Genomic DNA, 114,822 nt, shown 5'->3' on the forward strand with positions numbered 1-114,822 from the left:
GGAGGTAGTAATGGCGCTTTCCATATCGTACCCAGTGGATGAGGCTGGCATCGCTAAAACCTTCCCAGGGCTACCGGTCATCCACATGAAAATGTCGGAGCTCTCATCAAATGCGCACTGGTCGTTGGAAAAACAAGGCGCATGGGCAGAGCAATTTCTTCAGGAACTGAAAAAGCTTTCAGGACACAGCGTCAAGACAATTCATCTCATCATCGCTGCCCCTAATAGCGTGGTATTTAATTTGGGCCGGGTATACGACAGACGCTTACTTCCCCCGGCAATTATCTATCAATACGAACGCTCGTGCGCTCCCGTTTATCCTTGGGGTGTGGCTCTCCCGCTTCACGAGGGCAATCAGCCAGCGATCGTGTATAGGCCCGTCCCTTTCAATGCTTAAGAGCGCACGAGCCAGGAAAAACTGGGCATTTCTGATCACTAGACAGTGAAAACTTTAACTCGCATTTATGGGCCCTAGCCAAGGATCTCCAAACTCACAAGAGGTCCAGGGCATCTACCAGAGTCGCGTTAAACAAACTGCCGCGCTTGTCACTGCTTTATGCAAGGAGCGCCGACGCCTTGGCTTGCAAAGCCTATTTGAGGTTGCCAGACATGGCAGCAAGGTTGTTCAAATCATCTCGCGCGTAAATTTGCAAATTGCCCCGGCCCCCATCACCGACAAATGGCTGTTGAATCGGACACCATGAAACAAGCCCCATGTACAGGTGGCTTCAACCATAGCCAAATAACTCTCCCTATCAATAGATGAGCTGGAAAAACCAACTATGCGAGCAGCAAAACTTATCAAGCTGGGCAAACATATAGTGACCTGGATGAAAACAAGAAGCTTTTCTCCGCCCTCCTTCACGGCATTCGTGTTAGCGCACAAAGAGTTAATCACAGTTACTTCAGAGGCGCTGGCCGCCTTAGGTATTATTGCGGCGGGAACAAGCTTTACATATGACTCTTGGAAGGCGCGTCAAGCTTCACTCACTGCCGCGATCATCTATAGCACCCCCTCGCATATTTCATTACTGGTGAGCAATGACGGCGGACAAGACCTGGTTGTTCAACGGGTTACGCTGCATTCGGGCGAAGATATTAAAAGCAATGTTGAAATAGACCAAAAAGGATTATTGGTCGAAAAAGGGAAATCAAGCATCCTTTCATCGAGCCGGTCTAAACTGAACAGCACCGTTCAATATAAGAAACCAGAAAAAGAGGAGACCTCAATCGCTGACTCAATATCAACGGATTGTGAAGCGAGGATTGAATATATTGTAGCTGGCGAAGACACCAAAACTTCCCTTGCTAAATTTCAGTGCCATGCGGCTACATTGCTTGACGAAGAAGAACTAATGAATCTCCAAAAAATGTATAACTTACGCAACCCTCCGACAGCGTATTAAATTCCTTAATAAAAAAAACCTAATCAACACACACATCAAATTATCGATCCTGCAGCAGAAAATTTTTACGCATCAACAGCTAGACCATCTCAAACCAACCATTTACTTCTTCAAAGCCGCTCATGAAAGCACTAAAACAATGGATAATACGCACTTACTCAACTACTTCCACCCCCCAACGCCTGCATGGGCTCGCGATGCTGACTTTTATCGCGGGACAATTGTTGGCGCGTAAGTTCGGTGACTTAATCTCGGACATTACCACGACACTGGCAATGGCATTGATTGTCAGCGGCTTTGTCATTTGGTGCTTCCCAGCGGCTCGCTGGCTATATGGCGCATGGGAGAGGCCATTCGCAAAGACCCCTATTGTGCTGCTGCATATTTTTGTATTGCTTTTGGCCACAGTTCTCGCGCGCTCCATGGTTGCCGATGCGCTAGCTTTACCGCCGCAGTCCTTTGATGCGACGGTTGGTTTTCTTGTCATAATGTTTTATCTGCCAGCATGGATGCTGGTTGCAGCATTGGTCCTCGCGTTGGCTGGCGTCATTATGATAGCGATCCCACTCCTGCTGCTGCCAGCGCAAAGCGTGCTGCAAAATCTGGTGATCCTGATACGGGCTTTTGGCGGACAAGTGACGCTGCGCCGGACTCGTACCAGTGTACTACTCCACGGTTTAGGTGCCTTTATTGCCAGCGTGGTATTGCTCAAAATTTACACGCACTGGTCAATACACTATCAACCACAACTATATCCTCTAGTTCGCCTGATTGCCTTTAAAAGCGACTTCCACGCAGCACCGCTTTATCCTGGAGTTGAACCCGGCGAGATGATCCACCCCTTGGAAAATGGGTTTGCCGCGTTTGCCCGAGTCCAAGCGGATGAAAGCATCGTAATCACAGTACGTGCCCAAGAGAACTCAGCAGAGCAACGCCAGATCGGAGGACCGATTCCCTCTTCCAAACAAGTAATGCGACAACTGATTGAGCACCTTCGTCCAACACTGGAGACTGTACCCATAATTGAGGAACCGATTAATAATCCATCATCTTCCTAAAAATTTTCAGGAGCACAGGAGACGTCGGTCGCAAGGGAGGCAGGGAAAGTTTCAACGCGCTTCGCTTGGTAATTTCTCGAGTCACTTACGCGTCTTGGCGAGCCTTGAGCCATTGAGTGGTCAACTGGGCTCAGCACTGACAAGGCGCATGGACATCATCCCAGCCAAAAGCGGGCTGCAAACTTTCCTGGATATAAAGATGGCTTGTGCCTGTTTTGCAAACGGCTGGAACAACGGCGCTTTGTCTGGCTGCAAGCAACCAGCGGCAGCGTTTCGATGACATCCGGAGCATGACGACATGGCTGAATGGCATGGATCCATGTGGCATTTGGGCGCGTGAATCAGTGGTTTAAACGGATTTAGGTTTGAGTTGCAACGCGATGTAGCTCGGACGCTTACTTTTTAGAGATGGCGGCATACGCCTCGTAACGATAAACAGTAATCGATGGCGGCGCGTTGATACCTATTTTGACATGGCGCCCAACGAAGCCGAAAACTGTCACGATAATATGGTCGCCGACTGTAATGGATTCGTTAAGTGAGCGCGAAAATACGAGCATGGTTTTGCGCTTGCATGTGGAAGGATTATCGTGTTCTTTCGATGAGGTTCTTTTGCATTTGCTCTTTTTGATAGTCATAGCGTCATGAATTTGCATGCGAAGCCTGAAAACCACCTTGCTTTCTGAGATTTTCTGTAGGGGAATTCCTAATAAGTTGGCGCTAATTCCTTAGGCTCATCAATTTAAGGAAGATCCCTACATGCTAATACGGGGCTTGCCCTGTGGCTTGTGCTTAGGAGTGCGGATAATGGCCCGGTAATTAGAAGGCTTAGCTAAAACTGGAAGTGAAAATTAACATGAGTGATATTAAGCATTTGTATGTCGTATTGGTGGCGGGACTGGGATTGTCGCATTTAATAACGTTTCAGCCGTTGCTACAAGCACTGCTGTGAGCTCAACCTGATTTAAATGTAAGCCTAGGCTTGCACGGGGAGGGCGTTCTCAGGTTATCCATAATCTATTGAATGCCAAAGATTTATATTTAATTTTAAGTAGATCTGTTCTCTATTCTCTGCTCTCTGCTTCGTGGGTTTCATAGTCTAAGTTTTTTGGAGCGGCTAAACGGTGCTGGCTTCAGTGCTCTGCAGTTTGTGCATTTTATTAGTAAAATGCTAAACGCTTTAGTAGATTTAACATCCTCGATGCCCTCCCCAGCATTCTATTCGATAACAATTTCTTAGTTGAGCAATACTCGAATAAGTCTGACTCGGAATTTTGGCGTTAGGCGACAATTCTACGCTCTTCAAAACTCGTGAACTGAGAGTGCTAGCGCTTCATGCGCACCAAATGATCGTGGACTTTGCTTGGGAATTAAGATTTTTAAGGAGGTACTTTACAATGCACAATATGATGGAAGGGGCAGATTCTGTAAGGTGGCGCTCCTTAACTCGGGTGCTTATCCTCGATGACGATTCAGCCACCAGTAGTTTGTTGACCAAAATGGTTAGACGAGCAGGCTTTTCAGTGGTTTGTAGAGGCAAAAAAGGTCATGACGTCCTCCATCTGGTGGCCAAACATGCACCATCCGTGATGGTGTTGGATTTGAAGATGCCGAGACTTGAAGCACTGGCTACGCTGCGACAGGTCAGCAGGCACTATGCTCGGTTACCGGTACTCGTGATAAGCGTGCTGGACGCAAGTATTTACGTGCAGCGATGTATGCGCCTTGGGGCGAAAGGTTTCCTGACGAGGGGGTGCGATCTTGTTTTGTTGTCCAGTGCGATCACCCAGGTAGCTCAGGGACGCATGGTTTACCCCGATCTTTCGTCAGAGACGATAGTCGATCAGGCGAGTTATCCGACATCGCGTTGGTGATGTCGCGCCGTGTAGTGCGCGGCAGTGGTGTGGATGGCGTGGCGGTGATACTGAATATCAGTACGCATGTTCAATTCGTGATCCAAGGTTTACAGGCTAAGCTTAAACCTGAGTCCCGTGATCGGCTGGTGTAACTCGGACGAAAATTGGAATTAGGTTAAATGTATTTTTGGTGTCGGGCGTTCTTTTTATCCGTGCGGGGAATTGATATGAGGCATCACAAAATTATCTCGCAAGGCGCTTTTCGCTGTCTGATCATGTTGTGGGCGATATCAGCCTCCTTGCTTTCAAGTTTTCAGGTTCATGCGATCGAGTCGGTTCAGCTCTATGCTGACGTGGGCCTTCCTCGAGTCTCCGTACAACTTGCGCCATTGGAGCAACAATCACTACAAGCGCGCCGCATCCTCCGTCTTGGTGTTACTAAGTCGGGCTACGAGCCTTTAGAAGTGGTACGCGATCAAACGGTTAAGGGAATTGCGGCCGACTATTTGAGCATCATCGGTACCGCCCTCGGGCTGAAAGTTGAGGTACGAGTTTATCCTGACTGGGCAACAGCTTTGGCAGCATTGCGAGGTAAGGAAGTGGATGTATTGGCTCGAGGCTCTTCATTTGAAGAGCAGCTCCCGGGTTTGTTGCTTTCTCGACCTTACACCGAAAATCAACCAGTTCTAGTTGGACGTGGCGGTAACCTAGGAGAGGAAGCTTTGCTCCAAGGTGGACGTTTGGCAGTGGTAGATGGGTATGCGTCGTTGAACGAACTGGCTGCTCGTTATCCGAAGGTAAAGCTTGATGTCTATCCCACGGTTCGAGAGGCCCTGCATGCGGTGGAGTATCAAAATGCAAATTGGTTGGTTTGTGATGCCGCGACGGTTGCCTACCATCTCGCTCTTGGGGAGCTTCCGAGTTTGCGCATGCGACCACAGAGTAATTGGCGCCCCGTGGGTTACGGTTTTGTCTTCCGTGTAGATGATGCGCTGTTGCGCGATTTATTCGACCGGGTACTTGAGTCTATCCCGCGCGTTACCCAAGCTGAGATCTTTGGGCATTGGGGCGTCAGCGCGCGTTTCGATAGCGAGCGCACTTCTGCTTATACACCTGAACAACTCATTTGGCTGGCGACTCGACCGCAAGTCAAGGTGGTGGTCAGTGGCGGCACACCGCCTTACAGCTTTTATGATGATGAGGGGGAGTTTCGCGGTTTTTTGGCAGATTTGTTAGCAGAGGTCAGTTTGCGCAGCGGTATGCGCTTTCAGTTTGTAGAGTTCAATTCGTTGCAGGATGTGTTGGAGGGATTGCGCGATGGTAAAGGAGACATGACCACCATGTTGCTGCCTACCTCCGAGCGTAAAGTCTTTCTGAACTTTACCGATCCTTTTGTTAAAAGCAGCTTTGCGTTAGTAGGCCCACGCAATAGCAGCATTAAAACACTGGCCGATTTGCAGGATAGGCGGGTGGCTATGTTGAAGAATTCATCGGTAATCCAATACGTGCATGAATTTTACCCGACCATTAAACCAGTGCTGACCGATAGCTATTTGGAAACCCTCATGACGGTGGCCGGTGGGCGAGCAGAGGCTGCGGCTTTGCTGTTGCCGGTTTCGCGTTACATGATCAACCAGTATTTCGCTCGGGATCTTCGGGTCATCACGTCACTGACGCAGATCCAAGAGTCCCTTTCATTTGCTGTAACGAAAGACAATCCAATGTTGTATCAAGTTATGCAGGCGTCTCTCAATCAGCTTGAACCTCGTGTTGTCGGTACTCTGGTCGAGCGCTGGCAAAACAGCTTGCCGGCCGAGAGCAGCGTTTGGGGTGGCTATGAGCGCAAGCTACGTTGGTTTTTTCTTGCTGGCGCAGTGGTGCTGGTACTACTTGTATTGTGGCAGGGATACGCGTACTTCAATCGTGTGCGTGACCGAGCTGAAAAGGCTCGTCAGGCATTTCGTAGCGAGCTGCTCGATGGCATTCCCCAGTCCGTCGTCGTACGCGATCTGCAAGGGTATTTCGTCTTATGTAACCACACATTTTTTCGGAAGTTCCAACTTAAACCCGAGGATGTGATCGGTCGTTCCTGGGTCGAGGTCGACGGATTGGATTTGGCCCAGGAAGGCGCCCAGCAGCGCGCTTATCAAGCGCTGCTGGAACGCAATGAGGCCATTGACATGCAACTGGTCGAATTGCGTATTTGCAATGAAAACTTCACGTTCCGCCAATGGGCCGTTCCCCATCGGGGCAGTGACGGTAAAGTTGTAGGATTGCTGATGGGATGGATCGATGTATCTGATACTCAGCGGTTGCTTCAGCAATTGCAGGAAGCTCGTGATCAGGCTGTTCAAGCTAGCGCAGCAAAGAGCCGTTTCCTGGCTGTGATGAGTCATGAAATCCGCACCCCGTTAAATGCCATCATTGGATTGCTCGAGCTTACGATTGAACGATTCAAACGGGGCGAGCCCTGGGATCGATCCGCCATTGAAGTCGCCTACTCCTCTGCTAGCGCGCTGATGTTATTGATCGGCGATATTCTCGACCTTGCGAAGATCGAATCTGGCAAGTTGACATTGGAGCCCGGACGCAACAACCCACGAGAAATTCTGGATTCGGTGCAGCGAGTGTTTTATGGACTGGCTCGGCAAAAGGGATTGTACTTGAAGTCGGAGTTGCAACTTGATTCGGATCAGGATGTGTTAGTCGACGGGTGTCGATTGAAGCAGGTTTTGTCCAACCTACTAGGCAACGCGATCAAGTTCACAGACAGTGGGGGCATCAAGCTCTCATTGCGCGCGCAGGAATTGGGCTCAGAGTTACGGATGGTGTTTGTTGTACACGACAGTGGCATAGGTATTTCGTTGCCGGGTCAAGCTTCCCTGTTTGAGCCATTCAGTCAGGTGCGGGAGGCGTCAAGCCAGCGCGGTGGTACAGGGTTGGGGTTGGCGATCTGCCAGCAGCTAGTCGAGATGATGGGCGGACGGTTATACCTGCAGAGTGAGTTCGGGGTTGGAACGCGGGTTACCGTCGAATTACAGGTGCCGATTTTGGAGGGGAGACCCTCAGAGCAGGTTTGGTCATCACTTATACCGGATGATGGTGCAACCTTGAGCGTGTTATTGGTCGATGACCATTTACCCAACCGTTTACTGTTGCGACAGCAGTTGTCTTTTTTGGGACATCGAGTAAAGGAGGCTGAAAACGGGCAGCAAGCGTTCAACTGCCTCCAGGTGGATTCGTTCGATGTGGTGATCACCGATTGCAATATGCCGATTATGGATGGCTACGAACTGACTCGGCTTATTCGTGCTGGACAGCACGATAGGACGCTTGCCCCGTGCTTGATCATTGGATTTACCGCGAATGCGCAGGCAGAAGAGCGAGTGCGCTGCCTGAATGCAGGCATGGATGATTGCATGTTCAAACCCGTCGGGTTGAGTTTACTCAGAACCTGCTTGGCGAAGGTTGTTCGCAATGATGCCCATTCCGGAGCGCCGGTGCCAATCCCTGATGAATCTCTGTCTGGGGAGTCCAAGGGGGGCGTTTTCGACCTGGACTTACTCATGTCTTTGACCGACGGAGATCGGCAGGTGATTCGCGTGCTATTCAGTGAGCTGCTCGCGACGAATGAGGTGGACAAGCGACGACTTGAAGAGCAAATGGCCGTTGGGCAATGGCACGAACTCGGTCAGATCGTGCATCGGCTTAAAGGAGCAGCCCGGATGGTGGGAGCACACCAATTGGTTGAGGCGACAAGCGCCTATGAAGCGGGCTTGGGGCAAGCTGTTCCGGACGATGAGGCCCGTCGTCGTGCAGTGGCCGTGTGCGATGCCGTGACTCGCCTGCAAGAGGCGGTTGTCGGCTGGATGGAAGTGGCGGATTTATAGGGAGATCCCTACGGTGGATTCAGGTTTTCTCGCGCGTTTGACTCTTTGATTGCAAGGATTATGGCTGTTCATTGCAAGCATGCGTTCAAACCTGCATTGACGACTCTGGGTGTGCACGCACGGTTGCTGTTTCTTAGTTTGATCAGGATCGGTCTTATGATGAAAAAAGTGCTTTTAGTCGATGAGCATCCCATTGCGCGCTTCGCAGTTCGCATGTATCTGGCACTTCATGGGTTTGATGTTATCGCCGAAGCAGGCAATGCCTCTGACGCGCTCAGCCAAGTCGAAATACATCAGCCTGATATAATAATTATGGAGTCTCGAATTCCTCTAATGGATGAGATGGTGTTTATCCATGAAATTAAGAGTATGCCTTCGCCCCCCAATGTTGTGGTTTTCACTGCCGAACATTCCTATCATCATGGAGTACGCTGCATGCAGGCAGGTGCTGATGGCTACGTGAGCAAAACGGAGCCAATTGAAATGTTGCTTCTGGCGTTGAGATCCGCGCAGTCTGGTATTCAATATCTCCCATCCAAGGTATTCGAGGATGGAGAAATAGACGCGGAGAATAGGTTAATCGAATGCCTCCCTACTCGGGAGTTGCAAGTACTCCAGCAACTAGCCCGAGGGCGAAGCAATCAGGAAATTACCGAACGAATGATGTTGAACAGCAAAGCAGTCAGCATGTACAAGGCTCGATTGTTAAAAAAATTCCATGTTGATAGTCTGTTTGACTTGATCATGATCGCCAGGCGTGCAGGGTTGACTGCATAGATTAAGGTAGGGGCCTCTGTGGCCCCGTTCCTTCATTCGGGTTGTCCGAGCTAAGCGAACATGAATACGAGACCTAAGTGTTTCCTTCTTTACAGAGCGTTTGGAAATGAGTAAGTCGAGCTCATGAAATTGAGGGCGCGGAGGATGCAGGATATAAAAATAATAATTCGAAGATCACGCCCTTGCTCGGCAAATTCTAAGCATCACATTACGAGGACTTGGTTACACAAGCGTGCATAGTGACGAGAGCGGCGAGCAAGCGATTGCGTTGCTCTGAGCCGAGGTTGTTTTGATGTGCTGATCTGCGACATATTTATGTCTGGTGTTGATGGAGTAGCATTTTTACGCGCGGATCGTGAAGTGGGCACTATCGTCGCGCTGATTTAAGCTCCATTCCCAATTACTTTAGCCTAGCGATCCAGTAGTAAGCGCGACTATACGGCCATCAAGTGCTTGTTGATCTGCGTAAACCTTACTCACGCGCGGGGTTGTAGAATTTTCTGCAACGATATCGTCCATCAGCTCGATGATCGCCCCAAATCTTACCCGCTATTTTTTTTGACTGGGCTGATGAGAGGCTTTGCTGAGGATGGATTTTTATCATTTTATAGGCTCAGGATTGAACTTTGGAAGTTGTCAGTTTTAGGTGCGGATACTCTTATTTTTTGGTTTAATACGCAATATAGTTCGCTAACGCCGGCGTTGTTTTTAGAAGCATCACTGTAGAATATTGTAATCAATAAGATGACTTGCTTCACCGCGCATCAATCGTTGAGGTCTCTGCATGCTATTGCTTGCAGCGAGTTATTTTGCCTCTCGAGCAATTTGGACATTAGCTAACTTGCACTACCAGAATTCCCCCATGATCTAGTCAGATATTGGAGGCTGAACCTGTCCCGGCGAAACAGCTTGCTCTAGAAATAACGAGACAGGGTTGATGCAGTCTCCCATCAATAGTATTGAAAATGTGGTTCGTCTTCGCTTTCTCCGTTGTGGTGTTTCCAGCGACGACTTTGATGCAGGTTTTTCGTCCCTTCGCGCCCCTTTCGCGCGGGTTGGCGTCCAGTGATGGGGGATAGATTATGCCAAGGTATGGTTTGCTCCTGATGCGAAACAGGAGATACATGTCTGTGGTCTAGGTGAAGCCAAGGCCGCGGGCAACTTAAATCTCCAAAGAGACGAGAGAGCATGAATAGATTTCTACTCCCAGGCCTGGCCGGTGGGATGTTGTTGTCGACCCTAGTCTCCAATATGCAGGCGGTGGGCGCCACCATACTGATAGACAAGGGGGGCGGGCCAGAGATCAAAAATGTGGTGATCGCCAACCAAAACGGTTCAAGTGTTCTACCGCAGATGGACAATCTCGCGCGCGGCGGCTTCGACTTTAGGGGGGCTTTTGGCGATGGCGGCACGGCCGTTCAATGGAGGTGAGAAAGTGCCAATCTCGGCGCAGGAGCGAGTACTTACACGAAGGTGGTGGAGGTCGCGAATCAGCGCTTGATGGTACAGATAACGCCGAAAGCCAATTAGGAGACTAACGATTCTTCCAGTACTCCGGTTATCTCCCTCGGGAGCGCGGTGGTGCGGTCGGATGTGGGTATTTCCTGGCGCCTGACCTGGAACTGCGCACCCAAGAGGCCGCCAAAACCTATTGCCAGAACAAGGTGCCCCCAGCACGTTTACCAACCGTTGAAGAATTGCAGGCGCTGTTTGTGAATGCCACTTCCTCACCATCCTTTGCTCCAAGCCCGGGATACATAACTAATACAGAGATGTGTTCAAAGTACGGTTGGCCGCTTTGGGACCAGTGCGGGGGCGGTGCGAGCTTCTACGAGAACATCTACTGGGCCCATGGGGCCGCGCTCTTTGGTAAATACGCGAACCTGACTAACGGTTGGGGGGTTACGAGCAATTCCCCATCTCGTGTGGCTTGCGTGCGTTGAGGTTCATTAACCAATAAATGGGAGGCGCAATGGAACAGCGCAGTCAACTTGAGCAGGATGTTTTTTTAACAGATTCGTTGGAATGGATGGGGTTTTTCCAGCGAGGTCGCGTGCACTTCAGTCACTGTTCGCAGTGGGTTAATGTTGTCCATAGTCGCTGCGACGATCCGCTTCACCATGCTTGGTTGTACTCGACTAGTCAGCCACAGCAGCACCAGGCGGCGTTACTGGAGAATCTGCACTTGCTCACCGAAGGCTTTGGCCACTTTGGCTATCCGTGCCACCTCGATTGAAACCACTAAGTGTTGGTACATATGTGCAGATGCAAACCTCTGGTCTCTACCAAAAGCGCTGGAAAAAGGAGATTCATGAACATGGAAATAAATAGAAAAATCATAACTGTTTCGATACTTGCGCTCTTGCTTTGTGCTTGCGGCAACGAGGAGCATAAGCCGAACCCCAAGGGCGAAAGTGCCTTTGTTGAGCAACGCCTGACGGGTTGGTTGGACTGGTTCAACGTGACCGGTGCAAAAGTTCAAGTGGGTTCTGTCGAGTTCGGCTTGGCGGGTCAACCGGGAGTGTCTATTCACGTCAGCACGGATAATAACATCCTGCTTAACATCTATCTGCAACGTATGCAGATCCTGCCGGGAAATCGGGTTCATAGTAAAAGTGCTAACAATCCTGAACTGATAATGACTGCGGACTGGCAGGGCCTTAAATATGTTGAGTCCAACACTCACCCGACGCATGCCACTGTCTTGATTCGTTCCATTAACTCCGAGAAGATGGTTTTCCATGTCTCCGCAAGGCTCATCAATCCAGAATCTGGTAAGTTCCTGAATTTTTCTCGTTCGGTGGTCAATATACAGGGGCAGGATCTTAAGACAGTACTTGCCGACGACTAAAATTTTAAGATCGTACACGCCTATGCTCAAGCCCGACCTCAGGTCGGACTTCAGCATTTCCGCAGGTCAAGTTTCCCGGAACCCTGACATATAACGATGTATAAAGCAGCGAGCGAATGAACCCCGAGAAAGCTGACCCGATATTGGCCGGAGAGTGGAATGCAATAATACGAAGTTGCGCTTACGTTGTTCGGAAAAATTTCACTTAACAAGCAAACTGTTTCGCTTTTCGATCCATTCAGTCCCTGAATACGCAAAATAGCAAAACCTCCTTTAAAAACTCAAGGCTAATGTCCAGGACGCACGCACGGAACCTGGTGGAGGGCATTGTCGGTAGATTCGGCGAAGGAATCCGGGACCATCATATCGATGGCGTGGTGTTTACTAACATTAAGGGGTAGTACGGGCTCTTAGAATCAAGTACACGTCGCCTAGCGGCAAGCCGTGCTTTAAACACATCTGGCTGCTCAATGTATAACCTCCAGACGCATCACCATATGCTGAATCTAATTCAAAACGTTCGGGTAAGCGCCCGCCCGCGGCTTCGCAAAAAAGCTTGGCACCTTCCCAGGTACATGCATTACTGTAAGGCGCGTTGAAAATAGTCACCATATCCGACGGAAATAACGGAACCGACCTACCGCTGAAAGGCAAGCTTTCAACGCCTTCCGAATTAATGTGTGTTCATCTAGAGGAGTATTTTTTGAGAAAAAATTATCGACCAACTCATCTTACGCTCTCCTGTGCGTTACTTTTGTTGCCTCCGTACTTTTTATAGTCGGCGCACGCCGATAGCTCGCCAATTAGCTCGCCGAGCAGAAATATTGTTGCCGGATGATTCGAAATTTTACTCCAGCAGCAAGTCGTGTAAAGTCGTCTTCATGTTAGATCTAAGTTTTCCAGAGGGCGACTGGAATTGTTGTCAATGAGTTTAATGCTGGCCTTGCAAACCAATAACCCTGCATCATGAAAATTCCGCAGCCATCTAAAAAATCTCGTTCTTCCACCAACTCTACACCCTCTGCAATAACCTTTACACCCAAGTCTACGCATAAATTTACGACGTTACGCACAATGCTTTGTCGAACAATATCAAGGTGAATGCCTCGTATTAGATCCATATCAAGCTTTATAAAATCCGGTTGAAAGTCTGCCAAAAGACACAGTCCGGAATAACCTGCGCCAAAGTCATCGATAGCTGTTTTAAAACCAAGACCACGATAGTTTTGAAAAATCTCAACTAAATGCTTATTGCTTGCTACGCATTCTCCTTCTACTGCTTCAAAAATAAGCCGCTCAATTGGAAAGTGGCAGGATTCCGCTGCAGCAAGAGTGCTCCGAATGCATAGCTCGGGGCGGTATACTGTGTTAGGCAGAAAATTTATAGACAAATGCTCTGTCATACCTAATTCGGCCGCCATACAAATAGCTCGAGTTCGGCACTTTTGGTCAAAGCTATATTTGTTTTCATTGTCCACCTGAGCGAGCACAGAACAGGCGCTCTCGCCCTGTCGCCCCCTCGCTAGGGCCTCATAAGCGAAAACCGAATGATTGCGAGTATCAACTATAGGTTGAAATGCAAATGTAAAGTCAATGTCTTTAGTAGTCAAGGTCTTGCATTTGCCACATCGATTGAATCCGTCGTACACTTTAGGAAGATTTGTCATAACATTCTACCGGAAATGGATGGCCATTTCCTTGGCGCAGTTGAATGGAGATCACTATTTCTAGACAGTGTAGTCTCTAACTAGGAGTTGCGCTGAAGCTGATTAGTTAAGTTATATATGAAAGATATCAACAACATACGAGCTTTTTCTCTAAATATTCTTTGAGAAACCGGGCGGGTACGCGTAAAGATCTCTAACGTTTTTTATTTTTGATTACCTAGGGCTTGGTATATTTCATCGGGTAATAAGTAAAATCTATCTCCCCCCCAACGAATGGTCTAAAGTAGACATATATTTCCCGTCGACTTCAGTACCTGCCAGTTTTGAAAGCGGTAAACCGATCAGAAACGATCAAATCGCTCGCTCATTTCGGTGTTTCAAGCCCAACGAGTACCTCGCGGCAGCCATTTCCCGCATGACAGGCGCACCCAGTATTGGTCAGTAAGTGTCGGCGTGCCATCCACAGGTTAGACAGCGCGAATAGTGTCCCTGTTCTGTTGCAACTGACCGAAAATTAACCTAGGTGTTCAACTGCCTCTGCTCAATTTTTGAGCAGGTGAACACAGGGTGATCAGCATCGAAATGATGGGAAAAATTCGGTATATGTATTTTCGCGAAAAGCTGTCGCTGCATCAGATAGTCAAGCGTACCGGGGTGTCGAGCAACACCATACGAAAATGGGTCATAGCGCTCAAAGCAACTTAGCCGGCGTACCAGCGGTGCGCAGCCCTCAAAAAACTTAGTCCGTTTCACGAGACGCAGGGGCAGGCGGTCAAGGCTGATTCTTTTCGGGCATAGCACAACCGCAGGAGCGCCAAAGCGCTCTTCATGCAGATCAAGGCCGAGGGTTACGACGGCGGCTACAGCCAGCTCACCGCCTTCATTCGTTTGTGGCGAGGTGAGCAAGGCACGTCTCTTCGTACCGTTGACGTTCTCACCCAATGAGGCCTTTCAATTGTAAGGGCTCCATAAACCCCACATTCAAAGCGCTTAGCTGATGCCGGATGCTTTGCTCCCGATTCTCTCTGGAGCCAGTTCGTTATGAAGCGACCTGATGCCAAAGTCTAAAAAGTGTATCTGTATCCCGAACCCGTCGACTTCCGAAAATCCGTTGATGGCCTGACCGCGCTGGTCGAGCTGGACATCAAGGTCGCCGTGTTCGATCCGTTACTCTTCGTCCTCCTCAACAAAGCCCACAACCGTATCAAGGTTTTGTATTGGGAGCGTAACGGCTTCTGTCTTTGGCTCAAGCGCTTGGAGGCCGAGCGGTTTGAAACATCACCGAAGCTACCGAAGAAGCCATCGTTTTAACGGTCCAGGAGTTGAACTGGTTACTCAACGGTTTTGATCTGTGCGCAATCGTCCTCATCAGGTTTTAACTCCAAGATTCGTTGCATGACGAGTAAAATCTGGACATGAATTTAATATCCGAAAACCTCCCTGACGATCCTGTTCTGCTCAAGCAAATGTTGCTTGAAGCGCTAAGCCGTCAGCAGGTAATGGCTAGGCCTACACGTCAAGCCGTGCGCAGGAAGTACCGTTGCGTCTATTGAAAAGTAATCGCGGCTATATCATGACGGACCATTATGCGGGCTATAACGCCTTGGCGTTGCAACCGAGTGTGGAAAGGCTAGCGCGCATCGCGCAGTGCGACGCAAGTTCGTACAAGCGTAAAAAATGCAGCCCTACGGCAAGAGTGGCCGCGCGGATATCGCGCTGACGATGATCAATAAGCTATACGGCATCGAGCGTGAACTCAGGGATGCCAGCGATGAACAGCGGTTTATCGGACGCCAGGAAAAGAGCCTACCGCTCCTGCTTCATCTAAAAAGCTGGCTGGATAGAATCCTATCCCAAGTGACACCGCAAAGTGCTCTGGGTAGGGCTGTGCATTATTTGGCGAACAAGTGGGGCCGGTTGGAGCGCTACATCGAAGCTGGTTATTTGCCCATCGACAACAACGCCACCAAAAGAGCGCTCAAGCCGTTTGTCATTGGGCGCAAAGCCTGGTTGTTCAGCGTTACTACCAATGGTGGCACCGCCAGCGCTCAAATCTACAGCCTGGTTGAGACCGCCAAGGCCAACGGCCAAGTGCCCTATACGTGACTGCGCCACCTACTGGAGCGGTTACCCCACGCCTCGTCGGTTGAAGACTAAGAAGCCTTGCTGCCATGTAACTGCTCGCCTGAAATGCCAAAGTAGTTCTCTGCCCCCTCTTGAGGTAGGTGGGGTTTATGGATCGCCTACTGTTATTTCGCCTCCTGTCCAAGCAGTACGAGCATACCAACGTGGTCATCACGATCAACCTCCTCTTCTCGGAATGGTCGAGTGTGTTTGGCGAAGCCAAGATGACCACTGCGTTGTTGGATCGGCTGACACACCAATGTCACATCGTCGAAACGGGCAACGAGTCCTATCACTTGCAACACAACAGCCTAACTGCTCAAACAAAAATCAAATCACGTGAACGAAAGCGCAGGGACATGATGGTGCAGAGGGCGATTAGCCGTTTTGATCTGCACCGGAAATACCCTAACGCATGCTTGCATGCGGTGAGGCTTGGTATATTTTTCACTTGGAGACGACTGCTAAGCTTAACCACAATTGCTGATGCAAAAATCAGCAATCCGCCCTGGGTCAATATTCAATCGGCAGGGAGGCTCCGTTTTCAATCAGTGCCAACAGAAAAGCCTAATTAGGGATTGCCCTACAGAAAGTTTCAAGCGACAAGGTAACTCTAAGTCTTGTCATGCAAAAGCATGACATTTATGACTATAAGAGATAGAGCAAATGCAAAAAAAATTCTCATCGAAAGAAAACGATAAATCATCCACATCCAATCGTAAAACCATGCTCGTACTTTCGCGCTTTCCTAACCAATCCATTATAATAGGCAACGAAATTACCTTGACAGTTTTCGGTGTTGATGAGGGTTATGTCAAAATAGGTGTCAAGGCGCCTAAATCGATTGCTGTTCATCGTGAGGAGGTGTATGCCACCATCACTAGAAAGCGTGAAGAAACCTAAAATTGAAAATAGCCGAAGGATCAAGATTCCTTCGGCTCAACTTATCGATTGGCTCACTGAAGAGTCGAATGCCCGCGAGCATCCTGAGCCTTCGCGCAATACTCGCGCTCCCGGGATTCCCGGTCTCGAAGAATATGCGCATTATCATCTACTGATATCAACTCAAAGCCCGCGTCATCAAAACCCTTAATGCTGCTGAGGCGATAACGCTTCAAACCGCCGCTGATGGGGATACGAAAATCTTTCTGCTCGCCTGCCGTCATCCCGTAAAAACTCTGTAGCACACTTTTCAGAGGACGGCACTGACCATCAAGTAAAGTAACCACCACATACCCATGAGCCACTGGTGCGTCACCGGTATTTACCAAGGTCCCACCGATAAACGATTCATTCCCAACAGCCCCACCTATATGGAATTTCAGATGAAGTTCGCCGGCGGCCAAAATATTCATGGAATAGCCCGCGGCGAATACCATGCCAAAAAAATAAGAAAATACGATTTTATACATAGCCACCTGACCTCCGAGTAATTACTAGCCATTAAGATACGCATGTTTATGTAATAGCATACACCATTCTATCTTGACCATTATTTGACTGTTGATGTTGCACGCCACAACTCAGAACACAGCTTCTACCAGCCATGCTTGTTCTGGGCCAAGGGGGACAAGCGTGGGCTTGCCCTTTCAAACCTGACACCAACTCCTGTTAATTGATACCACTGACAGGTGACTAAACTCCCTCGGCGAACCAAAGTTCAAGGCGATGTGCAGATGCTGATCGTTGTAATTTCGAAGGCAATTGCCAAGTTACGCAGCGCCGTTTCTCGATCCGGCTTAGGCATGTGCGCCACGTAATCACGTTTGACTTTCTTCATGAGGCCCTATGCCTGCTGGGGTAGTCACCGACTGCAAACGATATATCGAGCAAACAGGGGGGAGTCTGTTGGGCGGTTTAGGTCGAGTCATTATCGCTGAGCCACTGCACCGGCGTTGCAGGCAGTTTATCAACGACGTGCTTCTCCACTTTTTCCAACATAAGGTCGCGCATGCCATCGCCGCCGCACTAGGTCGGGCTTGCGGTCTGGCCGATGGCTTTGCGATCACAGGTGTCCAGGGTGAAGGTAATGCTCAGTTTGGCACCGTCTTCGCAGCTGAACTCAAAGCCGTCCGAGCAGCAACGCGTATCACTGGTTTGCACCGCTGGACGGCCTTCGTTTCGAAGCCGCACGCCGCGTTGCTTGATCCGGCGTTCAAGCAGCAAGTTGCGATCACTCATAATCCGATAAACCCGCTTCGCCTTGATCGCGGGTAGCAAATGGGTTTCACGTGCGCGACGAAACAATCCCTAGGTTCGACGTTAGCCATAGCTGGGAAGTTCGCTGAACTGCTACTGGATTTCGGCCGCCAACTCAGCGACGCTTACAGGCCTTTGTCGCCGGGTCATGGGCGATACCGATTGCTTGATTCGAACCGTTAATTGCTAGGGCGCCGCACCGAGACATGCGCTGACCAGCTTCACTGGTCGTCCCCCCCTACCTGTAACTAGCGTGAGTGCGCAATCAATTTCACGAGCGGGTCATATACACAGTTTCTTTGAAGATCTCTGCTTCTATCGTTTTCTTGGCCCGCATCCGTTGCAATTCACGGATCTGCTTGAGCGCATCACTCAGCTCGGGTGCGGCACCAAGGCTTCGCCTGAGCTTACAGCACATAGACTGCCGTTCTGGTAATTACGCCACAGGTCGCTGGTTGGCATTGATGCCGTTGCGCCTAGCCACGGCCGAAACACTTTGGCCTGGCCCAAGGCTCTCGCGAACCATAACCAGTATTTACTCTGAGCACCAGAGACACCGACGCTACTGTCCTAAAAGTTTACCACTCTTATCTTTGCTATTAGTCATAAACATAACCGCTTGCCTATCCCTTATCGTAATGTTGGGGGGGGGGGGGGATGAGAAACGGCTTCCTGTTTTTTTGGATCGTTCAAAGCACATACCCCCATCTACTGCGCATCTCAATTAGCAAACACTATAAAAAGCAAAACTGCTTTGAGAGAGATCGCAAGATCAATGATAAGGTCCACTTGTTGAGTTTATATAGGTCCCGCACTGCCACGCTTACGCAAATTTTCATCTAGTCATATGTCAGCACAGCTCAACACTCGAAAGGCTAAAAGCCGGGTATTGCACAGAGCACTACCCAGCCAAGAATAACTCAAGAAAGCTTAATTATTGGTTCTCTGCCACAACACGAATCAAACGACGCTGATCAGTCCCTTTAGGCGTGTATTTGTTACCGTTGGCCCCGTCGATTTTTGTATAGACGCGACTATTGACCGCTGTTTCAACTTCCCACTGATAAGTAATAGTGCCATCACAAGTAGTTAGGCACGTTGGAGTAGCTGTCAGCTCTGTACCTACTTGTGGATTACCGTTCACATAGCCCGATACTACTACGCCTGTAAGAAGATTCCCGCTCTCAACAAAAATTTCACCACCGCTTCCAACGGTACCGGCCACTTCAATGCCTTCAGCTGGATCCGTAATGTCCGGATCCGTATACGGAGTCGCGAATAGGGTAAGTTTTTTACCAAGATCATTTGTCACGATGGTATATGTCCAAGAACTACCTACATCGGCAGTACCGTTGTTCCAGCGATAGCTCGAGTCTATTGGAGCATCCCCATCCTCATCAGTTATAGCTCCATCTATAGCGGTCAGCGTATCTCCAACATCCACAATTCCATTATTATTGGTGTCGGTATATTCAATTTTTGGTGCAGCCATGACTGGCGCACGCCCCATAACTGAGGTAGTAGAAGTAGAAGTCACCGTTGCTGAAAATGCCGAAGCACTGACGGCAAAGCCTATTGCCAAACCCAACAATTGCGGCGACGCCTGCCTTTTAAATATATTCACTTTTCTATTCACCTCGCAACATTCAACATGCCTGGAAACGCCAAGACGTTTGTAATCGTTACATTTGTTAAAACTTTAAAAACCTGCATTAGCTCTACCTTGGAATCACTCCAGTTACAACGCATGGTTCGATAACATCGTAGGCTTCAGGGCTCAACCCAAACATCGGTCCGCACCTCAATAATTGTAGGGATTTCCCCCATAAAGCAAAGAAGCCATTATCATTCGCGCGCGGAGCAAGTCCGCGCTCTCGGCGCTTGTATGATCACTGCGCGTGCTAGTACCAACAAACATACGCAGGTATGTATCTACGAAAGACACTGAATGAAATAGGCGAAACGTGGAGAGCCATTATATCCGCACCAAGCTGTTAAGGATTTCTAACAGTCACACGAATCTTTCGACGCTGATCTTCCTTCAAAGGCGTGTAAGTAGCATACGTCGCCCCCGAGATACTTACATAGTTGTCGCTACTAACCCCCGTTTCTATCTCCCACTGATAGACCATATTCGGCGCGCAAGAATGTACACAAGTTACCTCGGCAAAAAGTGGCGTTCCTACCTGCGGGAAGCCGTTGACGAAGGTGCCTCTGATTATCACGCTGCCCGACGCCATTGGATCAACAATCGAGCCTGGTGGAACCGTACCTCCACCCGTTACGCCTGTGGCGCTAGCGGTATCGAGACTGTCGGTATTACCCGTCACGCCGGCACTGTTTTTCGCCTGGACTTCAAAGGTCAGGACTGTGCCCACGTCACCCGTGTCCAACACGTAGTCGGCATCGTTATCGGCATGACCACCGTTTTTCCAAGTGATGACCGAAGCATCGGTGGCGTCACCACCATTGGCACTGAAGCTGTATTCACCTGTTAAGGTCTGGCCGACTTGCAACACGCCCTTGATGTCGGTGACATCCACACCTGGCACGCCAGTCAAGGACGGATCAACAATCGAGCCTGGTGGAACCGTACCTCCACCCGTTACGCCTGTGGCGCTAGCGGTATCGAGACTGTCGGTATTACCCGTCACGCCGGCACTGTTTTTCGCCTGGACTTCAAAGGTCAGGACTGTGCCCACGTCACCCGTGTCCAACACGTAGTCGGCATCGTTATCGGCATGACCACCGTTTTTCCAAGTGATGACCGAAGCATCGGTGGCGTCACCACCATTGGCACTGAAGCTGTATTCACCTGTTAAGGTCTGGCCGACTTGCAACACGCCCTTGATGTCGGTGACATCCACACCTGGCACGCCAGTCAAGGACGGATCAACAATCGAGCCTGGTGGAACCGTACCTCCACCCGTTACGCCTGTGGCGCTAGCGGTATCGAGACTGTCGGTATTACCCGTCACGCCGGCACTGTTTTTCGCCTGGACTTCAAAGGTCAGGACTGTGCCCACGTCACCCGTGTCCAACACGTAGTCGGCATCGTTATCGGCATGACCACCGTTTTTCCAAGTGATGACCGAAGCATCGGTGGCGTCACCACCATTGGCACTGAAGCTGTATTCACCTGTTAAGGTCTGGCCGACTTGCAACACGCCCTTGATGTCGGTGACATCCACACCTGGCACGCCAGTCAAGGACGGATCAACAATCGAGCCTGGTGGAACCGTACCTCCACCCGTTACGCCTGTGGCGCTAGCGGTATCGAGACTGTCGGTATTACCCGTCACGCCGGCACTGTTTTTCGCCTGGACTTCAAAGGTCAGGACTGTGCCCACGTCACCCGCGTCCAACACGTAGTCGGCATCGTTATCGGCATGACCACCGTTTTTCCAAGTGATGACCGAAGCATCGGTGGCGTCACCACCATTGGCACTGAAGCTGTATTCACCTGTTAAGGTCTGGCCGACTTGCAACACGCCCTTGATGTCGGTGACATCGACCACGGGCTTACCCTTTCCTGGATGACTGTCTGGATCCAAAGGGTCTGTGCTTGCATCCACTTCTTCCAAGTCGGTCGCACCGTCACCGTCAGTATCTGGCTGGTTTGGATCAGTACCCAAAACGGCCTCTTCGTCATCGGCTAATCCATCGCCATCGGTATCTATCCCTTCCAAAATTACTAGCTTGTAGCTCGCCATGGCGGAAGGTTGATCATTGACATCCAAATGCGCCAATACTTCAACTGAGTGCGCGGAGATACCAGCGGGAACTGTTACGTGTCCAGTGGACGGGTCTATCGTTACCGACAATTTGCTCACTTTACGGGGCGCGAGAGTCGCAAGGTTGACCGAACCTATTTCGTACCTCACCACGCCTGTAGGGCGGACGCCTTGCAGTGCAGGACTAGAGGCTATCAACGGATTAATCGTACGGGCGCCTGGGGCTGTCAAGGTCAGCGTATCGTCCAAAAAAGCAAAAGGTATTGCGACAGGTTTTTCTTCTTTTTTGTAGTTCAGCACGAGGTTGTACTCACGCTGCACGAAGTCTTTACGCGCTTGCGACAAAGGCCGCATCGCCGTTGCGCTGCCAGGATTGAGTTGCGAGGATAGATCGGTATCAAAACTCCAGGTAAGGCTCGCACCTAGCTTCCATTGACCGTCTCCACCAACTATATTTTCGTGCTCGGCGCTGAAGCCTACTAAAGGGATCGGCTGCCACTTGGCGCCGATACTGTAACCCTTGGGGTCTCGGGTAAGACGGCCACCACCTAAAGTATCAACGCCCTCACCTTTCCATTGGAAGTACTTGATTGTTCCGGCGACCCTTGGGGCTCCCGGAAGGGCTACTTCCGCACGGGCGTCCCAACCGGAGGCCGGACGCTCGTACAAGTCATAGCGCGCTGTATCGGGATTCAGATGATCTTGGTCCGACTTCTTCCAGCCTGTCACCGGCACATAGGCGTTGGCCGCTAGACGCGCTTGCGAAGTCCACGCCTCAACACCCACACCGGCGCGCGTATGATTGCGGGTAAAGTCTTGGTCGATAAAGGCATTTGCACCCAGCATCAGATGCTCGTTCACCAGCTTACGATAGCCCAAGCCTACGTTGCCAATGTTGCGCTCGTCGAATTGGCGCACCCCCACTTGGCCAAACAGTATGTCGTCGCTGCCTTCGAGCAAAGGGTGTAGGTAATCGAGTGCGAGGTTAATGTCATTGTTATTGGTGTTGATTTGCACGCCGACTTTGGCGCGACCATGCGGGCTAAGCAGATCTTCCGCTTTCTGAGATAAGGAGCTACTGGCACCTCCTGACACCTGCTGTGCCAGCAAATCAACAGCAGTTACGCCACTTCCAGACTTTCGTGCAGCGCCCAGCCCTTGAGCAGTCTGCGACAAGGTCTGAGCTAGGCGCAGTTCGAATTCGCGACCTTTTTTTACGGAGATTGGATCGGCCTTGGTAACTTCAGCCTGAGGTGCTGGCACCATGATCATGCCCCCCGTTTTTAGCCGGGCAACACCCGCCTCACCCATTACTAGGGTATTGAGGCGTGTAAGCTCACGCTCGGAGCGATTATTACGCAAACTCTGAGACGCCAAGGTTTCACCCTTGCGCAGGGTGTAAAATACGTAGCCTGGGTAAAGTGCCGCTTCGCCTGTCTCGCCTTTCGCTTTGGGGATTAGCCACACGTTATCAGACCAACCCTGGTCTAGCATCTGCGAGCGAAGCGACGTTATAGAGTCTTCGCTTACCGCGAAACGCTGAGCCACTTGGGCAACAGTCTCCCCCTGCGGGACATAAAGCACATAGATTTTTTCCAAAGGAGTATAAATGCGCTGCTGTTGCGGTAAGTTGCTGCCCGCGGCAGCTGTTGCCAAGGGCATGGCAAAGACTTCATAACCGTATAGAGCAAGGACTATACATGCCGGCAAGGATCGTCTGCTGTTGCGTTTCGTAAGGGGAGAAGCAAATATTACCTTTTGATAAAGATCAGAAGGCGACTTGCCTGATTGGTTGAGCTGCTTCAACAGAGACCACCGTCCTGAATGTATTGACGGCGGCATAATCTCAGGTGGGCTCACCAATGGAGCTAAGCGCCTACCTCTCGATGCGTAGGGATTTCCCCCAATATTTCATCGGGTATCAGGCGTCAAACCAAGGAATTGCGCTTGGCAAGCTCGACCAACTCAAGAAAATTGTTTACTTGAAGCTTCACGATCAACCTAGCCTTATAGGTGCTCGTAGTTTTCTCGCTAAGCATTAGCTCCTCGGCGATGTCCTTTATTCGATGCCCGCGGACCAGATGCCTCAGCACTACCAACTCACGATTCGAAAGCGTTCTGATGAGCGCTTCTTCTGAGCCCCGCCAACTAGATTTGTCGACGGAAGATAAATCTGTCGTCGGGAACAGCGTATAGCCTGCCATCACGATCTGCACTGCACTTAACAGATCATCAAGATGCCCATCCTTGCTCACAAATCCACTGGCACCTGCCCGCGAACACCGAATGGCGTAGCGGTTGGCATCAAGGCCGGAAAAAACGATAATTTTGATACACTCTGGCCCGACGCATAGTCGTTTTAGTACCGAAAAGCCGTCCAGCTGTGGCATATCAATATCTAGGATTACCAAGTCTGGTCTTAGACTGCGCGCCAATGTGATGACATCAACTCCACTGTGGGCCTGTCCGATCACTGTATGCCCAGTCTTTTCCAATAGCAGAGATACGGCCATGCGAACGACAGCATGATCGTCGGCAATCAATATTTTAGCCAATTCATCACCTCTTCATGTTGTGAGCCTTTCTGCGACACCCCATTGATGTAGAGCCTGACACAAAGGCAAAAATCACCTACGCAAGCTTGTTATCAGGCTAGCCGCAAATCGTAAAAAAGGAGCTCGGCAGCAGTACGATTGCGGTTATCTCCACAAAATCGCAGCTCTGAGACTAAAAAGCTGTAGGAATATCCCTATTACGCATCGACGCACCCTCCATGAACCTCGCTGGAAGCATCGGGTGAAATCGAGCGGCTGCTCTGAAAGCAAATCGCAACCGGGATCACAGGCGAAAAGGCAGCTGAGACTGCAGTACGTTTGTTTTTTAGGGTTTTGTCTGTCCGGCTGTATGCTTGGGTGTCGCGGGCGGAGATGGTCTGAGCGTCCAAGCGACATGACCATTTCTACGATGCTCAAAAAGGGCTGAGCGTCAACGACGCTGGTTCTAGGTTCACAGATCAATTCAATAGCGGACCCGCGTCTACGGTGGCCGCAATCATGTGATATGCGAAAAAACCAGCGGACAGCTGGATAACGTGCCGATGCACAGACTCATGCGCTAAATGATCAGTGGGGCGTATTCGCCGGCAGCACTTTGACTCGCTGCAGTCGACCGAAAGAAATACTTATCGGGCAATTTGGCGATCACTGTAGCGGCCAACTAATCCCGGACACGACATAAGTTTTCCTCCGCACGAGCTGGCGCGAGCTCGCCGTTGAATTGCTGAGGCCGAATCTAGGTATAGCGATGCATCAAAATTGCTGATGTCGCCCTGTGATTGCTGCGCAGTTTTGTAGCCTAAGATCGGTATGAATTCAGGCTTCAAACTCCGGAGCGCGCGCTCCATCGCTGCGCTGCCCAAGAAAATTCACCGGCAACTCATGCTTTGGCGTATGCGGTATCGCCACAACCGTTGGCGAAATAACCGGCTGCATTTCAAAAGGTCGATAATCGAGGAAGGCGGTTCTCAGAATCATATTAGTCTTATTACCTAGCCAGCGTGCGTTAATTAATGAGTCAGCCAGCATTCCACGTTTTTTTGGCTGTGCTTGTACCTCCACTGTCGCAGCGTTCAGTGGTTATCGCCCTTGGGTTGCACAATTTCCCCGGTTCCAAGATGAGCGATTCACCAACACGACGCAAGGCGCGCGCATAAACCCCATCAAGCCCGGCGCGTAACTCGCCAGCGACTGGCGCCTCAATTAACTCAGCCCAGCTGATCGCTACAATCCCGGCTGCGCATATAGCTAAACGCGTACTGGGCCCTGCATAACTGCGTACACATTCCATCTGCTGCATTCGTTAGCGCACTATCATCACATTATCGAGAACATTCTGTTCCATTATTCGGCGCTTCCTTTTTAGTAAATAGCAAAATCATTCTATTAAAAATGAACTCCCAATAGTTCAAAAAAACTTAGAACGCCCGGCACATCGGTGATGACGACCAGTTCAAATGGGAGGGGGCTTCAGCCTTCTTATGCGCTGCAAAGGAAGCTATGACGTAAACAATCATTTAAACTTGGCAATATAAGGGAAATAAATTCTACCATTTAAAAATTTGATTGTAGCTTGGATTTTTGCACCAAATAATCATCTCGTGGCGTGCTTCGCTGCACGCCCACATTAGACGCGTCCAGCGTTAACATGTAAAAACTAACAGCTAAAAACCTCAACGCACGCAAGCAACATATTTAGTTTGGCTATCGTTGCCGGAGTAGTCATAGCCGTACACCATATTGACGTAGTAGTGGACACCTGCGCTGTTGTACGGGGTGCTGGACCAGTAGTTGGATTGACTGCCCCTGCAAACACCGTCAAGGGGCCAGCCGTATTTGTTACAAAGTTCAATATTAAGATTACCAACTGCAGTAGCGCCGGTGACATCCAAAAATAGTTTTTTCAGCTCATCCTTGGTTGGTAAACGCGCACGGTTACCCAGCCCCTGGCAATACATATTGGCAGCAGTCCAGTTGCGTACCGTAGAGTCAGGCGCCAGGAATCTACCCACATTTGCCGGTAAAATTAGGAACGCTGCTGAGGTCGCTGGCGTACCACTGGAAGGATCGGTAGTCGCCGAGTTGGTTTTCGGCGTTACCTCTACCCTAATGCTCTCATAGGCGTAGATGCCCCAAACCCTGTAGGTACTGCCCAGGAAGTTAGCGCCCCGTATAATCCATTTATAGGTGGTGCCGCTCTCGCCATCGCCATCAATATCCAAGAAGTTGTAGCTGACCCGCAGCAAATCATTCGCCCGCGGTTGCTCACCGGGACGGGACTCATTGACGATTGCCACATTGCTGGCCACCGGCGCGCGACCCATGACCGTCGACGTGGTAGTGTCCACCGCCTGCACACTGCCGGCCAGGGGCACGAGCAACATCCAACCAATCAGGCCGGGCAGTAGAAATCTGTTCATGCTGTTTTGCATCCTCTTAACGTTCAAATTGTCCGCGTCCTTTGCCCTCAGCCCGCTCTAGGCGCGAGCCACCGACAGGTTGCTTCGTCGTGCGTGCGCAGCCGCCAAGGGCCCTGCTTAGTACTGACGCCTTTGAGCGTCTACCATTAGACCAGCTTAGGCCATCGCGAGAGCTGTCGCTGTCGCTGTCGTTTGTGGGAGTAGGGATGCGCTGATAGCGGCCCAAAACTGTAGCCGTTACGATCTCCCTCTGGGGCGTTCGGATTCGGCGCACAGGTTGTTACGCCAGTAACCTGGTTGTGCACACTTTCAGAAGATCGTGCCAGCTTAAGTGCAGTAACGGCTGTGATTTTCAAATAAAAATGGAGCAATGGCTGTAAGGATTTCCCTGAAAATGTATTTTTAAGCAGGCGCCACAGTCCTTACTTAATGGTGTAGTTCGGGAGGTGTGCCCCCCCCCCCCCCCCCCCCCCCTTTCGGAATAATTGGTCGAGGATGGTTCCCAAGCGATCTTGCGGCCGTACGCCGAAGCTGAAGCGATGGCAGGGTGGTTGAGGAGTGCGTACGGTTTGACTATTCGACACTAGGGGTTGTCACTTCCGCTTCCGAAATCATCGCACCAGCGCGCCCTTCCAGCCTTGCAGGAAATTGCGAGCATGCTTACCGGCGCTGCTGGGGCTGAAATCATAAATGAATGACTGCCGCTGTTTCGCAGAGATGTTTGGTAGCGTAGGCCCATACATAAGAACGATGAGTTTTCTTCGAGTTCGGAGCGAGCATCTGTACTGGTGGTTCATCGGCGCTGATGGACGCAGCAATCATGAGCTTGATCCGCATGCCTCTCTCAAAGATATGCTGACGCAGCGGGCGGGCGAGCGAGGTCGCCGAGCTGTTGCCTCATATCTGGATGGTGCCTAACTCACTTGCGATGAGCATGGCAGATGCTTGCGCTGCCTAAACATGTTGGCCGCTACAGCCCGTAGTATGGATCTTCTTTAAGTATCATCACGTGAAGTTGGTTTCTTTTTTTGGGGGGGGGCATTTTTTGTCTATCTTACTTAGGAGATAAATCATTATCTCCCATTTGAAGTGCTGGCCATTTAGGACAAGACGCTAATCCCTCTAGGGGATTTTCAGGCTGCACTATCGAAACATAATGCAGATTACCATTGACGTAAGAGCATATTAAGTGGCGTTTATTGCGAAAAATTATTCGATAGAGCGATCTATTTTAGTTTTGTCACTGATTGTATTTGATGCTTGTCGGCGCTCACCGCCTCAACTGGGACTAAACTAATCAGCATTCTGTCAGACATGACAAGCTTAGATGAATTGCCGAAGCCTGTCGTGCCGCCATCGTCAAAACTCGGGGGTGCAATATTCAGAGGCAAGCTCCTCGGAAACTTTCAATCCAGCGGAAGATTAAAAAGCACTGTTTGCTGCTGTCAAGTAGTGGTCCTGAGAAAGTTTTTTTCGAAAATTTCATGTGCCTTCCCACGTCATGAGAAAGTTCTGGAGCGTCAAGCAGAGTATTCCTCATTACCTAGCCCTGTCGCACAGCTTTTTAAGTCACATGCTTGGTCATTTCATGAAGAATTGCATTTTACGTGATGAAGCTAGCGTTATGGCGAGTCGAAAGTAGGGATTTCCTGAGTGCCTTGTAAGGCAATCTTTAAAGTCTGCCGCTGCCTATGTGATTGCCCAATCTACGACTAATCTGAAGTTGGTTTTTAGTGACTCTTAATTAACTGTAACTTTAGGTAATGTAATGGATGCTTCGCATATACCCAATGAAATTGGATCTTTAGGAATTCGTTATGACTTCAACGACGGTGCTCGTATTTTGCTGCCCGAAGGTGAATGGTATGTGGAGTTGCACGATACCAGCACTGGCAACATTCTATTTTGTGCAGACTCATCAGAAGGCTGGGTGTTCAGTACCAAAAAATTCTACGTACCTTTTCTGATCAAGGTTTGGCAGACCGGCCAGACTAGCCCCTGCTTAGAACACCGACTCGATCTTACCGGCAAGGCGGTACATGTGCGCTTCCCCGTAGGAACGCTTGGAGATGTACTGGCTTGGTTTCCCTACTTGGAGCGTTTTCAAGAACAACACCAATGCCAGCTTTATTACAGCATGGCCGAAGAAATCGCTCCCCTTTTTGCAGATGTTTACCCACTGCTGCGCTATCTACCACCAAGCGACACTAGCAGGGATTTTTATGCCACGTACTGGCTCGGACTATTCTTCGACGACCAGGATAATTGCCAGCAGCCCATCGATTTCCGCCAAGCCGGGCTGCACCATACCGCCGGCAATATTTTGGGTGTGAACAACAGTGAGATCCGTCCTCGTATCGCCCAGCAAAAGCGTCCTGGCATCGCCGAACCCTACGTGTGTATTGCTGTTCAAGCCTCCACACAATGCAAGAAGTGGAATAACCCCACTGGCTGGAGCGAGGTTATTCGACACCTCAAGGGCTTGGGTTATCGAGTTCTATGCATCGACAAAGACTCAGTGCATGGCCAGACGCCGGCGTGGACGTACGCTCCGTCCGAGGCAGAGGACTTCACCGGTGACCGCCCGCTTTTAGAACGAGCCGCATTGTTACAGCATGCCAGCGCCTTCATTGGCGTTTCCAGCGGCTTAGCGTGGCTGGCCTGGGCTTGTGAAACCCCAGTGCTGATGATCAGTGGTTTCACTCTGCCATTGAACGAATTTCAAACCCCACATCGAATCTTCAACGTGCACAGCTGCAACGGATGTTGGAACGACGTTCGGCAGCGATTCGATCACCATGATTTTTTCTGGTGCCCGCGACACAAGGGCACTCAGCGCCAATATGAATGCTCATCCTTGATCACTGCCCATCAAGTCATTGCTCACATTGATTCCTGCCTGCCTACTATCACATCCAGGATTGCCTGCCATGTCAGTTAAGAACGCTCTAAACCGTAGCTTCCGCGTAGTGTGGAATAACTCTATGAGACTTTGGGTGGTGGCTTCGGAACTGGCTAAGGGCAGAGGCAAAGGTAAATCTTCATGCCGCCGCCAATCTCCTGCGCCCGTCTCTATGGTAAGCCTGCTGGGTGCCTGCCTATTGGCTGCACTACCGCCGCCGGCGGTGGCGGAATTCACCGCCACGGTAAACGCCGACGAAACGGTTCAAGACGAAATCCTTGAGAGGGATGACACCCAGACCATCAAGGACAGAGGTACGGCCATCAGCAGCCTGCTTAATAGCGGCGCGGCGCAAATCGTTTCATCCGGTGGACAAGCTCAGCAGACCCAGATTTTGGGCGGCGCACAGCAGACTGTATTGACCGGTGGTCAAGCCAGCGGCTCGCTGCTCAGTGGCATCAACGCTCTGCTGACGACCTCCTCTGGCGGCGTGGCTACTAGTGCCTTGGTTGGCAGCGGCGGGCGCTTGAGTATCACCTCAGGAGGGGTCGCGGTGGCAGCTACAGTCAGCAGCGGAGGCACCCAGATTGTTTCGGCGGGCGGGTCCGCCCTAGACACTGTGCTCGCCAGCGGCGGCACACTCTCCGCCACCACGCTCGGAAGCATCGCCTCGGGCATTATTCAGCAAAATGGTGGTGCACTGGTCACCACCACTAACGCCACCGTCACAGGCTCTAATAGCCTGGGTACGTTTTTTATTGATGGGGCCGCTAAGACCGCCAACAATGTAATGCTAGAAAATGGCGGCAGCTTCATCGTCAATGCCGCCGCCTCGGCTACCAGCACGACAATCAATCTAGGAGGGATGCTGACTGTAGTCGCTGGCGGAGTGGCCACTGGCGTGGCACAAAATAGTGGCGGTGCGCTCAACGCTACCACCAATACCACAGTCAGTGGCACCAATACCGTGGGCAGCTTTTCTATCAACAGTGCCACCAAGACAGCCACCGGTGTACTGCTGGAGAATGCCGGTGCCCTGCTGATCGTGTCTTCTGGCGGGCAGGCGGTCTCCACCACGCTTAAGAACAGCGGGGTACAAAATATTAACTCCGGTGGTAGCGCTTCCAATACTCAGATCATGGTCGGCGGCCGGGAAAACGTGCTAGCTGGCAGTACTGCTAGCGGCAGCCTGATACAAAATGGCGGGGTTTTGAATGTTGCAACTGGGGCAAGCGCCTTGGGCGTGACACAGCAGGCGGGTGGAATTATCAGCGCTGCCGTTGGCAGCGGGGGTCTCGGGGGCAGCACCCTGACAGGTATCAACGCTCTCGGGTCGAGCTTCTCCATCAATAGCGGCACGGCGAACAATTTTGTGATTGCCAGCGGCGGTTTACTATTTGCCGGTTCTGGCACGACAACAACCAACCTGACCCAGCAGCAGGGCGGTGGGTTAAACGTTAACATGGCTGCAAATATCAGTGGTACGAATGCACTGGGAGCTTTCATCGTGGCGGGCGGGGTGGCCAATAACGTTCTATTGGAAAACAGTGGCCTGATGGCAGCAGGTAACGGTCAGACTGCTATTAACACCACCGTAAGCTCAGGGGGGTCGTTGGTCCTTGGGGGCACTGGGGGCACTATTACTGGTGCCACCATAAGCTCAGGCGGAGTCTTCAATATTGCTCAAGTAGGCAATGGCACTAATGTCAATTTGCTAAACGGATCGATTATAAGAGGTAATTCGCTTTTTACAGGCTCTACTAACAGCATCACTGGCACCAATGTCTACAGCCTAAACGGCATCGATGTGTCGGGTACCTTTTCTATCAATGTGGCTACTAGAACGGTTAACGGCTTAGTGTTAGACAATGGTGCGCGTTACAGCGTGGGAGGCCTAAGCACAGTCTCAGCCACTACCATCTTATCTGGCGGAACATTGGTGGCTAATGCTATCAACAACCCTACCGCGGTGGGCATTAAGCAACTTAGCGGCGGCATTATCTCGGCTAACTTACTGGGCACGCTCAATGGCACCAACCCACTGGGAGTCTTTTTCATCAACAGTGCCACCAAATCGGCAAGCAACGTATTATTGGAGTCAGGCGGCTTACTAGTCGTAAACTCTGGAGGTACGGCAACCGCTACCACAGCCTATTCAGGCGGGACTGTTAACTTAGCAAGTGGTGGCACCACCCAAGGTAGTCAAATCTACGGTGTGGAAAACCTCAGCGCAGGTAGCCAAGCTAACGCAACATCGATTTACGCTGGGGGGGTGCAGACTGTTGGATCGGCCGCCAGCGCCAGTAGTACTATCATCAACAGCGGTGGTCAACAAACGGTGAGGGGCGTAGCCAATCAGAGTTTAATCAATAGTGGTGGTGAACAGGTGCTGTTCTCTGGCGCGTTGGCCAACACTACAACTGTAGCCGGCGGCCTACAACGCGTTTCAGCCGGCGCTCTGGCCAGCGTCACCCAGATCAACCAGGGCGGCCGGCAGTTCGTCAGCAGCGGCGGCTTAGCCAGCGCTACCCAGATCAATGCAGGCGCCAACCAAATCGTTTCTGGAGGGTCGATCGTTGTCGACAGTACCATCAACAACGGCGGCTTGATGGACATCTACGGTGGCAGTATCTCTACTAACGTGCTGCAAAACAGCGGCGGGGCGATCAACGTTGATACTGATGCGGACGTGACTGGCACTAACCGTCTAGGTAGCTTCACTGTCACCTCCGCCGCACATTTAGCCGACAATGTACTGCTGGAAAACGCTGGCGCGCAGCTTTATGTCTACAGAGGCGCCATAGCCAATAACACCACCGTCAGTGAGCAGGGCGAATTGCTAGTCTATGACGGTGCCACACTGACCGGTACTACATTGATCGAAGGTACTGGCAAACTGACTGGCGAGGCGGTGCAAAACAATGGTGAACTACGCTTTAGCCAATCCGTCGACAGCGTAGTGCAAGCGGCGATTTCAGGCACCGGTAACTTGACCCAAGCTGGTACTGCCACCCTGACGCTTGAGCAGGCGCAGTCCTTTACGGGCCAAGCCACTATCGAAAGTGGCACCCTCAAAGCCGGTACCGCCAATGTATTGGCAAGCGCGAATGCGTTGATTATGAGCGGAGGTACTTTTGACGCCGGCGGCTTCGATCAGTCCGTCGCTAGTCTGGCCGGGAACGGTCAGGTGCTTCTCGGTGCCAACACGCTGACCCTCACCAACAGTAACCCTGCCACTAGCGAAGTTACCTATGCCGGCAGCCTCAGCGGCACTGGCGGCCTGATCAAGAATGGCAACTATGCGCAAACGCTCAGTGGTGTACTTGGTTATAGCGGCCCAACGACCATCACTGCTGGCAGCCTGATCCTTGATGGCGCAAACGGAGGCGCTCAACTGGTAAGCGACGTTTTTGGCACACTTGGCAGTCGGCTTTCGCTGCAAAATGGTGCATCGCTGACCGGGGCAATCGACCCGCTGGACGTAGACATTGACGCCAGCTCTAACTGGGCACTGACTGGCAACTCCCTGATCGCCACCCTGACTCATGCGGGTACCATTGACTTTCAGGCACCACAAGCAGGCAGCAGCTATGTGCCAAAAGTACTTAACGTCACCAACCTGATCGGGAACGGCGGAGTGATAACGCTCAACAGCGTTCTCGCTGATAACAACTCGCCTACCGACCAGATAGTAGTCGATGGTGGTCAAGTTACCGGTAACACCGCGCTCAATATCCGCAATGCTGGAGGCCTGGGCGGTCCAACCAGCGGAGAAGGCATCGAACTTGTGAGCCTTATAAATGGAGCTCAATCCCAAAGTAATGCTTTCCAGCTACAAAATGTCGTATTGGCGGGCGCGTACCAGTATTCTTTGCGCCAAGGATTGAACTCACCGGACTGGTTTCTCACATCTGATCAGGTGATCTTCCCTACACCTGACGTTCCCTCTATCCCTGGCGTTACTCCCACTCCCGACACCGCCCAGCCTCCACGCGCGGCCGCTCGCCCCAATTACCGTGCTGAAGTGTCATTGGGCTCGGTAGCTCCGAGCTTGGGTCTCGATTACGCCAATACACTTCTCAGTTCCTTGCACGAACGACGCGGCGGCACGGCCACCAATAATGGCGGATTGGTTGATCCAGGAAAAATACTCTGGAGTCGGATAGTCAATAGCCGTGAACGTAACGATGGCGCCCATGAGGGCATCTATCGCGGAGCGGCCGATTACGATGCGCAAATTAACGCTTTGCAAATAGGAAGTGATCTGTTTGGTCGGCAAACTGCCGATTTTATTGAGCGTGTGGGTCTCTATGGAGCAATAGGTCGCAGCACGGCCCGGGTTGAACATCATGACGGCAGCAAGGCCGGCGATTTAACCCTCGATAGCTACAGCCTGGGAGCCTACTGGACGCGTTTCTGGGAGAGTGGCTGGTATACCGACGCCACCGTGCAAGCGTCCTTCAATGACCTGTCAAGTAAATCGGCAAATGGGTTGAGGTTGAAAACCCAGGGCTGGGGAATGGGCGCCAGTTTAGAGGGGGGGTATCGTTATGCTCTGAGCCAAACGCTATTACTTGAGCCCCAAGTCCAATTGAGCGCTCAGACGTTAAGCTTGGACAAGACCCATGACCCGGCCGCGGAGGTTCGCTTCGACGATATACAAAGCCTACAGGCCAGAGCCGGCTTGCGCTTGGAGCAGACGTGGCATGATGGCCATCAACCGTTAAGCGCTTGGATTCGGCCTAGCGTGGTGCACGAATTCAAGGCCAATCCCGAGACGCGCTTCCAGCAAGGTCGCGCCGCAGTCAATTTCGAGTCCGATCGTGGGGGCAGCGCACTGAACTTAACCGGCGGCCTCACCGGCGAAATCAACAAATCGCTTGGCGTCGGTTTGCAGGTGAGTTATGAGCAAGCCATATCAGGAAATAATAAACAAGTTTACGGAGGGCAGCTAGAGCTCACTTATAAGTTTTAAACGGTTGTAGAGGTCTCGCGAACCAATATCGGTTGCCGTTTGAGAGCCCCTCAAGTGGCAGCCGATTTTTTGGCTCGGTATAGACCCCTGAGACAGCGGGTTACAGAAACTCGTACTTGAGGCTAGTAAAAAAGTTATACTCCTCGAGCAAAATGTTTTTTACAAGTAGGAAATTAGTGTGAATAAAAAGCTCTAATAACCATGCTTGGTGCGCTGGGTAAAGGTCTACTAATCCCGGTGCGAGGTTAAATTTTTACTAGGACTCAGCTTGCCCCAGACCAACGTTGAATTGGTAAGGCCAAACCCAGTTGTAGCAATGCATCAAAAAAGTTGATGTAACGCTTTGCCCCCTGCACAGCTCTGTAGGCTAATGTAGGTATGAATTCAGCTTTCACACTTCGGAACACGCGCTCTATCGCTGAGCTGTCCCAGCAACTTCACTGACGAATCATGCTTTGGCGCATGCCGTATCGCCACAATCGCTGGCGAAATAACCGGCTTGCGTTTTAGAAACGTTAATAGTCAAGAAGGCAACCACCATAATCAAATCCTCATTATTACTTAGTTAAAGCGCGTCAATTCAGGAGTCAGCCGGCCTTCCGCGATTTTCGGGCCGCGTTTGTGCTTCTACTGTCACAGCGTTCGGTAGTTGCCGCCGTTGGATTTCCCTGGCTTCAAGATTAGCGATTCATCAACACGACGCAAGGCACGTGCGTAAGCGTCATCAAGCTCGGCGCGCAACTTGCCAGCTACTGACGCCTCAATTAAACCTGCCCAGCTCATAGCTGCAATCCAGCCGTGCATATAGCCAAACTCGTACTGAGCGCCTGCATAACTGCGCACACATTCCATCTGCTGAATTCGCCAACGCACCATCGTCACATTATCGAGAGCACTCTTCTCGATCATTATAATTTCCTTTTTCAAGATATAGCGGAGTTTATACCGGCACATATTATTCCCCAACAACCCAGCCAAACGTAGAAAGCACGATACGTCGATGATGACGACCAGTTTGAATGGGGGAGTTCTTCACGTTCCATATGCGTCGCAAAGGAAGTCTTGACGAAAACCATCATTTAAACCTACCAATCTCATGAAAATAAATTTAATTGTAGCTTTGATTTTTGCGCCGGGTAATCACATCTCGTTATGCTTCATCGCACTCTCACATTAAACGCGCCCTCGCATTAATATATGTGAAGTATTTAAATCCCCATATAATACTTAGCCTAAAATTTCGCTTCTACTCGCCAGCGCGAATCGATAGGCGGTGTCAGTCTACTATGAAATAAGTGATGGACTTAGCCGCTCGGCCAACGCAAATATGGGCTTTAATTGACTCGCCAATAGCGGGCTCAATCGCTGATTCGCTGAATGCTGCCACATGCCTGGGCGTTGAAAAGGAAGATTGATAAATTCTATTTTGATACCTTGGTAAACATGTTGGCAGGTGCAACTCTAAAGCTTGAAGTCAGTATCCATAGCAAGAATTCCTGATTCTAGGCGATGGTGTCAATCTAAAAACTAGCGTGCACTAATGAAGTGGGAGACGTTTTTTTTCGGCTGCGGCAAGGGGCTAATCAGCACATTCGATTCGTAAAAGCGCACAAATAGATCTTAACGCTAACTGCCAGGCAGTTAGCGGACTCGCTTAAGCGCACGCCAATCTGCATTTCGACACCTACTTAATACGCCAAACAGCAAAAGCAAGTTTAAAAACTCAAAACTAAAACCCTCACCGCACGCAAGCCACATGAAAGGTGTTTTCGCCACTGGCGCTGCTGTCTACGCTGGCCTCGTTCATAACGACCGTATGGTGTTTGCCCTTTGAGAGGGGCGTACTGGACCAATAACTGTTGCTAGTGCCACGGCACCTATTGGAGAGCGGCCAACCGTACTTCGTACACATTTCATTGCTATACGTTGAGCTAGTAGAATCGAGAAATAGTTGTCTCAGCTCATCCCTGGTTGCTAGCCGCGCACCGTTACCCAGCCCTTGGCAATAGCTATTGGCAGCCGACCACGAGCGCGTCAGACGATCAGGCGCCAAGAACCTACCCACACTTGTCGGCAACACTGTGATCGCTGGCGAGGTCACCGGCGAACCAATGGACGGATCGGTAGTCGCCAGGTTGGTTTTCGGCGTTACCACTACCGTCAAGCTTTCATAGAGGTCAGCTTCCAGCACCGTGTGGGCACCTTGAGTAATATTGCTACCACCACGCCTCCATTGCAGGGTCGTGCCATTGTTTAAATCGCCATCAATATCCCTAAATGTGTACTTGGCCCGAAGCGAATCACGTATCCTCGGTTGTTTACCGGGACGAGTAATATTTTCAATTTCCACATCGCTGATCACCGGCGCGTGGCCCTTGACCGTCGGCGTGGTAGCGTCCACCGCCCCAGCACTGCTGGCCAGGGTCGCGAACAACATCCAAACGGCCAGGCGAGCAAGTAGAAACCTATTCATGATGCTTTGAGCTCCCTTGAAGTTAAATTGCCCTAGATCTTTGAACCCACCCTAGGCGCCAGGCACCCAAATATGGCTTCGTCGCGCATACGGAGCAGCACAAGGGCCTGCCAAATACTGACGCCTTGAGCATCCACCACTAAAAAGCATAGGCCACCACGAAAGGTATCACTGTCGTTTGTGGAGATAGGGATGTACTGAATAACGGTCCAAAACTGTAGCCGTTACTATCTATCTCGGGGCGCTCAGATTCTGCGCACCGGCCGTTAAGCCAGCTACTTGGAAGTGCGCGCTTTTCATTGGCCGTACCGGATGGCATGAATCGACTGCTGCCTATGTTCAAATAAAAACGCAGCTATGGCTGTAAGGATTTCCGTCAAAATGTATTTTTAAGCGGACAGCATCGCCCTTAATATTGAAGTTCTGGAGGTGACTTCGCCGGACGCTAACGAAAAATTTGCCTCATTGATGTACCTTTGATCCGAATAGGGAGACTGCGTAATCAGGGGCATATCACGTCGCCATACTCGCTCCATTTCAAGCTTAGGAAGAAGCGCTCCATCACCGCGTTGTCCCAACTGTTACCTTTACGGCTCATGCTCTGCTGCACGTCGTTTCGCGCCAGCAACGCTCTGCAACTTGCGCTCGCGTATTGGCTGCCAAGGTCTGCGTGGGCGATCAGTACTGGTGGCGGCTGGCGCTGAGCGATTGTTTATGCTCATACATGGCGCGATCAGCGTGCGCCAACAGGTCTTCCACGTTTGTGTGAAGCTCGCGATGATATTCTATCTGACCGACGCTGAAGCGGATTGCATAACCACGGTGCAAGGTGGCATTGCTCTCCTCCAACAACTCCTTAAACCGCGCCATGATCGCCGAGGTTTCGACTTGACTGGAGCCCGTCAGTAATGCGACAAATTCGTCGCCTCCCAGACGTCCCACCACATCGCATTCTCGAAAGGCGATGCGGAGCACATCGGCAAAGGTCTTGAGGGCGTTATCTCCCTCAGCATGGCCGTACAGGTCATTGATTTTCTTGAAATCGTTGAGATCAAAAAACAGCAGGGTGGCCGACCTTGCGTGTCGCTGGCACGCGGCTAATGCATGCTGGGCCAGGGTCATGAAACCACGTCGATTAGATAGCCATGTCAGCTCGTCGATGCTTGCCATCTGAACGGCAACCAGTTCTTGTTCGGCCATGCCGGCCAGATCGCGCAGTAGCGCGTAATCTTCAGCATCGAAATGGCGAGGTTTGAAATCGATTAGGCACAAGGTGCCCATCTTTTGGCCATCGGGAACAGTCAAAGGGTAACCGGCATAGAAACGGATATACGGTTCCCCCGTTACCAGTGGATTATCCAAAAAGCGTTCATCCTTGCGCGCGTCTGCCACCAGAAGCATTTCATTCTTCAAGATTGCATGTCCGCAGAACGAAACTTCGCGCGACGTTTCAGTTACGCTGAGTCCAACGCAAGACTTGAACCACTGACGATGCTTGTCCACCAGAGACACGAGTGCAATGGGAACATCAAACAGACGCTTAGCCAAGCGCGTCAGGCGATCAAAACGCTCTTCCGGTGCCGTGTCCAGAACATGGAGGTCTTGCAACACCTTTACTCGATCATCTTCGTTAGCAGGTTCACCAGGTACTAACATCACACACTCCAATGGCAGAGCTTTCTCTGAGCATAGACTTGTTTGGCAGAAGTGGCGTCAACGGCGAGGTGGATCTTTCGGGCCGATTGGCCGGCTATGAATTGGTTCCGCGTCTGATGGTAGAAACCTGTCCTGAACGCTTCTTGTACCTGGGCCTGTGGGAGCTTTAAAAGGTCATATGTATCGAAATTAGCGAAATTATCTTCATGAAATAAACTCACTAATTTCGATACACATGAAAGGAAGGAGGCAGATTCATAGGGTATAAAAACGTCTTCGCTCACCTCTCACCTCTTCCCCTTCTTGATAATTTCGATAGAGCGCTGAAGCTCGGCAAGCTCGTACCGCCTGCTGACAATCTCCTCTTTGCTGGGGATGTAAAAGTAAGCGGTTGCGGCTAAAAACATTGCGAACACCAACTGCGAGACCGTCAAGGCAATTCAGTCTTTTCGCAAAAGCGTATGACTCGCTGCTTTGAAGAGACGGGTGGCATCGCTTGCTGCTTTGTTCGCACCGACAAATTTTTCGCTAAGCCTTGTGGCAACACCATCTGCTGTGGCGCTTGCCAATCTTGTCAGCGCCCCCTCTATAGTTTGTGGTACCTGGCTAAGAGAACGCTCGATCTTTCCATCTAATGCTTCAAGACTTTTGAGTAGTTTGTAGTGGTCAACCAATCCCGGACACGACGTTAAGTTCTTCCTCGGCCCGCGCTGGTGCCAACCCCTCGTTGAACTGGTGAGGCCGAATCCAGTTGTAGCGATGCATCAAAAAGTGGCTGATATCGCGCTGTGCTTCCTGCGCAGTTCGATAGCCCACGGTCGGTATCCATTCTGTTTTCAAGCTACGAAATACGCGCTCCATCGGTGCGTTATCCCAGCAGTTTCCTCGTCGACTCATGCTCTGACGCATGCGGTATCGCCACAACCGCTGGCGAAAGAGTCGGCTTGCATATTGCGATCCCTGGTCCGAGTGGAATAGCAGATCCGAAGGCCTGCCACGCTGCTCGTAAGCCATATCCAGCGCTTTGATCACCAACTCAGCGTCTGGCTTTTCCGACAGCGCCCAGCCCACGATCCGACGCGTACAAAGATCCAGGACGACAGCCAGGTAATGCCACTTTCCTTGTGCCCAAATGTAGGTGATATCGCCGCACCAGACTTGATTGGGCGCAGGCACGTCGAACTCGCGATTCAATGTGTTCGGGATATCCAGTCTTTCTACTGTTGCTCGTTTGTAGGCATGGGAGCCGGGTTGTTTGCTGACTAAATCAAGCTCGCGCATCAAGCTACGCACTTTGAATCGACCGAGTTGCTCACCGTCTTCACGCATCAGTGACAGGATGCTGCGACTGCCCGCAGAGCTGCGACTTTGCGAGAACAGCTCACTTACGCGACTACGCAATCGAAGCCGTTCGACATCCGGCGTGCGGCGCCGCAGGCGCTGGGCGTAGTAACACGAGCGAGTGACGTCAAACACCTTGCACAGCCAATCAACCGGCTCATGTGCCCTCAACTGGTCAATCAGCGCGAACGCTCGTGATCTTCCGACATCAAGAGCGCGGTAGCCTTTTTTAGTATTGATTTCTCTCGCTCAAGCCGAGCAATCCGGGCTTCCAGCTCCTGAATTTTTTGCTGTTCCGGAGTCAGTGCCTTGCTCTGCGGAGTGACGCCTTTATGTTCTTTCTGAATCTGGTCAACCCAGCGGCGCAATGCCGACTCACCAATGCCGAGCGAACGGCTGGCTTCGATGTAGCTGTAGTTTTGTTTGAGCACAAGGTCAGCAGCCTCGCGCTTGAATTCAGGAGTAAAGGAGCGGCGTTGTTTAGTCATCTGACACCTCGATCTGGCGAGCATTCTCGCCTAAATGGGTGTCCGGTTTCATTAGACCACTACAATGGGAGGGATACGATCTCTCGCACGGACAGCTTGGAGCCTTGGAAAAACTATTGGAAGGAAATTTATAACCCTGCTTATAAATTTCAGCTCAGCTGCAATGTGTAACCGATGGTTCTGACGCCGTTAAATGCGGTCGCCAAACAAGTAACCTACAACGCTAAAAATTCGCGTTTGCTGGATTTGGGGCAGCTTCGCTGCCCATCGGGGATAAATCCCCTCACCACAATTGAGATGTGTTGCTGCTGGGTGGGTGTCTGGATTCGAGATTTGGTTGATCCCACCAATCGCCAGCAGGCTGGCTCCCACAGATTCCGCATCATCCTGAAAACAATCAGTGCAACCCGCGCCGCCTCCCGCTATTAATACCCCTCCCCCACTCAAGGATCCGAGCCCCACCATGAAATTCGATCTCGCCTATTGCCTCGGCCTCGACGACAAGTTGTCGATCTATGACGTTCGCGATCTCAATTTCGATGAGACGGTGGCGTTCGATTCCGCCAAGGAACAGTTCCAGTGCCCCAACGATGCCTGTCGTGCTTCGTTCGATGCGTCGAACGAGTTAGGCACGTTCAACGCCAAGAATGTGAATTACGTGCGCACGCCGCACTTCAAGAATCTGCCGGGTACGCAGCATGTGGCGGGGTGTCCGTATGTGAGTTTGAAGGCGTCGGCTTCTGGCGGTGAGGCGGCGGATGGCGAGGGGGATGACGGGCGGGAGGAGCATTTTCCGTCGGAGTTGTTGCTGACGCGGCGTGAGTATGTGCGTAAGCCTGCCGCGCCTGCGGTGGCGGCGGATGTGTTGCGCGATGATCCGGTGCGGGTGGCGGCGGTGAGTGGTAAAGAGTCAGTGAGTCGTGAGACGGCGCCGGACAAGACCAGTGTGTTTGCGCATCCGGTGGAGTGTTTTGTGTCGAACTTCGCCGACAAGGATTTGCTCAAGCGCATGCCGTTGAAGATCGGCGAGCATACGGCGCCGTACAGTTCGTTCTTCAAGAAGGTTGAATACTTGATGGACAACAAGGGGCTGATTTACTGGGGGCGGATCAAGAAGATCGAAGACTTTCACGGGGGGGTCAGCTTTCGTATCGACTTCGAGGACAGGGTCTGGTGGAAGAAGCCTGAAGACAGCAAGAAGAAGCCTTATCCGGTGAGCGTCTATCTGAACAAGAAGCTGATCGACAACTACCGCAAGCGTAAGGCGTTTCTGGAAGAGATCAAGCAGGCGGTGGATAGCGACAAAGAGTTGTTCTGTTTCTTCTACGGCGTGACGCCGGAGTTGAAGCAGGTGCCGGGCAAGAAGAACCCCGAAAAACCTTTCGAGGTCTTCAATGCCGATATCGAGAACCTGGATCACTTCATCATTCGTGAAGCGCCGGGTTTGGCGTGACGGTTAGCCTTGGGGCAGTTGCAGGTTGACGGCGCCGGGGTGTTGTTTAACTAGCGAGTACGGCAAGACCGACCAGTCTGGTCTGTCGCAAGAGCGTTGTACGCGAGCGAAGTAGGCACCCAGGTACAAGCCTTTCTCGGTGAAGTACCACGGCGAAGAACCCCAGATGCTTTCATCCGTGAAGTCGCAGTCGTCTTCTTGCGTCGGTTTCTTCATTTCTGTGGGGTACAGGGCGGTGAGTTGCTTGATCAGCCACGGCACCAACTCTTTGCTTTCATACTGATAACGCGCGTCACTTTCGGCCTTGCTCAGAGGTTTGTCACCCAGGCTGTCGCGCTCGGCATGCAGAAGCGGCTTGCCCTCACCGACCCACAGCACATCTTCGAGCGACAACGGGTGGCCGGTTTTAACGTCAATGTTGAGCGGGGAATCACCGAAGTCCGGATGCGCGCCGCCGCAGTAATAGCTGGTCGAGATGTTCAGGCTGACCACGGCTGGCGAGATCATTTTCGGTTCTGCCTGTTGCATGAACTCGACGTTTTCTCCGCCCTGAAGTTGGCAGCCGTGATAGCTGATGACTTCAAGCCAGAGTCTGCCCAGTAGTTGCTGGTTAACCCGCTGTTGATCATCTTTCGACAGGCCGGATTCCACGCTGAACAGCGAGATCTTCGTTTCAGGCTCGGTCCACCATTGCAGGGTGTAACCCATGAAGTTTTCTTTCTTGGTGGGTTTGAGCTTCAGCCCTTGCAGGCGCAAGTATTCATACGCCTCGCCATTGGGCAGTGAGGCAATGACGGGCACGGCATTGGCAGGCAGCGCCGGAAGTTTGGCCTCGGTCAGGTTCACCTGCAGTTTTTTACCCTTCGGACTTTGCCACTCGCCCTGCCAGCCATTACCTGTCTCTTGCAGTTTCAAGGTCGGCAGCGGTTTGTCGTCGCCGTAGCGATTGTTGCCTTCGGTCAGGGTCAGTGTGTTGCCCTGCAACGCGCCACTGAGGGGCAGGTCGCGATGGTATTTTTCGTAGAAGTAACGGCCGGTCACTTCGCCCGGCTGTTCGGTGTTCAACTCCACCACGATTGGGGTTTTGCCCAAAGTACCGGTGAAAACCTGCCGGCCATCTTCGGCGTGGGCGGTGGAAATCAGTGTGAACAGCGCAGCGGCGTAAGGCGCCAGGCGCAACAGTCCCTTGAGCATGGATCAGTCCTTGAAAGAGGCGTTGGCAGCGCCGAAGTGAGATCGGCGCCGGTAAATTCGGGAGTGGATTATGGCGGTGTTGCCTGTAGGAATCGAGACACTACTTGATAGCCATTCCCAGCAGAACGATGACCAACAACCCGATGTACACCCAAGCATGCACCCGATCCGGTATCCGCCCAATCCACGGCGAAGCAATTCGAATCCCTATCAGTGACCCAACCGTCAGCACCGCAAACGCCAGCAGGTCCACATAGCCGACAAACCATGCGCCCAGATCTGTCTCGCTGAACCCGGCCAGCGCCATGTAGGTCAGCGTTCCCGCCAATGCAACCGGCACGCTGAGTGGGTTAGCCATGGAGGTCGCCTGCGACATGCTCAACCCGCAACGGCGCAGGAGCGGCACGGTCATGACGCTTCCTCCTACGCCGAGAAACGTCGCGATGGCGCCGATGCCTACACCGCCGGCGGATGTTTCCGCCCTGCCCAGTCGGCGTGGGATGACAGTGGCCGATTGCGTGATAAATCCGCGCCGTAGCAGGCAGTCGATGATGGTCACCCCGAGGTAGGTGATGAAGGCGTAGCGGATGACTTCGCCACTGACCCACACCGCCGCGATTGCACCGACGATTGCTCCCAAACCGATGAAGCCGCCGAGCGGCCACAGATAATGACGGACGAGATTTCCGGCGCGGCGATGTTTGTCGGTGGCGATCAGGGCGTTGACGATCATCACGCAGGTCGAGGTGGCGACGGCGATGTGCATGGCCGATTGGCTGATGGGGTCGTCGGCGCCGTGGCTGGCGGTGAGCATGCGATAGAGCAATGGCACGACGACGAAGCCGCCGCCGAAGCCGAAGAGCACGGCTGTTATGCCGGTGAGGCAGCCGAAAAGGGTCAGGAGGAGATAGAACATGAGGCGTCGTCCGTTCGGGTGGAGCGGTCGACGATAGTGAAACTTGGCTTGGCCTGCTTCAGCAAGTCAGCCAATAATGTTTGCGTTTACGCCAACCACTCGGTGCCGCTCAATGCGCAATGTTTCGATCAATCTGCTGGATGACACACCACGACCCGTGGTGGCGATCGGTACGGATTATTCCCACGGTCACCTGTTGCCGTTTCATACACATCGGCGCGCGCAATTGTTGTACGGCGTGACCGGGGTGATGCAGGTCAGCACCCATGACGGCAATTGGGTGGTGCCGCCACAGCGCGCGGTGTGGATTCCGCCGGGTGTGGCGCATGAGGTGTTGATGCTGGGCGTAAGCACTCGCAGTGTGTACATCGAGCCGGGCGCGGTGGATTTGGGTGAGCGCTGCCAAGTGATCAATGTCTCGCCGTTGATGCGGCACTTGCTGATGGAAGCGGTGGAGGTGCCATTGGACTATGACCTGAGCGGCCGCGACGGCGCGCTGGTCGATCTGTTGCTGCATGAAGTTGTGCGCAGTGCCCCGCTGCCGCTGCACATTCCGTTGCCGTCTGACGGAAAGCTCCTCGCGTTGTGTCAGACCTTTCTGCATCAGCCGAACGCCCACCAGTCGCCACAGCACTGGGCTGACCAGTTACACATAAGCTTGCGTACATTCAACAGAATGTTTCGGCAGCAAACCGGATTGAGCTTCAGCCAGTGGCGCCAGCAGGCTTGCGTGGTGCTTGCACTGGCGCGGCTGGCGGCGGGTGAAGCAGTGACGCGGATTGCCCTGGATTTCGGTTACGAGAGCCCGGCAGCGTTCTCGACGATGTTCCGGCGCACCCTCGGTCAGGCACCGTCCGTCTGGTTGGAGGCGGCGAATTAGGGCAAATCAAAAAATGCGTTTGATCCCGGCCGAAAACAACTGTACAAAAACACAGTACATTTTCAGTCAGCACTCTTGAGCCCGGAGCACACCATGGCCTCTCTTGCGATGAACCACATCCTCGAACGCATTGCCCTTTTCCAGTTCACCCCGACCCACTGCGTCCAGGCCCGAGCGATGCTGGGCTGGAGCGTGGAACAGCTGTCGCGGGAAGCTGAAGTTTCGGTAGCCGACATTCAACGGTTCGAGGCGCAGCAAGAGGTGGCGGATGCGGCGCGTCTGGCGCTGGCGTATCGGTTTGAGTCACGGGGGTTGGTGTTCTTTCCGGGGTTTGCGCCGGGGCGATCAGTGAGTGTTACGAACTCAGCATCGGAGTCTGTGGGGCATGGGGACTACGCCATGGCTGATTGAAAAGGCAAGTTGATCTTTATCCCTAAATAGGTATATTTTCGCATGAGTGCAAGGAAGCCACTCTTTTGGGTCTGCAGTAGCAAGAAAGATCTCAAGCAGATGCCCACAGACGTACAGGATGTTTTTGGTTATGCACTGGACTTGGCTCAAAGTGGCTTGAAGCACCCAGATGCAAAACCCCTGAAAGGGTTTGGAGGCGCAGGTGTACTGGAGCTGATCGAAGACTTCGACACCAACACCTACCGTGCCATTTATACGGTTCGTTTCGGCAGTGCCATTTATGTATTGCACTGCTTTCAGAAGAAGTCGACTGCTGGAATCAAAACGGCTCAGTCCGACATTGATCTGATCCGAAACAGACTTCGAGCCGCTCAGGATCACGCGAAAGGATCACAACATGATAGAAATTGAAGAAGGTATCGGGAACGTCTACCAAGACCTCGAACTGCCCAATGCCAGTGAAATGCAGGTTAAGTCGCAGCTCGCGGCAAAGATCGGCGAGATCATCAAAGCTCGCCATCTTACTCAGATTCAGGCGTCTGAAATTCTTGGATTATCCCAGCCAAAACTTTCCGAAATGCTGCGCGGGAAATTTCGAGGGATCAGTGAAGCCAAAATGATGGAATGTCTTTCACATCTTGGGCGAGACGTGCAAATCGTAGTGAAATCGGCCCCCCGATCACGGAAAGAGGGCCGAATTGAAGTGGTGTTTGCTTAACCTAAAACTCGTTAAGCGTTCTGAACCACCCCCTCACTCTCCCCTTCAACTCCCAACCACCACGCATTCCCACGTTGCGGCTGAGCGATGTTGAACGCCTCACCCATCTGTGGCGTAGTAATCGAAACACTGCGCTCCCAGGCCAGCGCCAGTATCCGGTCAAACGGTTCATGCCAAGCATGCATCGCCAGATCAAAAGTGCCGTTATGTATCGGAAACAGCCAGCGGCCCTTAAGGTCGAGGTGGGCTTGCAGGGTTTGTTCGGGTTGCATGTGCACGTGCGGCCATTCGACGTTGTAGGCGCCGGTTTCCATCAGGGTCAGGTCGAAGGGGCCGTACTGTTCGCCGATGCGTTTGAAACCGTCGAAGTAGCCACTGTCGCCGCTGAAGAAGATGCGGGTGTCGCCGTCGATCATTACCCATGACGCCCACAGGGTGCTGTTGCTGTCGAACAGGCCACGACCGGAGAAGTGTTGCGACGGCGTGGCGATGAAGCGGATGCCGGCGATTTCCGTGCCTTCCCACCAGTCGAACTGGCGAACCTTGCTGGCGTCGATGCCCCATTTGATCAAGGTATCGCCGACGCCCAGCGGGGTCAGGAACAGATTGGTTTTGACCGCCAGCCGCAGCACGGCCTCGTAATCGAGGTGGTCGTAGTGGTTGTGGGACAGGATCACCGCTTCGATCGGCGGCAACTGGTCGAGGCTGATCGGCGGCTGGTGGAAGCGTTTAGGGCCAGCCCATTGCACTGGCGAGGCGCGTTCGGCGAACACCGGGTCGGTGATCCAGAACTTGTCCTGCATCTTCAGCAACAGGGTCGAGTGACCGAGGCGCCAGACGCTGTGGTCAGGCGCTGCCATCAGGTCTTTGCGGGTCAGCGGTTGTACCGGGATCGCTGCGGCCGGCCGGGTGTTGCGCGGTTTGTGGAAGATCATGTTCCACATGATGCGCAGCATTTTGCGCACGCCTTCGCGTTGAACTGGCGCATGATTGCGGAACAGGCCTTGATCCTGTCGAGAGGCTTCAGGCGTGGAGGTGTTGTCCGTAACAGAAACTGGATTGGCCATGACTGAATGACTCCAGAAAACCGCGCAATTTACGGTTTTCCACGGTGGGACGATAAATGGCCAAGGCACGCACGCATTAGCCGAACTGTCTGTTTTTTAGGTTGCGAGGATTAACGCAACATTACACTCATCGGTGTAGTTTCTAGGTTGCATCAAACGAGATGACAAGTAAACTGCCAAGTGTAATTTCACCCTCTTCCTGCCGAAGCGTACTTATGACAGCTCCACAGCGCCTCACTGACCGTAAACGCGAAGCCATTATTCAAGCGGCGATTGCCGAATTCCGTGCCAACGGTTTCGAGATCACGAGCATGGACAAAATCGCGGCCACCGCCGGTGTGTCCAAGCGCACCGTGTACAACCATTTCCCTAGCAAAGAAGAGCTGTTCGCCGAAATTCTCAACCAGTTATGGGCGCGGATCAGCGCCGAGCAGTCGGTCGCGTACAGCCCTGATCAGCCGTTATCTGATCAGTTGCGACAGATGTTGTTGGCCAAACTGCAACTGATGGCCGATGACAACTTCCTCAGCCTGGCGCGCGTGGCGATTGCCGCGACCATCCACTCACCGGAGCGTGCGCAGAACATGGTCGCGCGCATGGGCGAGCGGGAAGAAGGCCTGACCGTTTGGATTCGTGCCGCTCAGGCTGATGGTCGGATAAAAGCGGTGGACGCGGTTTTCGCCGCGCAACAGGTGCAGGGCCTGCTGAAGTCGTTCGGTTTCTGGCCGCAGATTTCCATGGGTCAGCCACCGCTCGACACCGCGACGCAAAACACCGTGGCCGACTCGGCACTGGAGATGTTTCTGGCGCGTTATCAGCTCTGAATCGCCACTCTCCTGCGCGCTCCTTCGATTGAATGCCCCGGCAGCGATTCCGTTGGAATAAATGACAATGTCCGACGCAAGATCCGTCCGAAAAAAATACGGCAAAGTATTTCAGGATGAATCTGGCGCTGGGCATATGAGCACTTTCGTACAATTTCGAAACAGCAGTTTCTTGTACAGAACCAATAAGTCTGTATAAGATTCAGCCGTCAGCCTGGATGCTGGCACTTTGAGGTCAATGCATACATCCATCGGCTTGGCCTGCCCCCGCGGAAACAGGGACACAACCCCAGTCTTTCCCTACTTCCAGGTACTGCGACATGTTCTTTAATCGCCACAAAGCCGCCCTCGATAACCTTCAACACACCCTCACTCAACAAGGTGGCCTGCTCGATGCCATCAACCGCTCCATGGCGGTGATTGAATTCGATCTCGACGGTGTGGTTTTAAGTGCGAACGACAACTTCCTCAAAACCATGGGTTACCGCGCCGAACAAGCGATCGGCCAGCCCCATCGGTTGTTCTGCACCCCTGAGTTTGGTCGCAGCGCTCGGTACAGCGAGTTGTGGTCGCGCCTGAAAAACGGGGAGTTTCAGTCAGGGACGTTTGAACGGGTCGACAGCAAAGGCCAGCCAGTCTGGCTCGAAGCCAGCTACAACCCGATCAAGGATGCCTCCGGACGGGTGGTGAAAGTGGTCAAGTACGCCATGGACGTGACGACCAAGGTGCAGCAGGAAAGCGAGGTCAACGCCAAGTTGGAAGCCATCGACCGGGCGATGGCGGTGATTGAATTCAACCTCGACGGCAGCGTAATCACCGCCAACCAGAATTTTCTGACGCGCATGGGTTACTCACTGGCCGAACTCAAAGGTAAACATCACCGTTTGTTCTGCACCGCAGAATTGGTCAACAGCAGCACCTATCAGGATTTCTGGCGACGGCTGAATCAGGGTGAGTTCTTTCAAGGCCAGTTCGAACGCGTCGACAAGCGCGGGAAGACTGTTTGGCTGGAGGCCAATTACAACCCGGTTTACGACGCTTCCGGACGTCTGTGCAAAGTGGTGAAATTCGCTTCCGACGTCACCGCCCGGGTCGAACAACACGCGCAAGACGCGCGCAGTGCCAGCGCCGCCTATCACATTTCGGTCGAGACGCGGAAAGTCGCCGAACAAGGCACTCAGGTCATTCAGCAAGCGGCCAGTGAGATGCGTGAAATTGCCCAGGACATTGCCGAGTCTTCGACACTGATCGCACAACTGGGTGAGCGCTCCGAGCAGATCACGGCCATCGTCAACACCATCCGTGGGATCGCCGATCAAACCAACTTGCTGGCGCTCAACGCGGCGATCGAAGCCGCCCGCGCCGGTGAACAGGGCCGCGGTTTTGCCGTGGTGGCCGATGAAGTACGGCAGTTGGCGGCACGCACCAGCGGCTCGACAGCGGAGATTTCCAACATGATCGGGTTGATCCAGACCGAAACTCGCCAGGCGATCAAGAGCATGGACGGCACCCGCGATCGCGCGGCACAGGGCGTGGAACTGGCGGATCAGGCCGGCACGGTAATCCTGCAGATTCGTGATGGCGCCAGTGAGGCGGTGCAGGCGGTGAGTATGTTTGCCAATGAGCGGGCGCCTGGCTGAGGCTGGAAACCGAGTCGCGGCCATCGCGAGCAGGCTCGCTCCCACAGTGGATTGTATTTCAATGTAGGAGCGAGCCTGCTCGCGAAGGCGGTGTCAGCGGCAATGCAGGACTATAGTGGCCTTCAGTCCCAAGCCCTGCCGAGCACACCATGAACAACGAAAAACCCGGACCATCCGCGCCCCCCGTCGATCACCTGCGCTTCCACCGCCCCCACGCCCACCTGAACACAACCTTCGGCAACGACACCTTCGCCCTGCGCGCCGAAGCCTTTGCGCGGTTCTTCGGCACGCCAACCTTTCTTGGCGCGCAAACCCTGATCGTGGTGTTGTGGATCAGTCTCAACGCGTTTGGCGTGACCACGTTCGACGTTTACCCGTTCATCCTCTTAAACCTGGCGTTCAGCCTGCAATCGGCCTACGCCGCGCCACTGATCCTGCTCGCACAAACCCGCCAGGCCGCGCGCGACAAAGCACAAGCCGACGCCGACGCCCTGCACCGCGAAGCCCTGGCGCAAGCCAACACCGAACGCCAGGCACAGGCAGCGCAGAACACCGCGCAATTGCTTGAGCTTTTGGAACAGAACACGCGCCTCACCGAGATGACCAAAAGCCTGACCGAACGCATCGAAGGCCTGACCAGCGAGTTGCACGCGCACGTGTGCCAGAACCCACAGCGCTGATCACGGCAAACGCAGCGCCCGCCCGAGTTCATCGAACAACGTGACCACCGAACGCAATGCCCGGCAATCCGGACGGGTCAGCAACCACAGCGCCGTATCGTAGCCGTGCAGCGGCTCGCTTAACGCCTGCAAGCCATCGTTGATCAAAAAGTCCGGCAACGCCGCCACGCCAAGGCCGGCGCGCACCAGTTCCGTGACCGAAAGCATGCTGTTGCAGCGATAACCCGGGGTCACACCGGGCAGGTGCTGGCGGCGCCAAGCGATGGTCGGGTGATCGGGCAGGAAATCGTCCGGGGCGATCCAGGTCAGTGCGGCCAGATCCGACGCATCCACGTTCTGCAAGTAGCGCGCACTGGCGCAGACGCGGTAGGAAATCTTCGCCAATTGCCGTCCGACCAGATGCTCCGGCGGTGTGCGTGTCAGGCGCAGGGCAATGTCAGCATCGCGGCGGCTGAGGTTGGCGAAATCGTTGGAAGTGCTTAATTCGATGGTCAGCGCCGGATAGTTGGGCATGAACTGCGCCAGCGCCGGCAGCAGCAAGCCCTGCAACACCGAGTCGGTGCAGGTCAGCCGCACCGTGCCGCTGACGACTTCACCGCCCTGCTCCACGCCGATCCGCGCGGCGTCCAGTGCCTGCTCGGCGCGTTCGGCCTGCTCGGCCAGTGTCTGCGCAAGCGACGTTGGCAAATAACCGGCGCGGCTTTTTTCGAACAGTTGCTGGCCGAGCGCAGCCTCAAGGCGTCGCACGGCACGGAACACCGTCGAGACATCGACCTTCAACAGCTGTGAAGCCCGGGCCAGAGAGCCGCCACGTACCAAAGCGAGAATCAGCGCCAGATCCAGGTAGTCGAGCCGATAGTGCGTCGGTGCATTGATCACTTGGAGAAACGCCAATATTGAGTGCGTGAACGCCAATCTATAGTGAGCTCCAGTGATCGACAACTGCACACATTTACTGTGGCGAGGGGATTTATCCCCGATGGACTGCGCAGCAGGCCTTGTTTGAGGGCCGCTTCGCGCCCCATCGGGGATAAATTCCCTCACCACAAAGATTGATCACTGCTTTCAAATAAAGGAAATCCATGGACGCCATTTCCATCGCCCTGATCGGCGACTACGACCCGCAAGTCACCGCCCACCAGGCGATCCCTGTTGCGCTCGGCATGATCGCCGAGCAGACCGGCCGCGATGTGCAATACCAATGGCTACCCACCGATCAAATCCTCGCTGACACTTCGCTGGATCACTTCGATGGCTTCTGGTGCGTGCCGGCCAGCCCTTACAAAAGTGAAGCCGGCGCATTGCGAGCGATCCGTTTTGCCCGCGAGCAACAGCGCCCCTTCCTCGGCACCTGTGGCGGTTTTCAGCATGCGGTGCTGGAATTTTCCCGCAATGTGTTGGGCTGGGCTGATGCTGAACATGGCGAGACTTCGCCCGAATCCGAAAGAGCCGTGCTCACCCCGCTCACCTGTTCGCTGGTGGAAACCGTGGACAGCATTGATCTGGTGCCGGGTTCGTTGATCGCCAAGGCGTACGAAACGTCTGAAATTCGTGAAGGCTATCGCTGCCGCTACGGTGTGAATCCGCAGTTCGAACGGGAGCTTTTCAAACATCGGCTACAGGCGGTGGGTCATGACTCAGCGGGCGACTTGAGGGCAATCGAACTCAGGGATCATCGGTTTTTTGTCGCCACGTTGTTTCAACCGGAACGTGCGGCGCTCATAGGGCAGATGCCACCGCTGGTGCGCGCGTTTGTCGAAGCTTGTGCGGAGGCACGTTGATGACTTTGTGCTTTGCGGTGATTTTTACGTCGACTCGAACCGAGGGTGACAACGGCTATGCCGAGGCGGCTGAGCGCATGATGGAACTGGTTGCCAAACAACCGGGTTTTCTGGGCATTGACTCGATTCGCGGGGCGGACGGCATCGGCATCACTGTTTCTTATTGGGAAAGTGAGGCGGCGATTCTGGCGTGGCGGGAGCATACCGAACATAAGGTGATTCAGCAGCGTGGGCGGTCGATCTGGTATTCGGCGTTTCAAACGCGGGTGTGCAAGGTTGAGCGCGAGTATCGGTTTGGGCAGTGAGTGCGGCGGCGCACTCACTGGCCTCATCGCCAGCAGGCTGGCTCCCACAGGGGATGTGTGAGCGCCACAGATCCAATGTGGGAGCCAGCCTGCTGGCGATGGCGGCAATAGGGTCACTGCAAATTTCAGCCGCGCACCAGACTGCGCACCGCCACAATCTCCGGCACGTCCTGCTTGTGCATATACACCCGCAACGGCTCGGTGATGTTGATCCGGTCATCGATGTTCTGATCCAGCAGCAACTGAATCAACTCGCGCTTCAACGTCATGGTCGTGTCTGAAACCCGGGCCCAGACGAATTCGCTGGAGGGAATGATGCCGTCATCCGCCACGTCCATGCCGAAGGAATCTTCGCTGAAACGCACGATGTATTGACCGGTCTTGCGGTTGAGGCCGACAAAGCCCTTGAGGTCGTCGGCGGCCTGGCAGATGAGTTGGGAGGTGATGCGCATGGTAAACCTCACGAAATGTTGATCGATGGTTTACACGCAGGGCGCAACAGTGGGCGCGTCCTCTGCCGGGACGTCTGCCGTGGGCAAGCGTACTGCAAACAGCGCCACAAAAGTGCAGGAAAAATCGCTTTTAATACGTTTATGTCGGTCTCGCGATAGCACGCAATCGATTCAGTTGTTAAAAGGTACGTCTTTGAAAATGCCCTGCGAAAGGAATTCGAACATGCCCGCCACTTTCACCAAAAGCGCCCTCATGCTGAGCCTGTTGCTCGGTTTCGGTCAGGCGCATGCCGCAAGCCAGACAACGCCCGACGCCGTGGCTGCGACGCATGGCATCCCGCACCCGGCGGTAATCGCCCACCGTGGCGCGTCCTTCGATGCACCGGAATCCACCGCTGCGGCCTACAAACTGGCCCGCGATCTGGGCGCCGATTACCTGGAAATGGACCTGCAACGCAGCAAGGATGGCGTGCTGTTCGCCCTGCACGACAACAACCTGCAACGCACCACCGACGTCGCCACCAAGTTCCCGGAGCGCAAGGACAGCCCGGCCACGGCTTTCACCATGGCCGAACTGAAAACCCTCGACGCCGGCAGTTGGTACAACAAGGCTTACCCGGATCGCGCGCGCCCTTCCTACGCGGGCCTGAAAATTCTGACGCTGGATGAAATCATCGACATCGCCCAGGCCAACCCGCAGCACAAGCCGGGCCTGTACATCGAAACCAAGGAGCCGCAACTGTTTCCGGGGATCGAGAAAGACCTGAAAGACAAACTGCAGGATCGCGGCTGGCTGAGCCCGGCGGGTTCTAAACTGGCGAAAAGCCCACTGGGCGTCGGTCAGGGCAAAGGCAAGGTGATTTTGCAGACCTTCGAGAAGAACAGCCTCGAACTGCTGCAAAAGGAAATGCCGCAAGTGCCGAAGATTCTGCTGTTGTGGGTCGGCGAAGGCAGCATCGAGCCGAAATCCAAAGTGACGTTTGCCGAGTCGGGCGAGAAGGACAAGAACGCTTTCTACGGCAAGCAGGAGCCGAAGTCCGAAGCTGAGTTCAAACAGTGGGTCGATTACGCCAAGGCTCAGGGCGCCATCGGTACCGGCCCTTCGGCGAAGCTGACCAAGGGTGGCGATCAGAGCTATTCCGATCTGGTGCAACCGTGGATGAACAAGTACACCCACGACCAAGGCATGCTGGTGCACGTCTATACCGTCGATGAGCCGGTGGACTTCGAAAAAGTAATGGCTGCTGGTGTCGACGGTATCTTCACCAACCGCGCCAGCGAACTGTTGAAGTTCTATAAACGCCCGGCCGCTGCCAGCGTTGATCAGGTGTTGAAGAACAACGGGTTCTGATCGGTAAACCGGGTTGTCCGCATCGCGAGCAGGCTCACTCCTACAGGAGCCCTGCACACGATGTGGGGTTTTAAGGGTGAATTAAGTTGCGGTGGTTAATCTGAACCCACTTCAACAGAACACGCACTTAAGCAACCCAAGGAACGAACCGATGAAAACTTTGACTGCCCTGTTTACCGCCGCTGCCCTGACGCTGACTGCTGGCCTGGCCCAGGCTGATGTTCGCATCGACCAGATCCCGCAACTAGAGAAGGAAGGCAAGATCAAGTCGCTGGAGTCGATGAACGCCGAAGCCCTGAAGCTGCACCCGGGTGCGACGATCACCGACACCGATCTGGATAACCACTTCAACGGTTATGAGTATGAAGTTGAGCTGAAAACCGCTGATGGCAAAGAGTTCGACGTGGACTTCGACGCCACCACCGGCAAGGTGCTGAGCAACAAGCAAGACACCTGATACACCGCGTACCCAAAGCCGCGCGATCTAATGATCGCGCGGCTTTTTTGTGCGCGACATAACCCCCTGTAGGAGCTGTCGAGTGAAACGAGGCTGCGATCTTTTGATCTTTAAAAACAAAATCAAAAGATCGCAGCGTGCCGCAGCTCCTACAGGATCGGGTGAACGACGCTAAAGCCTGCCCCCACACAGGAAGTGCGGTGACGATCAGGCCGAGGTACTGACCAGTGAGCCGGAGGTGCTGCTGTCGGAATCCTGCAACGCCTGCAACAGCGCCGCCGTGGCGGTTTGCAGCGAGGCTGAGGTGCTGGAGATTTGCGCCTGTGCCGCCGCAACATCCGCAGCCTTCGCCTCAGCACTTTCCTGCTTCGCCTGCGCCGCTTGCAGCGCCTGTTGCTGTTCCTGCAATTGCTTTTGCAACTCGGCAATCTGCTTGCGCAGCTCTTTCACCGAGTCCGATTCTTCACTGCTGCTGGAACTGCTGTCGCCCGCCGGCGCCGCGCCGCCGCCCGCAGCGACTTTGCTGGTATCGGCCGCTACACCGCTGCTCGTCGTTGCGCTGGTCGAGGTGTCTTCGCTGACGTCTTTGATCGACGTTTTGCTGGTCGCTGTGGTGAGGGTCTGGTTGATCGAAACAGAGGTGATGCTGACCATGGGAATGCTCCAATGCCGGTTATGGATAACCGGTCATCGACCATGGCCGCATTGAATTGAGATCGACTGTGTACCGACTCGGTATCCGAACCGGTACACAGTCAACGGCTCAGGCGCTCAGGCACGCGGTGACTTCGTTCAGTTGCCCCGACAGCCCATGCAGGTTCTGGCTGGCACTTTCGGTGCGCTGGACGCTCTCGAGGTTGGTGCTGGCGATGGAGGTGATCTCGGTCAGATTGCGTGAGATGTCCTCGGCTACCGACGTCTGCTCTTCGGCGGCGGTGGCGATCTGGCGGTTCATGTCGCGAATCGCTTCCACCGCGTGGGTGATGCGCTCCAGCATCGCGCCGGCCTGGGTGACCTGCTCGACGCTTTCATCGCTGCGGGTCTGGCCGCTATCGATGGCTTGCGCGGCGTCCACCGCGCCGGTCTGCACGCTCTGGATGATCTGGTTGATCTCGATGATCGACTCCGCCGTACGCTGCGCCAGGTTGCGCACTTCGTCGGCGACCACAGCAAAACCACGCCCGGCCTCACCGGCCCGCGCCGCTTCAATGGCGGCGTTCAACGCCAGCAGGTTGGTCTGCTCGGCAATGCCGCGAATCACTTCCAGCACCTTGCCGATACGGCCGCTGTCGGCTTCCAGACGACGGATCACCGTGGCGGTGTTGGCGATTTCGCCGCGCATCTGCGTGATGGTGTGAATAGTGCTTTGCATGACCTTTTCACCCTGCTGGGCGGACTGGTCGGCATCGTCGGCAGCGCGCGCCGCATCGGCGGCGTGACGCGCCACTTCCTGGGCGGTGGCAGACATTTCGTTCATTGCCGTGGCCACTTGATCGGTGCGGTTGAATTGCTCGTTGGTGCCGCCGGCCATGGTGGTGGCGATGGCGTTCAACTCGCCGCTGGCGCTGTCCAGGTCACTGGCACTGCGCTGCAAACGGGTGAAGGTTTCAGCGAGGAAATCGCGCAGCGTATTGGCGGCAGCGGCGAGGTTGCCCAATTCATCCTGACGGTCGCTGGAGACGCGCTCAGCCAATTTGCCTCGGCTCAACTGGGTCACGTAATCAATCAGCTTACGGATCGGATCGACCAGATTGCGGTTGACCAGCCACAAGCTGAGCAGACCAATCAACAAACTTGAAGCAAGCATCACCAGGGTGCCTAGCAATACCGTGCGATCAGCCTCGGCACTGATCAGCGCCGACTGCTCGGTGCCCTGTTTGCGCAACTCGGTCACCAGTTCGCTCATCTGCTCGCTGGTCGCGCGGTCGACGCCTTTGACAGCGACGTCTCCCGCCGTTGGATCGCCGCCCGCCGCTACATAGGCGTCGCGACCCTTCTGGTAAGCAGCGCCCAACTGACGGTGCTCGTCGCGCAAACGATCGATACGGTTTTTCAGACTTGGCTCGATACCTTTCTGGCTCGCCAATTCGCCGAGGATGTTCTGCACATCGCGCTGACGGTCTTCGAACTGGCCCCAGTACTTGGCCAGGTCTGCCGGTTGCTTGCCGCGCAGCAGGACGTTTTTCCATTCCTGCACCTGCACCTTGAATTGCAGGTTGGCTTCGTCGATCAGTTGCGAAGTGTGCAAGGGGCCTGCGATCAACTGGCTGTAGCTTTGCACGCCGTTGGACAGGAAATGGAAACAGGCCAGCGCGATCAACAGCATCGCCAACAGGCTGCCACTCAGCAGGGCGAGAATTTGCGCTCTCAGGGATTTTTGCAGCATCGCAGGTACTCAAGACAGGGATGAGGCACGCCCGAAACGAGCGTGAAATGGTGCGGACTTCCCTGTCAGCGAACCTTGGCCCATGGCCAATGGCGCGCAACCTAATGCACCTGTGATCGGCGTTCCAGAGCGCTTCTTGAGAAAAATCCGACCGCCGGTAAGTCGCTGATTTGACGTCATTTTGCCGTCACACAAACGTCATGTGACATTGCGATGATGCGGTTCAGGTGAATCTGTGAATTCCCTGTCTCACGCCAACCTCGCAGCGAGCCTTCATGAACCACAGCCTCGATATCAGTCATCGCGATCCTGACCTGTTTGGCTTGCTCTACGGCTTTCGTTTTCTGCCCGGTGAGCGTGGCCGCGAGGTCGATTCGGCGACGGCACTGCGCTGCCTGCAGGACGACAGCGACAGCGGCGCATTCCTCTGGCTGCACCTGAACCTGGCGCACGCGGCGTGCGAGCGCTGGATGAAAAGCCATCTGCAATTGCCCGACGAGTTTTTTGAGGCGCTGCACGAAGGCTCGCGTTCGACGCGCATCGAACATGTCGACTCGGCATTGCTGGCGGTGGTCAACGACGTGGTGTTCAACCTCAGCAGCATGGTCTCTTCTGATGTGTCGACGCTGTGGGTGTGCGTGCGCAGCAAACTGATCGTCAGTGCGCGCCTGCAACCGCTGCATTCGGTGGATAAATTGCGTTCGTCGGTGAAGGCCGGTGAGCGCTTTCGCTCGCCTTCGGAATTGCTCGTGCACCTGCTGCGCGATCAGGGCGAAGTGCTGACGCAGATCGTGCGCAAGACCAGCCTCAGCGTCGATCAGATCGAGGACGAATTGCTCTCATCGCGGCTGTCGACCAACCGTGCCGAACTCGGCGCCCACCGACGGGTGCTGGTGCGTTTGCAGCGGCTGTTGGCGCTGGAGCCGGGTTCGTTACTGCGTCTGCTCAATCGCCCGCCGCCGTGGTTGCAGAAGGAGGACGTCAAGGAGTTGCGCAAATCCACCGAGGAATTTGCGCTGATCATCAACGACCTCACTGCCCTCGGCGAGCGGATCAAACTGCTTCAGGAAGAAATCGCCGCCAACCTCAACGAACAGAGCAACCGCACGCTGTTCACCCTGACCGTGGTGACGGTGCTGGCGCTGCCGATCAATATCATTGCCGGTTTCTTCGGGATGAATGTGGGGGGCGTGCCGTTGTCGCAAGATCCGGAGGGGTTCTGGATATTGGTCGCGCTGGTGGCGACGTTTACCGTGATTGCCGGGCGCTGGGCGTTTCGCAAACGCGGGGATTATTAAGAGCAAAAGATCGCAGCCTGCGGCAACTTCTACAGGGCGACATCAGCTTTTGTGGTGAGGGGATTTATCCCCGATGGGTTGCGAAGCAGCCCCAAAACCCGACACCTTGGTTTATCAGTTAAACAGTGGTCACCGTATTTACGACTGCTGCGCAGCCGATCGGGGATAAATCCCCTCGCCACCGGGAACTTCATCAGTTGTCGTGATCAATCGGCTGACAGACTAAACACTGACCTGAAGCAGTCTCTCTGTAACATTCTGCAACGATCATGGGCGACACTCCTTCCCTCGCTCAGGATTGTCCGCTCATGGCTACTCCCTCCCTGACCGCCCGCCAAACGTCTGCCCCCAGCGGCAGGCCCGCCCTCGACAAGAAAACCGGCCCGTTCACCTACGTGATCTTTTTCGCAGTGCTGGCCATGGGGATGCTGTTCACGGCCTATAGCCTGATGCACGACATGCACGAACTCGGCACCGTGGTCACCACGTGGACGCCGTTCCTGCTGCTCGGCGTGGCACTGCTGATTGCGCTCGGCTTTGAGTTCGTCAACGGTTTCCACGACACCGCCAACGCCGTGGCCACAGTGATCTACACCCACTCGCTGCCGCCGAATGTGGCGGTGGTCTGGTCGGGGTTCTTCAATTTCCTCGGTGTGCTGCTGTCCAGTGGCGCGGTGGCGTTCGGCATCATCGCGTTGCTGCCGGTGGAGCTGATCCTGCAGGTCGGCTCGTCCGCCGGGTTCGCGATGATCTTCGCACTGCTGATTGCGGCGATCCTGTGGAACCTCGGCACCTGGTGTCTGGGCTTGCCGGCCTCGTCGTCGCACACGTTGATCGGCTCGATCATCGGCGTCGGCGTGGCCAATGCGCTGATGCACGGGCGCGACGGCACCTCTGGCGTGGACTGGGCGCAGGCAACGAAGATCGGTTACGCATTGCTGCTGTCGCCGCTGGTGGGTTTCGGTTTTGCGGCGTTGTTGCTGCTGGCGCTGCGCGCCTTCGTAAAGAACCGTTCGCTGTACAAGGCGCCTGAAGGCAACACCCCGCCACCGTGGTGGATTCGCGGTTTGCTGATCCTGACCTGCACCGGCGTATCGTTCGCCCACGGCTCCAACGACGGGCAGAAAGGCATGGGCCTGATCATGCTGATTCTGGTCGGCACCTTGCCGATGGCCTACGCCTTGAATCGCACCATGCCGGAAGAACAATCACTGCAGTTCGCCGCCGTGGCGCAAGTCACCCAGCAAGCGCTGGTCAAAAGTTCACCGCTGCCGGCGCCGGCCGATCCGCGCCCAATCCTCTCGGATTACATGCGCAGCAAGGAAGCCTCGCCGCAATTGGTCCCCGCCCTCGCCGCCCTCACCGGGCACATCGGTGAAGAAGTCAAAGGCTACGGCTCGCTGGCGAAAGTCCCGGCCGAAGCCATGGGCAACGTGCGTAACGACATGTACCTGGCCAGCGAAACCATTCGCCTGATGGACAAGAACAAGGTCGGCAACTTCGACGCCGACACCAGCAGCAAGCTGCAATTGTTCAAGCAACAGATCGACAACGCGACGCGATTTATTCCGCTGTGGGTGAAGATCGCCGTGGCCATCGCGCTCGGGCTAGGCACCATGGTTGGCTGGAAGCGGATTGTGGTGACGGTCGGCGAGAAAATCGGCAAGACCCACCTGACTTACGCACAAGGCGCGTCGGCGGAAACCGTGGCAATGCTGACCATTGGCGCAGCCGACATGTTCGGTTTGCCGGTGTCGACGACGCATGTGTTGTCTTCGGGCGTGGCCGGGACCATGGTTGCCAATGGCGGCGGATTACAGATGAAGACCATCCGCAATTTGTTGATGGCGTGGGTGCTGACGTTGCCGGCGGCGATTTTGTTGTCGGGCAGCCTGTACTGGTTGTTTACCCAATTGTTCTAAGCTCACATTCGCTCGAAAGATCCCGGCTGGCCCCTCGCACACCGGGATTTTTTTTGTCGGTTTGAAACTTGCCAGCCTCGCCGCAAAGCGCCAGTGGTCAAAAAACGCTTCAGTTTGTCGGTCGGGTGCCGACTATTAAGTCACTCGACGTCTCCAGGAGGGCAACAGTGAATTTGTACATCAATCAGCTTCAACAACGAGCTGACTTCAAGGAAGCCATCTACGCCGGCGATATCTTTCTGAACACGCAACTGCGCGCTGCCCACCAACTGTGTGCCTTTGCTCAAGAGAGCATCACGGCTGCATTCAACGGTGAAACCCAACACCAGGCGCTGCACACGCTGATGCCGGTGGAAGAGTTCGTCGTGCTGGTGACTCGCCTCAAGGGCCAGTTCACCAACAGCCTGCGCGTCAAAGAACTGATTTTGAGTTTTATCGAAGAGATCGGCGCCGATCCGCGTGAATACATCTTCGACGTGCCGCGCATCCGCGTCGTACCCAATTACGACTACCTGCACGCCGGGGTCAGCTACGCCTACAAGCCGCATCGCGACACCTGGTATGGCAGCGTCGATTGCCAGATCAACACTTGGATGCCGGTGCACACCATTTCCCCGGATCAAACGATGATGATCAACACCGGCTACTTCGATGTGCCGGTGAAAAACACCTCCAGTCAGTGGAGCCTGTCGGACTGGATCAGCAACCAGCGGCACAAGGCCAAGGACAACCTCAAGGACGAAGTCCGCGTGCATCCGCTGCCGCAGGAAGAGATCAATACCGCGTCCGAACTGCGTATCGCCGGCAATACCGGCGAAATGCTGATTTTCTCCGGCTCACACCTGCACGGCACCGTGGCCAATCACACTCAGCAAACCCGCTTCAGCGTGGATTTCCGCCTGATGCACCTGGATGACCTCAAACATCAGCGCGGCGCGATCAATGTCGACAGCGCCTGTCCGGATGTCGGTGCCGGTTTCAAAGATTATTTCCACGCCCACGATTTTTCGAATTTCCAAGGAATCCAGCAATGACCAAGCGTCGCATCACCCCAGCCGAGGCTCAGTACAACGAAACCCGCGCCAATGTCCTCAAGCGCGTGGATGCCGAGTACGTGGCGGACGCACCGTTTGTATTCGCCAACCGCATCGGTGTGACCGCTGCCCTGTCGCGCATGGAGCTGTTCAAGAAAGTCGCAGAGATTCCGGGCGCGATCATCGAGTGCGGCGTGTACAAGGGCAACTCGCTGATGCTCTACATGCACCTGTCGATGATTCTGGAGCCCTACGCGATCAACCGTTCGATCGTGGGTTTCGATACCTTCGAAGGCTTCCAGAGCATCAGCAAGACCGACGATCCGGCCGACGTCAACGAAACCATGTTCGCCGATACCGACCAGTCGCTGATCCAGGACATGATCGACGCCAATGACTTGCTGCGTCCGGTCAACCGTATTCCGCGTTGCGAACTGGTCAAGGGCGACATCGTCAAGACCGTGCCGGAGTGGGTCAAGACGCGTCCGGACCTGGTCGTGGCCATGTTGATTCTCGACACTGACCTGTACGAGTCGACCAAGGTCGCGCTGGAAACTTTCCTGCCATACATGCCTAAAGGCGCGATCGTGGTACTGGACGAAGTGGCTTATCGCAACTTCCCGGGTGAAACCAAAGCGCTGCGTGAAGTGCTGGACCTGAACAAAATCGAACTCAAGCGCCTGCCGTTTGATTCGTGCGTGGGTTACTTCCACGTTTGATCATGCCGTGAGCAAACGTGTGGGAGCGAGCCTGCTTGCGATGAAGCAGCGTCAGTCGGTGCAGATCTAGACTGATGAACCGCTATCGCGAGCAGCCTTACTCCTGCATTTTGATGGTGTAGTGGGCTAGAGAGTGGAACGGATCACCTCCCCCAACCAATCCATAAACGCCCGCACCCGCAACGGCAAATGCCGCTGCCGCGCGTACAACAGCGAAACGCCCATTGCCGGCGCGTTGTATTGCGGCAGCACCGCCACCAGTTCGCCGGTTTGCAGATGCGAGCGCAGGCCGGTATTGGGCACCTGCACAATCCCGAAGCCGCCCAGACACGCCGATTCATAAGCATCGGTGCTGTTGACCGTGACACTGCCGGCCATTGGCACGCGCCGTATCTGCCCCTCCTCCTCATACACAAACCCTTCCGAACGCGAACCGAGCACGCCGACGTAATGCACCAGTCGATGCTGTGCCAGATCTTCCAGGGTCTGTGGCACGCCATAGCGTTCAAGGTAAGCAGGGCTGGCGCAGTTGATCATGCTGACGTCGCACAGGTGCCGCGCCACCACCGACTGATCCGGTTGTGCGCCGACGCGCAGCACGCAATCAAAACCTTCGCTGAGCAGATCGACGCGGCGGTCAGTGCTGCTGATTTCCAGCTCCAGGTTCGGGTGGCGATCCATGAACTGCGGCAGCCGTGGCATCACCACGCGCCGCGCGAGAATGTTCGGCATGTCGACGCGAATCCGCCCGGTCAGCGAGGCTTCGTCCTGACGGAACAAGCCTTCGATCTCGTCCATGTGCGAGAGCAGATCCTTGCTGCGCTCATACAAAACCAGGCCGTCCTGCGTCGCTTGCACCTTGCGTGTGGTGCGTTGCAACAGACGCGTACCGAGCAGGGCTTCCAGCGCCTGCACATGTTCGGACACCGTTGAACGTGGCAGGCCGAGGTTTTCTCCGGCGAGGGTGAAACTTGATAACTCGCTGACCCGGACGAAGGTGCGCAGCAGTTCCAGTTTGTTCATGGGCCACTCTCTGATTGTTCGAATCATCCGAACAGTGATTCCGATTTAAGTCTGTTTATCACCTGGCGGCGGATAAATAAACTTTGATCCATCACCACTCACCGCAACCGAGGAAGTCCCATGAACCGCAAAATTGCATTGATCACCGGCGCCAGTCGAGGCCTGGGCAAAAACGCCGCCCTGCACCTCGCAGCCCTCGGCATCGACGTCATCGGCACCTACAACAGCCGCGCCGATGAAGCTCAGGCGCTGGTAAGCGAAATCGAAGCACTCGGCGGCAAAGCCGTGATGCTGCAACTGGATGTCGGCCGCAGCGAAGCCTTTGCCGACTTCGCCGCGCGGGTCGAGCAGGCGTTGCAGCACTTTGATCGGCAGCGATTTGATTTCCTGATCAACAATGCCGGGGTCGGTTTGCATGTCGGTTTCGCCGAAACGACCGTGGAGCAATTCGACCTGCTGATGAACGTGCATTTCAAAGGGCCGTTCTTCCTGACTCAGCAACTGCTGCCACTGATTAACGATGGCGGGCGGATCATCAACATCTCCAGCGGGCTTGCTCGCTTCACCATCCCGGGCGCCAGTGCTTATGCGGCGATGAAAGGCGCGATTGAAGTACTGACCCGCTATCAGGCCAAGGAACTGGGCTCACGGCAGATCACCGTAAATACGCTGGCGCCGGGTGCGATTGAAACCGACTTTGGCGGCGGCACTGTGCGCGACAACCCGGCGGTGAATGCGATGGTTGCCAGCAATACGGCGCTGGGTCGCGCGGGGCAGCCGGACGATATTGGCGGAGCGCTGGCACTGCTGCTGTCGCCGGGTGCGCAGTGGATCAATGGGCAGCGGGTTGAGGCGTCGGGCGGGATGTTTCTCTAAACCTCACTAAAAACTTTTTTGGAAATAGCCATTGTGGTGAGGGGATTTATCCCCTCACCACAGGTTTTTATTTGCCACAGTTTTTGTGTTATCCCTCACAGACACGGCGGGTCAGGAAGCGCTCGCGCATTACGTCATAGCCCCAGTGATACACGTAGGTGTAGGGCAGAAAGAACAGCAACACGCCGATGTCGAGCAACAACGCTTGCCACAGACTGACCGACAACCACCAGGCAATCAGCGGCACACCCATCACGATCAAGCCACCCTCGAACAGCAACGCATGCACCACCCGCACCCAGGCGTTGTGCGCGACGTTCATGCGCGCCAGCATGCGGTCGAAGAAACGGTTGAACACCACGTTCCAGCCCAGCGCCAGCATCGCGATCAGTACCGTCACCGCGCCCATGTCGAGCAGCGGTTTTTGCATGATCCACGCCAGCAATGGTGTGCAAATCAGGATCGCCAGCAGTTCGAAACCGATGGCCTGGAAAATACGTTCAGTGATGGATTTAGGGGCAGTCATGGCCTGACTCCTTGAGTGAAGATGGTTGCCATGATCCACCCCCGCACCGATACTTCATAACCAATAACCATCGATCAAGGCGATAGTTCATGGCTTCGCAAGAAGTGCTGTTGGCGTTTGTCCAGGCGGCAACCCAGGGTTCGTTTTCGGCGGCGGCGCGCAAACTCGGGCGCAGTCAGTCGACCATCAGCGCGGCGGTGGCGAGTCTGGAGATTGATCTGGATCTGATCCTGTTTGATCGCAGCAGCCGCAAACCGACCCTCACCCCCGCTGGCCACGTGATGCTGCAACGGGCCGAGGCGATTCTGGCAGCCAACAGCCGTCTGGAAATGACCGCACGACAATTGTCCCAAGGTGTCGAACCAAAGCTGACCGTGGCGATTTCCGACACCTACCAATCGGCGCGTTTCGAAGCGGCGTTGATGGGCTTCGAGCAGCGTTATCCGGATCTGGAGCTGGAATGCCTGATCGCCGAATGCGATGACTTGATCGAACTGGTGCAACGCGGTCGAGCGCATCTGGCCTTTGCCGAGATGCGGGACACCTACCCACCGGATCTGGTGACCTCGACCGTCGCCGAGCGCACGGATATCGCCTTGTTCGTCAGCCGCGAACATCCGCTGGCGACGCTGAAAAATGTCGATCAAGCCATCCTCGAACAGCATCGAGAGCTGCGCCTGGCAACGATCATCAATCCCTACGAGAGTCGCGCCAAGGGCCGCGTGTGGTCGGCACCGAGTTATCTGATGTTGATGGAAATGGCCGAAATGGGCTTCGGCTGGGCGCCACTGCCGCGCTGGCTAGTGGGACGTTTCGGCAATGGCACGCTAGTGGAATTGAACGTGCGCGGCTGGCCGAAACCGGTGTTTGTCGATGCCCTATGGTCGCGGCTGTATCCGCCGGGGCCGGCGGGGAGTTGGCTGTTGAGCAAGATGCTGGAATAGCGGCCGATCAGGCGGCAGCAATATCCGCCGGCCGATTCACCTGAAAATACTCATGCAACCCACGCATCGCCGGCAACTCCAGCGCCTGCGCCGCATAACACAACCCCACCCGCCGCGTCGGCGCCGGCAGATGCAACGCGCGCACCACCACCCGTCCATGTCCGTTCACCAGTGACTGCGGCAACATCGCCACGCCGACACCCGCCGCGACCATATGCAACGCCTGCTGCAACGAGCCGGCATGCCCCGCCACCGCGTCTGGCGAGCGCCCGTACAGCGCCATCAAACGCTGATGCGACGGATGCTGCGGGCAAGTGATCCAGTCTTCAATCGGCGCCCAACCGGCCTGTGCGGCCGCCATCGGATGATCCAGCGGTAGCGCCATCACATAGGGTTCTTCCCACAGCGGCAGGAACAACTCGTCTTCGCAGCACATCTCCTCGACCGCCAAACGACCCTCACCGCTGCAACCTTCCTCCAGCGTCAACAACAGATTCGGCAATGCCAGATGGGCCATGCGCACGAACGCTTCGATATGGCTGGCGGCAATATCGCCCTCGATACCCAGGGTCAACGGCAGGCGGTTTTCGCCACCGCGAAACATCCGGCTCAAGGCCTCGGCTTCCGCCACCATGCGCCGCGCTTGCGGGTACAACAACCGCGCCTCATCGCTGACCTCGACCCCGCGTGGCTGGCGCACAAACAGCGGCGCGCCGAGTTCTTCTTCAAGCTGCTTGATGGTCACCGACAGCGTCGGCTGACTGATGAACAGTCGCTGCGCGGCTGCAGTGATGTTGCGCTCCTCAAACACCGCGAGAAAGGCTTTGAGATGGCGGATATCCATAGGCAATTCCGATGACAGACAGAGGAATAAGGCATTTTTCAGCCTCGGCAGGGCTAAATATACTGCGCCCATTCTTTAGTCATTTGAAATTCTTATTTCAGGAGTGCAGCCATGAGCAAGCCATTGATCATCATCACCGGGGCCAGTTCGGGCATCGGCGAAGCCACCGCCCGCCGCTTGAGTGCTGCCGGCCATCCGCTGCTGTTGCTGGCGCGGCGGGTTGAGCGTCTTGAAGCGCTGGAGCTGCCGAACACCCTCAGCCGTAAAGTCGACATCACCGATCGCGCCGCTTTGCTCGCAGCGGTGGCAGAAGCCGAGGCCCAATTCGGGCCGGCCGATGCGCTAATCAACAACGCCGGGGTGATGCTGCTGGGCGCGATGACAGAGCAGGATCCGGCGCAGTGGGACCAGATGCTCGACGTCAATGTGAAGGGTTTGCTCAACGGTGTGCACGCGGTGGTGGCCGGGATGGTCGAGCGTAAACACGGGACGATCATCAACGTCAGCTCAGTGGCTGGGCGCAAGACCTTCCCGAATCACGTGGCATATGTCGGCACCAAGTTTGCCGTGCATGGCCTGTCGGAAAACCTGCGTGAAGAGTTGGCGCCGCATAACGTGCGCGTGACCACGATTGCGCCGGGGGCGGTGGAGACCGAGTTGTTGAGCCACACCACGGATGAGGCGATCAAGACCGGGTATCAGGCCTGGAAGCAGGAAATGGGCGGGACGGTGTTGAGTGCCGAGGATGTGGCGACGGCGATTGCTTATGCGTATGAGCAGCCGCAGAACGTTTGCATCCGCGAAATCGTTATGGCTGCGACCCGCCAGCAGGCCTGACAAAACGCCGAAGGTCCTTCGGACCTTAATCGCTAGCAGGCTAGCTCCCACAGTGATTGATGTCGGTCACAAATGCAGTGTTCAACCCCGAACCCTGTGGGAGCTAGCCTGCTAGCGATGAGGCCGGCGCTGCCATTGAAGATTTCAGATCAATCGAGTTCGCTCAACCGCCCCTCGATAAACCGCCGCTCCGGCTCCTGCCGCGTCAACTCCAGCGCCCGCAAATAACTCGCCCGCGCCTCCTCAACCCGGCCCAACTGCCGACAAAACTCCGCCCGCGCCGAATGCGCCAGGTGGTAATCCTGCAACTCCCCTCGCGCCAATATCCCCTCGATCAACGTCAACCCGGCCAACGCCCCGTCACGCTTGGCCACCGCCACTGCCCGGTTCAACTCGATCACCGGCGACGGCACCGCCCGCGACAGCACGTCATACAGCCCAACGATTTGCTCCCAATCGGTGTCATCGGCGGTCGGCGCTTCGGCATGCACCGCCGCAATCGCCGCTTGCAGACAGTACGGCCCGAACCGCCGCGTGGTCAGCGCCCTTTCTACCAGCGCACAACCTTCAGCAATCAAACCGGCATCCCACTGCAAGCGATCCTGATCATCCAGCAGCACCAGCTCCCCTGTCGGCGAGGTGCGCGCCGGTCGCCGCGACTCGTGCAGCAGCATCAGCGCCAACAGCCCCATCACCTCCGGCTCCGGCAGCAACTCCATCAACAACCGCCCTAGCCGGATTGCTTCACGGGTCAGATCTTCCCGCGTTAACTCAGTGCCCATCGACGCCGAATAGCCCTCGTTGAACACCAGATAAATCACCCGCAACACACTGTCCAGGCGTTCGGGCAGTTCGCTCAGGCTCGGCACTTGATAAGGGATTTTCGCGTCACGGATCTTGGCTTTCGCCCGTACGATGCGCTGGGCAATCGCCGCCGGCGCCGAGAGAAAGGCGCGGGCGATTTCTTCGGTGGTCAGGTCGCAGACTTCGCGCAAGGTCAGCGGCACCTGCGCATCTGCCGCCAGCGCCGGGTGACAGCAGGTGAAGATCAGCCGCAGGCGATCGTCTTCCACGTCTTCGTCACTCCAGTCGGCCTGCTCCAGCTCTTCCAGCTGCGCCAACAACAACGGCTGCGAGGCCTTGAACCGTGCACGACGACGCAACACATCAATGGCCTTGAAACGCCCGGTGGACACCAGCCAGGTGCGCGGATTGCCCGGCACGCCGTCGCGCTGCCAGCGTTCGACCGCGACGAAAAATGCCTCGTGCAAGGCCTCTTCGGCGAGATCGAAATCACCGAGCAGGCGAATCAGCGTCGCCAGAATCCGCCGCGAGTCTTCGCGATAGACCTGCTCGACCCGCGCCCGGACTTCAGACATTCAACTGGCGCACGGGGCGCACTTCAACGCTGCCAACCCGGGCCGCCGGGATGTTGCCGGCGACCTGAATCGCCTCGTTGAGATCCTTGGCATCGATCAGGTAGAAGCCGGCCAGTTGCTCCTTGGTTTCAGCGAACGGGCCATCGGTGATCGACAGTTTGCCGTGGCGCATCCGCACTGTGGTGGCGGTCTGCACCGACTCCAGCGCTTCGGCCGCGACCATCCGCCCGCTGCCCTGGATCGACTCGGCGTAGGCCCAGCATTCAGCGTCTTCGGGGCTATCGGGCGACGAATGCAGCAAGCGCTCATCGCTGTAGACCAGGCAGAGATATTTCATGGCGTTCTCCTGAAACGAACGGATCAACTATGGCTGAAGATCAGGGCTGCACATCGAACAGCGTCGCGCCGCTCATCGGATCGAACGGTGCCGACCAGTGCTCGTGGACAATGCGCCACGCCCCGCCGACCTGCCGATAGCACGCGGTGACGCGCATCCAGCAGCTCTGGGTTTCGCCCTTCTCGTTGGTGCCGCCGCAATTGGCCACCCAATGGGCGAAGGCAATGTTGTCGGCGCTCTCGATGGCGATCTCGTGGAACTCGAAGATGTGCGGGCCGGGGCACATTTCCATGCATTCCACCCAGTGCGCGCGGTAGGCCGGTTTGCCCTTGAATTGCAGGGCCTTGATTGCATCGAACGAGACGATGTCGTCGGCGTACAACGCCATGACTTTCTCCACGTCCTTGGCCATGACGGCCTGTCGATAGGTGTCGATCAGGGTCTGGATTTCAGTCTGTGCGCTCATGGTGTTCTCCGTGATTGTTGTTGTGAAGACACCTTTAGTCGTTCGGCCAGTCGGCAGATCGACAGACGAAACAAAAAATTTCCGCAGGAAGCAAAGTCGCTAGAATCCGGACTCAACTTTGTAGGAAAAAGGAAATTCCCGTGTCAGCCCAACTCGTGCCGTACGACAGCCTGAACGCATTGCAGCGTCAGCAAGTCGAGGCGATTGAAATCCATCCCGAGCAGATCAAGTTTTCCGGCGACATTCATGGCGCGTTGCACACCTTGCTGTCGAAACCCGGCCCCGGCGTGAAGGGTTTTGCGCTGCTGGCGGATGAAATGCCAGTGGCGTTCCTGCTGCTCAAGCGCCCGCCGGTGTTACCGGCCTGGGCCGATGAACACAGCGCCACGTTGCATGCGTTGCAGGTGGATCGCCGGGCGCAGGGCAAGGGTTACGGCAAGGCGTGTCTGCAAGCGCTGCCGAATGTTGCACGCCAGGCATGGCCGGAAATCAAAGGTCTGGAATTGTCGGTGGACGCCGACAATGACGCCGCCATCGCCCTGTACGCCAAACATGGCTACGTCGACAGCGGCGAAGCCTACAAGGGCCGAATCGGCTACGAGCGGCGCATGGGCCTGTTTTTCTAAGTCATCGAGGGAAGCACGATGATCGACTCAATTGAAGCACTGGAAGCTATTTACGGATTGCCCCACGAGCGTGCGGTGCGCAAGCAGATCACCTTTCTCAACGAGGACTATCAGGCGATGGTGCGCGTGTCGCCGTTGGTGATTGTCAGCTCGGTGGGCGCTGATGGCCTCGACAATTCGCCACGCGGTGATGCGCCGGGGTTTGTGCGGATCATCGACGAACGCACCCTGGCCCTGCCGGATCGTCCGGGCAACAACCGCATCGATACGTTGCACAATGTGCTGCACGATCCACGGGTGTCGCTGCTGTTCATCATTCCGGGGATAGGCGAGACGTTGCGGGTCAACGGCACGGCGTCGATCAGCGCTGAGCCGGCGTTGCTGGAGAGTTTTGCAGTGAACGGCAAACCGGCGAAAACCGTGTTGCTGGTAAAAGTGGAAGCGGCGTATTTCCATTGTTCGAAAGCGTTTGTGCGCTCGGATGCGTGGAACCCTGAAACGCATTTGCCGCGCTCGGCGCTGCCCACGGCCGGAGCCTTTCACAAGCGTTTGAACGACGGCCAGTTCGATGCCGACAGCTACGACCGCGAGGCGCCGAAGCGGGTGCAAGACACCCTCTACTGACACCATCCCCTGTAGGAGCTGCCGAAGGCTGCGATCTTTTGATCTAGATCTTAAAACCCAAAATCAAAAGATCGCAGCCTTCGGCAGCTCCTACAGGGGGACGTGTTTACAGGGTCAGAATCATCTCGTGCCACGCCATGCCGCCATGGTCCGACTCAGACGGTTTGATGTAGGCAAAGCCAAACCCGGCATACAGCGGGATGTGCTTTTCCTTGCACATCAAGTGAATCGTCGCTTTATCCATCCCACGCATACGCTCGATGAACTCGGCCATCAAACGCTTGGCCAGGCCCTGGCCCTGATAGTCCGGATGCACCACCACTGACATGATCACCACGTTCGGCCCGGCCGGGTCGTGGCCGATCAGTTCCTTGAACGCCTCGTCCGACATCTGCACGTCAAACGCCGCGCCCGAGTTGATGAAACCCGCGACCTCGCCGTCCACCTCGGCAACGATGAAACCCTCCGGCCAGGTCGCAATGCGCGTGGCGATCTTCTCGCGAGTGGCAGCTTCGTCGCCTTCATAGGCAACGGTTTCGATGGCGTAGCAGCGGTCCAAGTCGGCAGCGGTGACGTTGCGAATGACGGTGTTCATGGCAGCTCGAAAATCAGCGGAAAAAAGTGCGCAAAGCATAAAGGAATAAGGTGTGCATATCGATCCGCGCGGGCGGCGTAAAGCCTGCGTATAAGCGCTTTTCTTCGGGTTCGCGGGGGTCTATTTCTGTGGGGTGTCTCTGACTACCCTTGGGGGAACCGCTTATGAGCAGCGTTGAGATTGGCCTGTTGATGGTGTTGGGCATCAGTACATTCGGCTTTATCACCCTGGGCATCGACCTGATGCGGGCGCGCCGTAAACAGCGTTGAAAACAAGAGGCGGATCAGTGATCCGCCTCAGCGTTGTCGGCTCAGGATTTGCTGTCGACCGGTACGCAGATTTCCAGCTTGCCGGTATGCAGTTTCGGATTGAAGTCCGCACTGTAGCGCTCCAGCTCCGGGGCGTTCAGCTCCACATAGTGAGAGCTCGGCAGCCAGGTTTTGTAGATGTACTGCAGGGTCTGCGGCAACTGGTCGAGTGGCCCTGTATGTTCGAACACCGCGTACTGGCGGGGTAACACTTCGACCCATTGATACAACTTCTGATCCAGATCATCGAGCTTGCTTATTTCCACCCCGGCGATGTAATCGAAGCCACCCTTGCCGTCGAAATTGCAGCAGACCCCGTAGGTCACTTCGCCTTTTTGGCCAGGAATGCGCCCCAGGTGCGGCAGGAATTTTTCCCACAGCGCCGGGATATCCTTGGCTGTCTCTTGGGTAAATCGACCGCGAAAACCTGCTATCAGCAGAAAGTGTCCATGTTCGAAGCGAGGTTCAGCCACTTCGACGCGTGTTTGCTCATCCATGACTCGACTCCTGGAACAAAAAAGGGGTTCGGCTGGTGAGTATAGAAAGCCCATGCCGATTCGCACGATTACAGTGCGTGCAGCTGCTCGACGGCACCGGAGCCGACAAACTCGTTGTAGCCGGATACGATCACGTAAACCGCGAAATAGCAGAAGATCGCCGCAGATGCCATATAGGAGTAGCGCAACAGCTTGTCGCCCAGCAGCTTGCCTCCGTGGCTCGCGGCGAAGCACAAACCGGCTGACCACAGCAGCCCGGCGCAGAGAAAACCACCGAGGAACAGCGCCGAACTGACTGGGCCACCGCCACCGGAACGGGCGATCAGCGTGCCACCGACTGCGGCGAACCACAGAATTGCACTGGGCGAGGACATGGCCAGGAAGATCCCGCGAAAGAACTCCTTGCGATGGGAGTTGTGCCCCACTTCGGCGGTTTCAGCCAGCAGCGCTTCGTGGTGAATCGCCGAATAAATCATCTTCGCGGCAAAGTAGATCAGCAGCGCCGAACCGCCGATCCACAGCACCCAGCGCACGGTTTCGTATTGCAGCAGAACGGTCATCCCGGCCAGCGCCAGCACCGCGTAAATCAAGTCGCCGACACAAGTGCCAAGGCCCAGCGCGAAGCCTTGAAAGTAACCGCGCTGCATCGCCAAAGTGATCATTGCGATGTTGGCGACGCCGATGTCCAGGCACAGCGAAAGGCTCAGCAAGAAGCCGCTGGTGAATTCCATCTACCGATTTCCTTGGGAAAAATTTGTTTACGCACAGACTGGACAGTCTGCCATCACTGCCCTTATCTTCGCCAACAGGTCACCGCAGTGACCAGCGTCGCTCGGACGGTTCCGGGCGCTTACGTTATCCGAGGCAACAATGGCCGAACAAGGTTCGCCGCGCCGCTTTGCGCGCATAGATCGACTCCCCCCTTACGTTTTCAACATCACCGCCGAGCTGAAGATGGCCGCCAGGCGCCGCGGTGAAGACATCATCGACTTGAGCATGGGCAACCCCGACGGCGCTACGCCGCCGCACATTGTCGAAAAACTCGTACAAGTTGCTCAACGCGAAGACACCCATGGTTATTCCACGTCCAAGGGCATTCCGCGCCTGCGCCGGGCGATTTCCAACTGGTACAAGCAACGCTACGAGGTCGATATCGACCCGGAAAGCGAGGCCATCGTCACCATCGGTTCCAAGGAAGGCCTGGCGCATTTGATGCTGGCCACGCTGGATCAGGGCGACACCGTACTGGTGCCGAACCCGAGCTACCCGATTCATATCTACGGCGCGGTGATTGCTGGCGCTCAGGTGCGTTCGGTGCCGCTGGTGCCCGGTGTGGATTTCTTCGCCGAGCTTGAGCGGGCGATTCGCGGTTCGATCCCCAAGCCGAAAATGATGATCCTCGGCTTCCCGTCCAACCCGACCGCGCAGTGCGTGGAGCTGGATTTCTTCGAACGGGTAATCGCCCTCGCCAAGCAATACGACGTGCTGGTGATCCACGACCTGGCGTACGCCGACATCGTCTACGACGGCTGGAAAGCCCCGTCGATCATGCAGGTGCCGGGCGCCAAGGACATCGCCGTAGAGTTTTTCACCCTGTCGAAAAGTTACAACATGGCCGGTTGGCGTATCGGCTTCATGGTCGGCAATCCAGAACTGGTCAACGCTCTGGCGCGGATCAAGAGTTACCACGACTACGGCACGTTCACCCCGCTGCAAGTGGCAGCGATTGCTGCGCTGGAAGGCGATCAGCAGTGCGTGCGCGACATCGCCGAGCAGTACCGCCAGCGGCGTAATGTGCTGGTCAAAGGCCTGCATGAGCTGGGCTGGATGGTCGAGAATCCGAAAGCGTCGATGTATGTCTGGGCAAAGATTCCCGAGGCATACGCGCACTTGGGCTCGCTGGAGTTCGCCAAGAAGCTGCTGGCCGAAGCCAAGGTCTGCGTCTCGCCGGGCGTGGGATTCGGTGAGTATGGCGACGATCATGTGCGCTTCGCGCTGATCGAAAACCAGGACCGGATTCGTCAGGCTGTACGCGGCATTCGCGGGATGTTCCGGGCGGATGGCTTGGCGCCGAAAACGACTACCTGAGGAACGATCCACCCACAAAAAAACCGCATCGCTGCGGTTTTTTTGTGTCTGCAAAAAGTCGCTTAAACGAACAGCGACAGCAGCAGGATAAAGCCCAGCGCGACGATGGAGAGGATGGTTTCCATCGCGGTCCAGGTCTTGAACGTCTCGGCCACGGTCATGTTGAAGTATTGCTTCACCAGCCAGAAACCGGCGTCGTTGACGTGGGACAGGATCAACGAACCGGCACCGGTGGCCAGCACCAGAAGCTCACGGTTGACGCCCGGAATCATCCCCACCACCGGCACCACAATGCCTGCGCCAGTGATGGTCGCCACAGTCGCCGAACCGGTGGCGATACGAATCACCGCCGCTACCAGCCACGCCAGCAGGATCGGCGAGATTTGCGCGCTGACCGCCATGTGGCCGATCACGTCGCCCACGCCGCTGGTCACCAGCATCTGCTTGAAGCCGCCGCCAGCACCGATGATCAGGATGATCGCCGCGGTTGGCGCCAGGCTCGCATCAAGCCACTTGAGCATTTGGTTGGAGCCAATGCCCTGTTTGTAGCCAAAGGTGTACAGCGACAGCAGCAACGCCAGCAGCAGTGCCGAGATCGGGTGACCGATCATGTCCATCCAGGTACGGAAGAAGTTACCGTCCGGCAGCGCCACGTCAGCAAAGGTTTTCAGCAGCATCAGGAACACCGGCAGCAGCACAGTGATCAGGGTGATGCTGAAGCTCGGCAGAACGGCGGAATCGTTTTCGCGGGCCAGTTGATCGACCAGTTCCTGATTCGGGTGACCCGGAATGTGCTTGGCGATGAACGTACCGAAGATCGGACCGGCAATGATGGCGGTCGGCAGCGCAACGATCAGACCGTACAGGATGGTCTTGCCGATATCAGCGCCGAACACGCCGATGGCCAGCAGCGGACCCGGGTGCGGTGGCACCAGACCGTGCACGGCGGACAGGCCGGCGAGCAGCGGGATACCGATCTTGATGATCGACACGCCGGTGCGGCGGGCAACGATGAACACCAGCGGAATCAGCAATACAAAGCCGATTTCAAAGAACAGCGGAATGCCCACCAGGAACGCGGCGAACATCATTGCCCACTGGACTTTGTCTTTACCGAACGCGCGGATCAGGGTTTGGGCAATCTGGTCTGCCCCGCCCGACTCGGCCATCATTTTGCCGAGCATGGTGCCCAGCGCGAGGATGATGCCGACGAAACCCAGCACGCCACCAAAGCCGTCCTGGAACGCCTTGATGATGGTGCCGATCGGCATGCCGGACGTCAGGCCGAGGAACGCGGCGGCGATGGTCAGGGCAATGAACGGGTGAATCTTGAACTTGGTGATCAGGATGATGAGTCCGATCACCGTGACCACTGCATCAAGCAGCAGGTAGGCGTCGTGGGACATGCCAAACATTGGGGGTGTCTCCTGGTTTGTTGTTGTTATTAAAGCGGGTTAATCAGAAGTCGTGAGGACAGCGCTATCTGCATGGACACACTCATACCGCCTGTTTCAGGCCGTTGGCCTGCCACCAGACGTGAGCTTGTTCAGCCAGTTCTTCAACACTGTGGATCGATGCATTCAACGCCAGGGTCAACGGCTCGCCCTTGGGCGATTCGAGGGTGGCGAACTGGCTTTCGATCAACGTGGCCGGCATGAAATGGCCCGGGCGGTGGGATACACGCTCGGCGGCCACTTCAGGCGTCAGTTCCAGGAACACGAAGCCCAGGCCCGGCAAGGCACTGCGCAGCACTTCGCGGTAACTGTGTTTGAGGGCCGAGCAGGTCAGCACCGGGCGCTGGCCCGAGGCATCGACACGACGCAATTCATCGCACAGGCTGTCGAGCCAGCCGGCGCGGTCGTCGTCGTTCAGGGGGATCCCCGCGCTCATCTTTTCGATGTTCGCGGCCGGATGAAAAGTATCGCCTTCAATGGCAGTGGCGCCGCTCAATTGGCACAGGGCCTCGCTGACGCACGTCTTGCCGCAACCGGCAACGCCCATGATGACCAGGGCGGTGATGGGATGACTCATATAACACCTCAGCGCGCAGACAGCGCTACCTTTGCTAGCTATGACTCTAGTGCACAGGTAGAAGTTGCCGACGCCTTCTTGTCGTTTTTTTGGGTTGCAGCAGGTTTGTTCCCAACGCCAAAAAGCGAAGATCAGGCAGGACCTCGCTTACGCATTTGCAGCTGCATCAGGACAGCGCTACCTTAGTGCCTTGATTTTTGTTTGGCAAGCCGCCCGATGACCACCTCTAAAAACGATAAAAATACCCGCACCACCGGCCGTCCCACCCTCAATGAAGTTGCCCGCCTGGCCGGCGTCAGCCCGATTACCGCCTCCCGCGCCTTGCGCGGCGTCAGCACCGTGGCCACTGAGCTGGTGGAGAAAGTCCAGAAAGCTGCGCTCGAACTCAACTACGTGGTCAACCCCGCCGCCCGTGCCCTGGCCTCTGCCCAGAGCCATTCGGTGGTGGTTTTGGTGCCTTCGTTATCCAACCTGTTGTTCATCGACACGCTGGAAGCCATTCATCGGGTGTTGACGCCCAAGGGCTTCGAAGTGCTGATCGGCAACTTCCACTACTCGCGCGATGAAGAAGAAAAACTGCTGCGCAACTACATGGCCTATCAGCCGCGTGGCTTTCTGCTGACCGGGTTTGATCGCACTGAAAGTTCGCGGCGGATGATCGAAGCGAGCAACATCCCCTGCGTGTACATGATGGAACTGGACAGCGCCGCTGGCGTGAACTGCGTCGGCTTCTCGCAGCTCAGCGCTGGTGAAACTGCCGCCGAGCATTTGCTCTCTCGTGGGCGCAAGCGTCTGGCGTACATCGGCGCACAGCTCGATCAGCGCACTTTGCTGCGTGGCGAAGGTTTCCGCAAAGCGTTGCAGAAGGCCGGGCGCTACGATCCGGATCTGGAAGTGCTGACCCCGCGCTCCTCCTCTGTTGGCTTGGGCGGGGAGTTGTTTCTGCAATTGCTGGCAGCGCATCCGGATGTCGATGCGATCTTCTTTGGTAACGACGACTTGGCGCAGGGTGCTTTGCTTGAGGCGCTGCGCAATGGCATCAAGATTCCCGAGCAAGTGGCGATTCTGGGCTTCAACGACTTGCCAATGTCCGAGCACATGGTGCCGCGTCTGAGCAGCATCAATACGCCGCGAGAGGCGATTGGCCGGCGGGCGGCGGAGCAGATGTTGACCTTGATGGCGGGCAACAGCGTTGCGCGGCCAGTGGAAGACATGGGCTTCGAACTGAAGATCCGCGAAAGTACCTGACACCACCCTTCCCTTGCTGATCATTCCCACGCAGAGCGTGGGAACGATCATTGGGTCAGTGGCCGAGTAACTCGACCAGCGCCAACGCGCCCTTCTGCAACGGCTGGCTCTTGAGCCACACCGCATGCACCGGCAACACCAGGCCGTTTTCGATGTTGCGGAAATTCAGGCGTTTCAGGCGCCCCGAATCCAGCCGCGACTGCACCACCGACAACGGAAAGTTGCCCCAGCCCAATCCCGCCTCGACCATCTCCATCGCCGTTTCCAGACTGTCGGTTCGCCAACAGGACTCAGCCACCAATGGCCGGGTCTCGCTGATCGGCAAATCACGGCTGGCGACAAAAATTTGCCGCACATGCACCAGGTCTTCAAGAAACAGATCCTGGCCCTGCAACAACGGACTGTCCGCCGCCAGCGTGGCGATCATTCGTTCGTTGCCGACAAACTGAAAACGCTCGAGCACGTTCACGCTCAGTCCGGCGAACGCCAGGCACACACTGACCCGACCGCTGTGCAACATCGCCAGCACGTCATCCTGCGGCGCGGTCAGCACTTCGATGTCGAGCAGTGGATGACGCTCGGCGATCACCTTGATTGCCGCCAGCAAACGTCGGCGATCAATGTCCGCCACCACGCCGATCGACAATTTGCTCTCCAGCCCCAGCGACAATTCCACCGCGTGTACTTGCAGTTGCTTGAGCTGTTCGGCGATCAACCGCGCGTGAGGCACCAGCGACATCGCCATCGCCGTCGGTTGCGGTTCGCGATGGCTACGGTCGAACAGTTGATAACCCAGTTCGGCCTCAAGGTTGCCGATGCCCATACTCACCGCCGACGGGACTTTGCCCAACGCCCGGGCGGCGGCGGAAAAGGAGCCGCGCTCGATCACGGCGAGAAACAGTTCGATGCTGTCGCTGTTGAAGTTCAATTCCCCACCTATCAATAAAACTGAAAGCTACTGACTTTTTCTGTCAGCTCTATTGAAGCTATCTTTCGCCGCCTCCGCCAGTCCCGCTGGCCATCGAATCTGAAATAAGAGGCAAATCTGCATGCAAGGCGTCAAACGCAAACTGGTCTATGTGTCGCTCTACGAAGTAATCGGCATGACCTTCTCCGCCCTTGGTCTGGCCTTGTTGTCCGGCACCTCGCCGGGCAGCACCGGGCCATTGGCGGTGATCATCACCACCATCGCCGTGACCTGGAATTTCATCTACACCTCGCTGTTTGAACACTGGGAAAGTCGGCAGAAGTCGCGTACCCGCACAGTCAAGCGACGCATCGCCCATGCCGTCGGTTTTCAACTGACGTTGATCGTGTTCCTGATTCCGTTAATCGCGTGGTGGATGAACATCAGCCTGGTACAGGCGTTTCTGCTGGATCTGGCGCTAATCATCTTCATCCCTTGCTATACGTTTGCCTTCAACTGGCTGTTTGATGGGGTATTCGGCTTGCCGGCCTCGGCGCTGCCGGATTCTGCCGCTGCGGCATAAATCGCTAATTCGTAATTTGGTTTATCGGGTGGCCGCGCAAGCGTCTGCCCGATTCGCCGCACTGGCCGTGCACACGAATCTGGCGCTGGAGAGGATTGCCCATCGCTGACGCTTGGCGGTCACCCACTGCCGCTCATCGGCAAAGGATGACCGTTTTCTCAATCGCCTGAATCCAACAACTCTCTGAAATAAAAGGCTTTATTGGTCAGGCACGGTAATTGCTCCTGTATGGCGGTCAGTCATAACTACAGGTCAATTCATCATGTTGGTCAGTGCCAAACAAATGGAAATGCTGCCGCTGCCCAAGCGGTTGGCAGAAGACGCGACCGCCACAGCGGCTGCCGGTCTGCAAGGCGGCCTGCACGGCGCGATGTTGCAAACGCTGCAAAACCAGGTGCAGACGCAAAACAGCGAAGCCACCGCCAAGGTGCAGGACTCGGCCACGCAGATTGCCACTCAGCAAGTCAGCGAAGCCACGCGCATCAGCGACAACGTCGACGAAGCGTTCGCCAAGACCCGTGTCGGCCTGCAAACCACCGATACTTCGGATGCGACCAAAGCCACCGGTTCCGCCACCGACGAGTTCAAGGACTACATGAGCAAGACGCCGGAACAGCGTCTGCGCGACAGTATCCTCAAGGACTTGGGCATCACCGAAGAAGACATCAAGAACATGCCGCCGGAGAAACAACTGGCCATCGGCAAAGAGATCGCCCAGCGCTTGCAGGACAAGATGCAACTGGCGCAGTCGGAGAAAGAGAACGTCAACGACGTCAAGGACAGCGACAAACTGGCCGACAAGTTTCTCGCTGCGCTTTGAAGTAAAAAACGCTCAAAATAGAGTCTCCATTCGGGACTCTTTTTTGGCTTGCGAACCGTTCGTCGCACATCTCCCTCTACCTGTAATTTCTGACAGTAGACGCCCTTTCCATTTCGAAGAACCATGGCTGCAATTACGCAGTGTGTGATTCTCTCGATAACCGGCAAGGAAGATAAATCATGAGCAACACTAAAGCCGTCGGACTGTTCAGCTTGAAAGTAAAGGAAAACAATGGCCCCGAGGTCTCTGTTCCTACCGACCTGCTCCATTTCTCGGTCGAGCCAAACAGATTGCTCGCAGGTGGGTTCGACAGCTCCACCCCCCCACCACCATGGGGCAGCGAGTTTGTGATCTCCGAGAAGATTGAACCGGGCACCTATACGTTGAGAAGCGCGAAAGCCACAGCCTTCTATAACCCGAAAACCGGCGACAGCTGGAGTGCCATTCAAGAAGGGGGCGAGATCACTCTGGACGAGGTCGACTTCGTAAAGAAATTCGCAAAAGGCAGCTTTAAGTTCACCGCCGTCGACAAGCAGGATCCGCAGAACACTGCAGCAATTACCGGGACGTTTTCGCTCCAGCAGTAGACTCGAGCGAGCACGCAATGGATCTCGCAACAATGTGGGCGGTTTCCTGACTCTGACTGGCAAGGAAGAAAGATCGTGAACGAAGACATCAAAAGCAAATCCAGCAAAGCCACAGGGCAATTCAGCTTGTACGTGAATGAGAACAACGAAGGGGAAGTGTTGGTTAAGACCAACCGTCTCGTGATGGTTCTGGAGTCTAAACAACTTTACGTGGCCGGGAACGCCACCGACGACATCACCTCGCAGGGAGCAGATTTCTATATTTCTAAAAAGATCGAGGCCAACACAACCTACGCCTTCGAATCAGACATTGTCGGTGGTAACTACAACCCAAAACATTTTGTGGGTAGTTCCTGGTCTTCACTGGTTGAAGGTGGTGAGGTCACAATCGAAGAAGTAGACCTGGACAAAAAAACTGCAAAAGGCCGTCTCAAGTTCACCGCCCGATCACAAGACGGGAAACAGTCTGCAGAAATCAGTGGAGACTTCGATTTGTCAGAATAGACCCGGTGCTACGCCTTCCATGCGCCGATCAACAACTGCCCCTCAAGTTCGAGAGGCAGTTGCCCTGACATCATCAATTCAACTGCAACGTCTCATTGAACTGGCTGATCGCATCCACCACATGCCGCGAGCCCTGTTGAATTTCCAGGATCACCTCCCCCGCCTCGTTCGCCAGTTCCACCCCGAGCCCGGTGCGGCTCAGACTCGATTGCATGCTCGACACGGCGCTCAACGACAAGTCGTGGTTCTTGCGCACCACCTCGACAATTTCCAGGGTTGCCTGACTGGTGCGGGCCGCCAAACTGCGCACCTCATCGGCGACCACGGCAAAGCCGCGTCCATGCTCACCGGCCCGCGCTGCTTCGATGGCGGCGTTGAGCGCCAGCAGGTTGGTCTGATCGGCGATGCCGCGAATGGTCTGAACGATGGTGCCAATGATGTCCGACTGCTTGCTGACCGCATCGATGCTCACCGCCGCTTCGTTGAGATCGCGGGAAATGTCCTGAATGATCTGCACCGTTTGCTGCACAACCAGTGAGCCTTTTTGCGCGCAGGCGTCGTTTTGTACCGATGTGCTGTGGGCCGATTCCGCGGCGTTTTGCAGGGTGGTCATCTGATGGGTGATATCACTGGCGAACTTCACCACTTTGTACAACCGGCCCTTGGCATCGAACAGGGGGTTATACGAGGCTTCCAGATACACCATCTGCCCGGACTTGTTCTTGCGTTCGAAACGGTGCGAGTGATATTCGCCGCGATTGAGTGAGGCCCAGAATGCTTTGTACTGCCCTGATTCGGCATCGGCGCGATGGCAAAACAGACTGTGGTGGTGGCCGACGATTTCGTTGAGCGAGTACTGCATGGTCTTCAGGAAGTTTTCGTTGGCAGTAATCACATTGCCTTCCGGAGTGAACTCAATCACCGCCATGGAGCGGCCGATCGCCGCCAGCATGCTTTCCTCTTCGTGTTCCTTGTTGATCCGCACGGTAATGTCGGCGGCGACTTTGATCACACTTCTGACTTGCTTGTCCGGGCCATACACCGGCATGTAACTGGCTTCGAGCCAGACCTCTTTGCCACTCTTGTTCAGACGCAGAAACGTTCCGCCGATGGGTTCGCCACGGGCCAGATCGCGCCACAATTTGGCGTACTCCTCGCTGCGGTAAAACGCTTCTTCACAAAAGATTCGATGATGCTTGCCGCGAACTTCCTCGGCGCCATAACCCATGGTCTTGCAGAAGTTTTCGTTGGCATCCAGAACGATGCCCTCGGGCGTGAACTCGATCATTGCCATTGAACGGCTGATCGCATCCAGCTTGGCGTTGGCCTCGGTCAGGGCACAGCTGAATCGCTCGATTTCCTGCAGGTCAGCCTTGTGATGTAGGTTGAACATGGTTGTATCACCTTCCGCGCGGATTTTTGATTTGATGAAAGTTCAGGTCTTTCAGAATCCACCACTACGTTCCGAAGAACAGGCACACGCACTCCTCCACAGGAGGAAGTTGTCAGGTGACAAATGATGATTAATCGGAGCGTCCATGCAGCGACGTTCTAATCAAGACATCCTTCTCTTGATAGCCCGCACGCGGGCCAGCCCTAACGTGTTGAAGAACTTCCATTTAAACGACGCTCCTTGTTGGTTCAGTGTCGGTGCCTCGGGTTGCGCACTCTGGCAGCATGAATCACGGACTAACCGACCGACAGTGACATTACGGTCGACATGGTTAGTTAGGTGTCAGCATAGCCATCGCAAAGCCTAGCGCAAGGCCACTAGTCGGCCAGTATCTGGCACTTTTTGCACAAGAAACGGTTCAGCCAGAAACAAAGAAGCCCCTGTACGCGCTGCCGCAGGCTGCGATCTTTTGATCTTGTTCTTGAAAAACAAAGTCAAAAGATCTCAGCCTGCGGCAGCGCCTACAGGGGGTTGGCAGACGGATTAGAGGTGGGAGCTCACCTTGGTAGCCACTTCTGCGGGCACCCAAAGTTTCCAGACCTGCGGCTGATCGCGCAAAAACGCCTCGGCCACCGCCCGCGGTTGCTGGCGTTTTTCACTCATCCCCGCCAGCGTCTGGTTGAGCAGATCAATCGGCAAATCGACTTTCTCAAAGAACGTCACCAGTTCCGGATACTGCGCCTTGAACGGCGCCGATACGCCAATCGCCAGGCTTGCCGGCATCGAGCGGGTGCCCTTGGGATTCGGGTTATTGGCATCGGCGAGGGTCTTCCAGGCTTCGGCATCAAACGGCGGCTCCTCGAGCTTCACCAGTTTGAAGCGTCCGAGCAGCGGCGTCGGCGACCAGTAGTAGAACAGCACCGGCTTACCCCGACGAATCGACGATGCCACTTCGGCATCCAGCGCCGCGCCGGAGCCGGTGCGAAAATTGACGAAGCTGTCATTCAGCGCATACGCCTTGAGCTTCTGGCTGTTGACGATCTCTGACGTCCAGCCGGTCGGGCTGTTCAGAAAGCGCCCTCGGCTCGGGTCTTCGGGATCGCGGAACACGTCTTTGTAGCGCGGCAGATCGGCTACCGATTTCAGTTCCGGCGCCAGAGGTTTGATGCCGCGTTCCGGATCACCCTTGATCACGTATTCCGGCACCCACCAGCCTTCGGTGGCACCTTTGACCGTATCACCGAGGCCAAACACTTTGCCTTCGGCGGCCGCTTTGACCCACGCTGGACTGCGCCCCGCCCACTCTTCGCCGATCACCTGAATGTCATTCTTTGCCAGCGCCGCTTCTAGGCTGACGGTGCTACCCGGCAGCGTATCGGTCGAATAGCCATAGCCTTTCTCGACAATCAGGCGCAGCACTTCAGTGATGAAACTGCCACTTTCCCAAGTGATGTCACCGAAGTGGATCGGTGCGGTTTTCTCCGCCGCCGAGACCGCGCCGACACTCAGGCTCAACGCCAGTATTGAACCGCCGAGCAGGGTTTTGATCGATCTCATGCAGACCTCTTGTCTTGTAGGAGTTGGTTGGCGCTGTGGCGATCGCACAGCGCCTGGGAACGGGTCATGTACACGCTGACCGAGCGCTGGGAGATGCCTAGCTCGGCAGCGATTTGCGGGTAGGTCAGGCCGTCGATGCGCGCGAGCAGGAAGGTCGAGCGGACTTTGCCCGGCAACCGTTGCAGGCTGCGGTCGAGACGGCTCAGGGTTTGCGTCAGTTGCGCGATGTCTTCGGGCGAGGTGGCGTACTCCACATCAATCTGCTGTCGGTGCTGACGCTCGAGATCCGCGCGGCGCCAGCGCTGATAAAGCAGACGCTGCGCGATGGTGGTGAGCAAGGCTCGGGGTTCACGGAGCGCGGTCAGGCCGGTCGCTTCGAGCAATTGCACGAAGGTTTCGGCGGCGATGTCTTCCACGCTTGCCGCATCGTGCAAATGACGGCGCAGGTACGTGCAAAGCCAGTGGTAATGGCTGCGGAAGAGGCCGTCCAAGTGATTGCGATGGGATACGTCGGCGCCGGACATAGGGGCTCCTGGGTTAGGGGTCGCTGAATGTCCGGTCGTCCGGTGGCGCGATCCTAGCAAGGCGCCTTATGCATTAATAATATTTAAATATTATTTTTATATTCGATTATCGAATTAGCGTAATTGGCCGTAGCCCAGTGCCTCGGCCTCTCGCTGGTAATCGAGCACGATCTGATAGTCGCTTTCGCTGGCTGGCAGCACCTCGGCAAGACCCAGGGTCTGTGCGACGTCGGGAAGTTCGCTCAGAGACAGGTTCATGACCTGGCGCAACCGTTCAACCTGTTTGTCTGTTGCGGCGGCGACGGTAATGAACGGCAACGTCGGACTCAACGCACTGCGCGCCACCACGCGCAATCCGCTTACCTCCTCGGGCGCGTAATGGGCGAGACAGGCGTAGGTGACGCTGTCGATGGCCGCCAGATCGGCGCGACTGTCCCGCAACCAGCGCAAGCTCTCGCGGTGGCCGCCGCTGATGCCGACCGAGGCGAAAAAACGCCCGTCCTGCTGCAATGACACCAGACGCTGACGCAGCAGGTTCATGCCGCTGTTGGAGTCTTCGCTGTTGATCACCCCGCGGCTGTGGCGAAAGTCCGCCAGGGTTTCGCGTGTGTCGTCGGCGCGACTGAGGATCAGGCTGCAATGGTTGCCGGCGCTGGCGTCGGGCAGTTCGTAGCGTGGGCGACCGACGATGCGGACCTGACCGCGCAGCAAGGTCATCAAGGGATAGCCGCAGGTTTGGGTCAGCAGTAGATCCGGTGATAACCACAGCTCGGGCAGCGACAGGCTTTCGGCGCTCAGACGCGAGTGGCCCAAATGGTCGAGGATGCGTTTGATCCAGCGGTCATTGGCCGCCCGGATTGGCTCCGGGGCGGTGTACATCAGCAGTTCGATGTGGTGTTGGGTCATGCACATTCTTCCCGGACAACAAAATTCCAATGTGGGAGCGGTGGTGCTTTTGAAATCAGTGAAACGGATGCTCGGGACTGTCGATCGGCCTCAACCCGTTCTGCCGCCACAACTGCCCGTACCCCTGCACCAGAAAGCCGCCACTGCGCGCGATCCACTGCTCGCGATGCATCCGATAAACCTGCGGCAAGTCGTACCACGCCAGCCCCGGCAAGTCGTGATGCACCAAATGAAAGTTGAGATTGAGAAACAGCCAGCGCCACGGCCACCCGGCCTCGTTGAGCACCGTGCGGCGCTCCGGTTGAGCGTGCGGGCGGTGTTCATAGTAGGAGCGAATCATTGCGATCGACAGCGCCGGCACACTGATCAGCAACAGGTAATGCCACACCGGTAACACACTGTAACGGGCGATGAGCCAGAGCATCAGCAGCGTGCAGGCACCATGGGTCAGCCACATTATCCAGGCTTGGCGTTCGCCGTTTTTCAACCGTTGCAGCTCTTCGCCGGCCAGTGCAACAAGTCCCAGCGGTGCACCAATCACGAAACGGCCGATCACCGTTTTGTTCAACCAGTGCAGGCTGCGCTCGAACAAAGAACTGCCCTGCCAGCCTGCACTCGTCAGGTAACGACTTTCCGGATCGACACCGGGAACCGTCAGATCCTCATCGCGGTGATGCAACAAATGGCTGTCGCGATACAAGGTGTACGGATACCACACCGCAAATGGCGCGTAGCCGAGGATTTTATTGAAGAGGGTCGAGCGGGTCGGATGACCGTGGAGCAACTCATGCTGCACCGACAGCCACAACACCAGCAGCGGGATCAGCAACACCGTGGTCAAGCCGCGACCGAGCCATTCGCTATTGAAGATGATGGCGAACCAGCCGCCATACACGCCGATCAGCAACAGCCAGGTCGGCCATTCGGTGCGGGCGGTAAAGCGTTGACGCAGGGTTTCTATGTTTTGGCGATGGGTGGCGTCGAAGTAATGGGCCATGTCGTTGCTCGGAACGGGAATCTTCTCCCTCTGTGCAACGGCAGCGGTAAATCTTGCAGATTATTTTCAGGTTCAGGCAGGAGCCCGAGAATCGAGCTCCTGAGGGGCGTGATCAATGGCCGAAAATGTCGACTTTCTTGGCTTTCTTTTCCGCACGTTTTTCAATCGCAGTCTTGGCCGGTTTCTTCTTCGCGGCTTTCTTTGAATCCATACCTTTGGACATGATGGGTCTCCACTCACAGGGCTGTAGGCTCAGGTATACACCTATCCTAAGGCGCGCGTTCTTTTATAATCGCCGCTTCCCTCACCGCCAGTCCGATCCCATGCCCGATACCCAATACACACTGCTCGACGAGTCGCTTTGGCCGTTGATGAACAAGTTTTACCGCAGCCACCAATCCTCGATGAAAGCCGTGCGCGAGGCGCAATTGTGGGTGGCGCGACGTGGCGACATTGTTGCGGCGTTGTGTTTGCGGCCGGTAGCAGGTGGGCGTTGGTTGACCGGGTTGTTTGTCGATCCGACGTGTCGTGAGCAAGGGCTTGCCGCGCAGTTGATCACGGCGGCAGTGAAGGATGTGACAGAACCGGTGTGGCTGTTCTGTCATCCGGATTTGCGTGGGTTTTATGAGCGACGCGGATTCAGTATCGACCCTGCCCTGCCCCAGGCGATGGCGGAGCGCTTGAGCCGGTATGCGCGGAGCAAGCCGATGATTGCGATGGGGCGTTTATAAGATCTTTTGATTGTTGCTAGTCGTCTGCGGCTGGATCGAGATCCGGGAACATCACTTCGGTAAAGCCGAACTTGCTGAAGTCGGTAATCCGCGACGGATACAACCGGCCGATCAGGTGATCGCACTCATGCTGCACCACCCTCGCGTGAAAACCTGCAGCCACGCGCACGATCGGCTGGCCTTTCGGATCAAAACCTTCGTAGCGAATTTGCTGATAACGCTCCACCGCACCACGCAATCCCGGCACTGACAGGCATCCTTCGAAGCCCTCTTCCGTCAATGGATTCAACGGTGTGATCAGCGGGTTGATCAAAATCGTCTGCGGCACCGCTTCGGCGTCCGGGTAACGTTCACTGTGCTCGAAACCGAAGATCACTAGTTGCAGGTCTACACCGATCTGCGGCGCGGCAAGGCCGACGCCGCCGACACTTTCCATGGTCTGGAACATGTCGTCGATCAGTTGCCAGAGTTCAGGGCTGTCGAACATCTCGGCTGGCACGGGTGGGGCAATACGCAACAGGCGCTCGTCGCCCATTTTGAGGATTTCACGGATCATTGATCAGACTTCGTCAGTGTCCGGCTTGAGCGAGTGATCGCGGCCCAGGCCCGAGACGTGTTGTTTGGGATGTTCATCGAGTTCGCCGGGGACTTTCTCACCCGAATCCTTGCCTTCGCTGGACATGTGCTCAATCACCGCATTCATCTCGGCACCGAGCAACAGGACCGCAGCGGAGATGTAGAAGTACAGCAACAGAACGATGATTGCACCGATGCTGCCATACATTGCGTTGTAGTTGGCGAAGGTTTTCACGTAGAACGCGAAACCCAACGAAGCGATGATCCACACCACTACGGCCAATACCGAGCCGGGTGTGATGAAGCGGAATTCCTGTTTGACGTCGGGCATCACGTAATAGATCAGTGCCACGGCAACCATCATCAGAATCACGATCACCGGCCAGCGCGCGATGGTCCATAGGGTGACGATGAATTCTTCCAGCCCCACCTGCGCCGCGATCCAGCCCATCACCTGCGGCCCAAGCACCATCAGCGCGGCAGCCACCAGGAGCATGCCGGCAATGCCGACGGTATAGAAAATCGACAGTGGAAACCGCTTCCAGATCGGGCGCCCCTCGACCACATCGTAGGCCGCGTTCATTGCGCTCATCATCAGGCGCACACCGGCGGAAGCGGTGTAGAGGGCGATGACAATACCCACTGACAGCAACCCACCCTTGGACTGCTGCAATTGATCGATTACCGGGTTGACCTGCTCCAGCGCCTGCGGTGGCAGCACCAGCTCCGATTGCAGGCGCAGCCAGGAAAAGAAGTCCGGCAGGTGCAGGAAACCGATCAGGGCGATCAGGAACAAAATGAACGGGAACAGCGAGAACAGCATCTGGTAAGCCAGAGCCGAGGCGTACGTCGACATCTCGTCGTCGACGAACTCAGTGACCGTGCGCACCATCACCCGGTGCAGGGGCAGACCTTTCATGTCCGGAAATATCATTCGCGTCTCCTTTCGCCGCAATACAGGTTGAAGTCGTGGCGACTCAGGGGCCGTTTTTACATCACGGTAGCCTACTTGGCGACCAGTGGTGGGCCAGCGCAGGGCTTAGACACAAAAACGGCCATCCTTGGATGGCCGCTTCTGTTTTTCGTTCACAACGCAATTACGCCTTGTCGACGGTTTTCTTCACTGCATCTTTGGCTTTGCCAACGGCTTGCTGGGCTTCGCCTTTTTTCTCTTGAATCTTGCCTTCAGCTTGCAGCTTGGTGTTGTCGGTGGCTTTACCGACGCCTTGTTTGACGTTGCCGACTGCTTCGTTGGCCATGCCTTTTACTTTATCGCCTGTGCTACTCATGGTGTTTCTCCTTGGTGCAATTAGGGGGAAAAGTCAGTACGTAATGATTGACCGGCGGGATTTGCGGCGAGTTTCATTTATTTTCAGCGGCTCATTTCGTCGCGGCGTGCAGGTTGGGCTTTATGTTTGCGAGCGTTGCCTTGAGAATGCGCTCCATATGGGCGCCATGCGCCAGAGAACCGATCCCGCAGGAATGTTATGAAACTCGATAAAAAGCAGGCCATTGCCCGTCGAAACCAGGAACTGGGCGGCGCTGTGCTCGGCAGCAACAACTGCCACTTCGCCGAACTGAACCGCAATCGCAACATCTGGTGGTTCGACCTGCCGGTGACGCGCCTGGCCGTTGGTCAGTACGAGTGGATTCACCTGCTGATGCACACGCCGGCCACCGACGAACTGCTGCACTTGAAAGTGCCGACGGTGTTTCTGCGTGAAAAGCTTGAGGGTCTGGTGATTCGCAACGAGGGCAAGCGCAAAGCCGCGCTGAGCCTGGAGTTGAGTGCGGACAAGGATTCGTATCTGCAGGACATGCGTCCGGCGGGGACCAACGTGAACTTCGCGCCGTTTCGTCAGTAACCGCAAAAGCTTCGCGAGCAGGCTCGCTCCCACAGTAAACCGCATTTCAATGTGGGAGCGAGCCTGCTCGCGAAAACGGCCTCACAGGCACAGAATATCTGCCGGCCAAAATCAAAAAGCCCCGCATCTGCGGGGCTTTTTGTTTTACGCGGCGTTCTTCGCCTTGATCTTCTTCAGCTCTTCATCACGCAACTCACGACGCAGGATCTTGCCGACGTTGGTGGTTGGCAGCGCATCGCGGAATTCCACGGAGCGCGGCACCTTGTAGCCGGTGACGTTGGCGCGCATGTGATCCATCACCTGCTCTTTGGTCAGCGTTACGCCCGGTTTGACGACGATAAAGATCTTGATTGCCTCGCCCGACTTCTCGTCCGGGACGCCAATGGCCGCGCACTGCAACACGCCCGGCAGGGTCGCCAGTACATCTTCCAGTTCATTCGGATAGACGTTGAAACCGGAGACCAGAATCATATCTTTCTTGCGATCGACAATGCGCATGTAGCCGTCCGGCTGGATCAGCGCGATGTCACCGGTCTTCAGCCAGCCGTCGCTGTCGAGCATTTCATCGGTGGCTTCCTGACGCTGCCAGTAGCCTTTCATCACTTGCGGGCCCTTGACGCACAGTTCGCCGATTTCACCTAGCGGCTGCTCGACACCGGCATCGTCGATGACTTTGCACAGGGTCGACGGCACTGGAATGCCGATGGTGCCGATCTGGATGTGCTGGATCGGGTTGACCGTGGCCACCGGACTGGTTTCGGTCATGCCGTAACCTTCGCAGATGGCGCAACCGGTCACGTCTTTCCAGCGTTCGGCAGCGGCCAGTTGCAGGGCCATGCCGCCGGACAAGGTGACCTTGAGCGCGGAGAAATCCAGCTTGCGGAAGCCTTCGTTGTTGCACAGCGCCACGAACAGTGTATTCAGGCCGACGAAACCGCTGAACTTCCACTTCGACAGTTCCTTGACCATCGCCGGCAGATCACGCGGGTTGCTGATCAGGATGTTGTGGTTGCCGATCAGCATCATCGCCATGCAATGAAAGGTGAACGCATAGATGTGGTACAGCGGCAGTGGCGTGATCAGGATCTCGCAACCTTCATTGAGGTTGGACCCCATCAGCGCCTTGCACTGCAGCATGTTGGCGACGAGGTTGCGGTGGGTCAGCATTGCGCCTTTGGCAACGCCCGTGGTGCCGCCAGTGTATTGCAGCACCGCGACGTCACCGCTGTCCGGGTTGGCTTCAGCCACAGGCTGACCCTGGCCCTTGCTCAGCACGTCGTTGAACTTGACGGCTTTTGGCAAGTGATAGGCCGGCACCATCTTCTTCACGTACTTGATGACGCTGTTGATCAGCAAGCGCTTGATCGGCGGCAGCAGGTCGGCGACTTCGGTGACGATGACGTGTTTGACGCCGGTTTTCGGCAACACGGCTTCGGCCAGGTGCGCCATGTTCGCCAGGCACACCAGCGCCTTGGCACCGGAGTCGTTGAATTGGTGTTCCATTTCCCGCGCGGTGTACAGCGGGTTGGTGTTGACCACGATCAGCCCGGCGCGTATCGCACCGAAGACAGCGACCGGGTACTGCAGAACGTTGGGCAGTTGCACGGCGATTCGATCACCGGGCTGCAAATCGGTATGCTGTTGCAGATACGCGGCAAATGCACCGGACAATTCGTACAACTCACCGTAGGTGATTGTCTTGCCCAGGTTGCTGAAAGCCGGTTTGTTGGCGAAGCGTTGGCAGGATTGCTTCAACACTGCCTGAATGTTCGGATACTCGTCTGGATTGATCTCGGCAGCAATGCCAGCCGGGTATTTATCCTTCCAAAAGTCTTCGATCATGGAAGCCCACTCCTCAGCAACGCGAATTCTTCACCGCATTTGATGCGATTATTATTGGTGTGTGTTTTGTATTGGTGAATCTGGCTTTTACAGAGGCCGAGAAGTCACAAAGCGCGCCGAGAGTAGCAGCTTTGCCGAGGGTCGCCTAGAGCCAAAAGCGGCCCCTACAGTCACATTGATGACTCAAGACTATCTAGCAGTCATTTTAGAGCAAAAATCCTATATTACCTTGGAAACCCCGGTTTTCCGGGTCGTCCAAGCAAAAGATCGCAGCCTTCGGCAGCTCCTACAGGGAACACATTCCAATGTAGGAGCTGCCGAAGGCTGCGATCTTTTCGCTTCTGATCTTCAGGCGATGTCGCGCAACTCACGCCGCAGAATTTTCCCTACAGGCGTCATCGGCAACGACTCACGCAACACTATGTGTTTCGGCACCTTGTACGCCGTGAAATTCTCTTTGCAGTAAGCCTTCAGCTCTTCAAGACTGACCCCGCTTTCCCGCGCCACCACAAACAGCTTCACCGCCTCCCCCGAACGCTCGTCCGGCACGCCGATCACCGCACAGTTGGCGACTTTCGGGTGGGCCATCACCACGTCCTCGATCTCGTTGGGGTACACGTTGAAACCGGAGACGATGATCATGTCCTTCTTGCGATCGACGATGCGCACAAAGCCGTCCGGTTCGATCACCGCGATGTCGCCGGACTTGAACCAGCCCTCGGCATCCAGCACTTCGGCGGTGGCTTCGGGTTTGTGCCAGTAGCCTTTCATGATCTGCGGGCCCTTGATGCACAACTCGCCCCGCTCGCCCAGCGGCTGCTCGACGCCGTCATCGTTGATGACTTTCAACAGCGTGCCCGGCACGGGCAAGCCAACCGTGCCCAGACGCGACTGGTCGCCGTACGGGTTGGTGCAGGCAACCGGCGATGTTTCGGTCAGACCATAGCCTTCGGTGATACGGCAACCGGTGATCTGCTCCCAGCGTTCGGCCGTGGCTTTCACCAGCGCAGTGCCGCCGGAATTGGTCAGTTTCAGGCTGGAGAAATCCAGGGTCTTGAAATCCGGGTGCTCCATCAGCGCGACAAACAGTGTGTTCAAACCCAGTAATGCGGAGAAGCGCCAGTTCTTCAGCTCCTTGATGAACCCGGCAATGTCTCGCGGATTGGTGATCAGCACGTTGTGGTTGCCGGAAACCATCATGCACATGCAGTTCGCGGTGAAGGCATAGATGTGGTACAGCGGCAGTGGCGCGACCATCACTTCCTGGCCTTCACGCAGCAATGGCTGGCCATCAGGCCCCAGTTGCGCGAGACAGGCGCGCACTTGCTGCATGTTCGCCACGAGATTGCCATGCGTGAGCATCGCGCCCTTGGCCAGCCCGGTGGTGCCGCCGGTGTATTGCAGCACGGCGATGTCGTCGAGACCGACTTTCAATGGCTTGATGCCCTGCCCCCGACCCAGACGCAACGCGCTTTTGAAAGAGACCGCCTGCGGCAGCGAATACGCCGGCACCATCTTCTTCACCTTGCTGACGACGGTGTTGACCAGCCAGCCTTTGGCGGTAGGCATCAGGTCGCCCATCTTCGCTTCGATCAGGTATTGAATATCGGTGTCGGCCAGCACTTCCTGGACTTTCTGGCCGAACATGTTCAGGTACACCAGCGCCCGTGCGCCGGAGTCCTTGAACTGATGGCGCATCTCCCGCGCGGTGTAGAGCGGGTTGGTGTTGACCACGATCAGCCCGGCGCGCAAGGCGCCGAACACGGCAATCGGGTAATGCAGGATGTTGGGCATCTGCACCGCGATGCGATCCCCCGGCACCAGATCGGTATGTGCTTGCAGATAACCGGCGAAAGCGGCGCTCTGGCGTTCGAGTTCGGCGTAAGTCAGGGTCACGCCCATGTTGCTGAACGCCGGGCGATCCGCGAACTTCTTGCAGGAACGCTCGAACACCTCGATCACCGACTTGAACTCAGCCATGTCGATGTCCAGCGGTACGCCGGCCGGGCGTTTGTCATTCCAGAAATCAGGTTGCATTGTTCTTGTCCTCTTTACCTGAGCCGATCCGGGGCCGCGTTTCTGTCATTTCTCGTTCATCCCTTGAATACAGAAAGCAAAAAGCGGAGCTTCACGGACACTAGCAGTTATGGCCAATCAGGCAAATACGGCTAAAGCCGTCATTGATCGTGTGAATCTTCCTGCCGTGGCGTGGGCTGATCAGACGGCGGACGACAGATGCGCTATACACTGTTTCGACTATGAGCAAAGGAATCGCCATGATCCACGACACCCTATGGCTGGACGCGAGTGACCGCAGTCGCCTCTTCGTCAATCAGTGGTTGCCGGCCACTCCGCTGAAGGCCGTGATCCTGCTGGCCCACGGCATGGCCGAGCACAGCGCGCGATACCAGCGGCTGGCAGAGCGGTTCTGCGCCGAAGGTTATGGCGTGTACGCCCCGGACCTGCGTGGACATGGCAGAACTGCCGATAACGGCACCCTCGGGCATTTCGCTGACGATGACGGCTGGTGCAAAGTCGTCGGTGATCTGGCCAGCCTCAATCAATACATAGGCCAACAGCACCCCGGCGTGCCGATCATTCTGCTCGGGCACAGCATGGGCAGCTACCTCGCCCAAGGCTATATGTTGCACCACAGCGCCAGCCTGCACGGGGCGATTCTCAGTGGCTCGAACTTTCAACCGGTAGCGCTTTATGGCGCTGCGCGGCAGATCGCCCGCCTGGAAAAACTGCGCCAGGGTGGCAAGGGTCGCAGCGCGCTGATCGAGTGGTTGTCGTTCGGCTCGTTCAACAAAAAATTCAAACCGGTGCGTACGCCGTTTGACTGGCTAAGCCGCGATCCGGCCGAAGTCGACCAGTACGCTGCCGACCCGCTGTGCGGCTTTCGCTGCACCAATCAACTGTGGATCGACTTGCTCGGCGGCTTGCAGCAAATCAGCAAAGCGTCCACTCTCGCCCAGATAGCCCCGGGCCTGCCGCTGCTGGTGATTGGTGGTGAATGTGATCCGGTGAGCGAGGGCAAGCGTCTGACAGATCTGGCCAATGCCTTGCGCACCGCCGGCAGCCAGAACCTGCAACTGAAGATCTACCCGCAGGCGCGGCACGAATTGTTCAACGAAACCAATCGCGACGAAGTGATCACCGATGTGCTGGCCTGGATCGACCAGGCCCTGAGCCATCCGCGCCCTCAACGTAGCGAATAATTTTTTGTGGATTCATTTGATCCATCACAGGAATCAAGACCGATGACCCAAGTTACCAACATCCCTTACGAAGCCCTCGAAGTCGGCCAGACCGCCAGCTACAGCAAGACTGTCGAAGAGCGTGACATTCAGTTGTTCGCCGCGATGTCCGGCGACCACAACCCGGTGCACCTGGACGCCGAATTCGCCGCCGCCAGCATGTTCAAGGAACGCATCGCCCACGGCATGTTCAGCGGCGCGCTGATCAGTGCTGCGGTGGCTTGCGAACTGCCTGGGCCGGGCACTATTTATATCGGTCAGCAGATGAGCTTTCAGAAGCCGGTGAAGATTGGCGACACGCTGACGGTGCGTCTGGAAATTCTCGAGAAGCTGCCGAAATTTCGCGTGCGCATTGCCACTCGCGTGTTCAATCAGCGTGATGAGTTGGTGGTGGATGGCGAGGCGGAAATTCTTGCGCCACGCAAGCAGCAGACTGTGACGCTGCCGACGTTGCCGGCGATCAGTATTGGCTGATTGATAGCGCAAAACAAAAGTGGGAGCGAGCCTGCTCGCGAAGAGGTCGTGTCAGCAACATCATCGTTGCATGACACACCATATTCGCGAGCAGGCTCGCTCCCACAGTTTTTTCAGTGACGCTTACGAGCGTGCGCGAGCCTGGTTACGCAGGGCTTTCACCTGATCGTGATTGCGCTGTACGCCGTGATACTGGCGTTCAACCAGGTCACGAATACCCACCAGGTTGTGCTTGTTGATTTTCTCCATGGCTTCACGATAAGCCTTCAGCGCATGGTCTTCACCGCGCTCGGCTTCGTTCAGTACAGCCTCTTCGTCCTTGCCGGTGAACATGGCTTTGACGTCTACCCAACGGCGGTGCAGGTCACCGCTGACGCTGGTGGAAGTTTCCGGATCGCCGCCGAGTTTACGCACTTCAGCTTGCAGTTCAGCAGCGGCAGTGGCGCAATCGGCAGAGCGGGACACAAACAGGGTTTTCAGTTCTGGATGCTTGATGTCTTCAGCGCAAGTCTTGAACCCTTCCTGACCGTCCTTGCTGGTTTCAATCAGGTCATTGAGTACAGAGATGGCTTCTTTATTCATGTCGGTCATTTTTCAATTCCTTGCGATCGGTGGAAGATGCAAGGGATATTGCAGTGAGCGTGCCAGCTTTTTATTTTAGAATTATTCTTTATTTATCAATAACTTAAATATAAAGGAACTATCTGTATCCCGGTTATTTGCATGATCTGTCATTTGGCCTGCATGCAGAATGCCTGTATTTTCCAGTTTGAATTGAATCCAGACCGAAACTCGATGAATCCTGAAAAACTCGAACTGCTGATCACCCGCGAAATGCCCTTCGGCAAGTACAAGGGCCGGATCATTGCCGACCTGCCAAGCCCTTACCTGAACTGGTTCGCCCGCGAGGGATTTCCCCACGGTGAACTCGGGGGCTTGCTGGCATTGATGCAGGAAATCGACCACAACGGCTTGTCTGATCTGCTTGAACCGCTGCGCGCCAAACACGGCAAACCTGCTCCGCGCCACTGAAGCGCCCTCCTCTATAGAGTTCAGCCCGATCATGCCCGATAACACCCGCCGCGCCCGTGACGAAGCCTTCTGGCAGACGTTCGCCGATCGTTACGACGTTCATCCCGGCCCAGTGAACCTGGAAAACGGTTACTTCGGCCGCATGTCGCGCACGGTGATCGAGGAGTACCAGCGCAACATCGAACTGATCAACAACAGCAACTCGGTGTATGTGCGCCAACGCTTCGAACAACACGACAACCTCGACATTCGCGCGCAACTGGCCGAACTGATCGGTGTGCGCGCGCAAAGCGTCGCCTTTACCCGCAACGCCACCGAAGGCCTGCAATCGCTGATCCGCAACTACAACCGCTTGCAGCCGGGCGACCAGGTGCTGATCTGCGATCTTGAATACGACACGGTCAAGGGCGCCATGCGCTGGCTGGCACGGCAGCGCGGCGTAGAGGTGATCGAGATCAGCCACACGCACCCGGCCAGTTTCGACAGCCTGCTGGAGACGTATCGCGAGACATTCATCCGCCATCCGAAACTCAAGTTGATGGCGCTGACCCATGTCACCCATCGCACCGGCCTGGTGATGCCGGTGCAGGCAATCGCAACACTGGCCAAGGAACACGGCGTGGACATCATCCTTGACGGCGCCCACGCCCTCGGCCAGATGGAGTTCAATCTCGAAGCGCTGGGCATTACCTTCGCCGGCTACAACCTGCACAAATGGATTGGTGCACCGCTGACTCTCGGCTTTCTCTATATCGCCCCGCAACGTCTGGCCGATATCGATCCGGACATGGGCGAGATGCACTATCCAGCCAATGACATCCGTGCGCGTACGTCTTACAGCACGCCGAACATTCCAGCACTGATGACCTTGCCGCTGGTGTTCGAGGAGCACCGCTCCCTGGGCGGCGCCGCAGCCAAAGGTGCGCGGCTCAATTACCTGCGCAATCTGTGGGTCAGCGCCGTGCGGCACTTGCCGGGCATCGAAGTCATGACCCCGGACGATCCACGGTTGTATTGCGGGATCACGTCAATGCGTTTCACCCGCCACGACAATCAACAGGCGATGGCAGAACGTTTGCTCAACGACTACAACCTGTTCACCGTAGTGCGCAACGGTGCAGCGTGCGGCCCATGCATCCGCATCACGCCGGGACTGACGACCACAGCCGACGACATGCAGTTGCTGACCCGTGCGCTCAACGCACTGCGCTGAGCCGCTTATACGGTGTATTTGTCGAAATCCTCGGGTTTGATCTGCGACGACGCCGCAAAAGTATCGATGCCGATGGTGAGGTGGCCGAAGAACCCATCATCGTAAGAATCGCGACCAATGGGCCAGACAGTCAGTGTCGATGCTTCACCGTTCATGCGGGCATACAGGTCGTCCTCGGCGTTGTTGCGTGGCAACGAAGCACGGCCGCGATAGGCTTTGGCATTGAGCACCGAGCGAGAGACGACCTCGGGAAAGTACAGCTGACCGACCCAGGCCACATTGCGCTCTTCCAGGTATTCGCTACCGGCCGCGATGCGCACCGCGACATGAATGTGCAGCGCACGACCGGCATAGAACCCCGGATAAATCGTGGTAAATCGCGCCTGCCCTCGATGGTCACAGAACTGACTGCCGCGCAGATAAGTGTCATCGTCGGTGCGCGGGATCGAACCGATTGTTTCGGCATCGGCTTCCAGATCCGGATTGATCCGACTCCAACCCGAATAAGCGCCTCGCGCGTTGCAGTGCCAGATGTCCACCAGGGCGCCACTCACCGGCTCACCCGTCATGGCATCGACAATGGTCAGGCGCAGGACCAGCGGCAAGCCTTCGGCTCCTTCGCTGATGTTGCGACGCAACAGTTTTGGATTGCGAAAATACGGCCCGGGAATTTGCTCGGGGGCCAGTTGGTACACCGATTGAGTTGAGGGTGAAGCGGGATCTCGATCCATGACACATGCTCTCTTCCATAAGAAGAGCGCAGATTAGCGGCGAGGAAAAGTCAGCGTGCGGTAACTATGTATCGAGCAATGTATCCGCAACTTTTTCAGGGCAAAAAAAAACGGTGCACCGACCAAGCGCACCGTAAAGCCGTAGAACACACAACGAAGTGTCGGATAAAAATCAGTCCAGCAGCGCCAACGCCTCGGCGGTGCATTCCTGAATGCGGGCCCAATCGCCGTTCTTGATCCACTCCGGATCCAGCATCCAGCTACCGCCCACGCACATGACGTTTTTCAGCGCCATGTAGCTTTTGATATTGGCCGGGCCAACGCCACCGGTCGGGCAGAATTTAACTTCGCCGAACGGGCCGCCGAGGGCCTTGATGGCCGCGACGCCGCCGCTGACTTCAGCCGGGAACAGCTTGAAGCGGCGATAGCCAAGACCGTAGCCTTCCATGATGCCGGAGGCGTTGCTGATACCCGGCAACAGCGGAATCGGGCTGTCGACGCTGGCTTCGAGCAGGTCACGGGTGATGCCAGGGGTAACGATGAATTGCGAACCCGCCGCTTCGGCCGCTGCGAGCATGTTGCGATCGAGCACGGTGCCGGCACCGGTCATCAGTTCCGGGCGCTGGTGGCGCAGGATCTGGATCGCCTTGAGGCCGAATTGCGAACGCAGAGTCACTTCCAGTGCAGTCAGGCCACCGGCGGCCAGGGCGTCGGCCAGTGGCAGCACGTCCTGTTCGCGAGCGATGGTGATCACCGGCAGGATCCGCGCCTTGGCACAGAGGCTGTCGATCAGGGCAACTTTGTCCGCCATGGAAACGGTCGGGGATGGGGTTGTCATAGCGGCTGTTCCTTGGCTCATGGGCACCAGTAAATCTCTAACGTGGGTTGCAGAAACGCGCGAACCGGCATGGCAGCGACGTCGTCGGACGCCAGCGCGGCATTCAGGGTGGTCAGTTTCGATTGACCGGAAATCGACAGAATCTTGTGCTTGGCCGAAGCCAGTAGCGCACGGCTTATGGTCAGGCGCTGACGCGGCACGCTCGGTGCCAGCATCGGCCAGCAACGGCGCGTGCCGTCGGCTTGCAGCGCTTCAGCGAGGTTCGGGCTGTCAGGGAACAGCGAAGCGGTGTGACCGTCGTCGCCCATGCCCAGCACCAGTACGTCAATCGCTGGCAATTCCGCGAGCAAGCGGTCGGCGTTTTCCGCTGCCTGTTCCACATTCGCCGCAGCGCTGTAGAGGCTGAGGAACTGTGCCTTGGCTGCCGGACCTTTGAGCAGATACTGCTTGAGCAAACCGGCATTGCTGTCAGCGTGTTCGACCGGTACCCAGCGCTCATCGGCGAGGGTCACGACGACCTTCGACCAGTCCAGTTCCTGTTTGGCCAAGTGCTGGAAAAACGCCACCGGGCTGCGCCCGCCGGACACCACCAGCACTGCGTTGCCGCGTGCCGCAAGGGCATCGCCGAGCTGCTTGGCAACGTTCAGCGCCAGACCTTCGGCCAACAGCACCGGGCTCTTGAATTCGTGAGCGTTCACGCCCGCGGGCAGTTTCACATCAGATATCGCCATACCACGACCTCCCGTCCCGCGTGATCAATGCAATGGAGCTCATCGGCCCCCACGACCCGGCCGCATAAGGCTTGGGCGCGTCACCGGATTTTTTCCACCCGGCGATCAGCTGGTCACACCACTTCCACGCGGCTTCGATTTCATCTTTACGGACAAACAGGTTCTGATTGCCGTTCATCACTTCCAGCAACAACCGCTCGTAGGCATCGGGGATCCGCGCGCTACGCCAGGTGTCGGAGAAATTCAGTTGCAGTGGGCCGCTGCGCAGTTGCATGCCTTTGTCCAGGCCCTGCTCTTTGGTCATCACGCGCAAGGAAATGCCTTCGTCCGGTTGCAGGCGGATGATCAGTTTGTTGCTGATCTGCAGGCGCTGCTCGGGGGCGAAGATGTAGTGAGACGGTTCCTTGAAGTGGATGACGATCTGCGACAGTTTCTGCGGCATACGCTTGCCGGTGCGCAGGTAGAACGGCACACCGGCCCAACGCCAGTTGCGGATGTCGGCACGCAGGGCGACGAAGGTTTCGGTGTCGCTCTGGGTGTTGGAGTTCGGTTCTTCGAGGTAGCCCGGTACGGATTTGCCTTCGCTGTGGCCAGCGATGTATTGACCGCGCACCACTTGGGTGGTCAGACCTTCCGGGCTGATCGGCGCCAGGGCCTTGAGCACTTTTACTTTTTCGTCACGGATGCTGTCGGCGGACAGGTCAGCCGGCGGGTCCATGGCGATCAGGCAGAGCAGTTGCAGCAGGTGATTCTGAATCATGTCGCGCAGCTGGCCGGCCTTGTCGAAGTAGCCCCAACGGCCTTCGATGCCGACCTTCTCGGCCACGGTGATTTCCACGTGGGAGATGTAATTCTGGTTCCACTGGGTTTCGAACAGGCTGTTGGCGAAACGCAGGGCGATCAGGTTTTGAACGGTCTCTTTGCCCAGGTAGTGGTCGATGCGATAGGTGCGGTTCTCCGGGAAGAACTGCGCCACGGCATCATTCACTTTGCGCGAGGATTCGAGATCGGAGCCGATCGGTTTTTCCAGCACTACGCGGGTGTTTTCCGCCAGACCGACTTTCGCCAGGTTCTCGCAGATCGCGCCGTATACCGCCGCCGGAGTGGCGAAGTAAGCAATCATGCGTTGCGCGCTGCCGGCCATTTCGGCGAGTGCGACGTAATCATCAGCCTTGAGGAAGTCGACGTGCAGGTAAGTCAGGCGAGCGAGAAAGCGCTCGGCAACGGCTTCGTTCAGTTCTTTGCCGACGTAGCGGCGCAGTTCGGCGGCGATGAACGCCATGTGCTCTTGCTCGGAACCCGCTTCACGGGCCAACGCGATGATGCGCGTGTCCTCGTGCAACAGGTCGGCGCCGTCAAGGTGATAAAGGGCAGGAAACAACTTGCGCAGGGCGAGATCGCCAAGAGCGCCGAACAAGGCAAAGGTGCACGGTTCAACCGTAATCGAAGGCATGATGTTTGTTCTTTTATCAAGTTAAGCTACAAATACCTTTTTTCAAGGCATCACTCAAGGGAAAATGTAGTAATAACCACAACATTTTCGCAAAATACAGATTCCGAGTGGTGGTCGGTCGGAGCCATCAGTAGGATAGGCCACCGTTACCGGCCATATCAAAGGCCCAATTTGCATAGCCCGGCGCACTTTGCGCAGGTGAATTAGGAATTCCATATGGACCGCGTGCGAAATTTACTGGAACAGATCCAGAGTCGCCTTGAAGACCTGAACAAGGCCGAACGCAAAGTCGCCGAAGTGATCCTGCTCAACCCGCAGCAGGCCACCCGTTTCAGCATCGCCGCCCTCGCCCAGGCAGCCTCGGTGAGCGAACCGACGGTCAACCGTTTCTGCCGTTCGTTCGGCGTCAGCGGCTACCCCGAACTCAAGCTGCAACTGGCCCAGAGCCTGGCCAGCGGCGCGGCGTATGTCAGCCGCGCGGTCGAGGCCGATGACAATCCCGAAGCCTACACACAGAAGATTTTCGGCAGCGCCATCGCTTCGCTCGACAGCGCCTGCCAGGCACTCGACCCGAACCTGATCAGCCGCGCCGTCGACCTGTTGATTCAGGCCCGACAGATCCACTTCTTCGGCCTCGGTGCGTCAGCTCCAGTGGCTCTCGACGCGCAGCACAAGTTCTTCCGTTTCAACTTGGCGGTGACGGCGCATGCCGATGTGCTGATGCAGCGAATGATTGCTTCGGTGGCACACACCGGCGAGTTGTTCGTGATCATTTCCTACACCGGCCGCACCCGTGAGCTGGTGGAAGTGGCGCGCATTGCTCGGGAGAACGGTGCTTCGGTGCTCGGCCTGACGGCGGAGAATTCGCCGTTGGCCAAGGCGAGTACCTTGAGCCTGAACATTCCGCTGCCGGAAGACACCGACATCTATATGCCGATGACTTCGCGGATCATTCAGTTGACGGTGCTGGATGTGCTGGCGACGGGGATGACGCTGCGTCGCGGGGTGGATTTCCAGCCGCATTTGCGCAAGATCAAAGAGAGCTTGAATGCGAGCAGGTATCCGGTGGGGGATGAGTTCAACTGATCCAAAATCTCGGCTGACTGATCCACCCTCTTCGCGAGCAGGCTCGCTCCCACATTTGGAATGCATTTCCCTGTGGGAGCGAGCCTGCTCGCGAAGAGGCCAGCCGATTCACCGCATGGCTTCGGATCAGGCCGCAGCCCACGCCTGCAAACTCAAATGCGCCTTCTCCCCCGGCGCCAGATGCAGGCTATCGGTCCCACCCGCCGCTGCCTCAACACAGACAAACTCCGTGACCTCATCCCAGCTCACGCCCAACAACGGCCGCGACCCGGGATGCCACACCACCGTATCGCCACTGTCGCCAGTATCAATGCACAACTCGCGCTGCCAGGCGTGATCCTTGAGCTGCAATTCGCCGTCATGCTGGAACACCCGCTGACAGCCGCCATCGACCCGCAACTCACCTTCCTGCTGGCAAGCCTGGCGGTTCAATTGGTCATAACCCTGCGCGCCTTCGAGGCCAGACAGCGCTATCTCACCAACATCGCCAATACGCCAGTAAGCGTGCAAAGCCTGGCTCAACTGGCAAGGCATGTCGTCCTGATGCTCGGTGCTCAGACGTAATTCCATGCGCTCACCGAGGTGAGCGTGCAGGTCGACCTGCCAGTCGCATAACTGCAATTGCCAGTGCAGTCGCACGCCATCCTCGGCGCTGCTGCTGTCGAGCAGTTTCCAGTCCAGCAATCGTGCCCAACCATGGGACGGCCAGGCATTTTCGCTCGGATGGCGGCCATACCACGGCCAGCAGACCGGCACACCACCACGAATGGCCCCAACATGCGGCCACTTCGCCGCACACCACAACCACGGTTTTTGCCCGCGCGGCTGAAAGTGCAGCAACTGCGCGCCCTGACGACTGAACACCGCCTGACACAGCGGATGATCGATCACCAACACGTCGCGCATCTGATATCGCTCCCAGGCGAACACCGGTTGTTCACGCAGGGATTTGAAAAAGCGTTGTAGCGGATGCTCATGCATTGGCCACGATCCTGAAAATCATTGGGGTACTCAATTACCTTTGTGCCCAGTGAGAGTGAACACTGTGGCGAGGGGATTTATCCCCGATGGGGCGCGGAGCGGCCCTGAACCAATTGCATACGGTATGTCAGGGTGAAAACGGTTGCAGGTCTGGGGTCGCTTCGCAACCCATCGGGGATAAATCCCCTCGCCACAGGTATATCACCGGACGGCTATCGCAAAAAAAAGCGGACAGCCTTGGCTGTCCGCAAATATGCGCACATAGAGAGGAGCTTACCGCAGACGCGTTAGAACACGGTCTGAATTTTCAGACCGGCGACCAAAGCGTTGTCCACGGCATCCACACCGCCCGGATGGGTGATGTATTGCAGGTTAGGACGTACGGTCAGCCAGTTGGTGACATGGATGCCGTAGTTGAGCTCGTAGTTGTATTCGGTTTCACGAATCGGCGAGAACACCGGATTGTCGTAGTCCGAAACACCGTTAGACACGTTGAGCAGCTCGGCGTTTTTCTTCACGTCATCGTTGACGTGGATACGGGCGGCGCCGATACCGATGTCATCCTTCGGACGGGCGTCGAACGGGCCTTTGTAGACAAACATCACCGACTGGTAGTTGTCGATGAAGTTGGTGTCCTTGTCGTGGAACGTGGCGTTCGCCGCGATATTCAGACCGCGCGAGGCGTCACCGTTGTGGCTGGTGAGTTGCTGTTGCGCGACGAACCAGTAGCCGCTTTTGCTGCTGTGGGTCTTGTAGGCGTTGCCAGTAGTGGCAGCGTCGAAACCATTGATGTCTTCACGAACATCATCAGCATCCGCCGTGCTCTTGTAGTAACCGACGCGGTATTCGCCCGGCAGGCTGTTGACCTTCGGCGACCAGACCAGCTCGACCGGCAACACGGTGCCTTTGGTGCCGCTGCCGCTGAGTTTGAAGCCGTTGCCGTGTTCCAGCTGCGACGGGTTCTGGTTGTACGCGCCGATCTGCGCGTAGAGCTCGTCGTTGATGTTGTACTTCACGCGGATCGCGGCCTGGCTGACGGGCCAGTTGTACCAGATGTTGGTTGCCCAGTTACCCACTTGGGAGCCGCAAAACGCCAGGTTCTGGAATTCGCACGGGAAGGTGTTGAAGTCTTCGCCTTCACCGAAATAACCGGCCTTGACGTCGAGTTTGTTGTCGAAGAACTGGTGCTGAATCCACAACTGGGTCAGACGTACCATGTGGCCACGGCCGTAAACTTCCTGAGACGAACTCAAGGTACCGGCACGCGGATCGCCCACGCGGTCGTTGGAGATGTTTTGACCGTTACGGTTGGTCAGTTGGATCTTGGCCTGGGTGTTGTCCCAGCCCCACAGCTTTTGCAGATCAAGTGCCACGCCCAGACCGAACTGGTCGCTGTAGCGGCCGGTCTTGTCGTCGTTGTAGCCGCCGTTCAGGTTGGCGCCCATTTCACCGACGTAGTCCGCCTTGATGTCGATACCCTGCTCGATCAGCTTGGTCCGCTCGCCACCCCAGTCGCCGGTCATCCATTTCGAATCGGAACTGAAGGCATCCGCTGCCATCGCATTGCCGGCCAGCACCAATGCCGCCGCAGCTGACACTTGGCAGATCAACCGGGCATTGACGTGTTTCTTTTTCATCCCTACATCCTCGTCTTTATTGTTATTAACTGTTTTTATCTAACGCGGTTTACATAAAGTGCAGCATCGAACCCTGTGGCGAGGGGATTTATCCCCGATGTTCTGCGCAGCAGACCCGGCTTCTGGGGCCGCTTCGCGACCCATCGGGGATAAATCCCCTCACCACAAAAGTTTGCTCACACATGTTGATATTCAGCGGCCTTTGAACTGGGCAACGTTCGCAGACCGCGCATCGGTCTGCGGTTGGCCGGCAACACCCAACCGCTCGCCAGTCTTGGCATCGAACAACAAAACTTTCGACGGATCGAATTGCAGCGTCAGGCTCTCGCCCACCTGCGGTGCCACGTCCGGTGCCAGACGGCAGCAGACCTTGGTGTCGTTGAGGTTGACGAACACCAGAGTGTCCGGACCGGTCGGTTCAGTGACCTGCACTTCAGCGCGAATGCTCGGCAGGCCATTGCCCTCGCCGTTCGCCAGTACGATCTGTTCCGGGCGCAGGCCGAGGATCACTTCGCGATCTTCGAGACCGGCGTCCTGCATACCCATTGGCAACTCGCAACGCGCCTGGCCGCTGTCGAGCAGCGCCAGCAGACGACCGTCCTTGCGTTGCAGCCGCAACGGGATGAAGTTCATCGGCGGCGAACCAATGAAACTCGCCACGAACAGGTTGGCCGGGTCGTTGTAGATCTCTTTTGGCGTACCGAACTGCTGAATGATGCCGTCCTTCATCACCGCCACTTTGTCGCCCAGGGTCATCGCTTCGATCTGGTCGTGGGTCACGTAGACCGTGGTGGTTTTCAGGCGCTGGTGCATCAGTTTCATTTCGGTGCGCATCTCGACGCGCAGCTTGGCATCGAGGTTGGACAGCGGTTCGTCGAACAGATAGATCTTCGGCCGACGCGCCAACGCACGGCCCATCGCCACACGCTGTTGCTGACCACCGGAGAGCTGGCCCGGCTTGCGGTTGAGCAGGTGTTCGATCTGCAACAGCTTGGCCACGCGGGCGACTTCTTCGTCGATCGCCGACTGCGGCATCTTGCGAATCTTCAGACCGAACTCGATGTTCTCGCGCACGCTCATGGTCGGGTACAGCGCGTAGGACTGGAACACCATGGCGATGTCGCGATCCTTGGGGCTCATGCCGCTGACGTCCTGGTCGCCGATCATGATCGCGCCGCCGGTGATGGTTTCCAGGCCGGCGATGCAGTTCATCAGGGTCGACTTGCCGCAGCCCGACGGGCCGACGAGGATCAGGAACTCACCGTCCTTGATCGACAGTTCGATGTTCTTCAGGGTGTCCGGCAGGCCGGCACCATAGGTCTTGTTTACGTTGCGAAGTTCGAGCGTAGCCATGATTACCCCTTGACTGCGCCGGCCGTCAGCCCGCGCACGAAATACTTGCCTGCGACCACATAGACCAGCAGGGTCGGCAGGCCGGCGATCATCGCCGCTGCCATGTCCACGTTGTATTCCTTGGCGCCGGTGCTGGTGTTGACCAGGTTGTTCAGCGCCACCGTAATCGGCTGCGAATCACCGCTGGAGAACACCACACCGAACAGGAAGTCGTTCCAGATCTGAGTGAACTGCCAGATCAGGCAGACCATGATGATCGGCGTCGACATCGGCAGGATGATCCGCCGGAAAATGGTGAAGAAACCCGCGCCATCCAGACGTGCGGCTTTCACCAGCGCATCGGGAATGCTCACGTAGTAGTTACGGAAGAACAGCGTGGTGAACGCCAGACCGTAAACCACATGGATGAACACCAGGCCGGCGGTGGTGCTCGCCAGGCCCATTTTGCCGAGGGTGAACGAGGCCGGCAGCAGTACGGTCTGGAATGGCAGGAAGCAGCCAAACAACAGCAAACCGAAGAACAGCTGCGAACCACGGAAGCGCCAGAACGACAGCACATACCCGTTCAACGCACCGATGGCGGTGGAGATGATCACGGCCGGGACGGTGATCTTGATCGAGTTCCAGAAGTAGCCATCAACCGTGGCCCAGGCCTTGACCCAGCCGATGCCGCTGACCACGGTCGGCCAGCTCAGCAGGTTGCCGGTGCTGATGTCTTCCGGGGTCTTGAAGCTGGTCAGCAACATGACCACCAGCGGCACCAGATAAAGGAACACGGCGAAGATCAGCACCGCGTAAATCGCGATGCGACTCAGGCTGATCGCAGGTTTGGCAGCGAGACTAGTCATTGCGCTTGGTCCTCAGCTCGGAATACAGGTAAGGCACGATGATCGCGAGAATCGCACCGAGCATCAGAATCGCACTGGCCGAGCCCATGCCCATCTGGCCGCGACTGAACGTGAACGAGTACATGAACATCGCCGGCAGATCAGAGGAATAACCCGGGCCACCGGCAGTCATCGCGGCAACCAGGTCGAAGCTCTTGATCGCGATGTGCGCCAGAATCATTACCGCACTGAAGAACACCGGACGCAGACTTGGCAGCACCACTTTCCAGTAGATCGTCGGCATGCTCGCGCCGTCGATCTGCGCGGCACGGATGATCGACTGATCAACCCCACGCAGGCCGGCGAGGAACATCGCCATGATGAAGCCCGAGGCTTGCCAGACAGCGGCGATCACCAGGCAATAGACCACGCGATCGGGGTCGATCAGCCAGTCGAGACGGAAGCCTTCCCAGCCCCAGTCACGCAACAATTTGTCCAGGCCCATGCCCGGGTTGAGCAGCCATTTCCACGCGGTACCGGTGACGATCATCGAGAGCGCCATCGGATACAGGTAAATGGTGCGGATGAAACCTTCGCGGCGGATACGCTGGTCGAGGAACACCGCCAGCAGCACGCCGATCACCAGGGTGATGCCGATGAACATCCCGCCGAACAGGGCGAGGTTCTTGCTCGCGACCCACCAGCGATCGTTGTCGAACAGCCGCTGATACTGCGCCAGGCCGGCCCACTTGTAGTTGGGCAGGAACGTCGAAGTGGTGAACGACAGAATGAACGTCCACAGGATGTAGCCATAGAAGCCCACCAGCACGATGAACATGCTCGGCGCCAGCACCAGTTTTGGCAGCCAGCGTTGCAATGCATCGAACGGCGAGGCCTTGCTGAACACAGCAACAGAACTCATGGGGGAATCCAGTACAGGGGATTAGGGTTGCATTTGTGTTCCCTGTGGGAGCCCGCCTATGGTGAGGGGATTTATCCCCTCACCACACAGGCTCACTCCTACAGGGGCCAAGCATTACTTGGCCGACTGAATCGCCGCGCCGAGTTTCTTGGCCGCATCGGCCGGGTCGGCTTTCGGGTCGTTGATGTAGTTGGTCACTACGTCAAAGAACGCGCCCTGCACCGCCAGCGTGGTCGCCATGTTGTGCGCCATGCTCGGTTGCAAACCACCGGACTTGGCGTCTGCCAGGAAGTCCTTGGCAGCCGTCTGCGCGCAGGAGTCGAAACCGAGTTTCTCCATGTCGTTCAACATGTCGATACGAACCGGGATCGAGCCTTTGTTGATGCTGAAGACCTTCTGGAAGTTTTCACCCAGCACGACTTTGGCAATGTCCTTCTGACCCGCGGCTGTGCCGGCGTCTTTCTGCTTGAACACAGCGAGGGAGTCGATGTTGTAGGTGAACGCCTTGTCGGTGCCCGGGAAAGCTACGCACTGGTAATCCTTGCCGGCGATTTTCTTCGCGGCAGTCCATTCGGACTTGGCCCAGTCACCCATGATCTGCATGCCGGCCTTGCCGTTGATGACTTTGGCCGCCTCCAGGTTCCAGTCCTGACCTTTGCCGTCAGCGTCCATGTAGGTCGCGACTTTCTTCAGCTCGGTCAGGGCCTTGACCATTTCCGGGCCGGTCAGCGCTTTGTTGTCCAGATCGACCAGGGCTTTCTTGTAGCCATCAACACCCATGACCGACAGCACAACGGCTTCGAACACGGTGCTGTCCTGCCATGGCTGACCGCCGTGGGCCAACGGAATGAAGCCCGCAGCCTTGAGCTTGTCGCCAGCGGCGTAGAATTCTTCGAGGGTGGTTGGCGCTTTTTCGATGCCGGCTTTCTTGAAGACTTCCGGGTTGATCCACAGCCAGTTCACGCGGTGAATGTTCACCGGCACGGCCACGTAATCACCGTCGTACTTCACGGTGTCGGAGACTTTCTTGTCGAGCAGGCTGTCCCACTTCTCTGCTTTGGCGACGTCTTTCAGAACGTCGGTGTCGAGCAGACCGGTCGACGCCCATTCCTGGATGTCCGGGCCTTTGATCTGGGCAACACCCGGCGGGTTGCCGGCTACGGCACGGCTTTTCAGCACGGTCATGGCAGTTGCACCGCCACCACCGGCGACAGCGCCGTCTTTCCAGGTGAAACCGTCTTTTTCGACTTGAGCCTTGAGCACATCAACGGCAGCTTTTTCGCCACCGGACGTCCACCAGTGCACGACTTCGACCGAACCTTTGGATTCGGCAGCGGAAACACTGAGAGGCAGAATTGCGAGCGGGAACAGGGAGGCGACAGAAATGACAGTAGCGAGGCGAGAAATCGCATTCATCTGAGATGTACCTTTCTTGTTGTTATGCATTGCAAGTCTGGTGCTTGCGCTGCACAGGAGTTTAAACAGGACGTTTGCCTTCGCAGGTAACGAAGGGACGCGCGAATGTCACCACATGGTTACACATGCTGGTCACATGGCAGCGCTCTGGGACAACTGCGCCAAGGCAGAAGCCATGCTCGGTGCCAAGGGAAGACGAGGAATCAGCACCGCTTGCCAAGCGTGATAGAGATCGGGTTTACCCGCCCAGATATCGGTACTTGGGCGATTCTGCGGATCGAGTTCGTGGTGCCAGCTGCCATCGCAGCGGTCGATGAAATTCATTTCGCAAAACTCCCAGAACAGCCGGTACCAGGTTTCGTATTGCTGATCGCCAGTACGCTTGAGCAACGCGCTGGCAGCGGCGCTGGCTTCGGCGTGAGTCCAGTGCAAGCGATGGCGGACCACGGCTTTGTTGTCCCAGTCGAGGGTGTAGACAATGCCAGGCGCGCCGTCGACGTCCCAGCCATGACGGCAGTTGTTGTCGAAAAGCTTTTGCGCGTCGGTCGCCAGCCAACCCGGCGTAAGCATGCCGGCCTGGACCCGCGCGGCTTCGAGGTGCAGCAACAGCCGCGCCCACTCGAAACCATGGCCCGGCGTGGTGCCGTAAGGGCGGAAACCGTCGGCTGGATTGTCCTGGTTGTATTCACGCAGTGGCTGCCAGTTGCGATCGAAGTGTTCGATGACCAGGTAATCATTGGCGGCAGCGTGACCGTGGATCACCCGCTCGACGATGCGTTGCGCGCGCACCAGCCAGCGCGGGTCTTCAGTGACATCTGCCAGCGCGAGGAAGGCTTCGGTGGCGTGCATGTTGCTGTTGGCGCCGCGATAGGCTTCTTCTTCGCTCCAGTCGCGGTTGAAGAATTCGCGCATGGCGCCCTCTTCTTCGCTCCAGAAATACGTGTCGATGATGTCGATCGCGTCATCCAGCAAAGCCTGGGCGCCGGGACGTTGCGCGACAACGGCAGAACTCGCCGCCAGTGCAACGAACGCGTGCAGATAGGCGTTCTTGCCGGTGTTGCCGTCGCGATGTTCGGCCACCGCAAACCAGCCACCGTGCAAGGCATCCCGCAACGGCCCGCGCAGGGCGGCGATACCGTGATCGATCAGCTCGGCAAACCCCGGCAGGCCCTGAATATGGGCCATGGCGAAGCTGTGGGTCATGCGCGCGGTGTTCATGGTTTCGGCCTGCGCGCTCGCTGGCAACTGGCCGCGTTCGTCGAGGTTGCCGAAGCCTTGAGGCAGTTTTGAAGCCTTGGCGAAATCCAGCAGACGCAGGCCTTCGGCGGCGAGCCATTGCTGGTGGGCAGGGGCGTTCAGCCAACTGCTGAAGCCTGGGTTGAAGAGATCCATGGGTGGCCTTTTTTGTTGTTATGACTGCGGGGAGTCTAAACAACGGGCCGCGATGGGCTTGTAACGAAGGGGACGGGTTTTGTCACGAGTCAGTGACATTTAAAAGCAAAGTCTTTTGATTTTCAGTCCATCGAACGGGGTAGTTGCAACGTGACCCGCAACCCACCCTCACGCAAATTCTGCAACGTCACCTCACCGCCATGGCTATGAGCAATGTTGCGCGCAATCCCGAGGCCGAGCCCATACCCCTGCTGTTGCCCCGCCAACCTGAAGTGCGGTTCAAACACCTGCTCCAACCGCTGCTCCGGCACGCCCGGCCCTTCATCGTCGACATGCAGAACAAACGCACTCTCATCGTCATCGATGTGCAGATGTGCGTTCTGCCCGTACTTCAAGGCGTTGTCGATCAGGTTGCCGATGCAACGCTTCAACGCCAAAGGCTTGCCCGAATACGCCGCCAGTGCCCGCCCGTGCTGAGTCACGCGGCCATTGCCGTTCGGCGCCAGATAAGGCTCCACCAGACAATCGAGCACATGGTTGAGGTCAACCGGTTCGATGTTCTCGTGGATGTCAGTGTCTTTCACGCATTGCAGCGCGCCTTTGACCAGCAACTCCAGTTCGTCCAGATCGCGGCCGAACTTGGCTTGCAGTTGTTCGTCTTCCAGCAGTTCGACGCGCAGGCGCAATCGAGTGATCGGCGTGCGCAGGTCATGGGAAATCGCGCTGAACAACTGGCTGCGTTCGGTCAGGTAACGGCTGATGCGCTCGCGCATGGTGTTGAACGCACGGCCCACTTCGACCACTTCACTGCCGCCGCCCTCGGCCACCGGCTCGACGTCGGCCCCCAGCGACAGATCCCGCGCCGCGCGGGCCAGGCGCTTGAGCGGTCGGCTCTGCCAATGCACCAGCAAGCCGATAAACAGCAGCAGAAAACCGCTGGTGAGGACGATAAACCACACCTGCTGCGACGGCAGGCCCTGCTCTTCAAGGCTGGTGTAGGGCTCGGGCAACAGCGAGGCGATGTACAGCCATTCGCCCGGCGCCATCTGAATCTGCGTGACCAGCACCGGTGGATTCACCGGCTCAAGAGTGAGCGCATAGTGCGCCCAGGAACGCGGCAGCTCATCGAGCTTCAGGCCGGCGTTGAAGATCCGCAGGTCCTCCGGACTGACGAAGGTCACCGAGATATCAGTGTCATGGCCCAGGGATTGACGCAGCACTTCGTCGACCGCTTTCATCACTGCCGCTTTGCGCGGTGTGACCGGCAGCACGTCCATGCCCAACGGTTTGTCGTTGAGGGTCACGACAAATCGGGTGCCGCCCATGCTGCGCAACTGATCGAGTACCAGCGGCCGATACGCTACCGGCAGCGAACGAAAGTAACTGACGCTGGCGGTCATCGAATGGGCGAGGCTGCGGGCGCTGGTGACCAGCCCTTCGAGCTGGGTGGCGCGCAGTTGCGAAACCCAGATCACGCTCGACAAGGTTTGCGCGAACAACACCGCCAGCAAGGTCAGCAGCAACATCCGCCCTAGCAGCGAACGTGGCACCGGTACTTTGGCGGCGAGTTTGCGCAGCGACTCAGTGACCATTGCCGGCAACCACGTTGGCTGCCAGTTGGTAGCCGCTGCCGCGCACGGTACGGATCAGCCGTGGCGGTTTTTCCGTGTCGCGCAGGCGTTGGCGCAAGCGGCTGACGGCCATGTCGACGATGCGATCCAGCGGCATCAGATCACGGCCACGGGTGGCGTTGCCGATGGTATCGCGGTCGAGGATTTCCTGCGGGTGGTCGAGAAACAGTTTCAGCAGGGCGAAGTCGGCGCCGGAGAGAATCACTTCCTCGCCGTCGGTGTGGAACAGCCGATGGCTGACCATGTCCAGCCGCCATTCATCGAACGCCAGCACATCGCTGCCGCTGCGTTCCTGACCGAATTGCGCACGGCGCAGCAGCGCTTTGATGCGCGCTTGCAGTTCGCGGGGGCTGAAGGGTTTGCCGAGGTAGTCGTCGGCGCCGAGCTCCAGACCGATCACCCGGTCGGCTTCGTCGGAACTGGCGGTGAGCATGATGATCGGCACCTGCGCCTGACGCGGATGCTGACGCACCCAACGGCAGAGGCTGAAGCCGTCTTCGTCGGGGAGCATGACATCGAGGATCACCAGATCGCTCGGCGCCTCGTTGAGCGCCTGCCGGAAACTGGCGCCATCGGCTGTGGCCCGCACCTGAAACCCGGCGCGGGTCAGGTAGGTTTCCAGCAACTCGCGTATTTCCTGGTCGTCATCGACCAACAATATCGACTTGTTGACTGAGCTCACTTCGAAGGCATCCTTGTTGTTGGAATTGGGGCGGATTATGCCTTAAGCATCGAACTTACAAACACCACAGAACCAATGTGGGAACAAAACCTGTGGTGAGGGGATTTATCCCCTCACCCCAGATGAATCCCCTCACCACAAAGGGTCACACCTACAGTTTGATTGCATTTCAGGTCGGGATGGATTGATCCAGCGCCACACCAGCACCCACAAGACCGGAATACGGCGCCGTCACCAGCCACACTGGAATGCCCTTGAAGTAATCACTCATGCAGCCCTTGTCGGCGAAGCTGCGGGCGAAACCGCTCTCAAGGAAGAAATCGGCAAAGCGCGGAATCACGCCACCGACGATGTACACCCCACCTCGCCCGCCGGTGGTCAGCACGTTGTTGCCGGCCACTCGCCCGAGCCAGCAGCAGAACTGCTCCAGCACTTCCAGGGCAATCGGATCACCGGCCAGACCCGCAGCGGTGATCGATTCCGGGGTATCCAGTGTCGGCTCATGGCCATCCACTGCGCAGATCGCCCGGTAAACCCGTGGCAAGCCGCCGCCGCTCAACGCGGTTTCCGCGCTGACATGGCCGATCTCGTTATGGATGTGCTGCCACAACTGAGTTTCACGCGGGCTGCTCAACGGCAGATCGACGTGACCGCCCTCGCCCGGCAACGCGGCAAAGCGGCCTTCACCCAAGTCGAGCAAAGTACCGACGCCAAGGCCAGTACCCGGCCCAATCACCACCGCCGGACGCAACGGCTCCGGCGTGCCCTCGCAGACCACGCGAAACTCATCGGGCTGCAAACGGGTCATGCCCAACGCCATCGCCGAGAAGTCGTTGACCAGCAACAACTGCTCGACCTGCAAGGTTTCGCAGAATGCCTTGCGACTCAGGCGCCAGTGGTTGTTGGTGAACTTGAATTCATCGCCGCTGACGGGGCCAGCCACTGACAGGCACACCGAACCGATCGAGCCTGGCGCCAGACCGAGCCCGCTCAGATAGAGGCTGATCGCCTCCTCCGGGCTGGCGTGGTCGGCCGTGGCCAGCACTTGAATCGATTCGAGTTGCTGATTTTTCCACAACGCAAACCGCGCGTTGGTGCCTCCGATGTCACCGACCAAAGCCAGTTTCAATTAAGCGTCTCCAGGGCAGAAGTGAAGGCGCTGGCGCCCTGCTCCGCCGAGCTGAAGGCCAAACGCATGAAGCCGAACAGTTCGCGACCGCTGCCAATGTTATTGCCCAACAGGCCTTTGGCAGGTTCGCGCGCGGCAAATTCTTCGGCGTCCACTTTGAGTTCCAAAGTGCCTTTGACGCCATCGACGCGGATGATATCGCCCTCTTGCACGCGCGCCAAAGCGCCACCGACATAAGCTTCAGGACTGACGTGGATCGCCGCCGGGATTTTCCCCGACGCGCCGGACATGCGCCCGTCGGTCACCAGTGCGACTTTGAAGCCGCGATCCTGCAGCACGCCGAGGAACGGCGTCATCTTGTGCAGCTCCGGCATGCCGTTGGAGCGCGGGCCCTGGAAGCGCATCACGGCGACGAAATCCTTCTCCAGCAAACCGGCTTTGAACGCATCGGCCAGATCCTGCTGATCCTGGAACACCATGGCCGGCGCTTCGACGATCTGGTTTTCCAGCGCCACGGCGGACACCTTCATCACACCGCGACCGAGGTTGCCTTCCATCACCCGCAAGCCACCCTCCGCCGAGAATGCGCGAGCGACTGGACGCAGGATGTTTTCGTCGAGGCTGTCGATCGGGCCTTCGCGCCACACCAGTTGACCGTTATCGAGGAACGGCTCTTTGGTGTATTGGCTCAAGCCGTGGCCGAGCACGGTGTTGACGTCTTCGTGCAGCAGGCCCGCCGCGAGCAGTTCGCGGATCAGGAACGACATGCCGCCAGCGGCCTGGAAGTGGTTGATGTCGGCTTTGCCGTTCGGGTAGACGTGGCTCAGGGTCGGCACGACTTCAGAGAGGTCGGCCATGTCCTGCCAGGTCAGTTGAATGCCTGCGGCCATGGCGATGGCCGGCATGTGCAGGGTGTGGTTGGTCGAACCGCCGGTGGCGTGCAGCGCAACAATCGAGTTGACCAGCGACTTCTCGTCGACGATTTCGCCGATCGGCATGAAGTTGCCGTTCTGCTTGGTCAGTCGCGTGACTTGATGTGCGGCTTCGCGGGTCAAGGCATCACGCAGCGGCGTGTTCGGATTGACGAAGGATGCGCCAGGCAAGTGCAGGCCCATGACTTCCATCAGCAACTG

At 56.0% G+C, this 114,822-nt stretch carries 104 protein-coding genes and 10 pseudogenes (2 of these 114 only partly in view); 52 read left to right on the forward strand and 62 right to left on the reverse strand.

Annotation, left to right across the window (positions count from 1 at the left end; genetic code table 11):
- From ACA074_RS20725 to ACA074_RS20735, 3 genes are all read left to right on the forward strand, one after another.
- On the forward strand, positions 1-397 hold the 3' portion of the coding sequence (locus ACA074_RS20725; RefSeq protein WP_497677695.1) for an SAVED domain-containing protein. 710 nt of this gene lie to the left of the window's left edge; the window shows 397 of its 1,107 coding nt (coding positions 711-1,107); the start codon falls outside the window, past its left edge; the stop codon is at positions 395-397.
- A gap of 385 nt (positions 398-782) precedes the next feature.
- The gene (locus tag ACA074_RS20730) at positions 783-1,406 is read left to right on the forward strand and encodes a hypothetical protein (protein ID WP_497677696.1); all 624 of its coding nucleotides are present in this window, start codon (positions 783-785) and stop codon (positions 1,404-1,406) included.
- Positions 1,407-1,603: 197 nt separating this feature from the next.
- Positions 1,604-2,464, forward strand: coding sequence for a hypothetical protein (locus tag ACA074_RS20735; RefSeq protein ID WP_497677697.1), 861 nt, complete (start codon positions 1,604-1,606; stop codon positions 2,462-2,464).
- Positions 2,465-2,859: 395 nt separating this feature from the next.
- Here the strand turns inward: ACA074_RS20735 and ACA074_RS20740 are convergent, their stop codons facing one another.
- Complete coding sequence (locus ACA074_RS20740; RefSeq protein WP_497677698.1) at positions 2,860-3,120, reverse strand: carbon storage regulator; 261 nt, start codon at positions 3,118-3,120, stop codon at positions 2,860-2,862.
- Positions 3,121-3,873: 753 nt separating this feature from the next.
- Between ACA074_RS20740 and ACA074_RS20745 the strand changes: the two genes are divergently transcribed.
- The 6 genes from ACA074_RS20745 to ACA074_RS20770 all read left to right on the forward strand — a co-directional run bounded on the left by ACA074_RS20745 (position 3,874) and on the right by ACA074_RS20770 (position 11,838).
- The gene (locus ACA074_RS20745) at positions 3,874-4,338 is read left to right on the forward strand and encodes a response regulator (protein WP_497679340.1); all 465 of its coding nucleotides are present in this window, start codon (positions 3,874-3,876) and stop codon (positions 4,336-4,338) included.
- A gap of 209 nt (positions 4,339-4,547) precedes the next feature.
- Positions 4,548-8,210, forward strand: a complete 3,663-nt coding sequence (locus tag ACA074_RS20750) for a transporter substrate-binding domain-containing protein (protein ID WP_497677699.1) — start codon at positions 4,548-4,550, stop codon at positions 8,208-8,210.
- Positions 8,211-8,366: 156 nt separating this feature from the next.
- Positions 8,367-8,987, forward strand: a complete 621-nt coding sequence (locus ACA074_RS20755; protein ID WP_497677700.1) for a response regulator — start codon at positions 8,367-8,369, stop codon at positions 8,985-8,987.
- 1,188 nt (positions 8,988-10,175) lie between these two features.
- On the forward strand, positions 10,176-10,418 hold the full coding sequence (locus ACA074_RS20760) for a hypothetical protein (protein WP_497677701.1): 243 nt from the start codon (positions 10,176-10,178) through the stop codon (positions 10,416-10,418).
- 541 nt (positions 10,419-10,959) lie between these two features.
- Positions 10,960-11,223, forward strand: a complete 264-nt coding sequence (locus tag ACA074_RS20765) for a hypothetical protein (protein WP_497677702.1) — start codon at positions 10,960-10,962, stop codon at positions 11,221-11,223.
- Between the two features lie 75 nt (positions 11,224-11,298).
- Positions 11,299-11,838 carry a hypothetical protein gene (locus ACA074_RS20770; RefSeq protein ID WP_497677703.1) on the forward strand — a complete coding sequence of 180 codons (540 nt, stop codon included), beginning with the start codon at positions 11,299-11,301 and terminating at the stop codon, positions 11,836-11,838.
- Between the two features lie 890 nt (positions 11,839-12,728).
- On the opposite strand, the gene ACA074_RS20775 is transcribed toward ACA074_RS20770, so the two are convergent.
- Positions 12,729-13,505: an EAL domain-containing protein gene (locus tag ACA074_RS20775; RefSeq protein WP_497677704.1), complete on the reverse strand. Its 777-nt coding sequence runs from the start codon at positions 13,503-13,505 to the stop codon at positions 12,729-12,731.
- A gap of 585 nt (positions 13,506-14,090) precedes the next feature.
- Here ACA074_RS20775 and ACA074_RS20780 point away from each other — a divergent pair.
- The 5 genes and pseudogenes from ACA074_RS20780 to csrA all read left to right on the forward strand — a co-directional run.
- A pseudogene (locus tag ACA074_RS20780) lies at positions 14,091-14,460 on the forward strand (IS21 family transposase); the annotation flags it as partial.
- 116 nt (positions 14,461-14,576) lie between these two features.
- A complete protein-coding gene (gene tnpB / locus ACA074_RS20785; RefSeq protein WP_497677705.1) occupies positions 14,577-14,816 on the forward strand; it encodes an IS66 family insertion sequence element accessory protein TnpB in 240 nt (79 codons plus the stop codon).
- A gap of 199 nt (positions 14,817-15,015) precedes the next feature.
- A pseudogene (gene tnpC / locus ACA074_RS20790) lies at positions 15,016-15,662 on the forward strand (IS66 family transposase); the annotation flags it as partial.
- 89 nt (positions 15,663-15,751) lie between these two features.
- Positions 15,752-15,982, forward strand: a pseudogene (locus ACA074_RS20795) (ATP-binding protein); the annotation flags it as partial.
- Positions 15,983-16,355: 373 nt separating this feature from the next.
- Positions 16,356-16,532 carry a carbon storage regulator CsrA gene (csrA, locus tag ACA074_RS20800; RefSeq protein WP_497679341.1) on the forward strand — a complete coding sequence of 59 codons (177 nt, stop codon included), beginning with the start codon at positions 16,356-16,358 and terminating at the stop codon, positions 16,530-16,532.
- Positions 16,533-16,585: 53 nt separating this feature from the next.
- Here csrA and ACA074_RS20805 read toward each other — a convergent pair whose 3' ends face one another.
- From ACA074_RS20805 to ACA074_RS20840, 8 genes and pseudogenes are all read right to left on the reverse strand, one after another.
- Positions 16,586-17,041, reverse strand: a complete 456-nt coding sequence (locus ACA074_RS20805) for an FxLYD domain-containing protein (protein WP_497677706.1) — start codon at positions 17,039-17,041, stop codon at positions 16,586-16,588.
- 177 nt (positions 17,042-17,218) lie between these two features.
- Positions 17,219-18,363, reverse strand: a pseudogene (locus ACA074_RS20810) (IS3 family transposase).
- 399 nt (positions 18,364-18,762) lie between these two features.
- The gene (locus ACA074_RS20815; protein WP_497677707.1) at positions 18,763-19,452 is read right to left on the reverse strand and encodes a ZirU family protein; all 690 of its coding nucleotides are present in this window, start codon (positions 19,450-19,452) and stop codon (positions 18,763-18,765) included.
- 370 nt (positions 19,453-19,822) lie between these two features.
- Entirely contained in the window at positions 19,823-23,368 is a 3,546-nt protein-coding gene (locus ACA074_RS20820; protein ID WP_497677708.1) for a ZirU family protein, read from the reverse strand.
- 122 nt (positions 23,369-23,490) lie between these two features.
- Complete coding sequence (locus ACA074_RS20825) at positions 23,491-24,117, reverse strand: response regulator (protein WP_497677709.1); 627 nt, start codon at positions 24,115-24,117, stop codon at positions 23,491-23,493.
- Between the two features lie 645 nt (positions 24,118-24,762).
- Positions 24,763-25,049: pseudogene (locus ACA074_RS20830) on the reverse strand (IS3 family transposase); the annotation flags it as partial.
- A gap of 741 nt (positions 25,050-25,790) precedes the next feature.
- Positions 25,791-26,537, reverse strand: a complete 747-nt coding sequence (locus ACA074_RS20835; RefSeq protein WP_497677710.1) for an adhesion domain-containing protein — start codon at positions 26,535-26,537, stop codon at positions 25,791-25,793.
- Between the two features lie 604 nt (positions 26,538-27,141).
- Positions 27,142-27,338: pseudogene (locus tag ACA074_RS20840) on the reverse strand (IS66 family transposase); the annotation flags it as partial.
- Between the two features lie 967 nt (positions 27,339-28,305).
- Here ACA074_RS20840 and ACA074_RS20845 point away from each other — a divergent pair.
- On the forward strand, positions 28,306-29,478 hold the full coding sequence (locus tag ACA074_RS20845) for an autotransporter strand-loop-strand O-heptosyltransferase (RefSeq protein WP_497677711.1): 1,173 nt from the start codon (positions 28,306-28,308) through the stop codon (positions 29,476-29,478).
- The gene (locus ACA074_RS20850) at positions 29,468-34,414 is read left to right on the forward strand and encodes an AIDA repeat-containing protein (protein WP_497677712.1); all 4,947 of its coding nucleotides are present in this window, start codon (positions 29,468-29,470) and stop codon (positions 34,412-34,414) included. The genes ACA074_RS20845 and ACA074_RS20850 overlap by 11 nt, the downstream gene beginning before the upstream one ends.
- Positions 34,415-35,047: 633 nt before the next feature.
- On the opposite strand, the gene ACA074_RS20855 is transcribed toward ACA074_RS20850, so the two are convergent.
- From ACA074_RS20855 to ACA074_RS20880, 6 genes and pseudogenes are all read right to left on the reverse strand, one after another.
- On the reverse strand, positions 35,048-35,323 hold the full coding sequence (locus tag ACA074_RS20855; RefSeq protein ID WP_497677713.1) for a hypothetical protein: 276 nt from the start codon (positions 35,321-35,323) through the stop codon (positions 35,048-35,050).
- Positions 35,324-36,152: 829 nt separating this feature from the next.
- Positions 36,153-36,887, reverse strand: coding sequence for an adhesion domain-containing protein (locus tag ACA074_RS20860; RefSeq protein ID WP_497677714.1), 735 nt, complete (start codon positions 36,885-36,887; stop codon positions 36,153-36,155).
- Between the two features lie 518 nt (positions 36,888-37,405).
- Positions 37,406-37,596, reverse strand: a pseudogene (locus ACA074_RS20865) (IS3-like element ISPsy37 family transposase); the annotation flags it as partial.
- Entirely contained in the window at positions 37,566-38,543 is a 978-nt protein-coding gene (locus ACA074_RS20870) for a sensor domain-containing diguanylate cyclase (RefSeq protein WP_497677715.1), read from the reverse strand. The gene ACA074_RS20870 and the pseudogene ACA074_RS20865, both read right to left, overlap by 31 nt.
- A 440-nt stretch (positions 38,544-38,983) precedes the next feature.
- Positions 38,984-39,217 carry a hypothetical protein gene (locus ACA074_RS20875; protein WP_497677716.1) on the reverse strand — a complete coding sequence of 78 codons (234 nt, stop codon included), beginning with the start codon at positions 39,215-39,217 and terminating at the stop codon, positions 38,984-38,986.
- A protein-coding gene (locus ACA074_RS20880) for an IS3 family transposase (RefSeq protein WP_497677316.1) occupies positions 39,210-40,372 on the reverse strand; the annotation gives its coding sequence in 2 pieces (ribosomal slippage) (positions 39,210-40,117 and positions 40,117-40,372; 1,164 coding nt in all). Before ACA074_RS20880 ends, ACA074_RS20875 begins: the two co-directional genes overlap by 8 nt.
- 174 nt (positions 40,373-40,546) lie before the next feature.
- Here ACA074_RS20880 and ACA074_RS20885 point away from each other — a divergent pair.
- Positions 40,547-40,801 carry a hypothetical protein gene (locus tag ACA074_RS20885; RefSeq protein WP_497677717.1) on the forward strand — a complete coding sequence of 85 codons (255 nt, stop codon included), beginning with the start codon at positions 40,547-40,549 and terminating at the stop codon, positions 40,799-40,801.
- Positions 40,802-40,835: 34 nt separating this feature from the next.
- On the forward strand, positions 40,836-41,825 hold the full coding sequence (locus tag ACA074_RS20890; protein WP_497677718.1) for a hypothetical protein: 990 nt from the start codon (positions 40,836-40,838) through the stop codon (positions 41,823-41,825).
- 3 nt (positions 41,826-41,828) lie between these two features.
- On the opposite strand, the gene ACA074_RS20895 is transcribed toward ACA074_RS20890, so the two are convergent.
- Complete coding sequence (locus ACA074_RS20895; RefSeq protein WP_497677719.1) at positions 41,829-43,019, reverse strand: hypothetical protein; 1,191 nt, start codon at positions 43,017-43,019, stop codon at positions 41,829-41,831.
- Between the two features lie 100 nt (positions 43,020-43,119).
- Positions 43,120-43,935, reverse strand: a complete 816-nt coding sequence (locus tag ACA074_RS20900; protein ID WP_497677720.1) for a sulfite exporter TauE/SafE family protein — start codon at positions 43,933-43,935, stop codon at positions 43,120-43,122.
- A 112-nt stretch (positions 43,936-44,047) separates the two neighbouring features.
- Between ACA074_RS20900 and ACA074_RS20905 the strand changes: the two genes are divergently transcribed.
- The 4 genes from ACA074_RS20905 to ACA074_RS20920 all read left to right on the forward strand — a co-directional run bounded on the left by ACA074_RS20905 (position 44,048) and on the right by ACA074_RS20920 (position 45,944).
- Positions 44,048-44,815 carry an AraC family transcriptional regulator gene (locus tag ACA074_RS20905; RefSeq protein WP_497677721.1) on the forward strand — a complete coding sequence of 256 codons (768 nt, stop codon included), beginning with the start codon at positions 44,048-44,050 and terminating at the stop codon, positions 44,813-44,815.
- 93 nt (positions 44,816-44,908) lie between these two features.
- On the forward strand, positions 44,909-45,226 hold the full coding sequence (locus tag ACA074_RS20910) for a helix-turn-helix domain-containing protein (RefSeq protein WP_187679302.1): 318 nt from the start codon (positions 44,909-44,911) through the stop codon (positions 45,224-45,226).
- Positions 45,227-45,268: 42 nt separating this feature from the next.
- Positions 45,269-45,637: a type II toxin-antitoxin system RelE/ParE family toxin gene (locus ACA074_RS20915; RefSeq protein WP_187679303.1), complete on the forward strand. Its 369-nt coding sequence runs from the start codon at positions 45,269-45,271 to the stop codon at positions 45,635-45,637.
- Positions 45,624-45,944, forward strand: coding sequence for a helix-turn-helix domain-containing protein (locus tag ACA074_RS20920; protein WP_187679304.1), 321 nt, complete (start codon positions 45,624-45,626; stop codon positions 45,942-45,944). The genes ACA074_RS20915 and ACA074_RS20920 overlap by 14 nt, the downstream gene beginning before the upstream one ends.
- An 11-nt stretch (positions 45,945-45,955) precedes the next feature.
- On the opposite strand, the gene ACA074_RS20925 is transcribed toward ACA074_RS20920, so the two are convergent.
- A complete protein-coding gene (locus tag ACA074_RS20925; RefSeq protein ID WP_497615169.1) occupies positions 45,956-47,011 on the reverse strand; it encodes an MBL fold metallo-hydrolase in 1,056 nt (351 codons plus the stop codon).
- 215 nt (positions 47,012-47,226) lie between these two features.
- Here ACA074_RS20925 and ACA074_RS20930 point away from each other — a divergent pair, with 215 nt between their 5' ends.
- The 4 genes and pseudogenes from ACA074_RS20930 to ACA074_RS20945 all read left to right on the forward strand — a co-directional run bounded on the left by ACA074_RS20930 (position 47,227) and on the right by ACA074_RS20945 (position 50,155).
- Entirely contained in the window at positions 47,227-47,835 is a 609-nt protein-coding gene (locus ACA074_RS20930) for a TetR/AcrR family transcriptional regulator (protein WP_489878929.1), read from the forward strand.
- Between the two features lie 410 nt (positions 47,836-48,245).
- Positions 48,246-48,923 (forward strand): annotated as a pseudogene (locus ACA074_RS20935) (PAS domain-containing protein); the annotation flags it as partial.
- A 114-nt stretch (positions 48,924-49,037) separates the two neighbouring features.
- Positions 49,038-49,475, forward strand: a pseudogene (locus ACA074_RS20940) (methyl-accepting chemotaxis protein); the annotation flags it as partial.
- Between the two features lie 149 nt (positions 49,476-49,624).
- The gene (locus ACA074_RS20945) at positions 49,625-50,155 is read left to right on the forward strand and encodes a DUF1003 domain-containing protein (RefSeq protein WP_401268053.1); all 531 of its coding nucleotides are present in this window, start codon (positions 49,625-49,627) and stop codon (positions 50,153-50,155) included.
- Here the strand turns inward: ACA074_RS20945 and ACA074_RS20950 are convergent, their stop codons facing one another.
- A complete protein-coding gene (locus ACA074_RS20950) occupies positions 50,156-51,097 on the reverse strand; it encodes a LysR family transcriptional regulator (RefSeq protein WP_497677722.1) in 942 nt (313 codons plus the stop codon).
- A gap of 140 nt (positions 51,098-51,237) precedes the next feature.
- Between ACA074_RS20950 and ACA074_RS20955 the strand changes: the two genes are divergently transcribed.
- Positions 51,238-51,936 (forward strand): CTP synthase C-terminal region-related (seleno)protein, encoded by a 699-nt coding sequence (locus ACA074_RS20955; RefSeq protein ID WP_497615170.1) that lies wholly within the window; start codon positions 51,238-51,240, stop codon positions 51,934-51,936.
- Positions 51,936-52,241: an antibiotic biosynthesis monooxygenase family protein gene (locus ACA074_RS20960; RefSeq protein ID WP_497677723.1), complete on the forward strand. Its 306-nt coding sequence runs from the start codon at positions 51,936-51,938 to the stop codon at positions 52,239-52,241. Before ACA074_RS20955 ends, ACA074_RS20960 begins: the two co-directional genes overlap by 1 nt.
- Positions 52,242-52,366: 125 nt before the next feature.
- On the opposite strand, the gene ACA074_RS20965 is transcribed toward ACA074_RS20960, so the two are convergent.
- Positions 52,367-52,693: a DUF2025 family protein gene (locus tag ACA074_RS20965; RefSeq protein ID WP_497677724.1), complete on the reverse strand. Its 327-nt coding sequence runs from the start codon at positions 52,691-52,693 to the stop codon at positions 52,367-52,369.
- A 223-nt stretch (positions 52,694-52,916) separates the two neighbouring features.
- On the opposite strand from ACA074_RS20965, the gene ACA074_RS20970 reads away from it, so the two are divergent.
- Both ACA074_RS20970 and ACA074_RS20975 read left to right on the forward strand, forming a co-directional pair.
- On the forward strand, positions 52,917-54,044 hold the full coding sequence (locus ACA074_RS20970) for a glycerophosphodiester phosphodiesterase (protein ID WP_401268041.1): 1,128 nt from the start codon (positions 52,917-52,919) through the stop codon (positions 54,042-54,044).
- A gap of 151 nt (positions 54,045-54,195) precedes the next feature.
- On the forward strand, positions 54,196-54,501 hold the full coding sequence (locus tag ACA074_RS20975; RefSeq protein WP_497615173.1) for a PepSY domain-containing protein: 306 nt from the start codon (positions 54,196-54,198) through the stop codon (positions 54,499-54,501).
- 207 nt (positions 54,502-54,708) lie between these two features.
- On the opposite strand, the gene ACA074_RS20980 is transcribed toward ACA074_RS20975, so the two are convergent.
- A complete protein-coding gene (locus ACA074_RS20980) occupies positions 54,709-55,155 on the reverse strand; it encodes a hypothetical protein (protein ID WP_497677725.1) in 447 nt (148 codons plus the stop codon).
- A 109-nt stretch (positions 55,156-55,264) separates the two neighbouring features.
- Positions 55,265-56,887: a methyl-accepting chemotaxis protein gene (locus ACA074_RS20985; RefSeq protein ID WP_497677726.1), complete on the reverse strand. Its 1,623-nt coding sequence runs from the start codon at positions 56,885-56,887 to the stop codon at positions 55,265-55,267.
- Positions 56,888-57,162: 275 nt separating this feature from the next.
- Here ACA074_RS20985 and ACA074_RS20990 point away from each other — a divergent pair, with 275 nt between their 5' ends.
- From ACA074_RS20990 to ACA074_RS21005, 4 genes are all read left to right on the forward strand, one after another.
- Positions 57,163-58,185, forward strand: a complete 1,023-nt coding sequence (locus ACA074_RS20990; protein ID WP_497677727.1) for a transporter — start codon at positions 57,163-57,165, stop codon at positions 58,183-58,185.
- A gap of 308 nt (positions 58,186-58,493) precedes the next feature.
- Positions 58,494-60,107: an inorganic phosphate transporter gene (locus ACA074_RS20995; protein WP_497677728.1), complete on the forward strand. Its 1,614-nt coding sequence runs from the start codon at positions 58,494-58,496 to the stop codon at positions 60,105-60,107.
- A 167-nt stretch (positions 60,108-60,274) separates the two neighbouring features.
- Entirely contained in the window at positions 60,275-61,141 is an 867-nt protein-coding gene (locus tag ACA074_RS21000) for a 2OG-Fe(II) oxygenase family protein (protein ID WP_497677729.1), read from the forward strand.
- Entirely contained in the window at positions 61,138-61,860 is a 723-nt protein-coding gene (locus ACA074_RS21005) for a TylF/MycF/NovP-related O-methyltransferase (protein ID WP_187679319.1), read from the forward strand. Before ACA074_RS21000 ends, ACA074_RS21005 begins: the two co-directional genes overlap by 4 nt.
- A gap of 126 nt (positions 61,861-61,986) precedes the next feature.
- On the opposite strand, the gene ACA074_RS21010 is transcribed toward ACA074_RS21005, so the two are convergent.
- On the reverse strand, positions 61,987-62,883 hold the full coding sequence (locus ACA074_RS21010; protein ID WP_401268029.1) for a LysR family transcriptional regulator: 897 nt from the start codon (positions 62,881-62,883) through the stop codon (positions 61,987-61,989).
- 120 nt (positions 62,884-63,003) lie between these two features.
- Here ACA074_RS21010 and ACA074_RS21015 point away from each other — a divergent pair, with 120 nt between their 5' ends.
- A complete protein-coding gene (locus tag ACA074_RS21015) occupies positions 63,004-63,759 on the forward strand; it encodes an SDR family NAD(P)-dependent oxidoreductase (protein ID WP_497657952.1) in 756 nt (251 codons plus the stop codon).
- A gap of 88 nt (positions 63,760-63,847) precedes the next feature.
- Here the strand turns inward: ACA074_RS21015 and ACA074_RS21020 are convergent, their stop codons facing one another.
- Positions 63,848-64,285, reverse strand: a complete 438-nt coding sequence (locus ACA074_RS21020) for a multidrug/biocide efflux PACE transporter (RefSeq protein WP_401268024.1) — start codon at positions 64,283-64,285, stop codon at positions 63,848-63,850.
- 89 nt (positions 64,286-64,374) lie between these two features.
- Between ACA074_RS21020 and ACA074_RS21025 the strand changes: the two genes are divergently transcribed.
- The gene (locus ACA074_RS21025; protein WP_497677730.1) at positions 64,375-65,229 is read left to right on the forward strand and encodes a LysR family transcriptional regulator; all 855 of its coding nucleotides are present in this window, start codon (positions 64,375-64,377) and stop codon (positions 65,227-65,229) included.
- A 7-nt stretch (positions 65,230-65,236) separates the two neighbouring features.
- Here ACA074_RS21025 and ACA074_RS21030 read toward each other — a convergent pair whose 3' ends face one another.
- Entirely contained in the window at positions 65,237-66,073 is an 837-nt protein-coding gene (locus tag ACA074_RS21030) for a LysR family transcriptional regulator (RefSeq protein ID WP_401268021.1), read from the reverse strand.
- Between the two features lie 111 nt (positions 66,074-66,184).
- Here ACA074_RS21030 and ACA074_RS21035 point away from each other — a divergent pair, with 111 nt between their 5' ends.
- Entirely contained in the window at positions 66,185-66,910 is a 726-nt protein-coding gene (locus ACA074_RS21035) for an SDR family oxidoreductase (protein WP_401268018.1), read from the forward strand.
- A gap of 149 nt (positions 66,911-67,059) precedes the next feature.
- On the opposite strand, the gene ACA074_RS21040 is transcribed toward ACA074_RS21035, so the two are convergent.
- From ACA074_RS21040 to ACA074_RS21050, 3 genes are read right to left on the reverse strand one after another with little or no spacing between them, the layout of a single operon-like run.
- Positions 67,060-68,289 (reverse strand): RNA polymerase sigma factor, encoded by a 1,230-nt coding sequence (locus tag ACA074_RS21040; RefSeq protein WP_497677731.1) that lies wholly within the window; start codon positions 68,287-68,289, stop codon positions 67,060-67,062.
- The gene (locus ACA074_RS21045; protein WP_497677732.1) at positions 68,282-68,626 is read right to left on the reverse strand and encodes a YciI family protein; all 345 of its coding nucleotides are present in this window, start codon (positions 68,624-68,626) and stop codon (positions 68,282-68,284) included. Before ACA074_RS21045 ends, ACA074_RS21040 begins: the two co-directional genes overlap by 8 nt.
- 40 nt (positions 68,627-68,666) lie before the next feature.
- The gene (locus ACA074_RS21050) at positions 68,667-69,092 is read right to left on the reverse strand and encodes a YybH family protein (RefSeq protein WP_497677733.1); all 426 of its coding nucleotides are present in this window, start codon (positions 69,090-69,092) and stop codon (positions 68,667-68,669) included.
- A 140-nt stretch (positions 69,093-69,232) separates the two neighbouring features.
- Between ACA074_RS21050 and ACA074_RS21055 the strand changes: the two genes are divergently transcribed.
- Positions 69,233-69,718, forward strand: a complete 486-nt coding sequence (locus ACA074_RS21055; RefSeq protein ID WP_497677734.1) for a GNAT family N-acetyltransferase — start codon at positions 69,233-69,235, stop codon at positions 69,716-69,718.
- Positions 69,719-69,736: 18 nt separating this feature from the next.
- The gene (locus tag ACA074_RS21060; RefSeq protein ID WP_497677735.1) at positions 69,737-70,342 is read left to right on the forward strand and encodes a pyridoxamine 5'-phosphate oxidase family protein; all 606 of its coding nucleotides are present in this window, start codon (positions 69,737-69,739) and stop codon (positions 70,340-70,342) included.
- A 106-nt stretch (positions 70,343-70,448) separates the two neighbouring features.
- On the opposite strand, the gene ACA074_RS21065 is transcribed toward ACA074_RS21060, so the two are convergent.
- The 3 genes from ACA074_RS21065 to ACA074_RS21075 all read right to left on the reverse strand — a co-directional run bounded on the left by ACA074_RS21065 (position 70,449) and on the right by ACA074_RS21075 (position 72,473).
- The gene (locus ACA074_RS21065; RefSeq protein WP_187679331.1) at positions 70,449-70,937 is read right to left on the reverse strand and encodes a GNAT family N-acetyltransferase; all 489 of its coding nucleotides are present in this window, start codon (positions 70,935-70,937) and stop codon (positions 70,449-70,451) included.
- 310 nt (positions 70,938-71,247) lie between these two features.
- The gene (locus ACA074_RS21070) at positions 71,248-71,742 is read right to left on the reverse strand and encodes a GyrI-like domain-containing protein (protein ID WP_401267995.1); all 495 of its coding nucleotides are present in this window, start codon (positions 71,740-71,742) and stop codon (positions 71,248-71,250) included.
- Positions 71,743-71,810: 68 nt separating this feature from the next.
- Complete coding sequence (locus ACA074_RS21075; RefSeq protein WP_311882642.1) at positions 71,811-72,473, reverse strand: LysE family translocator; 663 nt, start codon at positions 72,471-72,473, stop codon at positions 71,811-71,813.
- Positions 72,474-72,612: 139 nt separating this feature from the next.
- On the opposite strand from ACA074_RS21075, the gene alaC reads away from it, so the two are divergent.
- Positions 72,613-73,830 carry an alanine transaminase gene (gene alaC, locus ACA074_RS21080; protein WP_489878911.1) on the forward strand — a complete coding sequence of 406 codons (1,218 nt, stop codon included), beginning with the start codon at positions 72,613-72,615 and terminating at the stop codon, positions 73,828-73,830.
- Between the two features lie 62 nt (positions 73,831-73,892).
- Here alaC and ACA074_RS21085 read toward each other — a convergent pair whose 3' ends face one another.
- Together ACA074_RS21085 and ACA074_RS21090 are read right to left on the reverse strand one after the other, a co-directional pair.
- On the reverse strand, positions 73,893-75,245 hold the full coding sequence (locus tag ACA074_RS21085) for a GntP family permease (RefSeq protein WP_187679335.1): 1,353 nt from the start codon (positions 75,243-75,245) through the stop codon (positions 73,893-73,895).
- 82 nt (positions 75,246-75,327) lie between these two features.
- Positions 75,328-75,861: a gluconokinase gene (locus tag ACA074_RS21090; protein WP_187679336.1), complete on the reverse strand. Its 534-nt coding sequence runs from the start codon at positions 75,859-75,861 to the stop codon at positions 75,328-75,330.
- 216 nt (positions 75,862-76,077) lie between these two features.
- Here ACA074_RS21090 and gntR point away from each other — a divergent pair, with 216 nt between their 5' ends.
- Complete coding sequence (gntR, locus tag ACA074_RS21095) at positions 76,078-77,109, forward strand: HTH-type transcriptional regulator GntR (protein ID WP_489878910.1); 1,032 nt, start codon at positions 76,078-76,080, stop codon at positions 77,107-77,109.
- Positions 77,110-77,164: 55 nt separating this feature from the next.
- On the opposite strand, the gene ACA074_RS21100 is transcribed toward gntR, so the two are convergent.
- Positions 77,165-78,037, reverse strand: a complete 873-nt coding sequence (locus tag ACA074_RS21100; protein WP_497657961.1) for a LysR family transcriptional regulator — start codon at positions 78,035-78,037, stop codon at positions 77,165-77,167.
- A gap of 121 nt (positions 78,038-78,158) precedes the next feature.
- Here ACA074_RS21100 and ACA074_RS21105 point away from each other — a divergent pair, with 121 nt between their 5' ends.
- From ACA074_RS21105 to ACA074_RS21120, 4 genes are all read left to right on the forward strand, one after another.
- On the forward strand, positions 78,159-78,599 hold the full coding sequence (locus tag ACA074_RS21105; protein ID WP_497677736.1) for a PACE efflux transporter: 441 nt from the start codon (positions 78,159-78,161) through the stop codon (positions 78,597-78,599).
- A 262-nt stretch (positions 78,600-78,861) separates the two neighbouring features.
- Positions 78,862-79,419 carry a hypothetical protein gene (locus tag ACA074_RS21110; RefSeq protein ID WP_497657963.1) on the forward strand — a complete coding sequence of 186 codons (558 nt, stop codon included), beginning with the start codon at positions 78,862-78,864 and terminating at the stop codon, positions 79,417-79,419.
- 179 nt (positions 79,420-79,598) lie between these two features.
- On the forward strand, positions 79,599-80,006 hold the full coding sequence (locus tag ACA074_RS21115; RefSeq protein ID WP_497677737.1) for a DUF6252 domain-containing protein: 408 nt from the start codon (positions 79,599-79,601) through the stop codon (positions 80,004-80,006).
- 75 nt (positions 80,007-80,081) lie between these two features.
- Positions 80,082-80,510, forward strand: coding sequence for a hypothetical protein (locus ACA074_RS21120; RefSeq protein ID WP_497677738.1), 429 nt, complete (start codon positions 80,082-80,084; stop codon positions 80,508-80,510).
- 73 nt (positions 80,511-80,583) lie between these two features.
- Here the strand turns inward: ACA074_RS21120 and ACA074_RS21125 are convergent, their stop codons facing one another.
- The 6 genes and pseudogenes from ACA074_RS21125 to ACA074_RS21150 form a co-directional block, all read right to left on the reverse strand.
- A complete protein-coding gene (locus ACA074_RS21125) occupies positions 80,584-81,123 on the reverse strand; it encodes a methyl-accepting chemotaxis protein (RefSeq protein ID WP_489884248.1) in 540 nt (179 codons plus the stop codon).
- Between the two features lie 3 nt (positions 81,124-81,126).
- A pseudogene (locus ACA074_RS21130) lies at positions 81,127-81,903 on the reverse strand (PAS domain-containing protein); the annotation flags it as partial.
- 543 nt (positions 81,904-82,446) lie between these two features.
- A complete protein-coding gene (locus ACA074_RS21135; protein WP_401267974.1) occupies positions 82,447-83,460 on the reverse strand; it encodes an ABC transporter substrate-binding protein in 1,014 nt (337 codons plus the stop codon).
- Positions 83,457-83,984, reverse strand: coding sequence for a sigma-70 family RNA polymerase sigma factor (locus tag ACA074_RS21140; RefSeq protein WP_401267971.1), 528 nt, complete (start codon positions 83,982-83,984; stop codon positions 83,457-83,459). Before ACA074_RS21140 ends, ACA074_RS21135 begins: the two co-directional genes overlap by 4 nt.
- Before the next feature lie 114 nt (positions 83,985-84,098).
- A complete protein-coding gene (locus tag ACA074_RS21145) occupies positions 84,099-84,890 on the reverse strand; it encodes a phosphate/phosphite/phosphonate ABC transporter substrate-binding protein (protein ID WP_497677739.1) in 792 nt (263 codons plus the stop codon).
- A 55-nt stretch (positions 84,891-84,945) separates the two neighbouring features.
- Entirely contained in the window at positions 84,946-85,887 is a 942-nt protein-coding gene (locus ACA074_RS21150; RefSeq protein ID WP_497677740.1) for a fatty acid desaturase, read from the reverse strand.
- 323 nt (positions 85,888-86,210) lie between these two features.
- On the opposite strand from ACA074_RS21150, the gene ACA074_RS21155 reads away from it, so the two are divergent.
- Positions 86,211-86,618, forward strand: coding sequence for a GNAT family N-acetyltransferase (locus ACA074_RS21155; protein WP_187679722.1), 408 nt, complete (start codon positions 86,211-86,213; stop codon positions 86,616-86,618).
- Between the two features lie 16 nt (positions 86,619-86,634).
- Here ACA074_RS21155 and def read toward each other — a convergent pair whose 3' ends face one another.
- The 3 genes from def to ACA074_RS21170 all read right to left on the reverse strand — a co-directional run bounded on the left by def (position 86,635) and on the right by ACA074_RS21170 (position 88,483).
- On the reverse strand, positions 86,635-87,174 hold the full coding sequence (gene def / locus ACA074_RS21160; protein WP_187679723.1) for a peptide deformylase: 540 nt from the start codon (positions 87,172-87,174) through the stop codon (positions 86,635-86,637).
- Between the two features lie 3 nt (positions 87,175-87,177).
- Positions 87,178-88,128, reverse strand: coding sequence for a YihY/virulence factor BrkB family protein (locus ACA074_RS21165; protein WP_187679724.1), 951 nt, complete (start codon positions 88,126-88,128; stop codon positions 87,178-87,180).
- A 163-nt stretch (positions 88,129-88,291) separates the two neighbouring features.
- Positions 88,292-88,483 (reverse strand): CsbD family protein, encoded by a 192-nt coding sequence (locus ACA074_RS21170; protein ID WP_187679725.1) that lies wholly within the window; start codon positions 88,481-88,483, stop codon positions 88,292-88,294.
- 198 nt (positions 88,484-88,681) lie between these two features.
- Between ACA074_RS21170 and ACA074_RS21175 the strand changes: the two genes are divergently transcribed.
- Positions 88,682-89,059 (forward strand): hypothetical protein, encoded by a 378-nt coding sequence (locus ACA074_RS21175; protein ID WP_095188066.1) that lies wholly within the window; start codon positions 88,682-88,684, stop codon positions 89,057-89,059.
- A 144-nt stretch (positions 89,060-89,203) separates the two neighbouring features.
- On the opposite strand, the gene fadD1 is transcribed toward ACA074_RS21175, so the two are convergent.
- Together fadD1 and fadD2 are read right to left on the reverse strand one after the other, a co-directional pair.
- Positions 89,204-90,901: a long-chain-fatty-acid--CoA ligase FadD1 gene (gene fadD1 / locus ACA074_RS21180; protein WP_497677741.1), complete on the reverse strand. Its 1,698-nt coding sequence runs from the start codon at positions 90,899-90,901 to the stop codon at positions 89,204-89,206.
- Between the two features lie 348 nt (positions 90,902-91,249).
- Entirely contained in the window at positions 91,250-92,938 is a 1,689-nt protein-coding gene (gene fadD2, locus ACA074_RS21185) for a long-chain-fatty-acid--CoA ligase FadD2 (protein ID WP_187679727.1), read from the reverse strand.
- Positions 92,939-93,177: 239 nt separating this feature from the next.
- Between fadD2 and ACA074_RS21190 the strand changes: the two genes are divergently transcribed.
- Both ACA074_RS21190 and ACA074_RS21195 read left to right on the forward strand, forming a co-directional pair.
- On the forward strand, positions 93,178-94,122 hold the full coding sequence (locus tag ACA074_RS21190; protein ID WP_497677742.1) for an alpha/beta hydrolase: 945 nt from the start codon (positions 93,178-93,180) through the stop codon (positions 94,120-94,122).
- Between the two features lie 42 nt (positions 94,123-94,164).
- Complete coding sequence (locus ACA074_RS21195; protein WP_003227420.1) at positions 94,165-94,635, forward strand: MaoC family dehydratase; 471 nt, start codon at positions 94,165-94,167, stop codon at positions 94,633-94,635.
- A gap of 123 nt (positions 94,636-94,758) precedes the next feature.
- Here the strand turns inward: ACA074_RS21195 and ACA074_RS21200 are convergent, their stop codons facing one another.
- Positions 94,759-95,226 (reverse strand): ferritin-like domain-containing protein, encoded by a 468-nt coding sequence (locus tag ACA074_RS21200; RefSeq protein WP_401267951.1) that lies wholly within the window; start codon positions 95,224-95,226, stop codon positions 94,759-94,761.
- A 204-nt stretch (positions 95,227-95,430) separates the two neighbouring features.
- Here ACA074_RS21200 and ACA074_RS21205 point away from each other — a divergent pair, with 204 nt between their 5' ends.
- Both ACA074_RS21205 and ACA074_RS21210 read left to right on the forward strand, forming a co-directional pair.
- Positions 95,431-95,667 carry a DUF3820 family protein gene (locus ACA074_RS21205; RefSeq protein WP_497677743.1) on the forward strand — a complete coding sequence of 79 codons (237 nt, stop codon included), beginning with the start codon at positions 95,431-95,433 and terminating at the stop codon, positions 95,665-95,667.
- Between the two features lie 31 nt (positions 95,668-95,698).
- Entirely contained in the window at positions 95,699-96,880 is a 1,182-nt protein-coding gene (locus ACA074_RS21210) for an aminotransferase class V-fold PLP-dependent enzyme (protein ID WP_497677744.1), read from the forward strand.
- 5 nt (positions 96,881-96,885) lie between these two features.
- On the opposite strand, the gene ACA074_RS21215 is transcribed toward ACA074_RS21210, so the two are convergent.
- The 4 genes from ACA074_RS21215 to zwf all read right to left on the reverse strand — a co-directional run bounded on the left by ACA074_RS21215 (position 96,886) and on the right by zwf (position 100,633).
- On the reverse strand, positions 96,886-97,611 hold the full coding sequence (locus tag ACA074_RS21215; protein ID WP_497677745.1) for an intradiol ring-cleavage dioxygenase: 726 nt from the start codon (positions 97,609-97,611) through the stop codon (positions 96,886-96,888).
- 172 nt (positions 97,612-97,783) lie between these two features.
- The gene (locus ACA074_RS21220) at positions 97,784-98,449 is read right to left on the reverse strand and encodes a bifunctional 4-hydroxy-2-oxoglutarate aldolase/2-dehydro-3-deoxy-phosphogluconate aldolase (protein WP_497677746.1); all 666 of its coding nucleotides are present in this window, start codon (positions 98,447-98,449) and stop codon (positions 97,784-97,786) included.
- 17 nt (positions 98,450-98,466) lie between these two features.
- Complete coding sequence (gene pgl / locus ACA074_RS21225) at positions 98,467-99,180, reverse strand: 6-phosphogluconolactonase (RefSeq protein ID WP_497677747.1); 714 nt, start codon at positions 99,178-99,180, stop codon at positions 98,467-98,469.
- Complete coding sequence (zwf, locus tag ACA074_RS21230) at positions 99,167-100,633, reverse strand: glucose-6-phosphate dehydrogenase (RefSeq protein WP_187679733.1); 1,467 nt, start codon at positions 100,631-100,633, stop codon at positions 99,167-99,169. Before zwf ends, pgl begins: the two co-directional genes overlap by 14 nt.
- Positions 100,634-100,858: 225 nt before the next feature.
- On the opposite strand from zwf, the gene ACA074_RS21235 reads away from it, so the two are divergent.
- Positions 100,859-101,719: a MurR/RpiR family transcriptional regulator gene (locus ACA074_RS21235; RefSeq protein WP_171057240.1), complete on the forward strand. Its 861-nt coding sequence runs from the start codon at positions 100,859-100,861 to the stop codon at positions 101,717-101,719.
- Positions 101,720-101,845: 126 nt separating this feature from the next.
- On the opposite strand, the gene ACA074_RS21240 is transcribed toward ACA074_RS21235, so the two are convergent.
- From ACA074_RS21240 to edd, 11 genes are all read right to left on the reverse strand, one after another.
- Positions 101,846-102,700: a D-hexose-6-phosphate mutarotase gene (locus ACA074_RS21240; RefSeq protein WP_305439395.1), complete on the reverse strand. Its 855-nt coding sequence runs from the start codon at positions 102,698-102,700 to the stop codon at positions 101,846-101,848.
- A gap of 287 nt (positions 102,701-102,987) precedes the next feature.
- The gene (locus ACA074_RS21245; protein WP_489878894.1) at positions 102,988-104,337 is read right to left on the reverse strand and encodes a carbohydrate porin; all 1,350 of its coding nucleotides are present in this window, start codon (positions 104,335-104,337) and stop codon (positions 102,988-102,990) included.
- Positions 104,338-104,529: 192 nt separating this feature from the next.
- A complete protein-coding gene (locus ACA074_RS21250; RefSeq protein WP_489878893.1) occupies positions 104,530-105,690 on the reverse strand; it encodes an ABC transporter ATP-binding protein in 1,161 nt (386 codons plus the stop codon).
- Positions 105,691-105,692: 2 nt separating this feature from the next.
- A complete protein-coding gene (locus ACA074_RS21255; protein WP_497677748.1) occupies positions 105,693-106,538 on the reverse strand; it encodes a carbohydrate ABC transporter permease in 846 nt (281 codons plus the stop codon).
- Entirely contained in the window at positions 106,531-107,439 is a 909-nt protein-coding gene (locus tag ACA074_RS21260; protein ID WP_187679738.1) for a carbohydrate ABC transporter permease, read from the reverse strand. The genes ACA074_RS21255 and ACA074_RS21260 overlap by 8 nt, the downstream gene beginning before the upstream one ends.
- Before the next feature lie 114 nt (positions 107,440-107,553).
- Positions 107,554-108,855: an ABC transporter substrate-binding protein gene (locus ACA074_RS21265; RefSeq protein ID WP_187679739.1), complete on the reverse strand. Its 1,302-nt coding sequence runs from the start codon at positions 108,853-108,855 to the stop codon at positions 107,554-107,556.
- 132 nt (positions 108,856-108,987) lie between these two features.
- Entirely contained in the window at positions 108,988-110,247 is a 1,260-nt protein-coding gene (locus ACA074_RS21270) for a D-mannose isomerase (RefSeq protein ID WP_497677749.1), read from the reverse strand.
- Positions 110,248-110,369: 122 nt separating this feature from the next.
- On the reverse strand, positions 110,370-111,839 hold the full coding sequence (locus ACA074_RS21275) for an ATP-binding protein (protein ID WP_187679741.1): 1,470 nt from the start codon (positions 111,837-111,839) through the stop codon (positions 110,370-110,372).
- A complete protein-coding gene (locus ACA074_RS21280) occupies positions 111,829-112,560 on the reverse strand; it encodes a response regulator (protein ID WP_003227460.1) in 732 nt (243 codons plus the stop codon). The genes ACA074_RS21275 and ACA074_RS21280 overlap by 11 nt, the downstream gene beginning before the upstream one ends.
- Before the next feature lie 169 nt (positions 112,561-112,729).
- On the reverse strand, positions 112,730-113,689 hold the full coding sequence (locus tag ACA074_RS21285) for a glucokinase (protein WP_401271141.1): 960 nt from the start codon (positions 113,687-113,689) through the stop codon (positions 112,730-112,732).
- Positions 113,686-114,822, reverse strand: partial view of a phosphogluconate dehydratase gene (gene edd / locus ACA074_RS21290; protein WP_187679743.1) — the 3' portion only. 690 nt of this gene lie beyond the right edge of the window; the window shows 1,137 of its 1,827 coding nt (coding positions 691-1,827); its start codon lies off the right edge, out of view; the stop codon is at positions 113,686-113,688. The genes ACA074_RS21285 and edd overlap by 4 nt, the downstream gene beginning before the upstream one ends.

The sequence above is a fragment of the Pseudomonas sp. LBUM1655 genome (assembly GCF_059716085.1).

Bases quoted from the DNA above. Each gene is read 5' to 3' on its own strand.
- ACA074_RS20730 (WP_497677696.1), top strand. From the start codon at position 783: ATGCGAGCAGCAAAACTTATCAAGCTGGGCAAACATATAGTGACCTGG.
- ACA074_RS20735 (WP_497677697.1), top strand. From the start codon at position 1,604: ATGCTGACTTTTATCGCGGGACAATTGTTGGCGCGTAAGTTCGGTGAC.
- ACA074_RS20740 (WP_497677698.1), bottom strand. From the start codon at position 3,120: ATGCAAATTCATGACGCTATGACTATCAAAAAGAGCAAATGCAAAAGA.
- ACA074_RS20745 (WP_497679340.1), top strand. From the start codon at position 3,874: ATGGAAGGGGCAGATTCTGTAAGGTGGCGCTCCTTAACTCGGGTGCTT.
- ACA074_RS20750 (WP_497677699.1), top strand. From the start codon at position 4,548: ATGAGGCATCACAAAATTATCTCGCAAGGCGCTTTTCGCTGTCTGATC.
- ACA074_RS20755 (WP_497677700.1), top strand. From the start codon at position 8,367: ATGATGAAAAAAGTGCTTTTAGTCGATGAGCATCCCATTGCGCGCTTC.
- ACA074_RS20760 (WP_497677701.1), top strand. From the start codon at position 10,176: ATGAATAGATTTCTACTCCCAGGCCTGGCCGGTGGGATGTTGTTGTCG.
- ACA074_RS20765 (WP_497677702.1), top strand. From the start codon at position 10,960: ATGGAACAGCGCAGTCAACTTGAGCAGGATGTTTTTTTAACAGATTCG.
- ACA074_RS20770 (WP_497677703.1), top strand. From the start codon at position 11,299: ATGAACATGGAAATAAATAGAAAAATCATAACTGTTTCGATACTTGCG.
- ACA074_RS20775 (WP_497677704.1), bottom strand. From the start codon at position 13,505: ATGACAAATCTTCCTAAAGTGTACGACGGATTCAATCGATGTGGCAAA.
- csrA (WP_497679341.1), top strand. From the start codon at position 16,356: ATGCTCGTACTTTCGCGCTTTCCTAACCAATCCATTATAATAGGCAAC.
- ACA074_RS20805 (WP_497677706.1), bottom strand. From the start codon at position 17,041: ATGTATAAAATCGTATTTTCTTATTTTTTTGGCATGGTATTCGCCGCG.
- ACA074_RS20835 (WP_497677710.1), bottom strand. From the start codon at position 26,537: ATGAACAGATTTCTACTGCCCGGCCTGATTGGTTGGATGTTGCTCGTG.
- ACA074_RS20845 (WP_497677711.1), top strand. From the start codon at position 28,306: ATGGATGCTTCGCATATACCCAATGAAATTGGATCTTTAGGAATTCGT.
- ACA074_RS20850 (WP_497677712.1), top strand. From the start codon at position 29,468: ATGTCAGTTAAGAACGCTCTAAACCGTAGCTTCCGCGTAGTGTGGAAT.
- ACA074_RS20855 (WP_497677713.1), bottom strand. From the start codon at position 35,323: ATGATCGAGAAGAGTGCTCTCGATAATGTGACGATGGTGCGTTGGCGA.
- ACA074_RS20860 (WP_497677714.1), bottom strand. From the start codon at position 36,887: ATGAATAGGTTTCTACTTGCTCGCCTGGCCGTTTGGATGTTGTTCGCG.
- ACA074_RS20870 (WP_497677715.1), bottom strand. From the start codon at position 38,543: ATGTTAGTACCTGGTGAACCTGCTAACGAAGATGATCGAGTAAAGGTG.
- ACA074_RS20885 (WP_497677717.1), top strand. From the start codon at position 40,547: ATGGTTCTGACGCCGTTAAATGCGGTCGCCAAACAAGTAACCTACAAC.
- ACA074_RS20890 (WP_497677718.1), top strand. From the start codon at position 40,836: ATGAAATTCGATCTCGCCTATTGCCTCGGCCTCGACGACAAGTTGTCG.
- ACA074_RS20895 (WP_497677719.1), bottom strand. From the start codon at position 43,019: ATGCTCAAGGGACTGTTGCGCCTGGCGCCTTACGCCGCTGCGCTGTTC.
- ACA074_RS20900 (WP_497677720.1), bottom strand. From the start codon at position 43,935: ATGTTCTATCTCCTCCTGACCCTTTTCGGCTGCCTCACCGGCATAACA.
- ACA074_RS20905 (WP_497677721.1), top strand. From the start codon at position 44,048: ATGCGCAATGTTTCGATCAATCTGCTGGATGACACACCACGACCCGTG.
- ACA074_RS20910 (WP_187679302.1), top strand. From the start codon at position 44,909: ATGGCCTCTCTTGCGATGAACCACATCCTCGAACGCATTGCCCTTTTC.
- ACA074_RS20915 (WP_187679303.1), top strand. From the start codon at position 45,269: ATGAGTGCAAGGAAGCCACTCTTTTGGGTCTGCAGTAGCAAGAAAGAT.
- ACA074_RS20920 (WP_187679304.1), top strand. From the start codon at position 45,624: ATGATAGAAATTGAAGAAGGTATCGGGAACGTCTACCAAGACCTCGAA.
- ACA074_RS20925 (WP_497615169.1), bottom strand. From the start codon at position 47,011: ATGGCCAATCCAGTTTCTGTTACGGACAACACCTCCACGCCTGAAGCC.
- ACA074_RS20930 (WP_489878929.1), top strand. From the start codon at position 47,227: ATGACAGCTCCACAGCGCCTCACTGACCGTAAACGCGAAGCCATTATT.
- ACA074_RS20945 (WP_401268053.1), top strand. From the start codon at position 49,625: ATGAACAACGAAAAACCCGGACCATCCGCGCCCCCCGTCGATCACCTG.
- ACA074_RS20955 (WP_497615170.1), top strand. From the start codon at position 51,238: ATGGACGCCATTTCCATCGCCCTGATCGGCGACTACGACCCGCAAGTC.
- ACA074_RS20960 (WP_497677723.1), top strand. From the start codon at position 51,936: ATGACTTTGTGCTTTGCGGTGATTTTTACGTCGACTCGAACCGAGGGT.
- ACA074_RS20965 (WP_497677724.1), bottom strand. From the start codon at position 52,693: ATGCGCATCACCTCCCAACTCATCTGCCAGGCCGCCGACGACCTCAAG.
- ACA074_RS20970 (WP_401268041.1), top strand. From the start codon at position 52,917: ATGCCCGCCACTTTCACCAAAAGCGCCCTCATGCTGAGCCTGTTGCTC.
- ACA074_RS20975 (WP_497615173.1), top strand. From the start codon at position 54,196: ATGAAAACTTTGACTGCCCTGTTTACCGCCGCTGCCCTGACGCTGACT.
- ACA074_RS20980 (WP_497677725.1), bottom strand. From the start codon at position 55,155: ATGGTCAGCATCACCTCTGTTTCGATCAACCAGACCCTCACCACAGCG.
- ACA074_RS20985 (WP_497677726.1), bottom strand. From the start codon at position 56,887: ATGCTGCAAAAATCCCTGAGAGCGCAAATTCTCGCCCTGCTGAGTGGC.
- ACA074_RS20990 (WP_497677727.1), top strand. From the start codon at position 57,163: ATGAACCACAGCCTCGATATCAGTCATCGCGATCCTGACCTGTTTGGC.
- ACA074_RS20995 (WP_497677728.1), top strand. From the start codon at position 58,494: ATGGCTACTCCCTCCCTGACCGCCCGCCAAACGTCTGCCCCCAGCGGC.
- ACA074_RS21005 (WP_187679319.1), top strand. From the start codon at position 61,138: ATGACCAAGCGTCGCATCACCCCAGCCGAGGCTCAGTACAACGAAACC.
- ACA074_RS21010 (WP_401268029.1), bottom strand. From the start codon at position 62,883: ATGAACAAACTGGAACTGCTGCGCACCTTCGTCCGGGTCAGCGAGTTA.
- ACA074_RS21015 (WP_497657952.1), top strand. From the start codon at position 63,004: ATGAACCGCAAAATTGCATTGATCACCGGCGCCAGTCGAGGCCTGGGC.
- ACA074_RS21020 (WP_401268024.1), bottom strand. From the start codon at position 64,285: ATGACTGCCCCTAAATCCATCACTGAACGTATTTTCCAGGCCATCGGT.
- ACA074_RS21025 (WP_497677730.1), top strand. From the start codon at position 64,375: ATGGCTTCGCAAGAAGTGCTGTTGGCGTTTGTCCAGGCGGCAACCCAG.
- ACA074_RS21030 (WP_401268021.1), bottom strand. From the start codon at position 66,073: ATGGATATCCGCCATCTCAAAGCCTTTCTCGCGGTGTTTGAGGAGCGC.
- ACA074_RS21035 (WP_401268018.1), top strand. From the start codon at position 66,185: ATGAGCAAGCCATTGATCATCATCACCGGGGCCAGTTCGGGCATCGGC.
- ACA074_RS21040 (WP_497677731.1), bottom strand. From the start codon at position 68,289: ATGTCTGAAGTCCGGGCGCGGGTCGAGCAGGTCTATCGCGAAGACTCG.
- ACA074_RS21045 (WP_497677732.1), bottom strand. From the start codon at position 68,626: ATGAAATATCTCTGCCTGGTCTACAGCGATGAGCGCTTGCTGCATTCG.
- ACA074_RS21050 (WP_497677733.1), bottom strand. From the start codon at position 69,092: ATGAGCGCACAGACTGAAATCCAGACCCTGATCGACACCTATCGACAG.
- ACA074_RS21060 (WP_497677735.1), top strand. From the start codon at position 69,737: ATGATCGACTCAATTGAAGCACTGGAAGCTATTTACGGATTGCCCCAC.
- ACA074_RS21065 (WP_187679331.1), bottom strand. From the start codon at position 70,937: ATGAACACCGTCATTCGCAACGTCACCGCTGCCGACTTGGACCGCTGC.
- ACA074_RS21070 (WP_401267995.1), bottom strand. From the start codon at position 71,742: ATGGATGAGCAAACACGCGTCGAAGTGGCTGAACCTCGCTTCGAACAT.
- ACA074_RS21075 (WP_311882642.1), bottom strand. From the start codon at position 72,473: ATGGAATTCACCAGCGGCTTCTTGCTGAGCCTTTCGCTGTGCCTGGAC.
- alaC (WP_489878911.1), top strand. From the start codon at position 72,613: ATGGCCGAACAAGGTTCGCCGCGCCGCTTTGCGCGCATAGATCGACTC.
- ACA074_RS21085 (WP_187679335.1), bottom strand. From the start codon at position 75,245: ATGTTTGGCATGTCCCACGACGCCTACCTGCTGCTTGATGCAGTGGTC.
- ACA074_RS21090 (WP_187679336.1), bottom strand. From the start codon at position 75,861: ATGAGTCATCCCATCACCGCCCTGGTCATCATGGGCGTTGCCGGTTGC.
- gntR (WP_489878910.1), top strand. From the start codon at position 76,078: ATGACCACCTCTAAAAACGATAAAAATACCCGCACCACCGGCCGTCCC.
- ACA074_RS21105 (WP_497677736.1), top strand. From the start codon at position 78,159: ATGCAAGGCGTCAAACGCAAACTGGTCTATGTGTCGCTCTACGAAGTA.
- ACA074_RS21110 (WP_497657963.1), top strand. From the start codon at position 78,862: ATGTTGGTCAGTGCCAAACAAATGGAAATGCTGCCGCTGCCCAAGCGG.
- ACA074_RS21115 (WP_497677737.1), top strand. From the start codon at position 79,599: ATGAGCAACACTAAAGCCGTCGGACTGTTCAGCTTGAAAGTAAAGGAA.
- ACA074_RS21125 (WP_489884248.1), bottom strand. From the start codon at position 81,123: ATGACCACCCTGCAAAACGCCGCGGAATCGGCCCACAGCACATCGGTA.
- ACA074_RS21135 (WP_401267974.1), bottom strand. From the start codon at position 83,460: ATGAGATCGATCAAAACCCTGCTCGGCGGTTCAATACTGGCGTTGAGC.
- ACA074_RS21140 (WP_401267971.1), bottom strand. From the start codon at position 83,984: ATGTCCGGCGCCGACGTATCCCATCGCAATCACTTGGACGGCCTCTTC.
- ACA074_RS21145 (WP_497677739.1), bottom strand. From the start codon at position 84,890: ATGACCCAACACCACATCGAACTGCTGATGTACACCGCCCCGGAGCCA.
- ACA074_RS21150 (WP_497677740.1), bottom strand. From the start codon at position 85,887: ATGGCCCATTACTTCGACGCCACCCATCGCCAAAACATAGAAACCCTG.
- ACA074_RS21155 (WP_187679722.1), top strand. From the start codon at position 86,211: ATGCCCGATACCCAATACACACTGCTCGACGAGTCGCTTTGGCCGTTG.
- def (WP_187679723.1), bottom strand. From the start codon at position 87,174: ATGATCCGTGAAATCCTCAAAATGGGCGACGAGCGCCTGTTGCGTATT.
- ACA074_RS21165 (WP_187679724.1), bottom strand. From the start codon at position 88,128: ATGATATTTCCGGACATGAAAGGTCTGCCCCTGCACCGGGTGATGGTG.
- ACA074_RS21170 (WP_187679725.1), bottom strand. From the start codon at position 88,483: ATGAGTAGCACAGGCGATAAAGTAAAAGGCATGGCCAACGAAGCAGTC.
- ACA074_RS21175 (WP_095188066.1), top strand. From the start codon at position 88,682: ATGAAACTCGATAAAAAGCAGGCCATTGCCCGTCGAAACCAGGAACTG.
- fadD1 (WP_497677741.1), bottom strand. From the start codon at position 90,901: ATGATCGAAGACTTTTGGAAGGATAAATACCCGGCTGGCATTGCTGCC.
- fadD2 (WP_187679727.1), bottom strand. From the start codon at position 92,938: ATGCAACCTGATTTCTGGAATGACAAACGCCCGGCCGGCGTACCGCTG.
- ACA074_RS21190 (WP_497677742.1), top strand. From the start codon at position 93,178: ATGATCCACGACACCCTATGGCTGGACGCGAGTGACCGCAGTCGCCTC.
- ACA074_RS21195 (WP_003227420.1), top strand. From the start codon at position 94,165: ATGACCCAAGTTACCAACATCCCTTACGAAGCCCTCGAAGTCGGCCAG.
- ACA074_RS21200 (WP_401267951.1), bottom strand. From the start codon at position 95,226: ATGACCGACATGAATAAAGAAGCCATCTCTGTACTCAATGACCTGATT.
- ACA074_RS21205 (WP_497677743.1), top strand. From the start codon at position 95,431: ATGAATCCTGAAAAACTCGAACTGCTGATCACCCGCGAAATGCCCTTC.
- ACA074_RS21210 (WP_497677744.1), top strand. From the start codon at position 95,699: ATGCCCGATAACACCCGCCGCGCCCGTGACGAAGCCTTCTGGCAGACG.
- ACA074_RS21215 (WP_497677745.1), bottom strand. From the start codon at position 97,611: ATGGATCGAGATCCCGCTTCACCCTCAACTCAATCGGTGTACCAACTG.
- ACA074_RS21220 (WP_497677746.1), bottom strand. From the start codon at position 98,449: ATGACAACCCCATCCCCGACCGTTTCCATGGCGGACAAAGTTGCCCTG.
- pgl (WP_497677747.1), bottom strand. From the start codon at position 99,180: ATGGCGATATCTGATGTGAAACTGCCCGCGGGCGTGAACGCTCACGAA.
- zwf (WP_187679733.1), bottom strand. From the start codon at position 100,633: ATGCCTTCGATTACGGTTGAACCGTGCACCTTTGCCTTGTTCGGCGCT.
- ACA074_RS21240 (WP_305439395.1), bottom strand. From the start codon at position 102,700: ATGCATGAGCATCCGCTACAACGCTTTTTCAAATCCCTGCGTGAACAA.
- ACA074_RS21245 (WP_489878894.1), bottom strand. From the start codon at position 104,337: ATGAAAAAGAAACACGTCAATGCCCGGTTGATCTGCCAAGTGTCAGCT.
- ACA074_RS21250 (WP_489878893.1), bottom strand. From the start codon at position 105,690: ATGGCTACGCTCGAACTTCGCAACGTAAACAAGACCTATGGTGCCGGC.
- ACA074_RS21255 (WP_497677748.1), bottom strand. From the start codon at position 106,538: ATGACTAGTCTCGCTGCCAAACCTGCGATCAGCCTGAGTCGCATCGCG.
- ACA074_RS21260 (WP_187679738.1), bottom strand. From the start codon at position 107,439: ATGAGTTCTGTTGCTGTGTTCAGCAAGGCCTCGCCGTTCGATGCATTG.
- ACA074_RS21265 (WP_187679739.1), bottom strand. From the start codon at position 108,855: ATGAATGCGATTTCTCGCCTCGCTACTGTCATTTCTGTCGCCTCCCTG.
- ACA074_RS21270 (WP_497677749.1), bottom strand. From the start codon at position 110,247: ATGGATCTCTTCAACCCAGGCTTCAGCAGTTGGCTGAACGCCCCTGCC.
- ACA074_RS21275 (WP_187679741.1), bottom strand. From the start codon at position 111,839: ATGGTCACTGAGTCGCTGCGCAAACTCGCCGCCAAAGTACCGGTGCCA.